The organism is Idiomarina sp. A28L (assembly GCF_000218785.1).
Classification (GTDB): domain Bacteria; phylum Pseudomonadota; class Gammaproteobacteria; order Enterobacterales; family Alteromonadaceae; genus Aliidiomarina.
In genome coordinates, this window is sequence record NZ_AFPO01000013.1 from 1 (window position 1) to 115,343 (window position 115,343).

At 45.2% G+C, this 115,343-nt stretch carries 101 protein-coding genes, 1 tRNA gene and 1 other RNA gene (1 of these 103 running past the window's edge); 40 read left to right on the forward strand and 63 right to left on the reverse strand.

Annotated features, from left to right (window positions below; all coding sequences use genetic code 11):
• Positions 1-240: 240 nt before the first annotated feature.
• The 8 genes from A28LD_RS05930 to gcvT form a co-directional block, all read right to left on the reverse strand.
• A complete protein-coding gene (locus A28LD_RS05930) occupies positions 241-792 on the reverse strand; it encodes a hypothetical protein (protein WP_007420166.1) in 552 nt (183 codons plus the stop codon).
• A gap of 99 nt (positions 793-891) precedes the next feature.
• Entirely contained in the window at positions 892-3,243 is a 2,352-nt protein-coding gene (locus A28LD_RS05935; protein ID WP_007420167.1) for an AAA family ATPase, read from the reverse strand.
• A 171-nt stretch (positions 3,244-3,414) separates the two neighbouring features.
• Positions 3,415-4,122, reverse strand: a complete 708-nt coding sequence (locus A28LD_RS05940) for a DUF4145 domain-containing protein (protein WP_007420168.1) — start codon at positions 4,120-4,122, stop codon at positions 3,415-3,417.
• Positions 4,123-4,224: 102 nt separating this feature from the next.
• Positions 4,225-4,656 (reverse strand): hypothetical protein, encoded by a 432-nt coding sequence (locus tag A28LD_RS05945; protein WP_007420169.1) that lies wholly within the window; start codon positions 4,654-4,656, stop codon positions 4,225-4,227.
• Positions 4,657-4,741: 85 nt separating this feature from the next.
• Positions 4,742-6,511, reverse strand: coding sequence for an ATP-dependent nuclease (locus A28LD_RS05950; protein ID WP_007420170.1), 1,770 nt, complete (start codon positions 6,509-6,511; stop codon positions 4,742-4,744).
• Positions 6,512-7,058: 547 nt separating this feature from the next.
• Positions 7,059-9,944, reverse strand: coding sequence for an aminomethyl-transferring glycine dehydrogenase (gene gcvP, locus A28LD_RS05955; protein ID WP_007420171.1), 2,886 nt, complete (start codon positions 9,942-9,944; stop codon positions 7,059-7,061).
• Between the two features lie 178 nt (positions 9,945-10,122).
• Positions 10,123-10,512, reverse strand: a complete 390-nt coding sequence (gene gcvH / locus A28LD_RS05960) for a glycine cleavage system protein GcvH (protein WP_007420172.1) — start codon at positions 10,510-10,512, stop codon at positions 10,123-10,125.
• Positions 10,513-10,593: 81 nt separating this feature from the next.
• Positions 10,594-11,685: a glycine cleavage system aminomethyltransferase GcvT gene (gene gcvT / locus A28LD_RS05965; protein ID WP_007420173.1), complete on the reverse strand. Its 1,092-nt coding sequence runs from the start codon at positions 11,683-11,685 to the stop codon at positions 10,594-10,596.
• Between the two features lie 197 nt (positions 11,686-11,882).
• On the opposite strand from gcvT, the gene A28LD_RS05970 reads away from it, so the two are divergent.
• Positions 11,883-12,770 (forward strand): LysR family transcriptional regulator, encoded by an 888-nt coding sequence (locus A28LD_RS05970; protein ID WP_007420174.1) that lies wholly within the window; start codon positions 11,883-11,885, stop codon positions 12,768-12,770.
• On the opposite strand, the gene A28LD_RS05975 is transcribed toward A28LD_RS05970, so the two are convergent.
• Genes A28LD_RS05975 through A28LD_RS05990 form a run of 4 tightly spaced genes read right to left on the reverse strand, consistent with a single transcriptional unit; the run spans position 12,767 to position 17,068 of the window.
• Positions 12,767-13,957: an FAD-dependent oxidoreductase gene (locus tag A28LD_RS05975; protein ID WP_007420175.1), complete on the reverse strand. Its 1,191-nt coding sequence runs from the start codon at positions 13,955-13,957 to the stop codon at positions 12,767-12,769. The two genes, A28LD_RS05970 and A28LD_RS05975, sit on opposite strands and share 4 nt — an antisense overlap.
• 40 nt (positions 13,958-13,997) lie before the next feature.
• Entirely contained in the window at positions 13,998-15,158 is a 1,161-nt protein-coding gene (locus tag A28LD_RS05980; protein WP_007420176.1) for an FAD-dependent monooxygenase, read from the reverse strand.
• Positions 15,142-16,488 (reverse strand): Xaa-Pro aminopeptidase, encoded by a 1,347-nt coding sequence (pepP, locus tag A28LD_RS05985; protein ID WP_007420177.1) that lies wholly within the window; start codon positions 16,486-16,488, stop codon positions 15,142-15,144. The genes A28LD_RS05980 and pepP overlap by 17 nt, the downstream gene beginning before the upstream one ends.
• A 7-nt stretch (positions 16,489-16,495) precedes the next feature.
• Complete coding sequence (locus A28LD_RS05990; RefSeq protein WP_007420178.1) at positions 16,496-17,068, reverse strand: UPF0149 family protein; 573 nt, start codon at positions 17,066-17,068, stop codon at positions 16,496-16,498.
• Positions 17,069-17,235: 167 nt separating this feature from the next.
• On the opposite strand from A28LD_RS05990, the gene A28LD_RS05995 reads away from it, so the two are divergent.
• Both A28LD_RS05995 and ssrS read left to right on the forward strand, forming a co-directional pair.
• Complete coding sequence (locus tag A28LD_RS05995; protein ID WP_007420179.1) at positions 17,236-17,586, forward strand: cell division protein ZapA; 351 nt, start codon at positions 17,236-17,238, stop codon at positions 17,584-17,586.
• A gap of 43 nt (positions 17,587-17,629) precedes the next feature.
• Positions 17,630-17,813: non-coding RNA, 6S RNA (gene ssrS, locus A28LD_RS12145), on the forward strand.
• A gap of 1 nt (position 17,814) precedes the next feature.
• Here the strand turns inward: ssrS and A28LD_RS06000 are convergent.
• Complete coding sequence (locus tag A28LD_RS06000; protein WP_007420180.1) at positions 17,815-19,386, reverse strand: amidohydrolase family protein; 1,572 nt, start codon at positions 19,384-19,386, stop codon at positions 17,815-17,817.
• A gap of 205 nt (positions 19,387-19,591) precedes the next feature.
• On the opposite strand from A28LD_RS06000, the gene A28LD_RS06005 reads away from it, so the two are divergent.
• The 3 genes from A28LD_RS06005 to serA all read left to right on the forward strand — a co-directional run bounded on the left by A28LD_RS06005 (position 19,592) and on the right by serA (position 22,263).
• A complete protein-coding gene (locus tag A28LD_RS06005; protein WP_007420181.1) occupies positions 19,592-20,248 on the forward strand; it encodes a 5-formyltetrahydrofolate cyclo-ligase in 657 nt (218 codons plus the stop codon).
• A gap of 65 nt (positions 20,249-20,313) precedes the next feature.
• Complete coding sequence (gene rpiA, locus A28LD_RS06010) at positions 20,314-20,997, forward strand: ribose-5-phosphate isomerase RpiA (protein ID WP_007420182.1); 684 nt, start codon at positions 20,314-20,316, stop codon at positions 20,995-20,997.
• 33 nt (positions 20,998-21,030) lie between these two features.
• Positions 21,031-22,263: a phosphoglycerate dehydrogenase gene (serA, locus tag A28LD_RS06015; protein WP_007420183.1), complete on the forward strand. Its 1,233-nt coding sequence runs from the start codon at positions 21,031-21,033 to the stop codon at positions 22,261-22,263.
• 92 nt (positions 22,264-22,355) lie between these two features.
• Here the strand turns inward: serA and phoU are convergent, their stop codons facing one another.
• From phoU to A28LD_RS11940, 8 genes are all read right to left on the reverse strand, one after another.
• Positions 22,356-23,069: a phosphate signaling complex protein PhoU gene (gene phoU, locus A28LD_RS06020; protein WP_007420184.1), complete on the reverse strand. Its 714-nt coding sequence runs from the start codon at positions 23,067-23,069 to the stop codon at positions 22,356-22,358.
• A 27-nt stretch (positions 23,070-23,096) separates the two neighbouring features.
• Positions 23,097-23,912: a phosphate ABC transporter ATP-binding protein PstB gene (pstB, locus tag A28LD_RS06025; RefSeq protein WP_007420185.1), complete on the reverse strand. Its 816-nt coding sequence runs from the start codon at positions 23,910-23,912 to the stop codon at positions 23,097-23,099.
• A gap of 37 nt (positions 23,913-23,949) precedes the next feature.
• On the reverse strand, positions 23,950-25,605 hold the full coding sequence (pstA, locus tag A28LD_RS06030) for a phosphate ABC transporter permease PstA (RefSeq protein WP_040487101.1): 1,656 nt from the start codon (positions 25,603-25,605) through the stop codon (positions 23,950-23,952).
• A gap of 8 nt (positions 25,606-25,613) precedes the next feature.
• Positions 25,614-27,908: an ABC transporter permease subunit gene (locus A28LD_RS06035; protein ID WP_007420187.1), complete on the reverse strand. Its 2,295-nt coding sequence runs from the start codon at positions 27,906-27,908 to the stop codon at positions 25,614-25,616.
• 30 nt (positions 27,909-27,938) lie between these two features.
• A complete protein-coding gene (locus tag A28LD_RS06040) occupies positions 27,939-28,913 on the reverse strand; it encodes a PstS family phosphate ABC transporter substrate-binding protein (protein ID WP_007420188.1) in 975 nt (324 codons plus the stop codon).
• A gap of 120 nt (positions 28,914-29,033) precedes the next feature.
• Complete coding sequence (gene phoR, locus A28LD_RS06045; protein ID WP_007420189.1) at positions 29,034-30,341, reverse strand: phosphate regulon sensor histidine kinase PhoR; 1,308 nt, start codon at positions 30,339-30,341, stop codon at positions 29,034-29,036.
• Positions 30,341-31,027: a phosphate regulon transcriptional regulator PhoB gene (phoB, locus tag A28LD_RS06050; RefSeq protein ID WP_007420190.1), complete on the reverse strand. Its 687-nt coding sequence runs from the start codon at positions 31,025-31,027 to the stop codon at positions 30,341-30,343. Before phoB ends, phoR begins: the two co-directional genes overlap by 1 nt.
• Before the next feature lie 127 nt (positions 31,028-31,154).
• Entirely contained in the window at positions 31,155-32,192 is a 1,038-nt protein-coding gene (locus A28LD_RS11940) for a porin (protein WP_007420191.1), read from the reverse strand.
• Positions 32,193-32,457: 265 nt separating this feature from the next.
• Here A28LD_RS11940 and A28LD_RS06060 point away from each other — a divergent pair, with 265 nt between their 5' ends.
• The 3 genes from A28LD_RS06060 to srmB all read left to right on the forward strand — a co-directional run bounded on the left by A28LD_RS06060 (position 32,458) and on the right by srmB (position 36,517).
• On the forward strand, positions 32,458-34,221 hold the full coding sequence (locus A28LD_RS06060) for a sensor histidine kinase (RefSeq protein ID WP_007420192.1): 1,764 nt from the start codon (positions 32,458-32,460) through the stop codon (positions 34,219-34,221).
• A 69-nt stretch (positions 34,222-34,290) separates the two neighbouring features.
• On the forward strand, positions 34,291-35,223 hold the full coding sequence (rdgC, locus tag A28LD_RS06065; protein WP_007420193.1) for a recombination-associated protein RdgC: 933 nt from the start codon (positions 34,291-34,293) through the stop codon (positions 35,221-35,223).
• Positions 35,213-36,517 carry an ATP-dependent RNA helicase SrmB gene (gene srmB / locus A28LD_RS06070; RefSeq protein WP_007420194.1) on the forward strand — a complete coding sequence of 435 codons (1,305 nt, stop codon included), beginning with the start codon at positions 35,213-35,215 and terminating at the stop codon, positions 36,515-36,517. Before rdgC ends, srmB begins: the two co-directional genes overlap by 11 nt.
• On the opposite strand, the gene A28LD_RS06075 is transcribed toward srmB, so the two are convergent.
• On the reverse strand, positions 36,512-36,856 hold the full coding sequence (locus tag A28LD_RS06075) for a VanZ family protein (protein ID WP_007420195.1): 345 nt from the start codon (positions 36,854-36,856) through the stop codon (positions 36,512-36,514). The genes srmB and A28LD_RS06075 overlap by 6 nt on opposite strands.
• A 7-nt stretch (positions 36,857-36,863) precedes the next feature.
• Positions 36,864-38,330 (reverse strand): tRNA uracil 4-sulfurtransferase ThiI, encoded by a 1,467-nt coding sequence (thiI, locus tag A28LD_RS06080; RefSeq protein ID WP_007420196.1) that lies wholly within the window; start codon positions 38,328-38,330, stop codon positions 36,864-36,866.
• Between the two features lie 232 nt (positions 38,331-38,562).
• Between thiI and xseB the strand changes: the two genes are divergently transcribed.
• The 3 genes from xseB to dxs are packed head-to-tail and all read left to right on the forward strand — an operon-like array spanning position 38,563 to position 41,621.
• Entirely contained in the window at positions 38,563-38,820 is a 258-nt protein-coding gene (gene xseB / locus A28LD_RS06085; protein WP_007420197.1) for an exodeoxyribonuclease VII small subunit, read from the forward strand.
• A 39-nt stretch (positions 38,821-38,859) separates the two neighbouring features.
• Positions 38,860-39,756: a (2E,6E)-farnesyl diphosphate synthase gene (gene ispA / locus A28LD_RS06090; protein ID WP_007420198.1), complete on the forward strand. Its 897-nt coding sequence runs from the start codon at positions 38,860-38,862 to the stop codon at positions 39,754-39,756.
• A gap of 5 nt (positions 39,757-39,761) precedes the next feature.
• Positions 39,762-41,621 (forward strand): 1-deoxy-D-xylulose-5-phosphate synthase, encoded by a 1,860-nt coding sequence (dxs, locus tag A28LD_RS06095; RefSeq protein ID WP_007420199.1) that lies wholly within the window; start codon positions 39,762-39,764, stop codon positions 41,619-41,621.
• Positions 41,622-41,676: 55 nt separating this feature from the next.
• Here the strand turns inward: dxs and A28LD_RS06100 are convergent, their stop codons facing one another.
• From A28LD_RS06100 to yajC, 10 genes are all read right to left on the reverse strand, one after another.
• Positions 41,677-42,168, reverse strand: coding sequence for a phosphatidylglycerophosphatase A family protein (locus tag A28LD_RS06100; RefSeq protein WP_007420200.1), 492 nt, complete (start codon positions 42,166-42,168; stop codon positions 41,677-41,679).
• 31 nt (positions 42,169-42,199) lie between these two features.
• Positions 42,200-43,228: a thiamine-phosphate kinase gene (gene thiL / locus A28LD_RS06105; protein WP_007420201.1), complete on the reverse strand. Its 1,029-nt coding sequence runs from the start codon at positions 43,226-43,228 to the stop codon at positions 42,200-42,202.
• Between the two features lie 13 nt (positions 43,229-43,241).
• Positions 43,242-43,661 (reverse strand): transcription antitermination factor NusB, encoded by a 420-nt coding sequence (gene nusB / locus A28LD_RS06110; protein ID WP_007420202.1) that lies wholly within the window; start codon positions 43,659-43,661, stop codon positions 43,242-43,244.
• A gap of 10 nt (positions 43,662-43,671) precedes the next feature.
• Positions 43,672-44,136 carry a 6,7-dimethyl-8-ribityllumazine synthase gene (ribH, locus tag A28LD_RS06115; RefSeq protein WP_007420203.1) on the reverse strand — a complete coding sequence of 155 codons (465 nt, stop codon included), beginning with the start codon at positions 44,134-44,136 and terminating at the stop codon, positions 43,672-43,674.
• 145 nt (positions 44,137-44,281) lie between these two features.
• Positions 44,282-44,872, reverse strand: a complete 591-nt coding sequence (locus tag A28LD_RS06120; RefSeq protein ID WP_007420204.1) for a 1-acyl-sn-glycerol-3-phosphate acyltransferase — start codon at positions 44,870-44,872, stop codon at positions 44,282-44,284.
• Complete coding sequence (locus A28LD_RS06125; protein WP_007420205.1) at positions 44,869-45,726, reverse strand: DUF3014 domain-containing protein; 858 nt, start codon at positions 45,724-45,726, stop codon at positions 44,869-44,871. Before A28LD_RS06125 ends, A28LD_RS06120 begins: the two co-directional genes overlap by 4 nt.
• A 43-nt stretch (positions 45,727-45,769) precedes the next feature.
• Positions 45,770-46,546: a peroxide stress protein YaaA gene (yaaA, locus tag A28LD_RS06130; RefSeq protein WP_007420206.1), complete on the reverse strand. Its 777-nt coding sequence runs from the start codon at positions 46,544-46,546 to the stop codon at positions 45,770-45,772.
• A gap of 107 nt (positions 46,547-46,653) precedes the next feature.
• Positions 46,654-47,607 (reverse strand): protein translocase subunit SecF, encoded by a 954-nt coding sequence (gene secF / locus A28LD_RS06135; RefSeq protein ID WP_007420207.1) that lies wholly within the window; start codon positions 47,605-47,607, stop codon positions 46,654-46,656.
• Positions 47,608-47,619: 12 nt separating this feature from the next.
• Positions 47,620-49,470, reverse strand: coding sequence for a protein translocase subunit SecD (gene secD, locus A28LD_RS06140; protein WP_007420208.1), 1,851 nt, complete (start codon positions 49,468-49,470; stop codon positions 47,620-47,622).
• A gap of 27 nt (positions 49,471-49,497) precedes the next feature.
• Positions 49,498-49,830: a preprotein translocase subunit YajC gene (gene yajC, locus A28LD_RS06145; protein ID WP_007420209.1), complete on the reverse strand. Its 333-nt coding sequence runs from the start codon at positions 49,828-49,830 to the stop codon at positions 49,498-49,500.
• Between the two features lie 324 nt (positions 49,831-50,154).
• Here yajC and A28LD_RS06150 point away from each other — a divergent pair, with 324 nt between their 5' ends.
• Positions 50,155-50,763, forward strand: a complete 609-nt coding sequence (locus A28LD_RS06150; RefSeq protein ID WP_007420210.1) for a trimeric intracellular cation channel family protein — start codon at positions 50,155-50,157, stop codon at positions 50,761-50,763.
• Between the two features lie 42 nt (positions 50,764-50,805).
• On the opposite strand, the gene A28LD_RS06155 is transcribed toward A28LD_RS06150, so the two are convergent.
• From A28LD_RS06155 to hemH, 3 genes are read right to left on the reverse strand one after another with little or no spacing between them, the layout of a single operon-like run.
• A complete protein-coding gene (locus A28LD_RS06155) occupies positions 50,806-52,578 on the reverse strand; it encodes a TIGR03545 family protein (RefSeq protein WP_007420211.1) in 1,773 nt (590 codons plus the stop codon).
• Positions 52,575-53,099, reverse strand: a complete 525-nt coding sequence (locus tag A28LD_RS06160) for a TIGR03546 family protein (protein ID WP_007420212.1) — start codon at positions 53,097-53,099, stop codon at positions 52,575-52,577. Before A28LD_RS06160 ends, A28LD_RS06155 begins: the two co-directional genes overlap by 4 nt.
• Positions 53,100-53,136: 37 nt before the next feature.
• A complete protein-coding gene (gene hemH / locus A28LD_RS06165) occupies positions 53,137-54,222 on the reverse strand; it encodes a ferrochelatase (RefSeq protein ID WP_007420213.1) in 1,086 nt (361 codons plus the stop codon).
• 98 nt (positions 54,223-54,320) lie between these two features.
• Here hemH and A28LD_RS06170 point away from each other — a divergent pair, with 98 nt between their 5' ends.
• From A28LD_RS06170 to A28LD_RS06180, 3 genes are all read left to right on the forward strand, one after another.
• The gene (locus A28LD_RS06170; RefSeq protein ID WP_007420214.1) at positions 54,321-55,784 is read left to right on the forward strand and encodes a RimK family protein; all 1,464 of its coding nucleotides are present in this window, start codon (positions 54,321-54,323) and stop codon (positions 55,782-55,784) included.
• 9 nt (positions 55,785-55,793) lie between these two features.
• Positions 55,794-56,246: a GNAT family N-acetyltransferase gene (locus A28LD_RS06175; RefSeq protein ID WP_007420215.1), complete on the forward strand. Its 453-nt coding sequence runs from the start codon at positions 55,794-55,796 to the stop codon at positions 56,244-56,246.
• 90 nt (positions 56,247-56,336) lie between these two features.
• Positions 56,337-57,497, forward strand: a complete 1,161-nt coding sequence (locus A28LD_RS06180) for an iron-containing alcohol dehydrogenase (RefSeq protein WP_007420216.1) — start codon at positions 56,337-56,339, stop codon at positions 57,495-57,497.
• A gap of 66 nt (positions 57,498-57,563) precedes the next feature.
• Here A28LD_RS06180 and A28LD_RS06185 read toward each other — a convergent pair whose 3' ends face one another.
• Positions 57,564-58,628 carry a cysteine synthase A gene (locus A28LD_RS06185; protein ID WP_007420217.1) on the reverse strand — a complete coding sequence of 355 codons (1,065 nt, stop codon included), beginning with the start codon at positions 58,626-58,628 and terminating at the stop codon, positions 57,564-57,566.
• A gap of 359 nt (positions 58,629-58,987) precedes the next feature.
• Between A28LD_RS06185 and A28LD_RS06190 the strand changes: the two genes are divergently transcribed.
• On the forward strand, positions 58,988-59,197 hold the full coding sequence (locus A28LD_RS06190) for a cold-shock protein (RefSeq protein ID WP_007420218.1): 210 nt from the start codon (positions 58,988-58,990) through the stop codon (positions 59,195-59,197).
• A 93-nt stretch (positions 59,198-59,290) separates the two neighbouring features.
• On the opposite strand, the gene A28LD_RS06195 is transcribed toward A28LD_RS06190, so the two are convergent.
• A complete protein-coding gene (locus tag A28LD_RS06195; RefSeq protein ID WP_007420219.1) occupies positions 59,291-61,207 on the reverse strand; it encodes a hypothetical protein in 1,917 nt (638 codons plus the stop codon).
• 174 nt (positions 61,208-61,381) lie between these two features.
• Here A28LD_RS06195 and A28LD_RS06200 point away from each other — a divergent pair, with 174 nt between their 5' ends.
• Positions 61,382-63,451 (forward strand): BCCT family transporter, encoded by a 2,070-nt coding sequence (locus A28LD_RS06200; protein WP_007420220.1) that lies wholly within the window; start codon positions 61,382-61,384, stop codon positions 63,449-63,451.
• 125 nt (positions 63,452-63,576) lie between these two features.
• Here A28LD_RS06200 and A28LD_RS06205 read toward each other — a convergent pair whose 3' ends face one another.
• Both A28LD_RS06205 and A28LD_RS06210 read right to left on the reverse strand, forming a co-directional pair.
• On the reverse strand, positions 63,577-64,389 hold the full coding sequence (locus tag A28LD_RS06205) for a DUF2884 family protein (RefSeq protein WP_007420221.1): 813 nt from the start codon (positions 64,387-64,389) through the stop codon (positions 63,577-63,579).
• Between the two features lie 228 nt (positions 64,390-64,617).
• Positions 64,618-66,282, reverse strand: a complete 1,665-nt coding sequence (locus A28LD_RS06210; protein ID WP_007420222.1) for a dipeptidyl-peptidase 3 family protein — start codon at positions 66,280-66,282, stop codon at positions 64,618-64,620.
• 90 nt (positions 66,283-66,372) lie between these two features.
• Between A28LD_RS06210 and A28LD_RS06215 the strand changes: the two genes are divergently transcribed.
• From A28LD_RS06215 to A28LD_RS06225, 3 genes are read left to right on the forward strand one after another with little or no spacing between them, the layout of a single operon-like run.
• Complete coding sequence (locus A28LD_RS06215; protein ID WP_007420223.1) at positions 66,373-66,789, forward strand: gamma-glutamylcyclotransferase family protein; 417 nt, start codon at positions 66,373-66,375, stop codon at positions 66,787-66,789.
• 36 nt (positions 66,790-66,825) lie between these two features.
• The gene (locus tag A28LD_RS06220) at positions 66,826-67,848 is read left to right on the forward strand and encodes an amidoligase family protein (RefSeq protein WP_007420224.1); all 1,023 of its coding nucleotides are present in this window, start codon (positions 66,826-66,828) and stop codon (positions 67,846-67,848) included.
• Complete coding sequence (locus A28LD_RS06225; RefSeq protein WP_007420225.1) at positions 67,826-68,728, forward strand: prenyltransferase; 903 nt, start codon at positions 67,826-67,828, stop codon at positions 68,726-68,728. Before A28LD_RS06220 ends, A28LD_RS06225 begins: the two co-directional genes overlap by 23 nt.
• A 7-nt stretch (positions 68,729-68,735) precedes the next feature.
• Here the strand turns inward: A28LD_RS06225 and A28LD_RS06230 are convergent, their stop codons facing one another.
• Positions 68,736-69,998, reverse strand: coding sequence for an Nramp family divalent metal transporter (locus A28LD_RS06230; protein ID WP_007420226.1), 1,263 nt, complete (start codon positions 69,996-69,998; stop codon positions 68,736-68,738).
• A 48-nt stretch (positions 69,999-70,046) separates the two neighbouring features.
• Positions 70,047-71,450 (reverse strand): M28 family metallopeptidase, encoded by a 1,404-nt coding sequence (locus A28LD_RS06235; RefSeq protein WP_007420227.1) that lies wholly within the window; start codon positions 71,448-71,450, stop codon positions 70,047-70,049.
• A 338-nt stretch (positions 71,451-71,788) separates the two neighbouring features.
• Between A28LD_RS06235 and A28LD_RS06240 the strand changes: the two genes are divergently transcribed.
• Together A28LD_RS06240 and A28LD_RS06245 are read left to right on the forward strand one after the other, a co-directional pair.
• A complete protein-coding gene (locus A28LD_RS06240) occupies positions 71,789-73,354 on the forward strand; it encodes an amidase family protein (RefSeq protein ID WP_007420228.1) in 1,566 nt (521 codons plus the stop codon).
• Between the two features lie 216 nt (positions 73,355-73,570).
• Positions 73,571-74,515 carry a tetratricopeptide repeat protein gene (locus A28LD_RS06245; protein WP_007420229.1) on the forward strand — a complete coding sequence of 315 codons (945 nt, stop codon included), beginning with the start codon at positions 73,571-73,573 and terminating at the stop codon, positions 74,513-74,515.
• Between the two features lie 39 nt (positions 74,516-74,554).
• Here A28LD_RS06245 and A28LD_RS06250 read toward each other — a convergent pair whose 3' ends face one another.
• Together A28LD_RS06250 and A28LD_RS06255 are read right to left on the reverse strand one after the other, a co-directional pair.
• Complete coding sequence (locus A28LD_RS06250; RefSeq protein WP_237704250.1) at positions 74,555-75,385, reverse strand: ion transporter; 831 nt, start codon at positions 75,383-75,385, stop codon at positions 74,555-74,557.
• A complete protein-coding gene (locus tag A28LD_RS06255; protein WP_007420231.1) occupies positions 75,369-77,243 on the reverse strand; it encodes a hypothetical protein in 1,875 nt (624 codons plus the stop codon). The genes A28LD_RS06250 and A28LD_RS06255 overlap by 17 nt, the downstream gene beginning before the upstream one ends.
• Before the next feature lie 315 nt (positions 77,244-77,558).
• Between A28LD_RS06255 and A28LD_RS06260 the strand changes: the two genes are divergently transcribed.
• Positions 77,559-78,539 (forward strand): Abi family protein, encoded by a 981-nt coding sequence (locus A28LD_RS06260; protein ID WP_007420232.1) that lies wholly within the window; start codon positions 77,559-77,561, stop codon positions 78,537-78,539.
• Positions 78,540-78,672: 133 nt separating this feature from the next.
• On the opposite strand, the gene A28LD_RS06265 is transcribed toward A28LD_RS06260, so the two are convergent.
• The 11 genes from A28LD_RS06265 to tkt all read right to left on the reverse strand — a co-directional run bounded on the left by A28LD_RS06265 (position 78,673) and on the right by tkt (position 91,834).
• A tRNA-Ile gene (locus A28LD_RS06265) sits at positions 78,673-78,748 on the reverse strand.
• Between the two features lie 179 nt (positions 78,749-78,927).
• Positions 78,928-80,760: an RNA polymerase sigma factor RpoD gene (gene rpoD, locus A28LD_RS06270; protein ID WP_007420233.1), complete on the reverse strand. Its 1,833-nt coding sequence runs from the start codon at positions 80,758-80,760 to the stop codon at positions 78,928-78,930.
• 90 nt (positions 80,761-80,850) lie between these two features.
• Complete coding sequence (gene dnaG, locus A28LD_RS06275; RefSeq protein ID WP_007420234.1) at positions 80,851-82,599, reverse strand: DNA primase; 1,749 nt, start codon at positions 82,597-82,599, stop codon at positions 80,851-80,853.
• A 191-nt stretch (positions 82,600-82,790) separates the two neighbouring features.
• Positions 82,791-83,006 (reverse strand): 30S ribosomal protein S21, encoded by a 216-nt coding sequence (gene rpsU / locus A28LD_RS06280; RefSeq protein WP_007420235.1) that lies wholly within the window; start codon positions 83,004-83,006, stop codon positions 82,791-82,793.
• A 118-nt stretch (positions 83,007-83,124) separates the two neighbouring features.
• Positions 83,125-84,240 carry a tRNA guanosine(34) transglycosylase Tgt gene (tgt, locus tag A28LD_RS06285; RefSeq protein WP_007420236.1) on the reverse strand — a complete coding sequence of 372 codons (1,116 nt, stop codon included), beginning with the start codon at positions 84,238-84,240 and terminating at the stop codon, positions 83,125-83,127.
• A 10-nt stretch (positions 84,241-84,250) separates the two neighbouring features.
• Positions 84,251-85,288 (reverse strand): tRNA preQ1(34) S-adenosylmethionine ribosyltransferase-isomerase QueA, encoded by a 1,038-nt coding sequence (gene queA / locus A28LD_RS06290; protein WP_007420237.1) that lies wholly within the window; start codon positions 85,286-85,288, stop codon positions 84,251-84,253.
• A gap of 174 nt (positions 85,289-85,462) precedes the next feature.
• Positions 85,463-86,248: a DUF481 domain-containing protein gene (locus A28LD_RS06295; protein ID WP_007420238.1), complete on the reverse strand. Its 786-nt coding sequence runs from the start codon at positions 86,246-86,248 to the stop codon at positions 85,463-85,465.
• Positions 86,249-86,422: 174 nt separating this feature from the next.
• Positions 86,423-87,487 carry a class II fructose-bisphosphate aldolase gene (fba, locus tag A28LD_RS06300; protein WP_007420239.1) on the reverse strand — a complete coding sequence of 355 codons (1,065 nt, stop codon included), beginning with the start codon at positions 87,485-87,487 and terminating at the stop codon, positions 86,423-86,425.
• A 36-nt stretch (positions 87,488-87,523) separates the two neighbouring features.
• Positions 87,524-88,702, reverse strand: coding sequence for a phosphoglycerate kinase (locus A28LD_RS06305; RefSeq protein ID WP_007420240.1), 1,179 nt, complete (start codon positions 88,700-88,702; stop codon positions 87,524-87,526).
• A 28-nt stretch (positions 88,703-88,730) separates the two neighbouring features.
• Entirely contained in the window at positions 88,731-89,795 is a 1,065-nt protein-coding gene (epd, locus tag A28LD_RS06310; RefSeq protein WP_007420241.1) for an erythrose-4-phosphate dehydrogenase, read from the reverse strand.
• Positions 89,796-89,842: 47 nt separating this feature from the next.
• Positions 89,843-91,834, reverse strand: coding sequence for a transketolase (tkt, locus tag A28LD_RS06315; RefSeq protein ID WP_007420242.1), 1,992 nt, complete (start codon positions 91,832-91,834; stop codon positions 89,843-89,845).
• 254 nt (positions 91,835-92,088) lie between these two features.
• Here tkt and metK point away from each other — a divergent pair, with 254 nt between their 5' ends.
• A complete protein-coding gene (gene metK, locus A28LD_RS06320) occupies positions 92,089-93,231 on the forward strand; it encodes a methionine adenosyltransferase (protein WP_007420243.1) in 1,143 nt (380 codons plus the stop codon).
• 12 nt (positions 93,232-93,243) lie between these two features.
• Here metK and A28LD_RS12235 read toward each other — a convergent pair whose 3' ends face one another.
• Both A28LD_RS12235 and A28LD_RS06325 read right to left on the reverse strand, forming a co-directional pair.
• Positions 93,244-93,396 carry a lmo0937 family membrane protein gene (locus A28LD_RS12235; RefSeq protein WP_007420244.1) on the reverse strand — a complete coding sequence of 51 codons (153 nt, stop codon included), beginning with the start codon at positions 93,394-93,396 and terminating at the stop codon, positions 93,244-93,246.
• A gap of 145 nt (positions 93,397-93,541) precedes the next feature.
• Complete coding sequence (locus tag A28LD_RS06325) at positions 93,542-93,955, reverse strand: PRC-barrel domain-containing protein (protein WP_007420245.1); 414 nt, start codon at positions 93,953-93,955, stop codon at positions 93,542-93,544.
• Between the two features lie 326 nt (positions 93,956-94,281).
• Between A28LD_RS06325 and A28LD_RS06330 the strand changes: the two genes are divergently transcribed.
• From A28LD_RS06330 to A28LD_RS12275, 3 genes are all read left to right on the forward strand, one after another.
• Positions 94,282-95,034 carry a Crp/Fnr family transcriptional regulator gene (locus tag A28LD_RS06330; RefSeq protein WP_007420246.1) on the forward strand — a complete coding sequence of 251 codons (753 nt, stop codon included), beginning with the start codon at positions 94,282-94,284 and terminating at the stop codon, positions 95,032-95,034.
• A 154-nt stretch (positions 95,035-95,188) separates the two neighbouring features.
• On the forward strand, positions 95,189-95,947 hold the full coding sequence (locus A28LD_RS06335; protein WP_007420247.1) for a Crp/Fnr family transcriptional regulator: 759 nt from the start codon (positions 95,189-95,191) through the stop codon (positions 95,945-95,947).
• Positions 95,948-96,239: 292 nt separating this feature from the next.
• Positions 96,240-97,133 (forward strand): PRC-barrel domain-containing protein, encoded by an 894-nt coding sequence (locus A28LD_RS12275; RefSeq protein ID WP_007420248.1) that lies wholly within the window; start codon positions 96,240-96,242, stop codon positions 97,131-97,133.
• A gap of 140 nt (positions 97,134-97,273) precedes the next feature.
• On the opposite strand, the gene A28LD_RS06350 is transcribed toward A28LD_RS12275, so the two are convergent.
• On the reverse strand, positions 97,274-98,311 hold the full coding sequence (locus A28LD_RS06350) for an ABC transporter permease (protein WP_007420249.1): 1,038 nt from the start codon (positions 98,309-98,311) through the stop codon (positions 97,274-97,276).
• Positions 98,311-99,216, reverse strand: a complete 906-nt coding sequence (locus A28LD_RS06355) for an ABC transporter ATP-binding protein (protein WP_007420250.1) — start codon at positions 99,214-99,216, stop codon at positions 98,311-98,313. The genes A28LD_RS06350 and A28LD_RS06355 overlap by 1 nt, the downstream gene beginning before the upstream one ends.
• A 102-nt stretch (positions 99,217-99,318) precedes the next feature.
• Between A28LD_RS06355 and A28LD_RS06360 the strand changes: the two genes are divergently transcribed.
• Genes A28LD_RS06360 through ruvX form a run of 4 tightly spaced genes read left to right on the forward strand, consistent with a single transcriptional unit; the run spans position 99,319 to position 102,098 of the window.
• On the forward strand, positions 99,319-100,047 hold the full coding sequence (locus A28LD_RS06360; protein ID WP_007420251.1) for a 16S rRNA (uracil(1498)-N(3))-methyltransferase: 729 nt from the start codon (positions 99,319-99,321) through the stop codon (positions 100,045-100,047).
• A 37-nt stretch (positions 100,048-100,084) separates the two neighbouring features.
• A complete protein-coding gene (gene gshB / locus A28LD_RS06365) occupies positions 100,085-101,029 on the forward strand; it encodes a glutathione synthase (protein WP_007420252.1) in 945 nt (314 codons plus the stop codon).
• A 9-nt stretch (positions 101,030-101,038) separates the two neighbouring features.
• Positions 101,039-101,632 carry a YqgE/AlgH family protein gene (locus A28LD_RS06370; protein ID WP_007420253.1) on the forward strand — a complete coding sequence of 198 codons (594 nt, stop codon included), beginning with the start codon at positions 101,039-101,041 and terminating at the stop codon, positions 101,630-101,632.
• Between the two features lie 55 nt (positions 101,633-101,687).
• The gene (gene ruvX, locus A28LD_RS06375) at positions 101,688-102,098 is read left to right on the forward strand and encodes a Holliday junction resolvase RuvX (protein ID WP_007420254.1); all 411 of its coding nucleotides are present in this window, start codon (positions 101,688-101,690) and stop codon (positions 102,096-102,098) included.
• 97 nt (positions 102,099-102,195) lie between these two features.
• Here the strand turns inward: ruvX and A28LD_RS06380 are convergent, their stop codons facing one another.
• Positions 102,196-103,581 (reverse strand): PhoH family protein, encoded by a 1,386-nt coding sequence (locus tag A28LD_RS06380; RefSeq protein ID WP_007420255.1) that lies wholly within the window; start codon positions 103,579-103,581, stop codon positions 102,196-102,198.
• Positions 103,582-103,723: 142 nt separating this feature from the next.
• On the opposite strand from A28LD_RS06380, the gene A28LD_RS06385 reads away from it, so the two are divergent.
• On the forward strand, positions 103,724-104,398 hold the full coding sequence (locus A28LD_RS06385; RefSeq protein WP_040487103.1) for an RluA family pseudouridine synthase: 675 nt from the start codon (positions 103,724-103,726) through the stop codon (positions 104,396-104,398).
• Here the strand turns inward: A28LD_RS06385 and murU are convergent.
• Together murU and A28LD_RS06395 are read right to left on the reverse strand one after the other, a co-directional pair.
• Positions 104,390-105,058 carry an N-acetylmuramate alpha-1-phosphate uridylyltransferase MurU gene (gene murU / locus A28LD_RS06390; RefSeq protein WP_007420257.1) on the reverse strand — a complete coding sequence of 223 codons (669 nt, stop codon included), beginning with the start codon at positions 105,056-105,058 and terminating at the stop codon, positions 104,390-104,392. The genes A28LD_RS06385 and murU overlap by 9 nt on opposite strands.
• On the reverse strand, positions 105,055-106,221 hold the full coding sequence (locus A28LD_RS06395; protein WP_007420258.1) for an aminoglycoside phosphotransferase family protein: 1,167 nt from the start codon (positions 106,219-106,221) through the stop codon (positions 105,055-105,057). Before A28LD_RS06395 ends, murU begins: the two co-directional genes overlap by 4 nt.
• A 280-nt stretch (positions 106,222-106,501) precedes the next feature.
• Here A28LD_RS06395 and A28LD_RS06400 point away from each other — a divergent pair, with 280 nt between their 5' ends.
• From A28LD_RS06400 to A28LD_RS06425, 6 genes are all read left to right on the forward strand, one after another.
• Positions 106,502-108,709 (forward strand): LPS-assembly protein LptD, encoded by a 2,208-nt coding sequence (locus A28LD_RS06400; RefSeq protein WP_158091784.1) that lies wholly within the window; start codon positions 106,502-106,504, stop codon positions 108,707-108,709.
• An 11-nt stretch (positions 108,710-108,720) separates the two neighbouring features.
• Positions 108,721-110,004: a peptidylprolyl isomerase SurA gene (surA, locus tag A28LD_RS06405; protein WP_007420260.1), complete on the forward strand. Its 1,284-nt coding sequence runs from the start codon at positions 108,721-108,723 to the stop codon at positions 110,002-110,004.
• Positions 110,005-111,003, forward strand: coding sequence for a 4-hydroxythreonine-4-phosphate dehydrogenase PdxA (gene pdxA / locus A28LD_RS06410; RefSeq protein ID WP_007420261.1), 999 nt, complete (start codon positions 110,005-110,007; stop codon positions 111,001-111,003).
• 109 nt (positions 111,004-111,112) lie between these two features.
• Complete coding sequence (rsmA, locus tag A28LD_RS06415; RefSeq protein WP_007420262.1) at positions 111,113-111,925, forward strand: 16S rRNA (adenine(1518)-N(6)/adenine(1519)-N(6))-dimethyltransferase RsmA; 813 nt, start codon at positions 111,113-111,115, stop codon at positions 111,923-111,925.
• Positions 111,922-112,296: a Co2+/Mg2+ efflux protein ApaG gene (gene apaG, locus A28LD_RS06420; protein ID WP_007420263.1), complete on the forward strand. Its 375-nt coding sequence runs from the start codon at positions 111,922-111,924 to the stop codon at positions 112,294-112,296. The genes rsmA and apaG overlap by 4 nt, the downstream gene beginning before the upstream one ends.
• A gap of 9 nt (positions 112,297-112,305) precedes the next feature.
• Complete coding sequence (locus tag A28LD_RS06425) at positions 112,306-113,121, forward strand: symmetrical bis(5'-nucleosyl)-tetraphosphatase (RefSeq protein ID WP_007420264.1); 816 nt, start codon at positions 112,306-112,308, stop codon at positions 113,119-113,121.
• A gap of 29 nt (positions 113,122-113,150) precedes the next feature.
• Here the strand turns inward: A28LD_RS06425 and tyrS are convergent, their stop codons facing one another.
• Positions 113,151-114,350 carry a tyrosine--tRNA ligase gene (gene tyrS / locus A28LD_RS06430; protein ID WP_007420265.1) on the reverse strand — a complete coding sequence of 400 codons (1,200 nt, stop codon included), beginning with the start codon at positions 114,348-114,350 and terminating at the stop codon, positions 113,151-113,153.
• 204 nt (positions 114,351-114,554) lie between these two features.
• On the opposite strand from tyrS, the gene A28LD_RS06435 reads away from it, so the two are divergent.
• A protein-coding gene (locus A28LD_RS06435; protein WP_007420266.1) for a peptidoglycan DD-metalloendopeptidase family protein crosses the window boundary here: on the forward strand, positions 114,555-115,343 show its 5' portion. It continues 516 nt past the right edge of the window; the window shows 789 of its 1,305 coding nt (coding positions 1-789); the start codon lies at positions 114,555-114,557; its stop codon lies off the right edge, out of view.

Sequence of the window (115,343 nt, forward strand, 5' to 3'; positions counted from 1 at the left end):
CCCCAGCTTGCGGTGGTTTAGTGCTGCACATTGTTAGGCTTGGATATGTGCATATAAAGCTCAAGTAATGATTTAAGTTTTAATCATTGCCTGTAAACATCTACCGTGTTGATCTTCCATGATTCCCCCTTGAGGAATCCAGCCTCGCTTTATGAGATCGTTAACCTCTTTGATTAATCCTGCATATGTAACTGTTTTCACGAGTGTATATTCCATTAATTATCTCCTTCGAGGTTGTTATTAGACAAGAAGCCTAACGCCGTGCTCAACGGCAGTTTGCGATACAAAATACAACGAGATAAATTTGGAAGCCACAAGCAACGCAAAACCCAAAAATAGAGAAACATTTCTCACTAAAAAATAGAATTGATAGCGACCACCTAATTTGCCTAACCCTTGCGTAGATTTGGTTACAAACTCTTTCAAAATTTCTTGATGCTCTTTGGTTTCAGCCTGGATAATTTCGCTGCCCGAATTTAGATCAATATTTCTATAAGGCATATTAATGATCTTATTTACGACATCAAGACGTTCTTGGGCTTGAGTTTTCCGATAGTCTGTTGATTGAATTGTAATTTCACTTTCCAGCCGAAGAATGCCAAAAAAAATAGACACCAAGAGACAGGTCAAAGCCGCAAGCTCAAATGAATTTTGTGATAATGACAACGCTCCCGGCGTAAAATTTGAGCCGAGATATGCAAATAATGCACTGCTTAAGCCTACGATAAAATAATCATATTTCTGCTGTGTTTGCTTAACACTTTTCCATGCCTCCAAGCTTAAATTTGACATGTTGCTCCTCTCGCATAACGCCCGGCTCTGCGGCTTGTGAAAGTAGAGGCGAAGCCAGAGCCTTTACAAGTCCGACAGCAGTCGCTTATTACGTGTTTTTTATAGGTCGTTATATACAACATTTAATATCTGCTCCGCTAATGACCTAGTATTTTCAAGTGGATCACCACCAATTTCATGCATTGGAGTATTGAGGGAATTTATGATTGAAGTAACCCGCGCCTCAACATCTGGTGAAATATTACCGTTATTCTTCAAGGCTTCGATGCATGGGGATAGGTCACTTAACGTAGACTTTCCAAGCTCGACTAACGCCTTCTTAAATCGAAACCGAATCTCACTTTCTAAAAACGGCCGTAAACTTGTTCTAATATTGATATGCGTCTCGCGATCTACAAATGCTTTAATCGTATCAAATGCAATATCATGATCTGAAGCAATCATGTCCGCGATACCTACTTCGTTTATCGAGCATGTTTGCTCGCCATGTACTAAGTTAATTGCTTTAGCACAGTGCCTAAATTTTTTTGCTGTTTTAGTAGCCATCCCTTTATAGTGAGTTGTGACGATGAGCTGCTTAACGGTCCTATGCAGTTCATCAAGCTTTATTAGAATAAGCTCGATACGCTCGTTATCAAAACTTGTTACTGGATCATCCAGCACTAATATAGCTTTAGCCCGTTCTTCGGCCGAAAGAGACATTACCTTAGCTAAAAATATACAAAGTGCTAGTGCCCTGCGATCTGACTCACTAAAAACGGTATTAATTTTATCAGCAGGGATATCCTCACCTTTAAACTTAACCCTAAGGTCATAGATAACTTGTCTGCCACGATTGTTAGGCACTTTAAGAATCTCAAAGTTACTTGAACCAAGCTGACGGAACAGATCATTTATCAAATTAAAGTATGTATCTAGATACGTTGTTTGTGATTGTTCTAGGCTCTGCTTTTGTGCTCTGTAATTAGCATCTAAGTCATTAATCTTTACTAGTTTCTGCCTATATTGAACACAAAGTGGTTCTAATGCGATCCTCTGTAGAGCCAGGTCAGCTTGGTTTTTCTGATGTGTAATTGCTGTCAATTGACTATTCAGCTGTGCTTCGTTAAGCGAGCTTTTATACGCATTGAAGATTGCATTGATTTGTTCTGCAACTACCCAATAATCATAAACAGCTTGGTTGTATGCTCCTGCGGCGAAAGTCAGCGCATCAAAGCCGACGAGTTCAGCTGGCTCATATGGTGTAGCAAACTTTTGCTCAAGTCTCGGAGTCCAGAATTCCGTAGCTCGCTGGCTATTTACAATTACGGCATCAAAAGAAGAGATAATGGCCTCATGCTTTTGTTCTAAAGAGGCAGCTAAAGGAGCAAGTTCTTGATTAGCCGTGATTTGAGGCTCCACATACAACTGAAACACCTGTTTATTGACTTGATGCTGTTGAAAAAGGCTCTCGCGAGTATCAGGGATACTAAATGGTTGGCGAAGGTTGTTTAAGCTTTGTCTTGTTTGATTGTTAAATCTATCAAATTCAGCATTGAATGCCTGCTGGTATGCAGCAATGAGACCTTGAGCATCAGCATTTAAAGTCTGCCCGCAGAAAGGACAATCATCTTTAATTTGAGCGACGCCCTGACTAGCCCAGCCTTTGAAAGCTGCTGAGTTGTTCACGTGGTTGGTCATATGATTTTGTAATGACATCAAAGAACCTTGGTGAACATTTTGAAGATTAGAAGCTAGTACAGTATTTATCGAATCACATACTTTGGAAAAGTTGACCTGTGTACCTACGGCACTTAAAACATTACGTCGCTTGATTTGGTCGATGTTCTGAATAGTCGTTTTGATTTGCTGGATTGTAGCATCGTGTGCAGCCACGCTTTCTTCCAACTGTTCTTTAGACTCAGTAGGCAACGCGGAATTAACATATATAGAAACATCACCAACTGCGTAAGGATTAAATTGGTCTTCAATACGGGATAGAAGCCTTTTTTCTTCTCTAAGATTGTTATTCATTTCCGCTAAGGCAGCGAACAAAGCTGTGTTACTCTCGCCAAGAATAAAACTCGTCATACTCTCAGAATTTGGTCGCTCTTGCTTCTGACCAGTAATTACATTTCGATGTATAAAGCTATGATCAAAAACATATAACCTTGAGCACTCAGGAGCTTTTACTTGCCATTGGGAGTTTTCAAATTTTGACGTGACATTTCCTGCACCAGTACCAAACATTAATTCAACTTTCTGTGGTTTGTCCGGGTAATTTGGTATGCTTTGGCGATTCAATATGTAAGCAGGACTATCTTCGGCCAATGAGTGTAAGACGTCGCACAAAGTACTTTTACCATACCTATTCTCACCATATATCACAGTCACGTCTGTCAATTCTATACCGCTGGCCCTAGTTTGCGTGAAATTACCTACACCTTGAACAAGCTTAATTCTTTTTAACACCTAAACTTAATCCTTATACTAATTACTGAGACCAGAAATTTGATTTATCTATAAGCGATCAAACAATAATAATCTGACTGATACACAGTGATGACAAGCTCCTGAGACACGTAACGCCGTGCTCTGGGGCAAACCGAAGCGTCGCGAAGGTTTGTCCCTAGCAGCACATTGCTAGGCGCCATCTTTTGACTCTCTTCTAGCTTGTCTTCTTATCTTTGCCATTTCCAGTCGTTGAGGCTCAGTGTAGAGTCTTTCTAGTAGCATGTAAGTGAAATCAAGAATATCGGCTGCATCTTCCTCAGAGAGATTACCCGTATGTGCTCCATCATTTCCGTCTTCTTTTATACACGTAGAAAGGTCTTGTAGGGCTGCCGGTAATATATTCTTCTCAAACAACCATTCAAGCCTCAATCCCAAACTGCGGCGGATACGATTATTCAGCCCATTCTCATTTTCTACTGGCAACATTGAACTTGTTGCTAGATCTATACAAAGTCTGAACATGGTAGCCCCCGCATTGTGACAACCAATTGCCATGCAAGCGGCACCTTCAATAAATATGGAATTAATATTTTCTGGAAGATGCTCAGGTGGTTGCTCCGCGATCTCATCTTTCTGTGAAACATGCCCTTTGACAATTGCAACTTGATTTACAGAAGAATCTAACTCAGGCAATGATTTCTTTCGCAAGTAATCACAGTCGTCATAGCTTTTTTGCTGCAAAACAAAAATGGTAGATCTAAAGCAGTTTCTACAGATACAGAATGCTTCCCAATTCTTTTGCCAGCCATGATGTTCCACCGTCGGTAAAACTTGAACAAGATCAAATGTCATCTGCTGTGATTTGCACCTAGGACAATTTGCAACTAACTCTGACATCTATCAGATCTCCATTTCGCCTAACGCCTTGCTCACCGGAAAATGATGAGCGCCAGCGAGTTATTTTTCCGGGGCAGTAACTTGTTATTGTAGTTGCCCCCGCTAAAGCTTACCCTCAAGTTTCTCCCGCTTCTTCCGCAGTTTTTCTCTTGCCTTACCAAGATCACCCAATTTTACTAGCGAGCGGAAATACGATAAGCATATTGCGGCAGCCGCACCCCACATGGCGACCGAAAAGAACCTTATGTTCTCAGCCAAAATTTGTGGCAAGGGAATTATCGCCACTGCCTGCAACGCAGCTCCTGAGGAAAACACTAAAAATAGAGCGAATGATAAGCTCCGGAATGCAGACCTAAGTAATTCAACATTTCCCCTGCTTATCTTTTCTAAGAACTTTTCCTCATAATCAAGCTCTGCAATTCTTTGACGTATCTTCTTCTCTCTGCCTCGTACGTAGTAGAAAAAAATCAGGCTTCCAAAAAAAGATGTAATTATGGCGATGATGAGTGTAACGATTGAGACCTGAGTATCCATCAACTATATCCTTTCAATCTTCGCAGCCTACTGCATAACGTCGCATTCAGCGGTTTATCCGCTACAATGCTTTGTTAATTTATTATTACTCGGTATCAATCACTATTCTTAATTGTTCGAACACAGTTCTGAAGTTCTCAAACGATTGTGGTGCCTGATTAGTTACCCAGATTGAAAATTGAGTTTTAGTGCTTTTTTTTACTTTTCTAGCAAGATATTCACTTCCCTCTGGTAACTGGTTTGCGTATAGCTCACTCACATTGATAGTGGTAGGAAGCTCAGGGTCATTTGCTTTCGCTATTCGATCTTCAAGCTCAATTACCCTCTCATCTATTGCTTGACTCACAACTTCCGCTGGGAACATAAATTCAATGGGTACAGGTAGATTGATATCATGACCTAGATTATTTTTTATATCCTCCTCAATTATATGCAGTTCCTCAGGTAGCGGTAGCAGGCCAGCATATAACATTCGTTCTGAAGATACTTCAAAAAACTCAGTGCCCTCTAAATGCCTATTGGAGGAGAATTCCTTCATTTGTTTTCTGCCTTCCTGATCCCTATCAAATAATCCAATAACAGCGTGAGAGAACTCTTTTGACAGTACTTTCGCAGACTTAAGATACGGTGGGATATTACTAGCTCCACCGGCATGTAAGAACTCGCAAAAAGGCTCAGCTCCTGGGTAAAGCTTACGGAATGCCTCCTCCATAATTGTTTTATCAGTAACACCTTCAACAATCACATGAGGAATTGCATGTTGTACCAGCTCTGCATCTAGTCTACTTACCGTAGCCTTTAAGGTTCGTACCTGTTCATATGCTTCTCTTGCCCTACCAGCAACCAATGCCGCGACACCGAGCTTACGATCTAATATATCTTCTGAAGATACTTTTTCAGCATGTGTTTCGTTCCCGCTCTGCGTTGGGTTTTGAAATACATACCATTTAGAAATGTGATCTCCAGACAAATCATAAAACGCTGGAGAGTGGGTTGTAAGGAAAATTTGGTTATCTTCACAAAACTCTTCCTTGAACTGTTGCGCAAGCTCAAATGCCGGACCAAGCTCTAAAGATGTTTCTGGCTCTTCATAAGCCCATATATGATGCTTGTTTGTGTGCTTAGCGATGAAGTCAAGAATATAGGGGATATGCCTACTTTGTATGCCGTCCCCTCGCTTTTGAAGAGGGATACTGTGTTCACCATACCCAGTTGAGAAATCCAATGCATTGAATAGTATTCGCAGATTTGTTGGAGGTTGTATGCTACTTTCTATACCTACCCCTTCCTTTATTCTATCGCTCATATCCTGAGTACTATCATTCAAAGTATTCATTAAGTCATCTGTTGAGGTAATCAACCCCGCCTTCTCATCCTCAAGTAAGGCGTCATGGAGCAGAGATAAGTAGTGACTAAATATATCTCGACCACGAACAGCGGGAACATAATGAAAAGATATTTTATTCAAGAACCTAGCAATAGCGGTCGAAGGTAAGCTTTTAGGGTATGTCACCTCTGGTTCAGTGGCATAGCGGTTCCAAACCTTTTTTATGACAAACTCATTTGGAAGCGATTTCCAATTTAAAAAATTATAAAAATGAACCTTGATCCATATGGTTGCTCGCCCCTTTGCATCTCGTGCCTCTTGCTCTCTCTTTCTCGTGAGGTCGTCTGAAAAGTAATAATCCTGGCCTAGCTCCGTCTTGTTGTTAAAGAATAGATTAAGAGACTTTAAGATGTTTGACTTCCCACTGTCATTTCCACCAATCAAAATATTAAGATCATCAATATCTTTTAAGTCTATTGAATACGCGGATCTAAAATATCGGACTTCAACTTTTTTAATTATTTTCATAAATTAACTTTAGATATGAACCTAGAATTTTGAGCATTCACCCAAGTGATTTAACATTTTAATAATAAGAGCGCCGTATATCCCAATCCATCGAGTATTTACAATAATCGACAAACCGTGGGTTCTTATAATCTCAACTAACAATCTCTCTAGCTCTTTATTTCCAAAAAAGCTCCAGAGTTAACGTGCGAAATTTGGCTCGGAGCCAAATTAGAAAACAAGAATGGTTTCAACGAAAACGAATCTGAGGAAGGCTCTTCCCTGAGGAGACAACGTGAGCAGGCTCATGTTCAGTTACTTTTGCAACTGTGTTCGCTTCGCCATAATCCATCGGCGTGCGTTATTTCTTATTTAATTAACTTATACGATTGTAAAGAGCTAAACAAGCAAAAATGGCAATGTCCAGAATGAGGGCATCCGAATCAGGATTGGTCGAAAAACCTAAGGGGAGGATTTCGCAATATAGATTGCTATATGGCGCATAGAAAAAGAGCTCTCTTTTCACAAAGAGAGCTCTTTTTGTTAGCTGTTACACACTTTAAACAGCCTATTCCTGATAAGCCGATAACGGTGGGCAGCTGCAAACTAAGTTGCGATCGCCATATACATCATCAATGCGGTTTACGCTTGGCCAGAATTTGTGATCGCGCAGCCATGTTTTCGGGAAGCATGCTTCTTCGCGAGTGTATGGGTGCTCCCAATCGCCTACTACATCGGCCAAGGTGTGCGGTGCGTTCACTAGCGGGTTGTTATCCGCTGGCCATTCGCCTGCCGCTACTTTCTCAATTTCAGCTTTAATCGCGAGCATGGCATCGCAGAAGCGGTCCATTTCTGCTTTTGATTCTGATTCCGTAGGCTCAATCATTAGCGTTCCGGCTACTGGGAAGCTCATGGTTGGCGAGTGGAACCCGTAATCTTGCAGGCGCTTAGCAATATCAATTTCCGCGATACCGGTTTCTTCTTTCAACGGGCGTAAATCGATAATACATTCGTGCGCTACGCGATCGTTTCGGCCGGTATACAAAATTGGAAAATGTTCACCCAAACGTTTGGCCATGTAGTTAGCGTTCAAAATCGCAACTTCTGTGGCTTCACGCAAGCCGGCGCTGCCCATCATGGCAATGTACATCCATGAGATAGGTAGAATGCTGGCACTTCCGTAAGGTGCGGCAGAAACCGCGCCATTGCCTTTCGCTAAACCGTTGCCATCGCTTAACACGTGGCCCGGTAAAAATGGCGCTAAGTGGCTTTTCACACCGATAGGGCCCATGCCCGGGCCGCCGCCGCCGTGCGGAATACAGAAGGTTTTATGCAAGTTTAGGTGAGAAACATCAGAGCCAATATAGCCTGGCGATGTAACCCCAACTTGCGCGTTCATGTTGGCGCCGTCCATGTAAACTTGACCACCGAATTCATGCACGATATCGCAAATTTCACGAATTTGTTCTTCGTATACGCCGTGAGTAGAAGGGTAAGTAACCATTGCACAGCTTAGGTTATCGGCTACTTCTGCAGCTTTCGCACGCAAATCAGCGATATCTACGTTACCTTTTTTATCACAGGCTACTACCACTACTTTCATGCTCGCCATTTGTGCTGAAGCTGGGTTGGTTCCGTGTGCGGATTCTGGAATCAAGCAAACGTTACGGTGCGCTTCGCCACGGCTTGCGTGGTAACGATGAATAGCTAACAAACCAGCATACTCACCTTGAGCACCCGAGTTTGGTTGCATCGAAAGGTTATCGTAGCCAGTGATATCAATTAACCAATCAGAAAGGGTTTCCAGCATTTCTGCATAGCCCTGCGCCTGATCTAATGGGCAGAACGGGTGCAAACCACCAAACTCTGGCCACGTAACTGGAATCATTTCAGCGGTAGCATTCAACTTCATGGTGCACGAACCCAACGAGATCATGCTGTGGTTCAACGCTAAATCTTTACCTTCAAGCTGGCGAATATAGCGCAGCATTTCAGTTTCTGAATGATATTGGTTAAATACTTCGTGGGTTAGGAACTTACTTTCGCGCTTGAGTTTAGCTGGAATAGAAGCGCCTTTATCGGCACAAGCGGCATCTAAATGATCAACATCTAAACCATGGCCTTCGCCCAAAATTACATTGAACAAGGTATCGATATCAGCACGGTTTTTCGCTTCATCTAAGCTAATACCAAGGAAACCTGGACGATCGGTGCGGAAGTTAACTTCGGCAGCTGTTGCGCGCTCTAAAATAGCGTTGCGCACATCACCGCTAGCCTTAATGGTAATGGTATCGAACCAAGTTGAGTTTACCGGTGTAAACCCTTTTTCGGTTAAGCCTGCGGCCAAGATATCGGTTAAACGGTGAATGCGGCCAGCAATGTTCTTCAAGCCTTCAGGGCCATGATAAACCGCATAGAACGATGCGATATTGGCTAACAGCACCTGTGCGGTACAAATATTCGACGTCGCTTTCTCGCGGCGAATATGTTGTTCACGGGTTTGCATGGCCATGCGCAGAGCCGTTTTACCGCGTGAATCTTTTGATACACCGATAATACGGCCTGGTAACGCACGTTTGAATTTTTCACGGGTTGTAAAGAATGCGGCGTGTGGGCCGCCGTAGCCCATAGGTACACCAAAGCGTTGCGCTGAACCGAACACCATATCAGCGCCCATTTCACCCGGTGATTTACATGCAATTAAGCTCATTAAATCGGTAGCTACTGCCACTAAACCTTTGTTGGCTTGTACCGCGGCAATTACTTCGGTTAAATCTAAAAGCTCACCGTTTTCGGCTGGGCTTTGTAGCAATGCACCAAACACATCGTAGTTCGCCGCTTCGTGCCACGCGCCTTGCACGATTTCAAAGCCGAACATTTCTGCCCGCGCTTTTACTACATCAACGGTTTGTGGAAACACGTTATCGGCAATAAAGAACACGTTAGATTTTGATTTACTAACGCGCTGCGCCATAGCCATAGCTTCTGCAGCTGCGGTGGCTTCATCTAGCAACGAGGCACTGGCCATTTCCATACCAGTTAAATCAATAGTTACCTGCTGGAAGTTCAAAATCGCCTGTAAACGGCCTTGCGCAATTTCTGGTTGATAAGGTGTATAAGCAGTGTACCAACCCGGATTTTCTAAAACATTGCGCAGAATCACATTCGGCAACAAAGTATCGTAGTAGCCCATACCAATGTAGCTAGAAAATACCTTGTTTTTCTTTGCTATTTTGCGCAATCGTGCAAGGGCATCACGCTCTGTCATGGCGCCGCCAACCTGTAAAAATGGTTCGCGCAAAATTGAGCCTGGCACTGTTTGTGAGGTCATTTCTTCAAGGCTTTTGGCCCCTACAAGCGCCAGCATATCTTGCTGTTCTTGGGCATCTGGGCCGATGTGGCGGGAAACAAATTCTTCGTGATTTTCTAGCTGGGTTAGCGTTTTACTGCTCATTTGCCTGATCCTGGTTTACTGTAATTATCGCTACAGTGTTTAAGAAATTACGGGCGTTAATATTTTTCTTCCTATTTCAGGGGCAGTTAGCGATGCATAGCGCTTAACCTGCACATTTAATTTCCTGAAATAATAAGAAAGCCCCAGCAATCTGCTAGGGCTTATCGTGCTTAAAGGCTTATTCTTCTTCGATAGAAGCAGAGTAGCTTTCTGCATCAAGTAAGCTTTCTAACTCACTTTCATCATCAGCTTTAATCTTGAACAACCAGCCATCGCCATACGGGTCGCTGTTTACCAATTCCGGAGAATCTTCCAATTCTTCGTTAACTGATAAAATTTCACCGGCGATAGGGGCATAGATATCAGAAGCGGCTTTTACCGATTCAGCAACGGCTACATCATCGCCGGCTGATACGTTATCACCTACTTCAGGTAGCTCAACAAATACCATATCGCCTAATAGTTCCTGAGCGTGCTCAGTAATACCTACGGTGTACACGCCATCGCCTTCATTGCGAATCCATTCGTGTGAGGATGCATACTTTAATTCGTTTGGTACATTGCTCATGATTTAACCCTTACCTAGGCCTATGCAGGCACTGTGTTGTTATTAATTGAATCAATTTTAGAACGCTTGCCAACCAAATGGTTAGCTAACCGCTTTGCCGTTACGAACGAAAGACGGCTTCACAACCTTTACTGTAACTAGTTTTTTGCGCATTTCCACCTGAGCAGTTTCGCCAACAGGTTGTGGTACTCGCGCCATGGCTACACTGTAACCTAAAGTTGGTGAGAAAGTACCGGAAGTAATCACGCCTTCGCCACCTTCAACTATTACCTTCAAGCCTGCACGCAGCACGCCTTTTTCTTCCATAACCAAACCAACCAGCTTTTCAGTGCCCGCTGCTTTTTGTGCTTCTAACGCGGTACGGCCAACAAAATCACGATCGCTAGGTTCAAACGCTACCGACCAAGCCATATTGGCCGCCAATGGAGATACGGTTTCATCCATATCTTGGCCATATAAATTCATGCCGGCTTCTAAGCGCAAGGTATCGCGCGCACCTAAACCACATGGCTTCACGCCTGCAGCTACTAATTTTTCCCACACAGTGCCCACGATATCATTTGGAATAATAATTTCGTAGCCTGCTTCACCGGTATAGCCGGTAGTGGCTACAAACAAATCATCGAGCTGCAAACCCACAAATGGCTTCAGTTCGCTAACTTGCGCGTGCTGCTCGGCGTTCATTAATACCGCAACTTTCTCTTTCGCTGCTGGCCCTTGCACCGCTATCATCGCAAATTCAGTACGTTCGGTAATGGCTACATCAAACTCGCCGCTTTGCGTTTCAAGCCACGCCATATCTTTATCGCGTGTAGCCGAGTTCACTACTAAGCGATATGAATCTTCGTTAAAGAAATACACAATTAAATCATCAATTACGCCGCCATCGTTATTCAACATAGCGCTGTAAAGCGCTTTGCCTGGCGTTTGTAATTTTGCTACATCGTTCGCTAATAAATGGCGCAAGTATGGCTTCGCATCGCGGCCGGTAACATCCACAATAGTCATGTGCGATACATCGAACATGCCAACATCGCGGCGAACTGCATGGTGCTCTTCAATCTGAGAGCCGTAGTTCAACGGCATATCCCAACCATGAAAATCAACCATTTTTGCGCCAGCGGCCAAATGATTCGGGTAAAGCGGAGTACGTTTTGTCGCAGTTAATGCCATAAGTTGCGCTCACTTCTCTGTAGTTTTTTTGTGCAATCAGAATGGGCATCATTATAGAAGCCAAGTGCCCTAGCAACAAATTAAAAACGACAATAACACTATTTATAAAACTTATACTTTAGCTCGTGAAATTGATATTATTAATACTGTTGGCTGCCAATAGAATGCTTTGAGCCTCTTGGCAGAGTGAATTATTAATGCACAAACAGCTAGAGTATGCCGCAATGAACAGCTTATCGTTAGAAAGCCTACGCTCATTTATCACTGTTACCGATTTGCAAAGCTACACCCAAGCCGGCGAGCGGCTGGGCCGTTCGCAACCCGCAATCAGCTTACAAATAAAACGGCTGGAAGAGCGCATCGATCATGCGGTATTTGAACGCCAAGGCAATAAGCTGAAGCTTACACCGGCAGGGCAAGATCTTTACCAAGGTGCCCGACAGTTACTAGCGATGCACGATCAATTACTAGCGCGTTTTGCCAAGGCACCTATTTCAGGCCAGGTTCGTTTGGGTATTCCAAGTGAGTTTGCTACGGCATTGTTGCCGCGAATTCTTGGCCAATTCGCCAGTAGCTACCCGCAAATCACACTTGAGGTTACTTCTGCGCTAAGCCGAGAGCTGCGCTTAGGCGCCAGCCGTGGCCAATTTGATATTATTCTCACGGTTGCCGAACAAGCCCCGGAAGATTCCGTGAAGGTAAAAGAAGATGAATTGGTTTGGGTTGCTGGCCGCCCTGAATTTCAGTGGCACGGCGCAGTGCCTTTGGTATTGGCCGCCGAGGGCTGTATCTATCGGCGCCGCGCATTACAAACCTTAAAGAGCGCCGGCAGTGCTTGCCGAATTGCCTATACCAATAGTGATTTAACCGGCATTAGCAGCGCACTGAAAAGCGATTTGGGTATCACAGTTCTTGCTCGCAGTTCGCTGCCTAATGATTTAATTGAAATGAAAGGCGCTGAGCTACTACCGCAATTACCACCCCTTGGCACCGTAGGTATTTACCTAGAGCGCCATGGTTCGCGTAAAAACGATGCCGCGGAGCATTTATTGGAATATCTGCACGATTACTTGAACCCAGCTTAAGCTAATTCATTGGCCTGGCGGAGGAAAAAATCTTTCACTGGGTTGCTCTGATTCACCAAACTTAACCCCAACGAACGCCCCATTTTTAAAATTGGGTTGTTGCCGGTAAAGAGCTGATGAAAGCCTTCCATGGTTGCAATATGGCGAACTGCAGCGGCTTTTCTGGCCCGCTCGTAGCCGCGTAATGCGCGCTTTAATTCGGTGTTATCCCATTGGCCATTCAATGTACCCAGAGTGTTTAACTGTTTCGCCAGATAAAAGGCATCGCCAAACCCCAAGTTTGCGCCTTGCCCGGCCAAAGGGTGAATGGTGTGTGCCGCATCGCCTACTAACACTTGCCGGCCATGCACCCATTCTTGGGCGTATTGCATTATTAACGGAAAGCTCGCGCGCTCGCTCACCGGTTTCAGTAACCCAATACAGTTGTTGCTCGCTACAGTGAGTTGCTGGCTGAATTCTTCCTCGGATAACGCGCACATTGCCGCGGCTTCAACGCTGGGCAAGCTCCAAACAATAGAGCTCTGATGAGGGTTCGCCATTGGTAACAAAGCTAATGGGCCTCCGGCGAGAAACACTTGCCGCGCAATGCCTTGGTGCGGTTCACTCGATTCAATCGTAGCTACCAAACCCTGTTGTTCATAATCACGGTGAATAACCGGCGTGCCTACTTCTTCGCGTAATTGTGAACGAGCCCCATCGGCGGCAACCAGAAGCTGCGCCAAAATCACATTGCCGTTATCTAATTCAACGCTAACATCGCTCTCATGGTATTCGGGCTTGCTAATACCAACGCCAGCAAGCAACTCAACACCCACACTTTTCGCCTGTTGCCAAAGCGCCGCCACCAATACTTGGTTTTCTAATATGGTACCAAGCGCCTGCAAATCCGCTTGCGCTGCTGTGAATTCTATTTTTCCGAAGCTATCATGTTCCCAAACCGACATGCCCTGATATGCCGCTATTCGATCGTTCGGTAACCGTTCCCAAGCGCCAAGCTCAGTGAGCCACTTTTGCGCACCGGCGTTAATGGCACTTACCCGCAAACTTGTTTGTTCTGGAATTTTTTCGGGGTGCTCATTGCGTTCCACCACCACAACACTTCGGCCCGCCTTTGCCAAAGCAATAGCAAGCGCGAGGCCAACCATACCGCCACCTACAATTAGAACCTGCGTGCGTTGTAATGCCATTCGAACTCCAAAAAAATAGTGATCACAGGGTAAGTACGCTTTACCACAACGAGCGAAAGCCCATGGCCTTGCGCATTAATGGCTTTTTCAGCCCCGAGCATGCTCTTAGCGCATACAAACCTTTACTACGTAGATTTCGCCAAAGTGGCTCTTGATTAGAAAACACCGCTACCAAGCCATGGGTTAAGCCAACAATTTCTGCGTAATCACGTTCGCGCAATGCTTGATAGCGATTAAGGCCTTCTGCGGCACCAAAATCATTCGCTTTTATATTCGCAGCCAAATCAAGAATATCACGTACGCCTAGGTTGTAGCCTTGGCCTGCCACTGGGTGCAAAGTATGGCAGGCATTACCCAGCACTACCGCCCGATAGCCAATAAACCGCTCTGCCATAGCCAACTGCAATGGGAACGTTGCCTGATAATCTACCTCAGCTATACGCCCAGGCGCCGCACCAAAAATATCCTGTACTGCACGCACTTGCGCTGCGGCATTCGCCGTTTGTAGTTGCTGTGCGTTCTCTGGGTGCATACACCACACTAAGGCGGCTTCTTGGGTACCTTGCGGTAACAATGCTGCTGGGCCTTCAGCGGTAAAGCGCTCATAAGCCCAATTTTGATGTTGCTTGGCAAATCGCACCTTGGCCGCCACGGCAACCTGCGGGTATGTTTGTTGCTGCATCGCAATACCGAGCTTCGCCCGCGTTGCTGAATTTGAGCCCTCAGCCACGATCACCAATTTTGCTGCTATTTGCTGCTCATCGCTCAAACCAAGCACCAATGCCGAGTTTTCAGCGTTAATACTGGCTACCTGCACACCTTGCAAATGTTCGAATGCGGCTTCTGCACAACGGTTTGATAATTCCTGCTGAAGCGCACCCGCCATAGCTACATAACCGAGTGCTGGAAGGCCTTCTTTGCTTGCATGCATGGTTGTGGTGCCAGGGCTGTTGGCATCTGAAACATGAATATGCTGAATGGCTGGGCTCTTTAATAAATCGCCCTGCCATACCCCGTGTTCGGCTAACACTTGTTGGGTTCTTAGCGCCAACGCCAAACCACGCGGATCTTGCTGCGCTAAGCCTTGTTGCTGGTCTAGCAATACAATTTTTGCGCTCGGAAACTTTCGTTGTAACACTAACGCCGTTAAACAACCGGTTAAGCCGCCTCCGGCAATCGCAATATCAACGTTGCGCCGCATGGCTATGCTCCTGCTGCCGGCGCGCTTGCGCCATCAACGCTTCTATTCCTTCAATACTCTTGGGCACGCCTGCGGTAAGGTTTTCGTGGCCTTGTGCGTTTATCAGTAAATCATCTTCAATACGCACACCAATACCGCGGTATTGCTCAGGAACCCGCGTATCATCAGGCGCAAAATATAAGCCCGGCTCAACCGTTAATACCATTCCCGCGGCCAATTTCACTGGTTTATCGCCTTTTTGATAAAGGCCTACATCGTGCACATCAAGGCCTAACCAATGGCTTAAACCATGAATAAAAAACTGCCGACAACTTAATTTATCGATATGTTCGCGCACGGTGCCACTCAATATTCCTAGCTTTACCAAGCCCGCTGTAAGCACTTCAATGCAAGCTTCTTGCGCTTTTACAATCGTAGAGCCCGGCTGTAAATGTTCAAACGCTGCCGCTTGCGAAGCTAACACTAACTCGTAAATTTCTCGCTGAGGTTTTGTGAACTTACCATTCACAGGAAAAGTGCGGGTAATATCGCCAGCGTAACCGGCATATTCAGCACCAGCATCAATTAAAATTAAATCGCCATCGGCTAATACATCAGTGTTTGCGGTGTAATGCAAAATGCAGGCGTTCGCCCCGCCGCCACAAATGCTCTCATAGGCAAAGCCACTAGCGCCACGCATGGTAAATTCATGCTGTAATTCTGCCGCCACTTGATATTCGTAAACACCCGGTTGCACAAAACCCAGCGCGCGGCGGTGCCCAGCTACACTTATTTCTGCTGCATGGCGCATCACTGCTTGTTCTGCTGGTGATTTAATTAATCGCTGCTGATGTAGTTGCGGGCGTGGATCATGCAAGCGATCTGGGGCAATTTTACTGCGCTTGGGTGCATTGCGAAGCTCGCTAAGCATGCTCCGTAAGCTTTGTTCAAATACCGGGAATTGATCAAACGCCACATATAAATCGCTATGGCCATTAATCAAACTTGGCAGCTGAGTAGCCAAAGTGCTGGTATCGTAACAAGCCGAAACACCACTTTGTACCTTTGCCAGTTCTGTGCCTAATCGGCGGCCATGCCACACTTCTTCATGAGCATCTTTTGGCAACACAAACAATATTTCGCTGGTTTCTAAATCTGGCGCTAATACCAGCACCGCATCGGGCTCGGTGATGCCAGTTAGATAAAAGAAATCACTATCTTGGCGAAATGAGAAGTGCGTATCGCGGCTGCGAATCACTTCACTGCTGGCAGGAAATATTGCAATACTTCCTGCTACCATCGATTTCATAAAAGCAGCGCGGCGCGCCTGCAATTCAGATACAGCTATCATAATGCTCTCAATGCAATGTTGAATTACTTGGAACCGCTGGCGCAGGTGTTGAGCCTAGCTCGTTAAAACACATAATGGCCGTAATTCGCACGTATTCGCTTACTTCGTAGTAAGCACGCTCATCTTCTTCATCAGTAGCTACATCGGAAGATAAGCGGGCAATTTCTGCCAAATCTTGTATCGCTTCTTTAAGATCATCGGAAGCTTTGGCTAAGTTTTGCTGATGGATACCAAAACCAACCAAAAAACATTGCGCCCATTCAGTAAGTGCCGTTAAACGTTCAGCAAGTGGCTCATCATCACTGGGTAATATTAGTTGGAAATCTAAATCATGGCTGGCCAAATCACTAGCGGTTTGCTGTTGTAACACTTCCAGGGTGTTAATCATTGCATCACTGAATTTGTGGCCTTCATTAGCAAGATCAGCCATTGCCGCCAACCATTCTCGCTCTTTCGCAGGCGCGCTGCTGGCTATCAACCCCGTAAGCATTCCATGTATTTCGGCCGCACTTAGAATAATATCCTCTTCCTGCAATTGCCGATTTAACTGTTCAAACGTTTGTGCTGAAGTTTCACTCATAAAGAACCCGCATGTTTTGCTAAATATATGCTTATGCTACCACTGCAATAACCTTGCAGCCAGAAAAGCTGTGTTAATCCCGTTGCAAGTTGCGAGCGGGATAGTTATGCTTCGCGCTATAGGAAACAGGTAATCGCTAAACCGCATTGAGCTAGAAGGAAACTCGCATGGGTAGTAATGTTGTGGATATTAAAATCCTCGATCGTAATTATCGAGTGATGTGCCCAGATGGGCAAGAAACAGCTTTGCGCGATGCTGCTCGCCAGCTTGATGAGCGCATGGTAGATACGCGCACCTCAACTAAGCTAACCAACATGGAACAGATTGCCATCATGGCGGCACTGAACTTATGCCATGAATGGATTCAAGAAAAAGCGGTTGAAACGAAAAAGATAGCCGCGCTTGAAGATAAGATTGGCTTGTTGCAAGCCACCATTGAAAAAGCGATTGGTAATCCGAAAGCTGCCGCAGCTGAAATAAAAGCCATTGAAACTGCGGCAAAACCTGATTCAGAATAGTTTATACTTAGTTAGTTAACACAAATATAGAATACAAAATCAATGTTCTCTGGGGTGTTTGCCAGCATGTGCATGTCCCTGAGCCGATACCGTTAGACCAGGGTCCTGTCGAGCTACCAGTGCGCAAGCCCACCATGCAGTGGGAAGCCTGCGGTAGTTTGTTCAGCACCCGCCTTGAACCTTTGGGTTCAAGGGCTACCACGATGCAGCGGCACCTTGGAGAACACCCTATTCTTGCTCTTCGGCCTTAGCTTGCCGAACCATTTCCCGAACATTCGCCAACATTGCTTGCGCATCATAAAGCACGCCATCGCGCATGGTATAAAGCACACCTTGGCTACGAGTTGCTTCATTCTCACTGTTGAGCATGTAGTGCCCCGTTCCATACAACACTTTGAAATTACGCAATGGGTTCTCTTTTACAATCACCAAATCAGCTTTTTTACCCGGAATAACACTACCAATTTCATCTTCCAAGCCTAACGCTTCAGCACCCGAAAGCGTTGCCGCCCGAATTACTTCTAATGGGTTAAAGCCAGCTTCGCGCAATAATTCTAGTTCTTGCACATAGCCAAAACCATAAATCTTGTAGATATAACCCGCATCGGAACCCGTGGTTACCCGGCCACCATGATTTTTAAAATCATTCAAAAAGGCCATCCACAAACGATAATTTTCACGCCACGCAATTTCATCATCGGTTGTCCAATCAAACCAATATGAACCGTGAGCATATCGGCTCGGAGTAAAAAAGCGTTCCAGCGTAGGCAAGGTATAATCCGCGTGCCATTCAGCATTGCGCTGGGCACTGGCATTGCGGCTCGCTTCATAAATAGTAAGGGTTGGATTAATAGTAAAATCCATTTCTATCAACGTATCGCGAACATAGTTCCAGCGTTCACTGCCCGGTTTTGCGGCTTGTGCCCACAAACGCCCTGCTTCACTGAAACGATCTTGCTCATTTTGATAATTGTAATCGGCAGAGTAATCTTGAATCACCCGATCGGTAAACAATGCTTCCGGTAAGCCATACCAATGTTCCATACTAGTTAAGCCCATGGCGGCAGAATCAAGCACATTGGTGCGCACTACATTTAGCTGAGCATGGTGCATCATAGTGCCGAGCCCTAATGAATTCGCTGTTTGAATAGCCGCTGCAATTACCCGTGGTGGTGCGCCAAAAAACTTCACGCCTTGCGCACCTTTCTCGGCCGCTTGCTCAACCCAAGCCGTGGCTTGCTCGGCAGAAATAATCGGCTCACTCGAGCCCATACCAAATCCAGCATAAGGAATAACTCTCGGGGCTACAATTTCATGAGCCGCCGCTTTACGAGCTTCTTCCACTGTCCATTCTAAGCCACGAAAACTTCCCGGCTCACGCACTGTAGTAATGCCATGGGCAAGCCACAGCTGATAAACATACTCAGGGGGAATATTCGGTGCTGAACCGCCGGTATGGCCATGCATATCAACAAAACCGGGCAACACGTAATGGCCACTAATATCTATTTCGCGATCACCGGGCCGCGCTTCTGGGCGGCGGTTTTCCAAAATCGGTACTCCGGGATAACCCACCACATCAACACGAACTATTCTATCGCCTTCGATCACGATATCTACCGGCCCTACCGGTGGTGCGCCTTCACCATTTACTAGCGTGCCACCGCGCAAAATTATGCGCTGGAATGGCCCTTCGCTCACAGATTCCTCTGCGTACACAGGCGTGCTATTAATGCTGAAAGCAACCACAACAAGCGCAAAGCTCATTGCAAAAACCGACATAATCCGTGAAGTACTCATGGGGAAACCTTGTATTTGAATGTTATATTGTGGTTATTATCTGAATTCAAGCGAGCTTAGTTTCGCAAGCTCTGTGATGGCTGTAAAGCAGCAACCGATAACTGTGCGTATAAATCGGTTCTATGGCATCTTCACCTTAATACTAACGCGGCCGCGGCACGGGCTACAGAAACCAAGCTAAATTCAACTAAACATGAGTAGAACTGTGAGTAAGAACTTAATCAGTACACCACCCACAATGAGCCGACAGCAATTACGCCACCATTTTCGCCAATGCCGAAATGAGCTTAGCGCCAGTGATAAACGAACTGCGAACCAAAATATTACACAAAAACTTACTCAGTTCATTAGCAAAAACCCCGGTGTGCAAACGGTGGCTGCTTATCTAAGTAACGATGGCGAGCCTGATCTAAGCGCATTTATCGAGGCCATGTGGGCAGCCAATATCCGTGTGGCCTTACCGGTACTTCACCCGGTAGTAGCCGGGCATTTGTTATTTCTCAACTACACTTCACAATCGAAAATGCATCAGAATCAATTTGCTATTGCTGAGCCGAAACTTGCTTGCCAGCAAATAATTCCAATTGCAAAAATCGATTTGATTTGCATGCCTTTGGTTGCCTTTGATTCTCAAGGCAATAGGTTGGGAATGGGTGGTGGTTTTTATGATAGAACCTTAGCGGGCTGCCACCGAAATGCATATCCAAATTTGCAGCTTATGGGTATCGCTCATGATTGCCAACAAGCTACGCAATTGCCAACAGAAAAATGGGATATTCCGCTAGCTCATGTAATAACGCCCAGCAAACATTGGCAATTTTCAACGCACAGCGCTTTTAGCACTGACAGCTCAGCTGATTAGCCGTATAATATCTATCCATTCTCGCACGCCGTAACTATTTAACTTAACAGCAAGGATTCCGAGCAATGGCAGAGCCTACCAACCCGCAAGATCGCGCAAAAAAACAAGCCGCTGAAGCAGCCATTGAATTCATCCAACCCGGAATGATTGTTGGCGTTGGCACTGGTTCCACGGTGAATTACTTTATTGATGCCCTCGCTAATATTAAGCAGGAAATTGAAGGCGCAGTGAGCAGTTCTGAGGCGTCAACTCAGCGTTTAAAAAGCCATGGCATTCCGGTTTATGATTTAAATGGCGCCGGCGCTATTCAAGTATATGTTGATGGTGCCGATGAAATTACCCCACAACTACATATGATTAAAGGGGGTGGCGGCGCGCTTACTCGTGAAAAAATTGTAGCCGCTGTTGCTGAAACCTTTATCTGCATTACCGACGATTCCAAACAAGTAAAGGTGTTAGGTGATTTTCCCCTGCCCGTTGAAGTGATTCCGATGGCGCGCTCTTACGTTGCCCGCGAAATCGTAAAGCTGGGCGGCGATCCGGTTTATCGAGATGGTGTGGTAACCGATAACGGTAACGTTATTCTCGATGTTTATAATCTGCATATCGATAACCCTATAGAACTTGAAGGCAAACTCAATCAAATTACCGGGGTAGTAACCAACGGGTTGTTCGCAGCCCGCGGCGCCGATATTGCGCTAATAAGTAATGGCGATACGCTAACAACACTGCGCAAAGAGAATGATTAGCGGCGATAACTAATTTCTGGATAAGGATTCAATATGGCACCCGTTTTATCGCTAGCGAAAAAGAAGATAAAAATTCTCTTGCTCGAAGGGGTGCATGAAAGCGCCGTTACCTGTTTTCAGCAGCATGGTTACCATGAAATTGATAGCAAACCCACAGCAATGAATGAGAATGAACTTGCCGATATTATCGGTGAGTATCATTTTGTGGGCATTCGTTCTCGCACCCAGTTAAGCCGAAAAGTTCTCGCCAAAGCGGAAAAACTAAATGCCATTGGCTGCTTTTGCATTGGTACCAATCAAGTTGATACCCAAGCGGCCCGTGAGCTTGGTATTCCAGTATTTAATGCGCCGTTTTCAAACACCCGCAGTGTGGCTGAATTAGTGCTCGCAGAAATGATAATGCTCCTGCGCAAAGTGCCAGAAAAAAGCGCGGCTTGCCATCAAGGTGGCTGGCTAAAATCAGCGGCGGGCTCTCATGAGGCGCGCGGCAAAACGCTGGGCATTATTGGCTATGGCCATATTGGAACACAGCTTGGCATACTTGCCGAACAGCTTGGTATGCGCGTGGTGTTTCATGATATTGAAACTAAATTATCGCTCGGCAATGCTTTGCCTATGCCCTCACTCGCAGCGCTTTTGCAAACCAGTGATGTGGTGAGTTTACATGTACCAGAAACCGAACTTACCCAAAACCTAATCGCCGCCAGTGAACTTGAGCTAATGAAGCCAGGTTCTTCGCTGATTAACGCTTCGCGCGGCCAAGTGGTAGATTTAGAGGCATTAGCGAACTCGCTAAAAAATGGACATCTTGCAGGTGCCGCCATTGATGTATTCCCAGTAGAGCCGAAAGGTAATAACGATACCTTTGTTTCACCGTTACGCGGCTTAACGAATGTAATTCTCACTCCGCATATCGGTGGCTCTACCCAAGAAGCGCAAGAAAACATTGGCACTGAAGTAGCCCATAAGCTCATTAAATATTCAGATAATGGCTCTACGTTATCAGCAGTGAACTTCCCGGAAGTAAGCTTGCCAGTTCATGAGGGCAGCAGCCGCTTATTACACATTCACCGTAATCAACCCGGTGTGCTAACGCGGATCAACCAAATTTTTGCTGAATTAGGTGTGAATATTTCCGGCCAATATTTGCGCACCGATAGTGAACTCGGTTATGTGGTAATGGATGTTGATAGCGAGCAAGCAGATACTGCTTTAGAGCAATTAAAAGAGGTGGCGGGTACTATTCGTTGCCGGGTTTTACACTAAACCTGCGTTTACACTAAGCACGCGTTACAGTTATGCAAATACAAAAGAGCCAGTTCAGTGAACTGGCTCTTCTATTTTCAATCGCATTTAAGTTAGCGGCCGCGAACCGTATTTTCCATCATTTCCGGTGAAATATGGCGAACATCTTTACCGCGCACAAAATAGATAATGTACTCAGAAATGTTTTGGCACCGATCGCCAATACGCTCTAACGAACGAGCCGACCACATTACATCCATAATTTTCGGAATACTGCGTGGATCTTCCATCATGTACGTCATCAGCTGTCGCGTAAGGGCTTCATACTGACGATCCGCATTCGCATCCATTTGGTGAACACTGTAAGCCGCCTCTTCATCCATGCGCGCAAAGGCATCGAGTACATTACGCAGCATTGAAAGCACTTGTTGGCCTAAATTCTCCAGGCTCACCAACAGATCTTCTTGGTTTTTATCAAACGAAGCTTTCGCCACATGTGCTAAGCGTTCAGCTTCATCACCAATGCGCTCTAGATCAGAGATAGTTTTAATTACCGCCAGCACCAAACGTAAATCACTTGCAGTAGGTTGGCGCTTAGCAATAATCTGCCCACAAGCTGCATCGATTTGCATTTCCATGGCATTAATTTTGCCATCATTATCTAAAACGCGATCGGCAAGCTCAGTATCGTTGTTTTGAATGGCCGTAAGCGCATCGCTAAGCTGCTTCTCTACCAAGCCACCCATTGTGAGTACTTGATTACGCACACTGCCAAGCTCTTCATTAAACCTACCGGAAATGTGCTTACCAACGTTAAATTTATCCATTTTCTGCCTCTACTTTAGCTGCACTGTTTAACCGTAACGGCCGGTAATATAATCTTCGGTTTGTTTCATACTTGGCGTAGTAAACAACGAGTTTGTATCAGTGTATTCAATCAACTTACCCATGTATAGAAACGCTGTTTGATCTGATACACGTGCCGCCTGCTGCATGTTGTGCGTTACAATCACTACGGTGAATTGCGATTTCAGTTCTGTTATCAATTCTTCAATTGTTAGTGTTGAAAGTGGGTCGAGTGCTGAAGTTGGCTCATCTAGCAGCAATACTTCAGGCTCAATGGCAATTGCGCGGGCGATTACCAAACGCTGCTGTTGCCCACCCGATAAACTAAACGCGCTTTCTTTCAATCGATCTTTTACTTCGTTCCAAAGCGCTGCGCCTTTGAGCGAGCGTTCCACCACTTCATCAAGGGTGCGGCGATCATTTACGCCCATCAGGCGCAAGCCATATACCACATTCTCGTAAATTGATTTTGGAAACGGGTTCGGCCGCTGGAATACCATACCTACTTTACGGCGCAATGCAGCCACATCAACACTACGATCATAAATATTATCACCGTGCAGTAAAATTTCGCCATCTACTCGGCAGGTTTCTACTAAATCGTTCATTCGGTTGATACAACGCAACAAAGTTGATTTACCGCAACCTGAAGGCCCGATAAACGCGGTTACCCGGCCTTTTGGGATATCCATGGTAATGCCATCAAGCGCTTGCGTTTCACCGTAGTATAAATCTAAATCGCGAATACTTAGCGCTATCTGTTCTTCAGATAACGCATTTACATCAATTTTATCTAACTTATTCTCTGTATTTACAGTGATCATAGTTATTCCTATCGAAATTGAATTCGGCGGCTTGAGCTTAGTGCTCAAGCGCTCTGAATTTTTCACGTAAGCGGTTACGCACGCCGATTGCCGTTAAGTTCAAACCTACTATTACCGTGATAAGTAAGAATGAAGTGGCATAAACGAGTGGCCGTGCTGCTTCAACGTTCGGGCTCTGGAAACCAACATCATAAATGTGGAAACCTAGGTGCATAAATTTGCGATCTAGATGCAAGAACGGGAAGTTACCATCAACTGGCAATGCCGGAGCTGATTTAACTACACCTACAAGCATCAATGGCGCTACTTCACCGGCTGCTCGCGCTACCGCTAAAATTAGGCCTGTCATGATGGCTGGCGATGCCATTGGCAAAATAATGCGCCAAATTGTTTCCGCTTTAGTAGCACCTAGCGCCAATGAGCCTTCACGAACGGCACTCGGAATACGCGATAAGCCTTCCTCGGTAGATACAATAACAACAGGCAAGGTGAGTATCGCCAGCGTTAACGCCGACCACAATACACCCGGTGTTCCAAACGTTGGGTTCGGCAACGATTCTGGGTAGAAGATCTGATCGAGCGTACCACCTACCATGTAAACGAAGAAACCTAAACCAAACACGCCATAAACAATAGAAGGAACACCCGCTAAGTTAATAACCGCAATACGAATCAGTTTAGTAATCGCGTTTTTACCTGCATATTCGTGCAAATAGATAGCAGCAATAACACCAAACGGAGTAACAATCACCGACATTAACAATACCATAAACACGGTACCGAAAATTGCTGGGAATACACCACCTTCGGTGTTTGATTCACGCGGATCTTCAGTAAGGAACTTACCGATCTGTGAAAAGAAGTAGCCCCACTTTTGCAGTAAGTTAATATCATTCGACCAAGTAGCATTAAGCACCATGTTCATGCTCATGCGAACTTGCTCACCGCGCATATCAATCATTACCACGCCATCGCGTTCGCTTTCTGCACGCACGGCGAACAAAGCTTGCTCTACTTCGCGATATTCGTTGCGCAAAGCCTCTTCCTGAGCTTGAATTTCCGCTTCCGCCTCATCGGTGTAACTATTATTTAGCTCTAAACGGCGGCGATCTAAGCGCAGTTGATCGAGTTGATAATTAATCCGTGCGATTGGCCCCTTAGAGATAGCCTCTGCTTCATTGCGAAGTTCTAGGGCACGCTGCATTCGTTTGCGCAGCTCAACCTTAATATCCGCTTGATCAGTTACCACTGATTCGCCGTTTTCCAACACATCATGCAGATAGCCGTAAAAATTACCATTTCGTGCCCGCTCAAGCACCACCAAATCTTTCGGTGTTTCTAAGCGCACAACATCGGGCTCTAAAACCCAAGTAAAATCCAAAGGTACAAATTCACGGTTACCAATTTTAACGAGATAGCGAACTACGAACTCATCATCGATTTCGCTAACATCAACGCCCGCATCTGATAAACGCGTAACTGGAATACGCTCTCGTTCGTAGATTTCGCCAATCAGTGTTTGTCGTTCTGTATCGCTGAAATGGAATTCATAGATATCAGCTGGCCAAAAGAAACTTAAGCCACGCCAAGCGATTAAGGCTACAAGGCCAAGCACCGCTATCAAGGCAACGCTTACGCTGCCCGCTGTCATCCAAATCCAAGGAGAGCCTGATTTAAACCAATTATTCATCATCGCGCCCCTTATAACGAACTGTATTTTTCACGTAAACGCTGGCGCACAAATTCCGCCACCGTATTAAACGCAAAAGTGAATACAAACAACACAAACGCAGCAAGGAATAGAATTCGATAGTGAGTACTTCCCACTTCCGATTCCGGCATTTCCACCGCAATGTTTGCAGATAAGGTGCGCATCCCTTCGAAGATATTCCAATCCATAATAGGCGTGTTACCGGTAGCCATAAGTACGATCATTGTTTCTCCAACCGCGCGGCCTAACCCCATCATTACCGCCGAGAATATTCCGGGGCTTGCTGTGAGTAAGATAACGCGTGTTAGGGTTTGCCATTCAGTAGCACCTAAGGCTAACGAACCGCTAGAAAGATGCTTAGGAACGCTAAATACAGCATCTTCCGCAATAGAGAAGATAGTAGGGATAACGGCAAAGCCCATGGCGATACCTACAATCAAAGCATTTCGTTGATCGAAATTAATACCTAACGTATTGGTTAAATAGCCGCGAGTATCACCTTCAAAAAACCAAAGTTCTAACGTGCCACTCATGGCGAATGAACCCCAACCAATAAACAACACTACCGGAATAAGCAACATTGCTGCACGGCCATCGGTAACTTTGTTGCGTATGTTGGTTGGCAATAAATGCCATAAGAACGCAGCCAAAATAATAGAAATGGGCAACAGCAGCACAAACGCGAGGAACCCTGGTAGCTGGTTCTCAATCAACGGTGCCAACCAAAGGCCCGCTAAGAAACCTAAAATAACCGTTGGCAAGGCTTCCATAATTTCGATGGTTGGCTTTACTACTTTACGTAGCGAGGGTGTCATGAAATACGCTGTGTAAACCGCGGCAGCCAAACCAATCGGCACCGCAATCAACATCGCGTAAAACGCTGCTTTTATGGTGCCGAATGAGATTGGTACCAATGAAAATTTTGGTTCAAAATTATCTGAGCCTGAAGTAGATTGCCAAGTATAACCGGGCTCATCGTAATTTTCGTACCAAACTTGCCCCCAAATACCGCTCCAACTTACTTCTGGATGCTCATTGTGCAGTGTCATTACATTCAGCTCGCCATCACTAATGGCCACTAAATGATTAGCTCGTGGGCCAACCGCTGCTTGCTCTACCGCAACACCTGCAGGGTTGCCTTTAAATAGCTCACGGTTCGATGTGGTATGAAATATACCAATTTCTCCAGTTTCCGCTATCGCATAAAAGCTCCGGCGATATTGTTCTGGAACGATATCTGCAACGGCCGCACCTAAATCGAAACTACGAATCGGCTGAAACTGCCTCTCACCGCCACCACTTACTTCGAACCACTGGCTGATGTAGCCAGAATCATGGCCAATCATTAATGAGCTTTCACCCGCAAGCAAGGCTAACGAGGTAATAGCACCACGGGTGCCATCTGTTGAAATAATTTGGCTTTCGGTAATATTGTTCATATCTTGCAAGTTAAAGATGTGAACCCGTTGATCACCACTGCCATTAACCTGCACCATCAACTGCCGCAAATTCGGAGTAAGTAATAACTCACCTACTTCACCGCGCACTGGAATTTCTGCTCGCTGGCTGCTCCAGGTGAAACGCCGGGTCATCATGTTTTGGCGACCAGTAACACGGCTCACCACCAAGCGTTTATCTTCTGTAACTGCCGCGAACATCATACTTTCGCCATCGCGCTCAAACGCCAACCGCTCAATACTTGCCCCTTCACTATCGACAACCATTGGCTCGCTGCCATACGGCTTGGTTAAAGAAGGTTCGATAGAGCGAATATCATTTGGGTAGGTAATCTGAAACTCGGGCCGAACAACTAGGGCAGAGCCATTTGTATAACCTACTGCATAATCACCAGTAGCTTGGCTAGCCCGTGCTATTGCCGAAAGGCCAACTTCAGGGCTTGTTCCATGAATGACACTTGTATCTAATAAAATTTCGCCAGCATTTCGTTTTACCGCGGAATCAGCATCGCGATCGTTATCAAGAGTGCGTAAATGAAAGAACACAAAGCGGCCATCAGTGGTTACTCGATAACCTACTTCAGCCCGTGCTTCCATTCCCAACATAATGGTTTCTGCACTACCACCGGGAATTGCATAACGTTCACCTTCTTCTATGGATGCTGATTTAAAAATCGGTAGCACCACATAAAGTAGGTAGAAAAAGATGAGTAAGAGCGCAATTAAAACCAAACCGCCGCCAAGGGTTACCCCAAAGCGAGCGGCACGGTCTTTAATTAGGCGCGTCCGACCAGCAGAAAACTGCGAGGAGGTCTTCGACATTGCCATATCTAAATTAACCTTAATTTACGTGTTAACTTATTCTTCCCATAAACCTAGGGCGCGTAAATCTTCTTCAGCAACGGCAGCAGGAAGCGGCACGTAACCATCGTTGTTTACGATTTTCTGGCCTTCATAAGATAGTATTAGCTTAACGAACTCAGCTGTTACTGGATCTAACGGACGATTTGGGTGTTTGTTCACATAAACGTATAAGAATCGAGATAGTGGGTATTCACCGCTACCCGCTGTTTCAGCGTTTACTTCAACATAATCGGTGCTGTTACCCCATGCTAACGGTAGCGCTCGAACACCTGAGGTCAAGTAACCAATACCTGAATAACCGATAGCGTTAGTAGAGGTAGAAATTGATTGCACAACAGATGCAGAACCTGGCTGTTCATTCACACCGTTTTTGAAATCACCACTGCAAAGCGCAGTATCTTTAAAGTAACCATAGGTACCTGATACTGAGTTACGCCCGTATAACTGAATATCACGAGTAACCCAGTTACCAGTTAGGCCCAAATCACCCCAACGAGTAACATCAGCGTTTGCACCACAACGGCGAGTTGATGAAAAAATAGAATCTACTTGTTCAATATTAAGGCCTTCAAGCGGATTATCTTTATGTACAAATACTGCAAGCGCATCAATCGCTACACGAATTTGTGTTGGTGGATAACCATTGCGATTTTCAAAAGCTTCTATTTCGCGAGGGCGCATGGCACGGCTCATTGGCGCCATATTTGAAGTGCCTTCAGCTAATGCTGGAGGAGCTGTTGAAGAACCCGCAGCTTGAACTTGCAAGGTTACATTTGGATAAGAACGTTGAAACTCTTCGGTCCAGTAAGTCATTAAATTAGCAAGAGTATCCGAGCCCACCGAGGAAACAGTGCCGGAAATTCCACTCACACTTTTATAATGTTTTAAGTTTTCATCCACTTCAGCATTTGCTGTTCCTGCAATCAACACCGCTACTGCGGCAACACTAAGCATCGTTTTAATTTTCATGGCCATCTCCGATGGGTTATTGAATTGACGATTATAGTTTATGGCGTAAATGTGACAGCATTGTGACAATTATGACAATTTTAATTCATATCGCTTACGAGCAGGTAAATCTCAATACTATTAAGCTGTTGAAGCGCTAACTAGTTCAGGCGGAATACGGAAATAAAATTTACTGCCAACTCCTAAAGTACTCTCAACCTGCAATTTTGAACGGTGGTGTTCAAGAGCATGTTTTACTATCGATAATCCTAGTCCAGTTCCACCCGATGCGCTATTACGATCTTTTTCTACTCGATAGAACCGTTCAGTTAAGCGCGGAATATGTTCTGCTGGAATACCAGGGCCAGAATCAACAACAGAAAACTCAGCAAACTCCCGAACTAATTGCCAAGTAACTTTAATAGCGCCACCTTCGGGGCTGTACTTAATCGCATTCGTAAGCAGATTCATACCTGCACTACGTAATTTATCTTCATTGCCCCACACAGATAAATCGGGCGCTATCGAAACCTCTAGGTGCAGGCGTTTTTCATGCATTACTGGCGCTAACTCAGAAATAATATCAGTAAGTAAGCGGCTCATGGGAACGCGCTTACTAAAGTTATCCTGCGTTTGTACTTCCATGCGCGAAAGTTCAAGCAACTGATTTACCATTTTTTGCATGCGTTGGGTTTGCCCTTGCATATCTCGAACTGCTTTTTCCATCATTTGCGGTGGCAGGCTTTCGCCATCTTCAAGCATCTCGAGATAGCCATTCATTACCGTTAACGGCGTTTTCAATTCATGAGAAACGTTCGCCACGAAATCTTTACGCATCCGCTCGAGCTTACGAAGCTGAGTTACATCTCGAGCAATAACTAAAAGTTGGGTTCCGGAATAAGGCATGATTCTAAGCTCGAGTTCGCGTTGATCACCTGTAGGGGAAATCAATGTTATCGCTTCGCGAAAATCGCCTTTTTCAAAATATTTGTTGAATCGTGGGTAACGAATAAGATTAGTGATACGAATATTTTTATCGGCAGGCCAGCGAATACCGAAGTATATTTGCGCTAGTTTGTTGGTCCACTCCAAGCTACCTTCAGCACTGAGAACCATACCCGCATCAGGTATCGCTTCGGCTGCTTGTCGAAAGCGTTGTAGTAGCACAGATAACTGCCTGCGCTTAACTTGCGCCCGCCGCAATGTACCGTAAATACCATCGTAGATGTCACTCCAAGCGCCAGGAGCCCGGGGCGGCAGTGTTGTTCGGCTTTGCCATAACCAACGGTTGAGGCGTTGAAAAAAGAAAAAATTCCAAGCAACCGAACAAGCAAGCCCTACGGTAAGCGCCAACCATAAATAATCAAACACCCAGCCTATGATTAAAAAAGGCAGCAGCCACAAAAGCAGCCTCTTAGCTAGGCGATAGAGATTAAAATGACGATCCATTACCGAGTTGAGAACCTGTAGCCAACTCCACGTACGGTTTGTACCAACCGATCATGGCCATGTTCAGAGATAGCTTTGCGCAAACGGCGAATATGTACATCTACCGTGCGATCTTCCACATACACGTTGGTACCCCAAACATGATCAAGCAATTGCTCGCGGCTGTATACGCGTTCTGGGTGGGTCATGAAAAAGTGTAATAAGCGAAATTCTGTAGGGCCCATATCTAATGAATCACCATTAGCAGAGATACGATGCGAAACAGGATCGAGCACTAGGCCTTCAATATCAAGCAGTTCATCTAAACTCGTTGGGTTCACTCGGCGAAAAACGGCACGCATACGCGCGATAAGCTCTTTCGGAGAGAAAGGCTTTGTCATGTAATCATCGGCGCCTACTTCCAAGCCTTTGATTTTATCTTCTTCTTCGCCACGGGCCGTTAGCATAATGATAGGGATATGGCGTAAATGCTCGGTAGTTTTAATTTTGCGCGCAAATTGGATGCCACTTCCGCCGGGTAGCATCCAATCAAGTAGGATCATATCAGGGTATGGCTCAACAATCAGTTCAAGCCCCTGCTGATAATCCGCCGCTTGCACCGGCTGATAGCCGTGCTGTTCAAGAACAAACGCGAGCATCTCGCGAATCGGTGCTTCGTCTTCAATGATCAATACTTTACTCGGCATAAGGTTCCACCTATCCACTTGTCAGTGTTGCCATTATGAGAACCATCCATGACATTTTTATGACGAAATAACGTTTTTCTAACGATATGACACATTTACTTCGCGGAAACTTGTTGGAAGTTCTCTCTTAAAAACTCCAAACAATACCCACTGAAACAGCAAAAGGATCGTTACCCGGTATGATTGTAAGTGTTTTACCATGGCCACCAGCAGAAACATTTGCAACAGACAGTTCCGAATTATCGGTACGCGATACAGTAGCGTAGAGTTTAACCGCCGCATTTACTTGGCGATTCACACCTAAGGTAATCATAGTGGCATCAAGTTCATCAGTTTCTTTTGCAGTGCGGTAAAATATCTGCCCTTTCAAACTATATTCCGCATTCAACGCGTAGGCAGCTACAACCGCAAACGCTTCTTGAGTGCCCGTTTGCATACCACTTGCATGCTGATAAAACAGGGCGTTTGTCCATGCTCCCTGTTCGCGAATTAGCGCCACCCGAGTACCCTCTAAGGTTTCTAATCCTTCGCGGCTTTGCTGCTCAAAACCAATAATAGCTTTCCATTCATTTAAGCTGTAGGCCAAGGATGTACTAAACGCATCATTATCTGTATCAGTATTAGCGCCCGCTTGTTCGCTAGTGCCGTATTGCGCCATCCACGTTAAGTTATATCTCGTTGGTGACGTGTAATGCACACTACTTTTTAAACGGCGATCAAAGTGCATTTCACCACTACGAACAATGTTTCGGCCTTCACCTACTTGCTCACGAAATTGATCCACTGCATTCAATATTCTTTTCACCGGAGAATCATAATAACCCGCTCTAACGGTACCCCAATCACCCTGCAAGCCGATGAAAGTGTTTCGTGCCGATAATGTGCTTCCACCTTCTGATATATCAACGGTGCGTTCTATTTGCCCTAATAGGGCTAAATCGGAATTTAATTGATACTTCAACTTCAAGCCTATTCGGCTACTATTACTTGAAACGTTTAAGCCGCCATCGTCGCCATCGTGCAAGTAATCGCCCGATACATGTAAGCGGCCATAAAAAGACAGATCAGGCTCGCTTTTAGTATTTCCATAAGCTGATAATGGCATAGCGCAAAGCAACACGCATACGCCGGCAGTATTGAGCGCCGTTGATTTTGTAAGCATCATTTCAAATCTCCAGAAGAAGCCAAGCAGTGAGCGAATTTTAAATTGTTTTAGTTTTTATGACATAAGTATAACGTACAGATGAATTTTGTATAACTATATCGTTATGCTTTTAAGTCTATTTTATGCACTAATTATTTCATTTATATTACAGCCTGATAATACTTGCTAACATCACGCTATTGCTTTTCAAAAGATGAACCTGCAATCTATAGCTCTGACGAATTATTCCACTTTTAGATATCCGTACAAAGGCCATTAAATTCACGTGAAACGCTCAAAGAAACAATCTCAACCGTTAGCGACACGAAGCATTTCTCGTACTTTGCTAACCAGCGTTCTCACGGTGTATTTTTTACTTACGCTGGTGATTACCACCGGCCAAATCGCGGCGGAATATCAAAATACTCGAAATAGCCTGTTAAATGATCTGCGCAATCAGCACTACACCTTTGCAGCAAGTATAGCTCGCTCGTTGTGGGAGTTTAATGAATTACAAACAGAAGCTCTCGCAGAGGGCCTTATTAATGTGCCCGCTATTAGTGGTGTATTGGTTCGTGATGATCAACAGCGTATTTTAGTAAGAAAAGGAACCATCAATAGTACATCGGCGTTCGAACGCCTAGAGAAAGCTGGGCCCATTGCCGAAAGCCAAGGTACTTTTGGCTATTACAGCCCACTTACGTTTGAGTTCGGCAGCACTTCAGAAGTGGTTGGCGATGTTATTTTGTTTTCCAGCCGCGATGTTACGATTGAACGCCTGAAGCCAAGCTTAATTTTGCTTATCTTCGCCGCCATCTTCAAAAGTAGCTTGTTAATACTTCTCTTCTCATTAGCATTTCGTTTTTATTTACGTGCTCCTTTGGAAGAGCTGATTCGGCAAATTAGAAACTTCGACCCCGAATCTATTAGCACATCAAGTATTCAGTTGCGGCAATTAGAAACTAACGAATTTAGCTTGCTTGAAGATTCTTACAACGATCTCTTGCAACGCTTACGCGAGCACCAACTCGAACTGGCCAACGCGCAACACGAACTTGCACGAGCAAACCGAAAGCTTGAAGATCAGAACTTGATATTGGCCCAAGAAGTATCAGAGAAAACCATGGGAATTAGTAACCTCATGCTCGATCTTGATCGCCGCCGCCATGATTTAGAAGTTCGTCAGCAATCACTGGAACATGAAATTCACCAACGGCGTATTACTGAATCGAAATTGAAGCAAAGCAATAAGGATTTAGAAGAAAGCGTTGAATTTTTACAGCAAACCAGAGAGCAGCTACTAAATAATGAAAAAATGGCAGCTCTAGGCAATTTGGTTGCCAGCATTACCCACGAAGTAAGCACGCCACTTGGCGTTGGTATTACCGCCTCTTCCTTTTTAAAGGAAGAATTACATAAAATTACTCATCACGTTGCACAAGGCGCTATAGATTCAGAGCAGCTCAAGCGCTATTTAGCCAACACAATAGAATCGGCTGAGCTAATTGAAAACAATTTAGAGCGTGCGAACGAGCTTATGCATGGCTTTAAGCAAGTTGCCGTAGATCAAAGTTCTGAATCGTTACGAAGTGTAGAGGTTGGTGAATACTTGCAACGAATCATTAAAACTTTAAAACCAAAGCTGCAAAAGCACAATGTTAACGTGCTTGTTGATTGCCCTACTATTCACGCTCAGTTTATTACCGGAGCGTTAGCGCAAGTGCTCACCAACATGATTGTAAACAGCCTCAAGCATGGCTTTGCTGAACGGAACCAAGGCGAGATAACGATTTCTGTAACGCTTTCATCGAACCAACTGGAATTCAGTTATTCCGATAATGGCATTGGCATGAGTAGTAATGCCTTGGAACGTATCTTCGAACCCTTCTTCACTACCTGCCGAGATAATGGCGGCAGTGGCTTAGGTACGCATATTATTCATGATCTGATAACCGAAAAGTTGCACGGCACCATCACGGTAAACAGCCAGCCAAATCAAGGATTACATTATCAGTTCGCTTTTCCAGTAACTTTAACCAACGCAAACTGACAGGCTGCAGATACTCAGGTATTATGCGGCATAATTTATTACCCTAGCTTATTTGGAGCACCCGCAATTATGTGGTTTAAAAACTTGCGCGTTTATCAGTTTACGCAACCGTTCACTTGGTCGGAAGAGGCTGAAAAGCAGCTCGAAGAACGGCGTTTTACGCCTTGCTCACGGCAAGAGCCAGCAAGTTTTGGTTGGGTTCCCCCAGTTGGCGAAGATGATGGGCCACTATTACATCGAGTGGGTGATAATCTTCTTTTTTGTGCAAAAAAAGAAGAGAAAGTGATGCCCGCTAGCGCTGTAAATGCTGAGTTGGAAACTATTCGCGAACAATTTCAGCAAGAGAACGCTCGGCCAATGCCGAGAAAAGAGCAACAAGCAATGAAAGAAGAAATCATTCATCGCATGTTGCCACAAGCGCTTAGCCGTTTTGCCGCAACTTGGGCTATGATTGATTTAACCAATCAACGATTAATGGTTGATACTTCAAGTGCAAGCCGCGCTGAAGATTTAACAGCATTGTTGCGCAGTTGTTTGGGCTCATTGCCTATTAAGCCTTGGGGCGCAGAGCAAACTGCTGAAGTGTTTTTTACCGAATGGTTAAAACAGAAATCAGCGCCGGCTCCATTCGAGCTTGGCCTTGAAGCAGAACTTCGAAGCTTTGGCGAAGATGAATCCATTGTGCGGTTCAAACAGCATGATTTAACCACCGATGAAGTAAGCCTGCATTTGCAGCATGGCAAACTAGCAACACAAGTTGCGCTAGAATGGGATGAGCGTTTAAGCTTCTTGCTAACCGACGATTACGCGGTAAAACGAATTCGCTTTAGTGATGTATTAAAAGAACAGCGCGATGACCTAAACCCAGAGAGCCGCGCTGAACAACTTGATGTTGATTTTACCCTGATGAGCGGCGAACTGAACCAATTAATTATAGAATTGAACCGCATTTTTGCGGTTTCCGATAAAGCTAGCACGGAGTTGTCAACGAATGAATCCTGAGTGGGATCAGCTCGAACTTGATTCGGCCTTAGTGAATACCTTATTGGACGCGGGTTTAATGAAACCCACCAAAATCCAACAAGAAGTTATTCCATTAGCGCTTGATGCGCGCGATGTACTTGCTGCATCTCCCACTGGCACCGGTAAAACGCTCGCGTTTTTACTGCCTGCTATTCAACATTTGCTTGATTATCCACGCCGTACACCGGGCTCAGCCCGTGTTTTGGTGTTAGCACCAACACGCGAATTAGCGGAGCAAATCGGCCGCCAATCAGAAATGCTTTGTGCCGCGGTAGGGTTAACTACATTAACAGTTACCGGCGGCGTGAACTTTGGTAGCCACACCGGCGCGTTCAAAGAAAATTTAGATATCATAATCGCCACACCAGGCCGCTTATTAGATTACTTGGGCGATGAAAAATTTAGTGCCGAAGAACTCGAAATATTAGTGCTTGATGAAGCAGATCGCATGCTCGATATGGGGTTCCGCCAGCCAGTGGAACAAATTATCAATGAAGCGGCAAACTTGCGCCAACGCTTGTTGTTTTCTGCTACCGCTGATCACCACACACTTGCCACCTTTAGTAAGCAAGTGTTGGCAAAACCAGAGTTTATCAATGTTGAACCACCACGCCGCGAAAAAGGCAAAATTCATCAGTGGGTTCACATCGCCGATGATGTAGAACACAAACAAGCCCTAATTAAACATTTATTGGGTGAATTCAACGGCCGTGTGTTGGTGTTTGTACGTAAACGCGAACGTGCTCATGAGTTAGCTGAAGTATTACAGCGTATGGGCTATGGTGCCGTAGCTATGGAAGGTGGTTTACCTCAAGATGAACGGCAGAAACGCTTAAAATCATTCTCAGATGTGCGCCAACGTATTCTTGTTGCAACCGATGTAGCCGCTCGTGGTTTAGATATTCCTGATGTGGAATTGGTAGTGAACTTCGATTTACCACGCAAAGGCGATACTTTTTTACACCGCATAGGCCGAACTGGCCGCGCTGGTAAAACCGGTACCGCAATTGCTTTGGTTGAAGCTCACGATGCAGAAAACCTTGGCCGCATTGAGCGCTATTTAAAAGAGAGATTAGAGCGCCGATTTGTACCTGAACTACGGCCGAAATTTAAGTTTCCAGAACCGCACAAGAAATCAAAAGCGAAGAAAAAGAAGAAAGGCGCTAAAACTGATAAAGCGGGTACTAAAAAATCAACCAAGCAAAAAGGTGCTCGGCCAAATTTAAGTACAGTGAAAGGGAAAGTAGAACCAATCAAAAAACGCAGCTCATAGGCTGCGTTTTTTACTTTTCTTGTAAACCGCTCGCGCTAAATAAAAGCCGAGCACACCTACCATATCCGCAATTACATCCCAAATATCAGCACCACGCCCCGGCACATAATGCTGCACGATTTCAATGGTAACCGCGTAGATGAGCAATATAGGCAATGCTAACCATAAGCGCGGCCGAAACGCCAAATGCATGGTAATTGCTAAAACAAAAAATAAGCCAAAATGCACCACTTTATCTGCATGGGCAAAATTTGCTACTGATGGTGAAGGAGGTGTTTGCATTAGAAACAATGCCGAAACGACAACCACAACAATAATAAAAAGAATACGCCAAAACACGCGTTTATTAATCCTTATTCAAATTTGTTTGCTCATAAACACCCGTATGCACAAACCCTTGTTCTTTTAGATAGATTGCTTGCAAACGGCTCATCACCCCCTGCTGGCAATACATTAAGTAAGTAGTGTTCTTATCTAGTGTATCTTGTTTACGGGCAATTCGGAAAAAGGGAATGTGTAACACTTTGTGTTTTGCCAATTTTAAAGGTGCCAACTCTTCTTCGTCATCGGTACGAATATCAATTATAACCGCATTATCTGGAATACTATCTTGATATATCGCTGGCCCGGCAACCGGATTTACTCGAATTTCACGAATATCTACCGCTACGCTATTCGCAACTACCTGATTAATTAAGCTATCTGGCAGAACGCTTTGCTCGGTTGCGAGAATTAATTCTGGATTTACTCTAACCGAAGGTTGCTGAGAAATCACACCGCAACACTCAGGCACCACGGCCGATAAATGCTCTACGCCAATTTTTCTTGCTTGATCAACAATATCTTGTTTATCGCTAACAATAAGCGGCCGCAATATAAGCGCATCGGTTGCGCTATCAATAACCCGCAAATTACTCAGAGTTTGGCTGGCCACCTGCCCAACCGCTTCGCCGGTAACTAAGGCGTGCGCTTTTACTAGTTGGGCAACTTGGCCCGCAGCTCGCATCATCGCTCGTTTTAACATAACGCCCATAGTGCCGGGATCAGCGTGTTCAAGAATGCGTTCTACAACTTCTGAGAAATCTACCGTTACAAACTTCACCGCGTGGGTTCGTGAGTATTTTTCCCAAAGGAAGTAAGCGATTTCTCGCACCGCAGCTTCGTGCGCATCAGCGCCTAAATTAAAAAAGCAAAAATGCGTTCGTGCGCCGCGACGAATCATTTGGTAGCTGGCCACCGCGGAATCGAAGCCACCGGACATCAATGAAAGTACAGTTTCCTGAGTAGGCAAAGGAAACCCACCAAGCCCAGGGAAGCGATGCTCAACCAAGGAAACCACATCATCGATAACATGCAGCACAACTTCTTCTTGCGGGTTCTTCAGAGCTACATCGGTGCCGGGAACCCGCGCTCTAATTCCGCCGCCGATGTAACGCGCTAAATCAATTGAAGAAAACTCATGATTACCTTTGCGTTTTACCCGCACAGCAAAAGTTTTATTCTGCAAACGCTGAGTTTGGCTGGCGAGAATCCATTCGAGCAGAGTTGCAAACTCAGTTAATGGATGCTCGGAAACCTGTTCAAAGTATGCGATACCCGGGGTTTGCTGAAGAAATTGAATTATTTTTGCAGTAACTTCCGCACCTGCTGAATGATAAATATCAATGCGATCCCAGCGGCTATTTACCCGAACCGAACTATCTAACGGTTTCATGAGCGTGCGTAGATTACCGGTTAAAACTTTTAAATGGCGCTGACGCACCGAACGGCTCTTGATCGTAATCTCAGCATGTAAACGTACAATAAACTTCATGAAACCCTCAAACTTATATTCATTACGTGCGCTGTCGCTTTGATAACGCCGTGGCTTTGACTTACAAACGCCGTGGTTTTTACTTGCAGAAAAACAGCTGGCGATTATAGCCGATCTGGCCATTCGCAACCAGAATCATTCAAGATCAGCGATTTCCGCTGCAAAAGCGGTGCCGATTCAATCCTAGCTGTGGTATTTTAACGATATTAAAAGCAACCTCGGAAACGCACCTATGAGTACTAAAGAGAACACCGAAGCATTGGGGTTCGAGCAAGCCATGGAAGAGCTAGAAACAATCGTGAGCGCGCTTGAAGAAGGTGAATTACCCTTAGAAGAATCGCTAAAGCAATTTGAACGTGCTGTATTTTTGTCGCGAGTTAGCCAACAAAAGCTGCAACAAGCCGAACAAAAAGTGCAAATTTTACTTCAGCAAAATGGCACAGAAAGCCTAGAACCGTTCGCTGATTTAAATACACCAACCAGCGAGTAATCGCAGTTTTCTATCGCTTATTGAAAGGCTTAAAAAATAATGTCTGCTGAAGGTCTATTATCTGAGCGTCTCACCTATTATCGCCAACGCCATGTGAGCTACTTGGAGCAAATTATTGCTCAGCAAGCGCCTGCAGAAAATCTTCGAGCAGCCATGGCTTATTCCGTTCTTTTGGGTGGTAAACGAGTGCGGCCATTCTTGGTTTATGCCACCGGCGAAATGCTCGGTGTAAAAGAAACCGTTCTTGATGCGCCAGCAGCAGCCATTGAATGCATACATGCCTATTCACTGGTTCACGATGATTTACCAGCTATGGATAACGATGCCTTACGGCGTGGTAAAAACACCTGCCACATTGAATTTGATGAAGCCACGGCTATTTTGGCAGGTGATGCCCTGCAGAGCTTAGCATTTGAATTATTAGCAAAACCGCAGCAGGCGATATCGGCAAACCAGCAGGTGGCAATGCTAGCAACTTTGGCCAGTGCCGCTGGGTTACAAGGAATGTGTGGCGGCCAGGCTTTAGATATTGCAGCCACAGGTAAACAAGTTAGCCCCACTAACCTTGAGCAGATTCATCAATTGAAAACCGGTGCTTTATTGCGCGCTTCAGTTCGCCTTGGTGCCCTTAGTGCAAACGATATTGATGAGAAAACTCTAGTATTGCTAGATAAGTTTGCTGAAGCAATTGGCCTCGCGTTTCAAGTGAAAGACGATATTCTTGATGTTACTGGCAATACAAAAACCTTAGGAAAAACCCAAGGCGCTGATGCTGCGTTGGAAAAATCAACGTACCCTGCTTTACTGGGCCTTACAGGTTCAAACGAATTACTGCAGAACTTACACGAAAAAGCGCTACACGCGCTTTCGTTGATCCCGTACAATAGTTATATGTTAGAGCAATTCACTGAATATTTGGTAACACGAGACCGGTAGTATATATGACGCAAGCAAAAAACAATCCTTTTCCATTGTTGCACCTAATTGATTCTCCAGCAGATTTGCGCGGATTACCGAAGCAAAAGCTAAATCAGGTGAGCGATGAGTTGCGTCAGTTCTTACTCAGTTCTGTAAGTAAAAGCAGCGGCCATTTAGCCAGCGGGTTGGGCACTGTAGAGCTGACCGTTGCGCTGCATTATGTATTCAAAACACCCTTCGATCATATTGTTTGGGATGTTGGCCACCAAGCCTACCCGCATAAAATACTTACCGGCAGGCGTGACCGGCTGCACACAATTCGCCAAAAAGACGGCTTACACCCATTCCCTTGGCGTGAAGAAAGTGAATATGATGTGCTCTCGGTTGGCCATTCGAGTACTTCAATTAGCGCCGCGTTAGGCCTCGCTATCGCCGCTGAAAGAGAAGGTGAGAATCGCAAAACAGTTGCCATCATCGGCGATGGTGCGCTTACTGCCGGTATGGCTTTTGAAGCTATGAACCATGCAGGTGATGTTGCCCCTGATATGCTGGTGATTCTGAATGATAACGATATGTCGATTTCAGAAAACGTAGGCGCTCTTAACAACCATTTTGCCCGATTACTATCAGGTAAAGTGTATACCTCGTTGCGTGAAGGCAGTAAGCAGCTACTTAGTGCATTACCTAGCATGCGCGAATTAGTAAGTAGAGCCGAAGAGCACGTTAAAGGCATGGTTACCCCAGGCACTATTTTTGAAGAGTTAGGGTTTAACTATATCGGCCCAATCGATGGCCATGATGTTGATGCACTGGTTGATACATTAAGCAACATGCGCACTTTGAAAGGCCCGCAGTTACTGCATGTTGTTACCCGTAAAGGCAAAGGCTATGGGCCTGCTGAAAAAGACCCTATCGGCTATCACGGGGTTCCAAAATTTGATCCAAGCATTGATTCGCTGCCAGCAAAAGCCCCGAGTATTCCTTCCTATTCAGCTGTATTTGGCGAGTGGCTGTGTGAAGTTGCGCAAGGTGATAATAAACTTATGGCAATTACCCCAGCTATGCGAGAAGGCTCTGGTATGGTTGAGTTTGCCCGCCGTTTCCCGAAGCAGTATTTTGATGTAGCCATTGCTGAGCAGCACGCAGTAACCTTTGCCTCGGGTTTGGCAATCGCCGGTATGAAGCCAGTAGTAGCAATCTATTCAACCTTCTTACAGCGGGCATACGATCAACTTATCCACGATGTAGCACTACAGAATCTTGATGTGCTCTTTGCAATCGATCGTGCCGGCATAGTTGGTGCTGATGGCCCAACCCACCAAGGCGCCTTCGATTTAAGCTTTATGCGCTGTATTCCAAACCTAATTATTATGACCCCAAGCGACGAAAATGAATGCCGCCTAATGCTTTCTACAGGCTACTTACACCAGGGTCCTGCCGCGGTTCGATACCCACGAGGAAATGGCACTGGGGTTGATTATAGCCCTCTAGAAGCGCTTACCATTGGCAAGAGCCGCACAGTACGTAGCGGTAAGAAAATTGCTATCCTAAACTTCGGCACTTTGCTTGGCGAAGCGGTTTTAGCCGCTGAAAAGCTAGATGCCACCGTAATTGATATGCGCTTTGTAAAACCGCTCGATATTGAAGCTGTGCTAGCTGCGGCTGAGCAACACGATATTTTAGTAACCTTAGAAGAGAACGCGGTAAGTGGTGGTGCCGGTAGCGCTGTAAGTGAGGCGTTAGCTGCAGCTCGCGTTAATCAAAGCGTTTTACACCTAGGCCTGCCTGATAGCTTTATTAAACATGGCAGCCAAGACGAAATCAGAGCTGAACTTTTGTTAGATGCAGAAGGGATTGAAGCACAAATAAAAGCCCGAATATAATTCGGGCTTTATACTATTTAAACCGTTAACTTTGCCAACCGAAAGTCAATCGCTCTTAGATTGGTAACCACCCGAGCGTTAATGCAATGTGCATTAACACTAGTGTGAAAAATCCTGCTAATACATCATCAATCATGATTCCGAAGCCACCATCAACGTGCTTATCTAACCAACGAATTGGCCACGGCTTTAAAATATCAAAGATACGGAAAAGTACGAACGCCAATAACAACGCTTGCCAACTAACCGGTATAGCAATCATAGCAATCATGTAACCCGCAATCTCATCCCAAACAATGTGTGATGAATCATGCTCACCCATTGCTTTTGCTGTGGCTCCACAAAGATAAATACCAATAATAGTAACAAAAGCTACCACGCCAATGTATGCGGCGGTATCCAACGAAGCAAACAACCACACCAATACAATGGCCGGCAAAGTTCCGAAAGTGCCCGGAGCTTTAGGTACTAACCCTGAACCAAATCCAAACGATAAGAAATGGATAGGCTGCTTAACTAGTTCACGTTTACTTTGTTTTCTTGCCATAGAGCGAGCCCCTTAAATTACTTAACAAACACTATTCATCGTTAGCGAAATGGCTGTAACTGTGTAGATCAATAACACGTTGCTGATTTTTTTCATAGAAGCGCAGTTCACGATGGCCATCGATAATACCAATACAGGTTACTTTTACACCTGCTTGCAAAGCCAAGGTTTCCAAACCACCACAACGGCTTTCCGGAATAGTGAAACACAATTCATAATCATCGCCACCGGCAATTTGATATTTCCAGCCCTCAGGCCCAGCTATACTGCCGGCGAAAGCTTTCGAATGTGGCAATGCATCTAATTGAATACGTGCTCCCACTTTCGATGCCACTAAAATATGCTTTAAATCACCCAATAAACCATCTGATAAATCGATAGCGGCGGTTGCTTGGTTTCTAAGTAATTGGCCTAAGCCAACTCGAGGTGTGGGGTAGAACAAGCGCTTTTCTAGTTCAGCGCGTAGATTATCAGGAATATCTACTCGCCCCTGCTGTGCGGCTAGAGCAAGTGCTGCATCACCAAGAGTGCCGCTGACATAGATACGATCGCCAGGCTGTGCCCCACTTCGCTGTAAATAACGATGCGCCGGCACTATTCCTTGAGCAGTGAGTGTGAGCGTTAATGGCCCTTTGGTTACATCACCACCAATTAATGCGCAGCGGTAGTAATCGGCGGCCGCAAAAAAGCCGCGGCTAAATTCAGCAAGCCAAACTTCATCAATTTCAGGTAGCGAACAGCTCAGCGAGAGCCATGCTGGCTCTGCACCCATTGCCGCTAAATCGCTTAGGTTTACTGCTACTAATTTATGCCCGATAGCTGAGGCAGGTACTTTTTCATCAAAGTGAACGCCCGAAACCATGGTATCGGTGGTTACTGCTATACCACAATCAGCAGGTGGAATAACGATTGCAGCATCATCGCCAATACCCACAGCCACATCACGCCGACTTCGATTTTGCGAAGTAGCAGAAACAGCAGAGCCGGTATCATTACCGGCTCCCGGGGAACGTTGAAAATATTTCGCAATTAACGAAAATTCATCTGGCTGGATATTCATGTGCGTGGCTAAGTTATTGGCGAGTTGCGCGCAAAGTATCAATGGCTTTATCAAGCACACCGTTTACAAAGCGGTGGCTATCATCAGCACCAAAGGCTTTGGCTAACTCAATGGCCTCATTCATCACTACTTTGTAGGGTACATCTAAACGGAATTTCAATTCGTAACCCGCTACTCTGAGCACTGCGCGCTCGATTTGATCGAGGTCTACAAACGGACGATCTGTAAATGGTGCTAGCGCTTGATCTAAGTTTTGATGATTGCCAGCTACACCACGAACTAAATCGAGAAAGTAATCAACATCCACTTTACTCACATCATTCTCTGACAGGAACTCAGCTTCAATATCAGAAATACTATTTTCTGATAGCTGCCAAGAATACACCGCTTGAAGCGCTAAACGGCGTGCTTTACGACGAGCTGCAGGTTTCACTCTATTCTCCTTAAAGCTGTTCTAGTACGTTAATCATTTCTAACGCACTCAACGCCGCTTCCGAGCCTTTATTGCCATGCTTAACACCTGCACGGTCGATAGCTTGTTCGTCGGTATCCGTAGTGATCACACCAAATGCTACTGGAACACCAGTTTCTAGTGCTACTTGCGCTAAACCCGAATTTGCTTGGCCAGCCACTAAATCAAAATGTGGTGTGCCACCGCGGATTACCGCACCAATAGCAATTACGGCTGCGTATTTTCCGCTAGCTGCGGCTTTTTTTGCCGTTACCGGAAGCTCGTATGCACCAGGAACTTTTACAATAGTAATATGTTCAGGCTTAATTTGGCCGATGCGAACTAGGGTATCAACAGCGCCTTCCATCAGCTTTTCAACGATGAAACTATTAAAACGAGATACAACAATAACTACTTTTCTTCCGGGTGCCGCAACACCAGCTTCAATAACGTTCATGATCAATCCTTTCAACTCACCGAAGAGTTTGTTCGCACTATGCTGACCCTATTCAAACGAACAGGTAAAGCGTGTTTTCAATCAGGCGCGAAGAATAGCATATTTTACCGATAATCGGTAAACATACCCGCGCAGAATTAGGCATTTACTGAAGCTCAGGGTTCTTGCCAACGGCTTTATTGGTAAAGTTCTTAATGCGCGTTAACGCCGCTTCTGTATCGTCATCAACGTCCATGGGCGCGCTAATTAAAATTGAGCGCGTAGCAAAACAAAAAGCTACTGGTACCACGGGTACCTTTGCATTACTTGCCATGTGCAAAAAGCCTTTCTTCCATTCTGTTACTTTACTGCGGGTGCCTTCCGGAGCTATAACCACAACAAGCTGCTCACGCTGTTTAAACTGATCAACGATTTGCCCTACTATCCCTTGGGCGCTGCTGCGCTGCACTGGAATTCCACCAAGCCAAGTTAAAACGCCCTTCACGGGAAACACAAATATAGAATGTTTACCTAGAAACGACAAACGCAAACCAAGCGCTAGTTTTACGCAAAGGCCAACGAAGAAATCCCAATTCGAAGTATGCGGTGCTACCGGGATAATAGCCTTGGGAATATCAGGCATTTCGCCAATAATCTTCCAGCCTCCAAACACCTTAAGCCCTATACGGCCAACCCAACGGCTGAATCTGTTGCCGCGGGTGGGAAGTAATTGATAGGTTGATGGTTTGCGTATCACTGCTGCTGAAGCCTCTGCCGAATTTCACGAAGTTTTGATTTTACTAACGCGCGATTATCTGGGCCCATGCGCAGCATTTGCTTCTGCGCGGCCGCTAAGTTTTCTAATGCAGGATCAGCATAGGTGTACATTACTTGTTCATCGCTTAACGCTAAAAGGCCACGAGGTTCTGGCGTATCAAGTAAGATTGCAATGGCATCTAAAATACGGTCGTCGAAGTTTGCGCCCGGTTCTTTAATTTCACCAAAGGCTTCTTCAAACAAAGGTTGAAAGCGTCGATATTGAGAAACTAGAACATCGGCATCCATTTCATAGAACCAACTCACAATATCGTTATAACGTGTGTAACTACGCTCATCTACGTATATCTGGCCATCAATATGTTGGACAATAAAGCGCGATTGCGGGCCGCTAATCACCGCAGCTTCGCGAACAACATCACCGCGCGCAACATTATCTACGAACACCACAAATTTTCTCAGCATATTTTCAGCTTGCACTGGCTGGGTATTAATATCTTGCTCAGAAAGCTCTTGCAAAACCACATCGCTACCTTCATTTAACGAAGGTAGAGGCTCCGGTTCTGGTTCTGGTTCCGGTGCTGGAATAGGCTCAGGCTCAGCTAATGGTTCAGGCTCTGGCTCGGGCTCTGGAGCGGGTTCTGGAGCCGGCTCAGGCTCGGAAACTTGCTCAACAGGTTGCGGCATGGGTTCAGGTTCTGGCTCTCCATCACGAGTTAACCAAAGCGCAATGATAACGATAAGAATTACGGCGATAGCAACACCGATAATGCGCTGCTGTTTGCGTCTACTATCGTTGTGTTGGATATCTTCTTGCTGATCTTGCGTATCCATAACTACTCCTGTTGCAACCTAATCTGAACGAATGCCAATATGCTTAAGATAATTCATCTCTACGGAAAACAAGCTCTTTATCCGAATACATCGCTTCATCAAAGTAATACCCTGCCTCTGAGAATGACCGCAAATCTGCTAAAGAGTTCGGCTTCTTCTCGATAATATAACGAGCCATTAAACCACGAGCTTTCTTAGCATAGAAGCTGATTACCTTTAATTTGCCATTTTTTGTATCTTTAAATACTGGGGTAATCACTTTCGCTTTCAGTTTTTTGCTAACCACACATTTAAAGTATTCATTCGATGCCAAATTAATCAATACATCGGAATCAGTTTGTGCAATAGCCTCATTCAATTTGTCGGTGATACGTTCACCCCAGAAACTGTATAAATCTTTTCCACGTGGGTTATTCAGTTTCGTACCCATTTCCAAGCGGTAAGGCTGCATTAAATCTAGAGGTTTTAACACGCCATAGAGGCCTGAGAGAATTCGCATATGCTGTTGGCCATACTCCCAGTCTTCATTCGATAACGATGCAGCGTCGAGGCCAGTGTATACATCACCATTGAATGCAAATGCCGCTTGCTTTGCGTTATCTTGAGTAAATGGCGTTGCCCATTCAGTGAATCTAGCAGCATTTAAGCCTGCTAGCTTATCGCTGATACTCATCAAAGAACCTAATTCTTGGGGTGATAAGGTTTTGCAAACATCCACCAAAGCTGCTGCATCTTCGAGCATCTCTGGCTGACTAAAGTTATCAATTGGCGCTGGTGTTTCGTAATCTAAATTTTTAGCTGGGGAAACTACAAATAACATAACTCTCATACCTCGTTACATATTATGGCTAAAGGTTACCACAGGAAAAAGCAAAAAACCCCCAACACCTTGGGCATTGAGGGCTTTATCTAGGCTAGGAGCATCAACTATAGATAGTTATCTTGCTCCTCACCTTCTTTCTCAACTTCTGGCGGCATTAAATCGTCGCGTGAAATACCCATAGCTAATACTAACGTACTGCGAGTAAATACGGATGAATAAGTACCTACGATAACACCCATCGATAAAGCCACGGCAAAACCAAATATCATCTGGCCACCGAAGAACATGAGTACTAACAAAACTAAAAGTGTTGTCAGTGATGTTACTAACGTACGGCTCAGAGTTTGGCTTAACGATATATCGATAACTTCTTCCGGAGTATTTTTGCGAAGTTTTCGGAAGTTTTCCCGAATCCTATCGGCAACAACAATACTATCGTTTAGGGAGTAACCTATCACCGCCAGCAATGCAGCCAAGATGGTTAAATCTACCTGCATTTGTAGGAGCGAGAATACACCCAAGATTAAAATAACATCTTGTGCCAAACCGGCTACCGCACTGAGTGCTAAGCGCCACTCAAAGCGGAACGATACGTATACTAAGATACAGATAAGCGCCACGAGCATCGCCAACCCGCCAGCTTCAGCAAGTTCTTCACCTACTTGCGGGCCAACAAATTCAACGCGGCGAACATCAATGCCACCTTCGATGTTGCGTTGCAACACCGTTAGCAATTCGTTACCGATAGTATCCGATGCGGCTTCTTCACGTGGAGGAATACGCACTAATACATCGCGTTGTGTACCGTAGTTTTGCACTACCGCATCACCGAATTCGTTTGCTTCTAGCACAGTTCGCAATTCAGCTAAATCAGCTGGCTGCTCAAACCCTACTTCAACCAACGTACCGCCGGTGAAATCTAGGCCCCAGTTGAGTTTATTAACCGCTAATGAACCCAACGATAATAAAATTAACACCACACTCAGTATCGTTGTCCATTTATTAATGGACATAAATCGTAAGGGGTTATTCTCATCAATTTTCGTAATCTGAAACATGATTCGTTCCCCTTATATCGATAGCTTGGTGAGGCGTTTTTGGCGGCCCCAAACTAAGTTAATAACTGCACGAGTACCTGCGATTGCTGTAAACATCGAAGTAACGATACCGATAGCAAGAGTTACTGCGAAACCTTTGATTGACCCTGTACCAACTGCAAACAGAATTAGCGCGGTAATGAGCGTTGTAATGTTCGCATCGGCGATAGTTGAGAACGCATTCTCGTAACCACGCGCAATGGCTTGCTGCGGGCTTCGGCCTTCGAGCAATTCTTCGCGTATCCTCTCGAAGATAATAACGTTCGCATCAACAGCCATACCAACTGTGAGTACAATACCCGCCATACCTGGCATGGTTAGCGTAGCGCCAGGAACTAGCGACATAATGCCAACGATCATCACCAAGTTGGTTAAGAGTGCTAAATTCGCTACTAAACCGAATTTACGGTAATAAATACCCATAAATAGGAGAACTAGAATAAAGCCAGCAACGATAGCCGTTAAACCCGCTTTCACGTTTTCGGCACCAAGGCTTGGGCCTACTGTTCTCTCTTCAACGATTTGAATAGGCGCGATTAGTGCACCCGCACGAAGCAACAAGGCAAGGTTTTGCGCATCTTGCGCCGAGCCCACACCAGTAATCCGGAAGTTACTACCCAGCACTGCTTGAATCGTAGCTACACTCACTACTTCTTCAACGCGCTCGAACGCAATCCGGCCCTCGTCAGTTGTTTCACCTGTGGCGATAAATTCAATGAATACCGTTGCCATGGGCTCGCCAACATTGCCACGGGTAGCTTGTGTCATTAAACGGCCACCTGCGGAATCGAGCGAGATATTTACTTGCGGACGATTACTTTCATCGTAGCCTACACTTGCATCTACAATATGATCACCGGTAAGAATAATCTGATTTTGTAGCAGAACCTGCCCACCACCACGCATATCATACAAGCGGCTGCCAAACGGAACTCGCCCAGCCATCGCATCTTGCAAATCATTTTGCGTATCTTGGAAACGGAATTCTAGCGTAGCTGTTGCGCCTAAAATTTCTTTGGCTCGAGCCGTATCTTGAATGCCCGGCAATTCAACTACAATACGATCTTGCCCCTGCCGTTGAATTACCGGCTCAGCCACGCCAAGTTCATCTACCCGATTTCGTAAAATGGTTATGTTTTGGTCGATAGCATTGGCACGAGTATCTTGTAAGAACTGGTCGGTCATTTCCAAGGTAATGGTGTTTTGCGAAGCATCAGTTCGCAAATCATAGCCTTGGTATTGATTCCGCAACGAAGTTACTGCACTTTGGTAATCGTCGGCATTACGCAATTCAATAACAACATCATTACCCGATTCTTCAACCCGACGATAACGAACACGCTCATCGCGTAATCGATCCCGCACTGACGTAGCCATTTGATCGCGAATTTTCATTAACGCTTCTTCCATGTCCACTTCCATTAAGAAATGAACACCGCCTCTTAAATCAAGGCCAAGCTTTAATGGTTCACCACCAATAGCCGCTAACCAATCAGGTGTTGCCGGCGCCAAATTTAACGCCACAACATAATTGATGCCAAGTTCTGAAACGAGCATTTCTCGTGCCGCTAGCTGATCATCGTCCGAATCAACGCGTACTAGAATTTGCCCGCCTTCATACTCAACACCAATTGGCTGAATACCGCCGCGCTCAAGGGTACGCTCTACTTGTGAGAGCGTATCGAGGGTTACTTCGCCACTTCGGGTTGCAGAAATCTGTACGGCATAATCTTCACCGTAGATATTTGGTAATGCGTATAGGCCTGCGAATAGCACCACAAACAAAATTACCAGGTTCTTCCACAACGGATATCTGTTTAGCACAAGTCCGTCCTTACAAGATTGAATCGATTAAAGTGTTTTAATAGTGCCTTTTGGCAACACTGCCGCAACCGCACTTTTCTGCACAGTAACTTCAACGCCTTCAGTAAGGGCAATCACCATGAAATCGTTATCTTCAGCTACTTTAACGATTTTCCCGATTAAGCCGCCTTGTAAAAGCACTTCATCAGTTTTCGCTAGCGAAGTAACCAATGATTTATGCTCTTTTACACGTTTAGCTTGTGGGCGATAGATTAAGAAATAAAAGATCAAACCGAACAATAGCAACATGATTACTAATGAGAATGTGCCGCCTTGTTGGCCAGCTTCTTGGGCATAAGCGTTGGCAATTAGAAAATCCATAACTCTTCCTCTTTATATTTAGAATCAATACCTTAACTCGGTATTATTGATTTATAGGGCAAAATTAACGCTGTATTGTAACTGAACAGGCAAAGAAGCGAAACGTTCGCAACTCACAGATATCGTATCAATAGCGCTAGATATCGCATGCAAACGCAGAAAAACCACGATTTACATTAACTATGTTATTCATATGTGGCCGTTTTCGGGTAAAAACAACCTTTTGCCAAACAATTAATTGAATTGTTATACGCTGAACTGAGCTTTTGCTAAACTCTAGCCATTCAATTTCGCCACATTGCCAGCTTTCGGAGCCCGCTCAACATGGAATTATCCTTTTATATTGCAGATTTGATGGGAGTGGCTGTGTTTGCAATTGCGGGCACACTGCTAGCTTTTCGTAAACAGATGGATGGTTTTGGTGTAGTTGTACTTGCATCAGTAACAGCCATTGGTGGCGGTACTACCCGAGATTTAATTCTCGATGTTCCGGTATTCTGGCTGCACGATGCCACCTACTTTATTGTGATTGGCGCCGCAGCACTTGGCACTATTATTTGGCTACGTTTCAAAGCTTATATTCCGCTAAACAGGTTATTAATTGCCGATGCGCTCGGTATCGCGTTCTTCACGGTTTTAGGTACTGAAAAGGCATTGCAAGCCGGCGTTAGCCCAATGGTTGCTATTATTCTTGGTACGATGACAGCAGTGTTTGGCGGGCTGTTACGTGATGTAATGGCGCGCGATATTCCAATGGTGCTGAAAAGTGAACTTTATGCCACTACCTGTATTGCTGGGGCTATCGTGTTTGTGGCGCTTTATGATTTCAATCAAAGTATTGCCATGGTTGCGGCCATGCTTACCACGCTCATTTTGCGGTTCGGCGCTATTCGCTACCATTGGTCGCTTACCGTGTTTAAAGAGCACCGTTAATAAAAGCGGCGCTTGTGCGCCGCTCTTCTCAAACTCTGAAAATTAGTTACCGCCTAGTCTACCTCGAAGCGAATCACGCAAGCGATCTTTCAAGATATCGCCTAATTCTAAATCATCAGGTTCAACAGAGAACAAATCATTTAACGTTGCATTTTGTTCGCGAGCACCGGCTAATGTGCCCAAGAGCTCTTGCAAACGCGGATCCCAAGTGGCAGTAGCTGCGCTCACGCGCGCTTCGAGGTCGCGGCGAAGCTCACCAAGTTTTGCATCGGCTTCCGCTGTTAATGCCGCCGTTAAACCTCGTTGAAGTTGCCGGTCAAGATCAGAGCGAATGCTCAGACCAGGAGCGCGCATATTACCGGAAACACCTACATTTAAATCAAACGCCGTAATGCCTGCAAGCACATCACCTAAGATTTCAGCCCAACGCGCATCACCCTGCATTTGCAGGGCCACATCTTGCAAGCGAACTAGGCCACTACCACTTATTTGGCCCGCTTCAACCCCAACCTCACCCTGGGAATTCAAAACCGCACTGAGCAAACGAGCAACCACGTCATTTTGGGCAAATAAACGTTGTTCTGTTAAGTTAACACCCTGCACCTGCCAACTTTGACTACCCGCAAAACCAGCTAAATCACTTAGCGTAAAACGCCCATCAAGTGCTAGTGATTGCCAATATTGCGAGGCGGAAGCGGCCAGCGAGTATGTTGAAGGCGTTCCGCCGATACGATCGTGCTGCCAAGTTAAATTTTGCCATTCAACACCAATATGCGTGTTAGCAAACTGAATATCTGTTAGCGCTTGTTCAATTAAAAATACTGGGCGCTGCTGGCGATCGAAATCAATGTAACGGCCTTCCCAACGGCTTGGCTTAGTTTCATCATCTTCAGAACGGGTTAACATTGGCCCGATAAAATCAAATGCCATAAACGCATAATGGCTCCATTGTTCAACAACAGGGCCAAACAAGATTCCACTCACTTCAGTTAAACTATCAGGGTTTAACGTAAGCAAGGAGCGAACGCGGGCAATATCTTGCCCTGGAGCTGCCCGGAGTTCAGTTAAATCGGTACGCATAACGGCAACCGCTTGCTCCGAAACCGATACAAATGCTCGAACCGCATCACGATCGGCTCGCATATCGCTGCGTAATGCTTCTAAATCTCTTCGCAACCGGGCCAACTCTTCAAGCGTACGTGGTCGCGTTTCCGTAATTACTTCCAAGCGCTCTTTATATTCATCAAGCGTATCGCTTTCGGGTAAGTTTTCACGAGCGCTTTCAACTGCTGTACGCTGCTGTTTAAAGTTTTCTTGTACTCTTTCCACCAGCATGGGCGTGCGTATTTCACTGCGTTGTAAAATTTGATCTATCGAAGGAATATCGATGTTTAAATCAGCAAAGGTTTGTCGCCAATCGCGTAGTTCACGCTCAGCGATATAATCAGCGCGCACTTTGCCCGGTTGCTTGCGGGCAACGCCCATAGCAATGCCTGTCATGCGCAAATCAGTGATATGAATTCGGCCAATTACTGCATCCCAAAAATACAATTCAGCAGCTGCAGTATCTGCTTGTAGCCGATTCTGTTTCGGTTGTTCGGGGTCGGTAAATTGAATCTCTTCCATGCTCACAGCAAATGGTTGCCAGTTAATTTGTAGTTGCGCAATATTAACTTCCGCACCGTTTGCTCTGGTTAACCCATACTCCAAGCCTGATTTCACCAATGGGCCAGCGAATGTACGAATAGTTAGTGCTAACAAACCAACCACAACTACAAAGGTAATCAACCCCGGCCAGCGAATAATGTTTTTCATAGTGAGCCTCCTCGTAAACCGCTAATCCGTTGGTACACCACGAAAAACTTTGTGCCCTTTATAACTTGCACAAAGCGCAAACGTTCGAACCAAGCTTTCACGCGACCACGATAAGCTACGATGAGGTAATAACTAATAAATAACCAAGGTATTGCGAACAATAGCGCGAACACCACACTACCCATCGTTATGGTGTGATTGTATTGCAGTAAACGCGCCAGCGGGTTTTCGTATAACCCAATCCAAAAGCCCTGCAAGGCCTCGGCTTGCAAAATACTCTCGCCTAAATAATCAAATAGAGGGTCGATTATATATGCGATACCCGAGAAAATAATAAACGCAACAATAAAGCCAGTAAGGTTAATGCGTAACGAAAGCGCCAAAAAGAGAATCAGTATATTGTGCAAGCTAAATAAAGGCGTGAGCCCGAGAAACATTCCTAGCACAAATGCCCAAGCAAGCGCCCAAGGGCTTGTTTCCGCATTCAATGCCTTCAATAACTTTGCTAATAACGTAATCATTCATGTGCTCCTTTTGATACGCTTTGCGCCACTAACGTTATAGCTTAGCACCCAGTTCCTTGGCTAGCTCAGCTGTTTGCGCACTTTTTGCAGAATTGCCTGCATGCCAGCCGTGTAAGTTCTCTTGTAATAATGAAGTGAGCGCCTGAATATGCTGCTCATCGGCATTTAAACATGGAATATACTCAAATCGTTCACCGCCGCTTTCCATGAAGTATTCACGGTTTTCCTCACCAATTTCTTCAATTGTTTCCAAACAATCGGAAGAGAAACCCGGGCATACCACTTGCAGTGATTTCACTCCTTGTTCAGGCAGTGCTTTCAAGGTCATATCGGTATAGGGCTGCAACCACTCTTCACGGCCAAAACGAGATTGAAAGGTGGTCATGAATTCATTTTTATTCAGCCCTAGGTTCTCTGCCACTAAACGCGTGGTTTTATGGCATTCGCAGTGGTAAGGGTCGCCGCGATCAAGATATTTTTTCGGCACCCCATGATAAGAAAATACCAGCTTATCCGCTCGCCCATTAGTATCCCAGTGCGCACGAATTTTATCGGCCACGGCTTGAATATAAGCCGGATAATCATGGTAATGGCTAATAAAGCGTAGATCAGGGAGCCAACGGCGAATCGTAAAATCGTGGCTGATAGCATCAAATGTAGAGGCACTAGTTGAGGCCGAGTATTGCGGGTATAGCGGCAACACAACTAACTTACGCACCCCTTGTTCTAGCAACTTATCAATGGCGCTATGAATCGAAGGGTTGCCGTAACGCATGCCAAATTCAACAACAACATCGTTACCATAAATTTCTTCTAATTCAGCACGCACGCCATCGGTTTGTGCTTGCGTGTTAAACAACAACGGTGAACCTTCCTCAGTCCAAACCGTGCTGTACGCTTCTGCTGAACGGCGCGGCCGAATGCGTAAAATAACGCCATGTAAAATTACTTTCCAGAGCAAGCGCGGAACCTCTACTACACGCGGATCGGAAAGGAATTCAGCTAAATATTTTCGTAGTGCTTTTGGCGTTGCAGCATCTGGTGTGCCAAGATTAGTAAGTAGCACGCCAATTTTTGGAACCTGACCATGGCTGAAGTTCTTAGAGCCTTGAAATTTCATCTAAAATATTCCTTATAAAGCGCTTGCTAATAACGCAGTTTTCAGCGATAAATCGCCCCGACAAACGCGGCGTTTGTTAACTCAGTACAAGGTACACTATGCACAATGCACCCCTAATTATTATTGATGATATAGCAGATTGGCAGCCCTATCATCCAAGCCAATCTATCATCAGTGCGGCTGATTACATTCAGCAAGCCGGTAAACACCGTGGCCCCATTATCAACCTCTGTGGTGATTTGAGTTATTTATCCACTGGGTATTACGTAAGCCTGCTTGCTGAAGCTCGCAGCCAGCGCGCCTTGCCATCAGTTTCTGCGATTAACGATCTCGCGAATCTATCGCATTATCAACTATTTCGAAGTGATGATACGAAAATATTGAATCGTTTCGTTGCTCAGCATCAACCAGAAAACACAAAGCATGTGCGCTTATTATTATGCTTTGGCCGCACGGCCTATCCAGAGCTTGAAGATCTCGCTCGGCATACTTTCGAGGCTTATCCGTGCCCATTGCTGGAAGTTGAATTTTCTTTCGAAGGCCGTTGGCATCTCAATGCAATACGTAATAGGGCTCTTTCGGATCTGAGTGACGATGAACAAACCTTATTTGGCGAATCGTTAGAATATTTCTCGAAGCGAGTTTGGCGTAAAGCGCGAAGCCGGAAAGAGTATCGTTATGATATGGCGATTCTTCACGACCCGAATGAACGTATTCCCACCAGTGATAAAAAAGCACTGCAGAAATTTATTCGTGCTGCCCGCGAAAATGATATTGATGCGGAGCTTATTACTGCTGCTGATTTTAACCGATTATTAGAATTTGATGCGCTTTTTATTCGTGAAACTACGCGAATAAACCACTATACCTATCATTTTGCCAAAAAGGCGGAAGCAAATGGTTTGGTGGTAATTGATCACCCAGATTCGATTTTGCGGTGTGCTAATAAGGTATTTCTAAATGAAATGCTGGAAAAAAACAAAATACCAAAGCCGCGAACCGAGTTATTGGTAATGGGAAATAACATTGATTATGCAGCTATTGGTGAACGCTTCGGTTACCCGGTAGTTTTGAAAATTCCTGATGGTTCATTTTCAATTGGCGTTGAAAAAGCCCGCGATGATGAAGAGTTTCAGCGAGTAGCGGAAGAGCTCTTCTTAACCTCTACTATTTTGTTAGTGCAAGAGTTTTTGCCTACCGATTTCGATTGGCGAATTGGTGTTATTAACAACCGAGCAATTTACGCCTGCAAATATTTGATGGCGCGCAACCATTGGCAAATTTACAACCACAGCAGCGAAACTTCGCGCGGAAAAAGCGGCGGCTTCGAGTACTTCGGTGTTCACCAAGTACCAAAAGAAGTGGTGAAAATTGCCTTACAAGCTACACGCCTCGTTGGCGATGGCTTGTATGGTGTGGATATTAAAGAAACCACGAATGGCCCGGTTATTATTGAAATCAACGATAACCCTTCTATCGATAGTGGTGTTGAAGATGGGTATTTAGGTGATGAGCTATATCGAATAATTATGGACGATTTCTTACGCCGTATTGAAGATTAAGGCAAAAATATGAGCTTTCGTATTAGGCGCGCTACTTCAAAGGATTTAGATGCATTAGTAGCGTTAGAAAATAGTTCTTTTAGTTACGATCAAATTGGCCGCCGTTCCTTTGCACATCTATTGAAACAGCGTAGTTCGTTGCTTTGGTGTGCCGAATTTGAGAATAGGGTTATCGGCTACGCTATTATTCTAACGCGAAAAAATAGTCAAAAATGGCGTATCTACTCGATTGCAATAGCACCCGAAGCTCGAGGGCAAGGCCTCGGTAGAGCGCTTATGGCCGAAGTATTCAAAAGTGCCGAAGCCGCTTCGGTTGCCGCGTTTTCACTTGAGGTAAAATGTGAGAACAAAGGTGCTATTGAGCTCTACAGGCAGTTAGGCTTCGAGGTAATCGATGTTCTGCTCGGATATTATTCCGATGGCACCGATGGCTATCGAATGCAATTAACCTTATCAGCATAACGGTAGGAACACGCTGGGGTGATCATTTGCGCAAACCCCAGCGTATCCGCTATTCTGTTAATCTAATTCATCTGCAGCAACGGAGTACTGATGAACAACTTCAGTTTTTACAATCCAACCAAAATTCTTTTTGGTGAAGGGCAAATAGCTAATATCGGCAACGAAATTCCGGAAAATGCCCGAGTAATGCTGGCCTATGGTGGCGGCAGTATTAAAAACAATGGTGTGTACCAGCAAATCATTGATGCTATTGGCAACCGAATCGTATGTGAGTTTTCTGGCATTGAAGCAAACCCAGAGTTTGAAACGCTATGCCGCGCAGCCGATGAAGTAAATGCACACAAAGTTGATTTCATTCTGGCCGCTGGTGGTGGTTCTGTAGTTGATGGCGTGAAGTTTATTGCTGCTGCAGCTAATTTTGCTGGTGATCGCTGGGAAATCCTTACCAAAGGTGGCAAAGGTATCGAATCAGCTATCGCCTTCGGTAGTGTTTTAACGCTCCCAGCTACTGGCTCAGAAATGAACAGTGGCTCTGTAGTTACTCGCGCTGAATATAAGGCAAAGCTGCCATTCGGTAGCCCGTTGGTATTCCCACAGTTTTCGGTGCTCGATCCAACCACTACTTATACTTTGCCTATCCGACAGGTGATAAATGGCGTTATCGACCCATTCACTCACGTAATGGAGCAATATCTTACTTACCCAGTAGGTGCACACCTGCAAGATCGCTTAGCAGAAGCTATTTTGCAAACGTTGATTGATATTGGCCCAGAAGCGTTAGCGCAACCGGAAAACTATGAAATTCGTGCCAACATTATGTGGTGCGCCACCATGGCACTGAACGGCTTGATTGGCGTAGGTGTTCCACAAGATTGGTCAACTCACATGATTGGTCATGAGCTCACTGCATTATACGGTTTAGATCATGCGCAAACTTTGGCGGTTGTGTTACCGGCAAACTTGCGTGTGCGCAAAGCAGAGAAGCTAGCAAAATTAAGCCAATATGCAGAGCGTGTTTGGGGCATTACTGAAGGTAGCGATGATGAAAAAGCTGAAGCGGCTATTGCTAAAACGGAAGAGTTTTTCCGCAACTTAGGCGCTGGCACCCGAATTGAAGATTACGATTTGGAACCTACAGTAATTGATACCATCATCAAGCAACTAGAATCGCATGGCATGGTAAAGCTTGGCGAAAACAAAGATGTAACGCCCGAGGTGAGCCGAAAAATCCTAGAGGCTGCGCTTCGTTAAGCTCGCACTTACCCAGTGAAAAAACAAAAACGGGGTGCTCATGCACCCCGTTTTCTTTCCTAAACTTTAATCTAACCAATATTGCCGCTCTACTTTTAAAATACGCTTAGTATCGGTTTTATAGCGTTGCATTAATTTTTCGATAGGCTCGGCTACTTGGCTAATATCTCGGCTTTGTAAATAATCAGGGTTATAAAGCTTCGAAGCACTTCGCTCCCCTAAATCACAGGCAAAAGTAACAATAGTTTTGCCCGGCTCCCGGTGCAATGCCGCAAAGAATGCGGCGGCCACGTTCAATGCTGAGCTACTACCTAGCACAATACCTTCTTGCTCCCGCACAAAGTTCGCGATGCTCACCAAATCTTGATCGGGCAGGTTCACCGCATAATCGATTTTAGCCTGCCGAAAGTTTTCAACCAAACGCATGATGCCGATTCCCTCTGTCATCGAGCTGCCTGCCGATTTATATTCACCGCTACGTAAAAATTCATAACTACCAGAGCCATCTGGGTCGGCCAACCAAACTTCGATGTTTGGGTTTTGCTCTTTTAAATACTGAGAATTACCACCAATAGTGCCGCCAGTGCCAGAAACCGATACTAGAATATCGATTTCACCTTTAGTTTGCTGCCAAATTTCTGGGCCAGTATGCAAATAATGGGCACGCATGTTGCTGGTGTTTTCAAACTGATTCGCCCACCAGAAATTATCATTCTCTTCAGCAATGCGCCGAGCAGTATGATAGAAATGCTCGGGGTTTTTGAAAGGCACTGGTGGCACCGCTTTTAACCGCGCACCATGCAATTCGATCATTTTTGTTTTTTCTGGGGTTTGATCATTGGGCATCACCACCAACAAATCATAACCAAGCGATTTTGCCACCACCGCTAAACCAATTCCGGTATTCCCTGCCGTGCCCTCAACAATGCTCATGCCTGGCTGTAATTCACCGCTATCAATTGCATCTTTCACCAATTGCAGAGCCGCGCGATCTTTAATTGAGCCACCCGGATTCTGATACTCACATTTCACGTAAATATCAGAACCTGTAAGCTTTGATAATGACTGAATTTTTAATAAATCTGTGTAGCCAATCATATCGGTTTGGCGTTCTACTACTCGAGATAGCATTTGGTTTTCCTTTTATCTTAACCCTTAGCCAGAACACTTGCGGCAGGCCCAAGCTAAAGCTTGCATAAGCTGAGCGCTTGCGAAAACATCTCACTGCGCAAAAAGTATGGCGCATTATATCGGTTTTAAATATTCGCTGCTGAGAACCAAATAGAATATAAAATAAGCTAGAAAAAAATTGGAAAGCTTAAAATATCCCATATATACTCAAATAGCTTGATTAACAGCAAGTGTTTGCTCAGTTTGAACGAAACCTCCTCGGAAGCTCTCGTCCCCTGCTCTAATATCTCTGCTGCTTTAAGCACTAGTTCTGCTGGCTTTAGCCAGTCGTTTTAAATATACGCAAGTTAGGAAAGATTATGTCAGATACAGTTACTGGTACCGTTAAATGGTTCAACGAATCTAAAGGTTTTGGTTTTCTTGAGCGCGAAGGCGGTCCTGATGTGTTCGTACACTTCTCTGCAATCACCGGTGATGGTTTCCGTACTTTAACCGAAGGGCAGAAAGTTCAGTTTACTATCACCCAAGGCCAAAAAGGCCCTCAGGCTGAGAACGTTGTTCCTGCGTAATTAGGTTTGTAACAACCTAGCAGTGAAAACACGAATTAGTAAATGGTCGGCTTATGCCGGCCATTTTTTATCCAGGGCTGCATAAAGGCTAGCTCACACCCCTTGTAGTACAATGAGTTGAGTGTTTTCAGTTGCTTTAACCTGAGTATTTGCTGTTGGGTTTAAAACCGTTTTCCCACCAATCTCTTGATAGCCCAATAACACTGCGCGATCTGCTAATGCATACTCCCGCAGCTCCGCAATTGATATTGTTCGCTGTAACTTTGCTGGTAAGAAACGCACTGCCATTCGCGCTCCATCTGCGCTAAGTAGGTGTTCATATACTAACCGCAATTGCGGATATACTGCTACTTGAGCCAACACGTGGCTCACTACTACCGAACTTACTAATACTTCGTTATTACTATGATTTACGTATGCTGCGTTGCTCGGATCATGAAGCTCTACCATGATATGCGGGCGAGTTTCATAGTTACCTTGCGCCAACAAATAATCGAGCAACATAAACGCCACGATACTGCGAGCATCCGCCTCTTCCCCTGATGCAGATCGGTCACTACTGAACATCATTACGGAATCAAAATCTTGCGGTTTCAAAGCCGACATTACCGATTCAGCAGTGTAATCGGCTTGCTGCCAATCTATTTCTAGCTGTTTTGAGCGCGTTGGCCAACGTTCCTGAAAAAGTTGTTGCCGCTCAGCTACCGGAGCGGATGAAACGTTTGTTACGTAATACTTGGTGCGGCTATCTTTCGCCATTTCATCTAGCAATGCGATTACCCGGTTGTTCCAACCCAACATTAAAATCTTTCGCTTAAGCGGGCGGGGAGGCGTTATTAAACGCTCATTTACCTGCATTGGCCGATGATTCGCAGCCCGTTTGTGATTTTTCGCATCTTGGTGACTCGTTGCGAGATAAAGAATTTCATCACCTTGCGCAATAACAAAATTCCCTTGTGGGGCAAGTATGGTTTCCGTACTTCCTGAACGTTTGCTTTTTTCCGGGCGAAGAATGCCGCAAGGCGTAGCTTTTTGCGCGCCAGCAAATACCTGATTCCATTGCTTACCAACAAAAGGCTCCGCTGATTCAGGCATAAACTGTGCTTGTTCCGGATCAATCAACAACGCATTTACAGCTCCCGATAAACCGGGGTATAACGCACTGCGCATCAATATTCTGGCGATAATCAAATCACTCGCAATTATCTGCAGGTTACCTTGATAGGTATGCAATGCAATCGGCACTTTTCGGGCATCTTGCAGCTCAGCTACTACTTGCGGATCTTTGCCTTTTGCATATTCTGTTTGCAACGAAAGCAGCACCTTTATCACATCGGTATCGGCACTCAAGGTTTGCTCAGCGAAATTACTGCGTGAAGGAATAATAACCGTTTTCGCATCGGCAATCGCAACCCGCAATAAATGATCAGGGTTCAAAATCGAACCCGATCTTAAAACAATTCGACGTCGATCTCGGGCACTGAAATCCTCCGCCAACATCTCTTCCGATGGGCCTTCGGTTATATCTTCTGCCAACACCGCTATTTTATTAACATTTTGTATTGGGATAATTGGGTTAGTTAGTTCGTTGATCACCGGCAATGTTCTTGATGTCCACCCCAGCAAAACGGTGTGATTACGAAAACTAACGGGCGTTTGCCCTAATTCAAAATAGCGCATCTGCCGAAACAGCCACTGCGTCATGATAGCAACTAAGGTACCCATGAAAAGCACGTATCCGGCAACTGTAAGCAGTGTGGAAATTACTCGCCGAAGCAAGCCTTCATCATCGCCAAGATAACCCGGATCGGTTAGCCGTAAAAAGCTCCACCAAAACTCTTCACTTAAACCAGCATCACCACGAGTGAGGTAAAATGCTAAAAAGCCGCCCGTAATCGCCACCAATACAACAATGCCCCAAGCTAAAAGTAGCTGTAAAAGAGCACCTCCACCGAGCATGCGTTCAATAGAAAACTTAATTTTTGCAGAAATTCGAGAGGCGATGAACATGGTTGCATCCTATTTAAAAACCATTTTTACTAGTGTACCGCGAAATTAAAAATATTGTATTTTCAATGCTTTTTAGCTTCTGATTAAATTTTAGTCAACTTGTCTTTTTTGTCACGAATGCTAGCCTAAGGGGGCTAAAGGTCCATATTGGGCTTCCTACAAAGGAGTTTGTATATGAGTGCATTGAAAGAATCGCCTTGGCGATCTGCGCTACTTTTGCCGGTTTTTATTCCCGCTGTAGCTGTAATTACTCTCTTAGTGATCGGTACACTAGTTAACCCTGAGCTTGCAGGTGAATTTTTCTCCGCCACGTTGGCCAGAATAACCGAAGATTTTGGTTGGTTCTACATGTTGGCCGTTGCCTTATTTTTGATGTTCATCGTGGTAATAGCGTTATCGAAATGGGGGCGAATAAAATTAGGCCCCGATCATGCAGATCCGGAATATAGCTTTCTTTCTTGGTTTGCCATGCTATTTTCAGCAGGCTACGGTATCGCATTATTATTCTTTGGTGTTTCCGAGCCTGTATTACATTATGCCAGCCCACCACAAGGATCTGCTCTTACCGTTGATGCCGCCAAACAAGCGATGCAAATCTCTTATTTTCATTGGGGCTTCCACATTTGGGCTATCTACGGCCTTGTGGGTTTAGTGCTTGCCTATTTTTCTTTTCGCCATGGTTTACCGCTTTCCATGCGCTCTACATTATACCCATTGATTGGGGAAAAAATTCATGGCCCAGCCGGCCATGCTGTTGATACCTTTGCCATTCTCGGCACCATGTTTGGTATTGCAACTACGCTCGGGCTCTCGGTGATTCAAATTAACACCGGCTTAAATTATTTATGGGAGGACATCCCGGTAAATAATATTGTGCAAATTATCGTTATTTTTGTGATTACACTAATGGCCATAGCCTCGGTGGTAGCAGGGCTCGATAAGGGCATAAAGCGCCTTTCAATTCTGAACATGAGCTTAGTAATGTTCTTGCTACTGTTTGTGTTTTTCGCCGGCCCTACGGTGCATATACTTGAAACGTTCTTGCAAAACACTGGTAGTTACCTGAACTACATTGTTGAGCGAACCTTTAATTTACAAGCCTATAGCCGCAGCGATTGGATAGGCAACTGGACCTTATTTATATTCGGTTGGACTATCGCTTGGGCGCCTTTTGTTGGCTTATTTATTGCAAAAATCAGCCGCGGCAGAACCATTCGCCAGTTTGTGGTGGGGGTAATGCTGGTGCCAACTATCTTTACCTTCTTCTGGTTCTCAGTGTTTGGCGATACGGCACTGCACATGATCATGATGCAAGGCTACGAAAGCTTGATTGGCGAAGTACAGGAAAACCAAGCTATTGCTTTATTTAAGCTATATGAAAACTTACCGCTAACCAGCATTCTTTCCTTTGTAACCGTGATTTTGATCATGACGTTCTTTGTTACGTCTTCAGATTCCGGTTCATTGGTTATCGATTCACTCGCTTCTGGCGGTAATTCAAATACACCAGTTTGGCAACGGATTTTCTGGGCTAGTTCAGAAGGTGTAGTGGCGGCAGTGCTATTGCTCGCCGGTGGCCTTGGTGCGTTACAAACAGCCGCCATTGCCAGTGCGCTTCCGTTTGCCATTATCATGCTGATTGCAGCCGTTGGCTTGTGGCGTGCTTTAGTGATTGAAGGGCACCAATACAGTAGTTTACGCAGCCATACGCAAATGCATCGCCGAGGTGTACATGCAGGCTCAAACTATTGGAAAACGCGCCTAGCTGGGTTGGTTGATTTCCCCGCACGTTCAAAAGTAGAAGCCTTTATTCGTGAAACCGGAAAAGAATGCCTTGATGAAGTATGTTCTGAACTCTCAGGGCAGAAATGGCAAGCTGAAGTTCAGATGGAAGAAGATCCGGTTCGCGTTATCTTGCGCGTAGATAAAGATGAAATCGATTTCACCTATGAAGTTCGCATTCGTGCCTATGCACGGCCTGATTTCGCAGTAGCGAAAAAAGCGAAGAAAGAAACCGATCAATATTATCGCGCTGAAGTGTTCTTGCGCCAAGGTGGCCAATCTTATGATATCTATGGCTTCGAGAAAGCCGATATCATTAATGATGTGCTTAACCAGTTCGAGAACTACTTACACTTTATTCATCATTCGCCGGGCAGTTTGCCTTGGGATTTAGCAAAACACGATGATGATTTAACTGATTATCAAGATAATAACGAAGATGAAGGAACCGCGAAAAGCTAACTAGCTAATTCGTAAATCTAGCAAAAAGCTCACCATCGCTACGGAATTTCCATCAGCTTTGGTGGGCTTTTTTATTATTGGCCACTTGTTACTCTTAGCATTGCTAGCCTCTTATTTTCCGGGAGTTACATTAATATGCGATATTCAGAAAAGCCTGGAATACGCTCCACAATTCGGCCTTCAGTGTCACGTAATTTTTCTAAATCAGCACACATGCTCTCACCGCGTATTTCCATTTCAGCGCCCCAACTCTCCATAGTAATTTCCAGCTGTTCACCCATTTTTTCCATACGCTCACCAAACTGCTCCATGCGTTGTTCGAAACTGCCAGAACCTGTAAACATTGCTTTGGTAACTAACCAAATCATACTACCCATAGAATCTTCTACTATTTCTTGAATTTCAGTATCTAGCGTATCGCCTAAACGATCGCCAAAGGCATCAAGCTGGCTACCCTGCACAACATAAGTGCCACCGGCTTGATAAGCCACCGTTGCAAATTCTTCTGCTAGCTTTTCATTAAGCTTCTCGATGCGGCGAACTATTTTATGCCGCTTGCCAAACATTTCAGTGAAGGTTGCCGTTAATGCATAGGAAGTCATTTCCATAGCTTCCGCCATTACATCAACCATAAATTCAGATTGTGTTGATAATCCATTTTTGTATTGAATCAACATACTGCGTTCTTCGGCATCAACGGCTACCGAATTACCATTTAGATATAAATCGCCATTATGCAGAATACGAAACAGCTCAGTTTCGCCATCGGTTACGGTTAGTGTTTCATAAGATGCATGAATATCCTTATTCAAATTAAACTGGCAGCTTGCGGTATCAGGTGCATTCACAATAGTGAGCTGGCGCGAAGGCACCTTCGTAGGCGATTCATCGTTAATTGGCATAGCTATAGTGGCGGCTAAAAGAAAGCTTGTAATCATTATTTTATTCCTCGTTTTAAGGTTACTTAGAAGAATAAGCAAGCACCATGCCAAGTGTTTTAATACATTGATTTTAATCAACATAATCAAAGTAAACAAAAAGCCCAAGAAACTAGATAGTGATTATCACTACTTATTTCTCGGGCTTTTTAGTTTTCTTCGCCACTATTTGTGTTTTGTATTAAACACGGTGCCATCCAGCAAAGTGGTTAATATTGCTGCCTTAAATTACAAGCCTAATACCGATTTACCTTGCTCAAATACGATATCTACCGGAATGTTAGCGCTATCAATACGATCTAAATCGCCCTGCAAACCCGCATTTACACTGCCCATTTCAGAGAATAATTGCGCTACACCAGCGTAATCGCCATCGCCCTGTAAACGTAAAATCAAATCAGATAGAGAATTCATAGCTGATCGCATGTTCTCCATATCTACCGAATATTCGCCTTGTTCATTGCGCACAAAGGCACCATGTTCCGCAAAGTAATTAAAGCGAATCATATTTGCCTGACCATGAGCACTTGAAGCCCCAAAACGCACTGAGCGGAAGATGCCCGCCAAGAAAGTAACATAGTAATCTTCCAACTGGCCTTCGGTAAGAACACCTTCTTCCAGCAGCTGAGTAACCATGTACAAACCAAGTATATCGGCTTTGCCTTCCTCGATAGGTGATGCATATTCACGCAACGCACCGCGCACTGTGCCTTCTCCGTTCACTAAGTTTTTAATACCCAAGCCATGGGCTACCTCATGAAACATAGTATTTGCGAAAAACGCATCGAACGTAATGTGTTGGCGCTGTTCAGGCACAATTAAAAGATCAGCAATCGGCACTAAAATTTTATCGAATTTAGCCTGCATTGCATTCTTCAGTTGCGAACGCCGGGTGCCTTTTGCTAACTGTACTTCTTCATCGTTTGGCAAATTCACCGCAATGGTTTTACTGCCTGCATTCGAATGGCCCGCATAGTAAACGATATCGTAAGCGTTAAGTTGCGCATCTGTGCCTGGTTCTTCCGCTTTATATTCATCTGCCACTGGCAACCCACGTTGCAAGCTCGGCAAGTGTTGAGCATACACTTCTAAACGCTGGCTCCACTCGGTATCTTTCACCAACACGTATGCTTCAAAGCCTGCTTTATAACCGAACAAACGATCTTCATAAGTTTCGATAGGGCCGATAATCACATCAACATCACTTTCGGTGATATCCATCCATACATAATCAGAGGCTTGGTATTCATTGGAAAGAAACGCATTCGCTCGCATTTCTAAATAACGAGCCATAGTTTCATCGTCTGCTACCGTTGCTGCTGCACGCAGTATTGCCGCGGCTTGGCTCAGTTCTTCACGATACGCTTCTGAATAAGGGATAGTGTAAAGCTCACCAGCCTCATTACGGCGCACAAGCGTGTACAAATCATCTTTGCCGGGTAAATCGGCAGCATCAAATTCTTCTCGCGTCATATCTGCTGGGTAGTAATTAGCACCCAAAGGTTTGGCTTCAATACCCTGTAAAATAGGCTGCATGTTATTGAGCCGATCCCATGGCCCGTAATTCACGTTTACAAATTCACGCACCCGCGGATCGGCAATATTGTTTAACAACATATCTTTATCGCCAGCGTAAGCTTGCTGCCAGAATAAGTTATCCATAATTTCCGCTGCATCGATAAGCAGCGAAATTAATTCTTTCTGATCGTCCGATAAATGCGATAAATCAACATCTAAACGAACCGGAACATATATATCTAAACGCCCCTCAGCACTGGCACTCGCCTGATACTCTGGCATACTGGTGCTATCTGGTGCTGGTGAACACGCACTGAGCAAAAATGCACTGGAAATAGCTGCCGCAGTGAGTTTTAGTTTTGTTTTAAAAGCCATGGCAAAATTCTCTATGTGTTTGTATTCAAGATGCTAGCATGATACACAAAAATATAACCTTTCGCTTGTTACAGGTGCAACGTGCGTTTTATGTATGGAATCATTTTTTTATTAGTTCTGGTTGTCGGATTTTGGTGGATTTGGTTAAACCCTTATAGCTTCACTTTTTCAGAAACCACATTAAATATAGACCAAGAAGCAGAACACCGGGTATTTGCGTTTGGCACCCTAACGAACCCCGTGGTTCGAACCTTGGTTATTTTCGGTTATGTACCAACAGAGCCGGGGTCATTGGAAGATTATCAGCGCCATCGGCTCGATTTATTACCAAAAGAAGGCGCGGTTACCAATGGCCAAGTGTTTTATGTAAATGCACGGCAACTTCGCCGCCTCGATCGCTACGAACGGGTAGGCGTTAAATACGAACGTTATCTGTATACCTTAAGCGATGGGCAGCCTGCTTGGGTTTACCGGCGCATAAGTGAAATTAACCCAGCACATGATTAATTAGCTTCTAATGATTCAAACTGAGGAATAGCCACAATGAATAACGTTAATTCGTTAGTGAAGCCACCAACAATGAAAACTGGCGAAAACGAAGAACGCCGAGTTGGTATTGAAATTGAATTCAGTGGCTTAAAATTACAAGAAGCCACTGATGTGCTCCTTAGTTACTTAGAAAAAAATTGTGATACATGCGAACAAAGCGAAAAAGGCCGCTACGAACACGTTATTAGTGGTGATAGTGCGGGCGATTGGATTATTGAGTTTGATTACGATTACCTCAAAAAAATAGGCCGTGAAGCCGAACATAATGATTGGCGAGATAGTGCCGAAAAAGGCTTGGCCTGGATTGCCGAAAGTGTTGTGCCAATCGAGATTGTCAGCCCTCCATTACCATTAAATCGGTTATCCGAGATAGAAACGTTGATTAACGATTTTCGCAAAGCTGGGGCAAAAGGCTCTTCCGATAGCATCGCTTATGCGTTTGGCATGCAATTAAACCCTGAGTTGCCTAACCTCGAAGCAGATACAATTTCCGCGCATATCAAAAGTTTTCTGTGCCTTTACGATTGGTTATTGATGAAAATTGCCCCCGATATTTCCCGGCGCATAAGTAACTACATCGATCCGTTTCCTAAAGCTTATCTCGAGTTAGTACTAAAAAAAGATTACTGGCCATCACGTGAACAGTTGATGGATGATTATTTACAACACAACCCAACCCGTAATCGCGCACTCGATATGCTTCCGCTCTTTCGCCACATTGATGAAGAACGTGTACTCAATACAGTAAACGATAATTTGATTAAGGCGCGGCCAACATTCCATTATCGCTTGCCCGGATCTGAAATTCATCGCCCGAACTGGGGGCTGTTTAGTGTTTGGAATGATTGGGTTCGCGTTGAACAATTGGCAGATAATCGCGAATTACTGAATAAAGTTTCTGAACAATACCTATCCGAGATCAATAAACTGTTTAGTGGTTTCAATGATGATTGGCAACACTATATTGCCAACAAAATCATTCCGGAGTTAACCCATGGGGATAGCGAAACTCTCTAACTTATTAGCCATTGCTCGGGTTAACTTTTTAACCCTCACTTTGGCTTGTTTAGTGCTTGCCATAACCTACAGCTGGCAAATCGCTGGGGCACCGAGCGGATTTTTATTATTTTGGGTTACACTGGCGGCAATTTCTGCACATATCAGTGTGAATGCCTTTAACGAATACTTTGATTTTCGCTCTGGCCTCGATTTCCTCACACCAAAAACCCCTTTTAGCGGCGGCAGCGGCACTTTAATTAAAGAGCCAAGAGCCGCAAAATTAGCATTCGCGCTTGCTGTTGTTAGCTTGCTACTGGTGGTAGGAATTGGCGCTTGGATTGTTAGCAATAATCGCTCCGAGTTGCTTTGGCTTGGCATTCCAGGGATATTGCTCATTTACACCTACACTCACTACATCAACCGCATCCCTTTTTTGTGTTTAATTGCGCCCGGCGTTGGCTTCGGTTTAATTATGACAATGGGTGCGATTTGGGTATTCACTGGCGTTCTTACTAGCACCAGCGTGTTGATTTCATCAGTTGTGATGTTGCTAGTAAACAACCTTTTGCTGCTCAACCAATTTCCTGATTGTGAAGCCGATGCACAAGTGGGCCGGCGCCATTACCCGATACTAATCGGCCGGAAAAAGAGCACGTGGATATTTGCTAGCCAGTGGATGGGGGCTTACGTATTAGTGATTTTGGGGGTTTACTTCGCTTGGTTGCCGGTGGCTACTTTAATTGTTCTTTTGTTGCTACCACTGCTGGTAAAACTGCTAATTGGTGTTCGAAAACATGCCAATCATATTGAACAGCTAGTGCCGCTATTGGGCCTTAACGTTGCTTTAATTCATGGTTTTTTGCTTTTGCTTGCAGTAGGTGTTGGCTTGGCAATTTAGGGCATTTTTAGGTAATTGCTAACCAAATACTCCGAGCTCCTAACCCGAGCGCGATAACAAACACCAAAGCTGCTACCCCGTTTTGCCGTTTGCTATTAGCAAAAGCACCCATGCGTTTTTGATTCACCACCATGAGCAAAAAGTAGGTAATCAGGGGCAGTAAAATACCGTTTGCCACTTGCGCAAATACAATCAGCGCAAAGGGCTGAATACCCAGCGATGAAACCACCACACCAATCAAAATAATACCCAGCCAAGTTGCGCGAAAGCGCCAGCCGCGCATGTTAGTGCTCCAACCCAACACACCGGTTAGTGCATAAGCAGAGGCTAAAGGCGCAGTAATAGCCGATGAAAGCCCCGCAGCAAGCAAACCAAAGGCGGTGAGATAGGTGGCTGCATTACCAAACACAGGCTGGAGTGATACAGCCAAATCAGCCGCACCGGTAATTTGTTCACTGCTACCAAAATAAGCGGAAGCTGCGGTAGAAATAATCGCAAGCGTAATCAAGCCACCGAGCGGTATAGAAGTGTAAATATCAGCTTTTGCTTCCGATAATGCAGCTCTTATTCGAGCATCGTTTGCTTCATCAGCCAGCTCACTGGCCCTGCCCCAGCGTTCGCGCGCACTAGCGGCGTGCAAAAATAGCGCATAAGGCACAACGGTAGTGCCAACTAAAGCAATAGTGGTAAGCAGCGCTCCGGCCGGAATCGAAGGTATGAAAAGGCCTTTTAGAATAGCCACTATATCGGGTTTACTCAGCGCAAATGTGAATAAGAACGCGATACTCATTAACACCACAAGCACAATCAGTATCTTTTCAATGCGTTTATAGTGGCCTTGCCATAAAATCAGGGTAGCCAGCGAACCGAGTATTACCGCCCACGGATTAATACCAATATCTTCGCGGAAAAACTCCACCCACGTGATATCACCCCATAACGAGCGGGCTCCCAAGCTAGCACCGGTTAAGTTGCCACCTTGATAGGCGCTATTACCAATAACTACCGCAGCCACAACCAACAAAATGAAGAGTTGACGAAGTAACGGCTGCTGCACCGCAACTCGCAAGTTTTCACCTAACCCCTGCTGGGTAACAACGCCAATACGCGCCGCCATTTCTTGCAACACAATAGTAGCAGCGATTGCGAATAGCAGAGCCCAGAGCAGCGCATAACCATAGTTAGCACCGGCTAACGAAGCGGTAACTACGGTTCCTGGACCAATAAAAGCGGCCGCAACTAAGGTAGCTGGGCCGAATTTAAGTTTCATGATAGATATACCAAGAGTACAAATACCAAATTAAGCACTCGCTCGTTATTATTGGCGTAAATCGAAGGTTCCGGCAGCGCCAGGGAATACCACTGGGCTTTCAAAGCCATCTTTGCTTACACTGGAAACACCAAAGAAATAGTTATCAATTACTACATTTTCTAAAGTGAATTCAGTTACATTGCCCACATCGCGGCTAAACTGCCAGTTTGGCGCATCGGTATAACGCCAATAAATACGGTAGCCTGCAATGATATCTTTTTCTTGCTCACTCGCCTCAGCCCAACGTAATGTGGTGTGTGGTTGAACCGCACCGCGTATTTCTACTTCACTAGGTGGTGCTGGTGCCCACGCCATACTGGCCAAGGTTACCGCGTTTAATGCCGTGAGTTTCGCCGCATAATCGAAATCCATAAATTCAATGGTGTCACCAAAGTGGCGGCCATCTTCATTGCGTAAATCTTGATGCTGGCGATCGTAATGTTCGTTGGTTTCCATAATTCGCACACCTGGGTAACCTACATCATTGAACGGCCGGTGATGGCCCCCACGGCCAAAGCGATCGAGCCGATAAACCAGCATTACATCAAGATTTTGAATATAGCGATCGGCCATCCAAGAAATATAGCGGCCTAAATTGCGGCTTGGGGAATCAACCTCTCCGCCAGTAAAACGGCGTGCGCGTGCATCGGCGGCCGTTTCATTTTGCCGCGTGCCTTCAGCAAACACCCGCGCAGTAGTGTTATCGATCACGCCATTAATGCCGGCAATGTTGGCAATCATATCGTTGTTTAACACCGCATGTAGCCGCCAGTTTTCTTCTAGTGCTTGTTTGGCTAAAATTTGGCCACCAAATAACCCTTGCTCTTCACCTGCTAGCGCAGCGTAAACAATAGAGCCGTTAAATTCATATTGGCTCAGCACCCGAGCCGCTTCTATCGTTCCGGCTAAACCCGAAGCATTATCGTTTGCTCCTGGCGAAATCGAAGTAGAATCCATTACATCGGTTACCCGCGAATCAATATCACCCGCCATAAGTACATAGCGTTCAGGATCAGTTTTACCACGCTGAATCGCTACCACGCTTACAACTTCTGTGGCTTCTGGAATACGCGCTTCGCCTTCAATTACGCCAGTGCTGTAGTAAACTTCTAAGCAACCGCCGCAAGCAGCAGAAATACGTTCAAATTCTGCAAAAATCCAACGCCGTGCGGCACCAATACCTTGGGTTTCAGATTCTGTTTCTGAAAGTGTATGGCGAGTTCCGAAATCAACTAAGGTTTGCACATCTTTGCGCAAATTCTCAGCACTTGGTGCGGTGGCAATCGCATGTAATTTCGCTTGGTCTTTGTAACTCACCGCTTGCCCTTGGCTAGCTGCTGGCCCGGCAATGCTTGCGGCCACCAGTAATGCTGATGAACTCAGCGCTAACTTCGTAAATAATTTCTTCATGTGGGTTTCCTGTTCGTTGTAAGAGATTTTAATATCGGCGCAAATCTTCATTTCTGATACCAATACATACTCTCTTTTTCTGTTATATTTCCCCTAGCTTACCTGAGGCGAGGCTCAAGGTTAACTAAACATACAAACAAGTTCGTTAAGTTGTATGTTTTACTAGCCAAAAGGCACAGTTCTTGGCATTCTCCTCGAGGTGAAGTTTCCACAAAAACTTTGCCAAAGTGATTATTCACAGCGCCCACTTAGCACACGGAAGGCACAGCGCACGGAAAGAATTTTCCAACACTAATTCTCGAACAATAATTATCGAAAAAAAAGAAGAGGAATAAACCGTGAAATTAGCCATTCAATTTATCGTTGGTGCGAGCATATTATCGCTTGCAGCCCTGCTTAGTGGATGTAGCCAAGAACCAGAAGCGATAGCACCCGCAGATCCTAATTGGACAAATGCTGCCGATGTTCAACAACAATTCGCAGATGGAAGCCTTACTAGCGTTGCGTTAGTACAACATTACCTCGATGAAATTGAACGTAACAATCATCAAGGCCACGATATCCGCGCAATTATTGAAGTAAACCCAGATGCCTTAAGTATTGCCGCGGAACTCGATCGCGAACGCGAACTCGGCGTAATTCGCGGGCCGTTACACGGCATGCCTGTGGTGTTAAAAGCAAACATCGCTACTGCTGATAAAATGGCTACCACTGCTGGAGCCTCGGTGATGGCTGGCTTTATATCGGCGAGCGATGCACTCCACATACAACAACTACGCAACGCCGGTGCCATTATTCTTGGTAAAGCGAATCTATCGGAGTGGGCGAACTTTCGGGGTGCAAATTCAATCAGTGGTTGGTCGGGCATTGGTGGGCAAACGCGTAACCCCCACGTTTTAACCCACAATCCATGTGGCTCAAGTGCTGGCTCTGGTGCGGCCGTAGCTGCTGATTTTAGCTTGCTAGCTATCGGTACCGAAACCGATGGTTCGGTTATGTGCCCTGCCTCAATTAATGGCGTGGTTGGTGTGAAATCAACGCGAAGCTCAGTATCGGGCCACGGCATCATTCCTATTGCTGAAGCTCAAGATATTGCCGGCCCAATGACTCGCTACGTTTACGATGCAGCATTGCTGCTTGATGCTATGGCAACGCCAGAAGCGAAAGAGCGTTTTGGCACTTCTTTAGCCACTGCCGCGCAAAGTGAGTTTCAAGGCGAAACTGTTGTGTTAGTGCGTGCCTACGATGAGAGTTTTACCGGCGTAGAGGAAATGACAAACCGCGTAGCTGAAGCATTGCGTGGGCATGGCATTAACGTTATCGAAGTGATGGAGTGGAACTTACCTCGCCAGCTTTACGCTGATGAAATAGAAGTACTGGTTTATGAATTCAAACGCGATCTAAATAATTGGTTAGCGGATTTCGGTGCACCAGCTGTAGATATGCAAGCTGTTATTGATTACAACCTTGCCAATAGCGACACCGAACTCGCACTTTTCGGCCAAGAATATTTTGAACAAGCCGTTGCCGTTGATTTAGAGGCCGATAAAGCAAGCTACGAGAACGCGCTTGCAAATGGCCGCCAATTAGCCGAGCAACACTTGAATCGCTACTTAGTTGATTTGGGCGCCTCGGCAATTGTTATGCCTTCTTATGGCCCCGCGTGGCCAACCCCGCCGCTTGAAGGCCCAGGCTATAGCTTCGGTACTTCAACTGCCGCGGCTGTTTCTGGCTACCCTTCAATTACCTTACCCGCAGGTAAGCAAGGCCCACTTCCTCTTGGTTTGAGTGTTGTAGGTATGCCTTGGAGTGAAGCACAGCTATTTAGCTTAGCAGGCTTCTTAGAAACAGAAGTGGGTGGCTTTAAGCAACCTGAGTTTCTCCCTAGTTTGGAAGCAAACTAACTTAGAAACTAAATTCGAAAATAAGCAAGGAACCTAGTTTGAACGAGCCCATGGCGGGCTAGCCTCGCGAGAATGCGCATGGGAACGCACGCCAAAAAGACGTGAAGATATGTGTGGGTTAGAAACATTTCGTTGCAATTTTGCAGCTCGAATTGAATTGACTCTAACCCACACAGCATTCACATTAGGCCTGTTTTCAAACACCCAGAGGTTCACATGAAGCTACCCGTATTTAAAAGTGCCATTCTTGCCACCAGCATCACGCTGGCATTGGTAGGTTTTTCTGCAGTCAGCCACGCCCAGCCAAACATGGCTGCAAACGCATTTTTAACAGCAGCTAGCCAAGCTAGTTCACCCGTGTGTGATAGTTCCGAATGTGAAGCCGAAATGCGCCGCTTAATTCGCCTCGCTCGCAATGGCAGTGGCGATGCCGCTGCTTTAGTAGCCATGGCATTTGCCAGTGGTGATGGTTTAGAACAAAGCGATAAAGAAGCAGAACGCTTTATTCGTACAGGCGTTCGTTATCGCAGCGCAATCGCTACCTTTTTGATGTCTGATTGGTATCGCAATGGCTTTATTCTCGAGCAAAATGATGAAGAAGCCGATAAGCTTTTAGAACAAGCCGTTGCCCTGAACCACCCGCCGGCATTGTATCAAAAAGCCACGCAACTATTCGCCTCAGATAACCCCGAAGATTTCGAAGAAGCGCTTACTTTGTTGGAGCAAGCAAGTGATCAAAACTTAGTGAACGCTATGTTTTTGCTTGGCCGCATGCGCCAGATAGGTGCCGGTGTTGAGCAAGATTTAGTAGGTGCTGGTGAACTTTACCGCAAGCTTATTATTGCCGGTGTTGATGATGCTCGCCCATACTTACGCGAAGTAACCAAAGATTTGGAAGCTACCGGTGCAAACGATGAAACGGTTGCCCGCTTTGCTTCTACACAAAATATTGAGCGTATTTCCGTAACTGGTTCAGCGTTTCGGGTGAATACCCAACTAACCGGTATAGTGCGCCGCTTAACCGCATCAGGCCAATACGATAGCCGCTCGATCGGTAGCCGCATTCGTGGTGTTACCTGTGAGGAATCGGGCAGTAACTGTGCTGTTACACGCCCAGGTTCAGAAGCCACATCGATAAGCGATATTGTGAACAGTAATTAATTTTACGCTTTAGTTTACGTTTTATGAGAAAGCCCAACCTTAGTGTTGGGCTTTCTCTTTTTCAGCTTGTTTACGTTTTTGAATCGCCTCGGAAAAGGCCGAAGCAAGAATACCGGCAGGCATCGCCACTAAACCCACGCCAAGCATAGCTGTAATTCCTGCTACTATTTTGCCCAAAGCAGTTACTGGCACTACATCACCATAACCCACAGTAGTAAGCGTAGCCACAGACCACCATAGCGCTCGCGGAATGCTGCCGAATACCTCAGGCTGGTTCTCAGCTTCGAGCGCATACAGCACACTTGCGCCCAACACCATAAGCCCGAGAGCGATACCAAAAGTGAGCGCCATTTCAAATTTCCGCGAAGATACGGCTTCAAGTATCAAATCAATGGCTTTTGAAAAACGGCCAAGCCGAGCAATTCTTACAATGCGCAGCAACCTAAATACGCGCACCAAGAAGAATGTAGCACCGCCCAACATCAGCACGAAAGACACCAACACAAGTAAATCGAGCAGCGCCCAAAACGTAAAAACATAACGAATGCGCCCGCGAACATTGCCCTGTAAATCAGGATAATTTGCGGTATATACTCGACCAATGTACTCGGCAAGGAAGAATAGAAATAGAATTCCTTCAAACACAACAAACAACGAGCCCCAACGCTCACTGATAAGCGGCTCGGTTTCCAGTATCGCCACTAGAGCACCGAATAAAATAAGCACAATCACAATGGAGTTAGTTCGCGAAAGCCCATTCGCCACCCGCAAATCAGGCCGCAATTCCAAAGCTAGGAGTTCTTTTAAACGCACTGATTTTTTCCTATTTTCTGGGGTTGAGGTTTTCTTCTTACTAAAGGCTTTTTGCAATTAACTCCGCTTTTAGTAGGCCCCCCTTACTGAGGAGCTTCGAAGAAAAAATAGCTTTTCGTTTTGCTTTAAATGCGTCATAAATCATCTTCAAACCATCAGCTGTGAGCAGAGATATGTTAATCTCTGGGTCCATCTCCGCTGAACGTACAAAATCATCAGAGAAACTCGGGGCGACAATCAATACTTGAGCCACTCGCTTTCCGAAATTTTCGCATCGATTAGCATAAGCCTTAACTTGCCGAGATGTTGTTGAATATTTTGCAAAATCACCATTTTTACAAGTTTTAGCTTCACCAATAATGATGTCGTCTTCACTAATCGCAAGAATAATATCTACTTTATCTTTGGCTGTGTTAATTTCTTTACGAAGATCTTCATCTACAGCAAGCTCTAAACCTTCGAGCATTGTTTTTGTTGCCTCTTCAAATTTCAAACCAACTTCAGCTTCAGTAATTTCAATTCCATTATCCCGCAGCGATTTCATATCACGACGTGATAACGCTCCATAATGTTCAATTAAACGATCATTCGCGCTCTCAAAGTTTTGAATAATCAGGCTTCGAGGATTTCCTCTTTTCGATAAATTGAGTTTATCCCGTACATCTTTAATTTCATCATTACTCAGTGCATAAAGGACATCAAAAGGAGTTATAGACAATGCCCGCAATCTCTCTGGGTTAATATCCTCAACATCCTCAAGCTCAAACTCTCTTCGTAGTCGAGATTGCAAATTCTCAGCCTTCCCGTTTGCATCTCTCCCACAAAACAAAGTACTTAGCACATCAAACATCTCTTTAAAGCTCGTAGCAGTGAGCATGTTAAACTCACGCTCCGATGCACCACGTAACGATCCCAGAATCACTTCTATTCTTTCGTCTATGGTAGTTCCAACTCTATCTACCTGAATTCCAAGCTCGCTAATTAATTCTTTCAAACGCTCTTTTCTTAAGTTCAAACTATCACTATCCGCGAAGATATCACGCGATAGAATGTTGTTAACGCTGATACCTGAATGCAAACATATTGATATTTTCTCGATGCGACTAACACCTCTTATTCGCTTACCATAAGTTTTCAGGATATTAGATAATTCAGCATCAGAAAGTGATCTTAATATTCTCACTAAATGCTTGTCTGAAAGCGCTTTGCCTTGAATCTGGTTTAAAATCACAACCACTTCATCAACGATAATTACCTCCGAGTTTTTACGATTAATAAAGATAACTCCGATCTCACGTAAACCTTGTAGGCAATTATCAACAGTATCCTTTCCTGCTTTAATTGGATTAGCTAAATGCTCAATTGCAGCAACTTCATCAGTAGATATTTTCAAATGGCTAGCAAGAATATTCAAAATCCCACGCTCATCATCAGAGATCACAGCATCCCGATTTGATCGAGTGTCATTGAGATAGGCTTCATCTAAACAATCTTTAAATATTCGCAAACGATGGGCATGATCAAATTCTTCACTCTGCTCATTATTAATTTGCTGCTGAATATCCTCAGCCAAGTTATTCAGAGTTTCCCACTCCTGCATGTATAACTTCTCTATCCATGACGTTCTTGCAACGCCATTGCCATCGCGAGAAAGAATGTTAACCAACAAAGACATGGAAGCTCCGGCCATAGAAATCTGCTCAGAGATGGTTTTCTGAAAATCATTGTTAACCGCAGTAAATAACTGGGTAATTTCCGTCCCTGTGGCATCTTTTATCTGACGGTTAACTTTATCGAGGGTTTGAGAAACCATTTCATTGCAGCTTTCTGCAGAGCTACATAGTCGATCTAGGCAGTTAATAAACTTAGATTTTTCTATTTGATTTAATGAAGAAAGTGCTTGTTGAAGTTTCATTGGTTCCATCCTATTATTTTTATTTGGCAGCTCTGATTTTGATTGTTTTTTGAGCTGTTTGCAAATAATGGATATATAACAGTTGGTTCCGAAAATTCTAAAGCGAAGTATAAATATCAAGAGTCAAAAAGATACTAACGAAATGGTGGCCACTCCCCGATTTGAACTAGGAACGAACCGATTCTGAGGGTTCGGCCGCAGTTCGACTTCAGGCGCGACGGTTTAGGTGCAAGCATGCAATCAGGAATGACACAAAAGACTGCACCAGCTGGAATTAAGGTTAGATAAAGCTTCGTGCACAAAGGATTAAAATCAATGACGTACAACAGACCATGGAAGTCGTTCCCTGAGCAATTAGAACTTTTAAAATCAAGAGGTATGATAGTCACCGACGAAACTGCTGCACTGGATTACCTTGAGCGTGTCGGATACTATCGATTGAGCGCCTATTGGTATCCGTTTCGAAAGTTTGAAATCACTCAAGGTAATGAAACAGGAAAGCTTTCGACAAAGGCTCTTAATGAATTTCATGCGGACACTCAATTCGTCGACGCTGTTCACCTTTACCTTTTTGACAAGAAACTTCGTTTATATCTCGCTGACGCACTTGAACGAATTGAAGTTTCTTTGCGCGTGGATCTTTCCTATCTACTCGGAAGCCGCGATCCCTTCGCTCACGTCAAGAATATCAAAGAGCATTTCCACCCAACATTTTCTAACCGCCCTTTTTATAAAGGAAGTCAGCAATCCAATTTCGATGCCTGGCTCACAAAGTATCGCGGCTTAGTCTCTCGCTCTAAAGAAGATTTTGTTCGACACTATCACGATCACCACGGGAAAGAGCTACCTGTCTGGGTTGCCGTCGAACTACTCGATTTTGGTGCTATATCTCAGCTATTCAGTATGCTCAATGTAAAAGACCAAAAAACCATTGCACTTCGTTACGGAGTCCCTAATTGGCAAGTGTTCAAGAGTTGGCTCTATAGCCTTAGTTATCTACGAAATTTAGTCGCTCACCATAGTCGTTTATGGAACCGAAACATTACATCGAAGCCAATGCTACCTCAACAGGGAGAAATCTCTTGGTGTGATTATTTTATCGGTACCGCAGATTATAGCTTCAAACCATTTCTGCTACTGTCCATTACACGCATGCTCGTCAAGTCGATTTGCCCCAGAACTCAATGGCACAAACGAGTTTTGGAGCATTTGAAAGAATTCCCTGAGCAACACTCTAATAAAAAGCTGAACTTAAACGGAATGGGGATAACGGAAGAGTGGGAAGAATGGTGGTAGCCGAAAAATAAAAACCCCAGCGTAGGTTGTAAGCAACCAAGAGGCCGAGGTCATGTTGGGATTAAATATAATACGGTTAACAAGGGAAAGCAATAAGCTAGAACGAAAATAACCACATAGGTAATTGAGAAAATGGTGGCCCCTCCCAGATTTGAACTGGGGACCAACCGATTATGAGTCGGGTGCTCTAACCACTGAGCTAAGGGGCCATTTTGGAAGGTTGCTTGGAAAGCGCTGCGAGTATACGGAAGTGGGCGGTTTGTTGCAACTATTTTGCTAGTCTTTTAAAAACAAGATGATAGTAATCAGTGTGTTATGGTGTGAAAAGATACAAAAACGCTCAGCATTTGCTGAGCGTTTTAATTTAACTATTAGCTTAATGTTGCGCTTACTCGTCGAGGAAGCTTTTCAGCTGTTCGCTGCGGCTTGGGTGGCGCAACTTACGTAACGCTTTAGCTTCGATTTGGCGAATCCGCTCACGGGTTACATCAAACTGTTTGCCTACTTCTTCAAGCGTATGATCGGTATTCATATCGATACCGAAACGCATGCGCAATACTTTCGCTTCTCGTGCTGTAAGGCCACCTAGAACGTCGCGTACCGCGTTTTGTAAACTTTCTGATGTGGCAGCATCTACTGGCAAATCAAGCGTGGTATCTTCGATGAAATCGCCTAAGTGCGAATCTTCATCATCACCAATCGGCGTTTCCATAGAAATCGGCTCTTTGGCAATTTTTAATACCTTGCGGATCTTATCTTCAGGCATTGCCATGCGCTCTGCCAATTCTTCTGGCTGCGGTTCACGGCCCATTTCTTGCAGCATCTGCCGCGAGATACGGTTTAGCTTGTTAATGGTTTCAATCATATGCACCGGAATACGAATAGTGCGTGCTTGGTCGGCAATTGAACGGGTAATTGCTTGGCGAATCCACCAGGTTGCATAGGTTGAGAACTTATAACCACGGCGGTATTCGAACTTATCTACCGCTTTCATCAAACCAATATTACCTTCTTGAATCAAATCCAAGAACTGCAAACCACGGTTGGTGTATTTTTTCGCTATTGAAATTACCAAACGTAAGTTTGCTTCAACCATTTCTTTTTTCGCTCGGCGAGCTTTCGCTTCACCAATCGACATCCGGCGGTTGATATCTTTTACTTTCGCAATAGAAAGGCCGGTTTCTTCAGCGATAGCACGCAACTTACCCGAACAGCGCGTAACTTCATCACGGTGCTCTTCAAGTGCTTCAGCATATTTCTTTTCTTTAGCTATAACGGCATCGAACCAGCTCATCGAGGTTTCGTTGCCAGCAAACGCTTGCACAAAGGTACGCTTCGGCAGTTTCGCTTGCTCTAAGCAAAGCTTCATAATCAAACGTTCTTGCACACGAACTCTGTCCATCATCTCGCGCATATCTTTAACAAGGCGATCGAACTGTTTCGGTACTAAACGAAAATGCTTAAATAATTCACTTAACTTTTCAATTTCTGCGGTAGTTTTATCATCACCGCGGCCATAGGTTTTAATGGCATCGCGTGTTGCTTCATACTGCGCGCGCAACTCGGTGAATTTTTCTCGCGCTTCTTCAGGATCAACGCCAGTATCAGTTGATTCTTCTTCGTCTTCATCATCGTCATCGTCGTCGCCATCTTCGAGCTGATCATCGCTCAATTCAGAACCGATGTGGGTAGCACTCACAGGCGCTTCTTCCACTTCGTTCGGATCGATAAAGCCAGAAATGATTTCAGTTAAACGAATTTGCTCTGCTTCATATGCATCCCATTGCTCCAATAAGAAATTGATAGCTTCTGGATATTCAGCAACAGAACATTGAACTTGGTTAATGCCTTCTTCAATACGCTTGGCAATTACAATTTCGCCTTCGCGGGTAAGAAGTTCAACCGTACCCATTTCACGCATGTACATGCGAACCGGATCGGTTGTACGGCCAATTTCACTTTCAACAGTGGCAAGGGCAGCCGCAGCTTCTTCAGCTGCATCTTCATCGGCGGCATCTTCGCTCATCATCAAATCATCGGCATCAGGTGCGGTTTCGAACACCTTAATACCCATATCGTTGATCATTCGAATGATGTCTTCGATCTGATCAGAATCAACGATATCCTGTGGTAAGTGGTCGTTAACTTCAGCGAAGGTTAAGTAACCTTGCTCCTTACCTTTTGCGATAAGCAATTTAAGTAGCGACTGACGAGTCTGCATACGGGCGTTCACCTCAGTAAAAACGATTTTAAATTCGTGCGGAATAGCCGCTCAGTATAACAAAAAGAGCATGATTCAACCAGTTTAGTTTTAACTACGTTTCATCATGCGCACAAGTTCATTCAACTCGTGTAAACGTTCTTTTGTCATCTCGGCTGCGGGTAGTGCTTTTAATTCTTCGTAGCGTTGCTCTAGGTAACGATCGATCAAGAACATATAGGTTTCAGAAAACTCGCGTTCTAAGTTTTCTTCAGTTACCTGATGCTCCCAACGCGCTAACTGCCGCAAGCTTTCTTCAAACCGAGTACCACGCCAAGCTTCTAATACTTGCGCACTAGAAAGCTGCTGTTCACAGGTTTGCCGGTGTAGCCCCATAAATACCTTGATACCTTGCATGTTTAAGCTATCAAGTTCGTTATGCACCGGAATACTCCGGCCTAATTCTGGATGTTGCACAAGCAACCCAATCGCTCGGGTTACTGGTGTTACTTTTGGCCCTTTGGCCGCGCTCTTTCTCTCACTGCCACTGTTATTGGGGCTCGGTACCATTTTTTCAAGCTCTTGCACCGTTCTACTTAAACGCTTGGCTAGCTCTTCCATTAACATGCTGCGATAAAAATCACTGGCTACTCGGCCTATAAGTTCTCGAGCTTGCGCGATTAATTCAGATTTACCAGCATCGGTGCGCAAATCGATACTGCTGGTTAGGTGATCAAAAAAGTAATCGCGGAACGACATCGCGCCTTCAACCCGCTTGTTAAAACCTTCCGAACCTTCAGCACGCACAACCGTATCGGGATCTTCACCATCGGGTAAGAACAAGAAGCGTAAATCGGTGCCATCGCGTAGTAACGATAATGCATTTTCCAGCGCTCGCCACGCGGCATCGCGGCCCGCTCTATCACCATCAAAACAACATACAATTTGCTTCGCTTGGCGGAACAGCAACTGCAAATGATCGGTGGTGGCAGCTGTGCCAAGGGCGGCAACTGCATTGGTTACACCATGCTGCGCTAGAGCCACTACATCCATGTAACCTTCAACAATAATTACCCGTTCGAGATCTTTGTGTTGCCGCCGCATTTCGAAAAAGCCATAGAGCTCTCGGCCTTTATGGAATAAGCGAGTTTCTGGTGAGTTTAAATATTTCGGCTCACTTTTCTCAATCACTCGGCCACCAAAACCAACTACGCGGCCACGGCGATCACGAATCGGGAACATAATTCTATCGCGAAAGAAATCGAAGCGTTTGCCACGATCATTCTCGGTAATCATTTTTAATGCGAGTAATTGATCTTGTTGGTTGCGGTTCTCGCCGAATTTACGTAAAACCGCATCCCATTCTTTCGGTGCATAGCCGATACCAAAATCGCGCACTACTTCACCGCTTAATCCTCGGCCCTTTAAGTATTCAATTACTTTATCTTTATCTGGGTTTTCTTTTAGCTGCCGCGCAAAGAATTTGGCACAAGCTTCCATGAGCGCAAAATCATCTTCAACTTCGGCTTTATCGCGAGCCGGCTTACTGCCGGGCCGTGTTTCCCTTGGCACATCGAGGCCGAGCATGCCTGCAAGCTCTTCAACCGCATCGGGGAATTCTAGGCCATCGTATTCCATGATGAAATCGAGCGCGTTGCCATGCATGCCACAACCAAAGCAATGATAAAACTGCTTATCGGGCGCTACCGAGAAAGAAGGTGTTTTTTCATTGTGGAATGGGCAGCAAGCCTGATAATTACGGCCTGCTTTTTTCAGGCGCACACGGCTTTCAACCACGCTAACGATATCAGCGCGGGCTACTAGATCTTGAATGAAATCTTTTGGAATTAATCCTGCCATGGTTATTAATGTACTCTGCTGCGATGCTTAAGAAAACCCGAAATATAATTTCTGCTTGGAAATTCTTTTAGCCATAAAAAAACCGTGCTGAGCACGGTTTCTTTATATAGATTCTGGCGCTCACTGCTTGAATACTCCAATTACAGAAATATCAGCAAGAGCTGCGCTAAATCTTAATGCTTTATTTATTCTTAATAAAGGCGAGTGCGGCGAGCGTTTTCACGAGACAATTTCTTGGCGTGACGCTTCACAGCAGCTGCTTTCTTGCGCTTACGCTCAGCAGTTGGCTTTTCATAAAATTCGCGGCTACGAACTTCAGATAAAACACCTGCTTTTTCGCAAGAACGCTTGAAACGGCGCAAAGCGACGTCAAATGGCTCGTTTTCTTTTAGTTTAACTATTGGCATTAACCGATCACCTCAAAAAATTCATTAGTACGCAGGCCACTCAATGACCATGCCGGATAAAATTGGTGCTGAATTTTAAACAACCTTGAGCTCCGTGTAAAGCCCAAGATCAATTTAATCACGCAGATTCCGGTACATTCTCGCCACGCTTGGCATAAAAATCGCTAACGAATTGATCAAATTGATCGTTTTCGATCGCATCACGCATGCCCTGCATCAACGCTTGATAGTAGTGCAAGTTGTGAATTGTGTTCAAGCGCGCACCTAAAATCTCATTACAGCGATCGAGGTGATGTAAATATGCCCGTGAGTAATGTTTACAGGTATAACAATCACAGCTGCTATCCAAAGGTGCCGTATCGGTACGATGGCGAGCGTTGCGAATTTTTACAACGCCTTCCGAGGTGAATAAATGACCATTGCGAGCATTTCGAGTTGGCATTACGCAATCGAACATATCGACACCGCGGCGCACCGCTTCTACTAAATCTTCTGGCTTGCCCACACCCATTAAATAGCGTGGCTTATCTTCTGGCATTTTCGGAGCAATATGATCCAAAATGCGCATCATATCTTCTTTCGGTTCACCTACGGATAAGCCACCAATAGCATAACCATCAAAGCCGATATCGGTAAGGCCGGTTAATGATACATCGCGCAAATCTTCGTACATGCCGCCTTGAATGATACCAAACAACGCTGCTTTGCTATCACCATGGGCATCTTTGGAACGCTGGGCCCAGCGTAACGAAAGCTGCATTGAATCTTCTGCTTGCTTCACCGTAGCTGGGTGCGGCGTACATTCATCAAAAATCATCACTACATCGGACCCAAGCTCACGCTGCACTTCCATGGATTTTTCTGGCGTTAATAAAATTTTCTCACCATTAATCGGTGAGCGGAATACCACGCCCTCTTCCGAAATTTTGCGCAAATCGCCCAAACTAAATACTTGAAAGCCACCTGAATCGGTAAGAATTGGTTTATCCCAGTTCATGAAATCATGAAGATCGCCGTGCTGCTGAATAATTTGTGTGCCGGGGCGAAGCATCAAATGGAACGTATTGCCCAAACAGATTTCTGCGCCCGTAGCTTTTAGTTCTTCAGGGCTCATCCCTTTCACCGTGCCAAGTGTTCCCACAGGCATAAATGCCGGCGTTTCCACGGTGCCACGATCAAACGTCATACGCCCACGGCGCACTTTGCCAATGCTTTTAATTAATTCAAACTTCATGTTCTGCCTGTTAATCCTGTTTCGCGGTGATAAACATTGCATCACCGTAACTAAAGAACCGATATTCGTGTTCGATTGCCGCTTGATAAGCCGCCATCACTTCTGCTTGCCCGGCAAATGCTGAAATCAACATTATTAGCGTTGATTCTGGCAAATGAAAGTTAGTAAGCATGGCATCAATTACATTGAACTGATAACCCGGATAAATAAAGATATCGGTTTCTGCAGCAAATTCAGCAAGCTCGCCGCCATTTGCTTTCGCCGCCGATTCGAGGGAACGCACCGAAGTGGTACCTACAGCAATTACCCGGCCGCCGCGTGCACGTGTTGCCGCCACCGCCGCCACCACTGATTCCGGCACTACTGCATATTCGCTGTGCATCTTGTGCTCGCGAATATCATCGGTACGCACGGGTTGAAAGGTTCCAGCTCCCACATGTAAAGTTACATAAGCCGTTTCAATACCCTTTGCGGCTAACGCATCCATTACTGCACTATCAAAGTGCAACCCCGCGGTTGGTGCTGCTACAGCGCCTGGCTTCACACCATAAACCGTTTGATAGCGTTCGCGATCGCTAGCTTCATCGGGGCGGTCAATATAAGGTGGCAATGGCATATGGCCATATTCATCAAGCCATTCTAATACCGTTCGGCTTTTATCGAAGTGAACTTCAAACAAAGCATCATCGCGTTCACCAATTACGCAAGGCACAGCATTTTCTAATAATAGCTCAGTACCAGCTTTTGGTGCGCGGTTCGCTCTTACATGCGCAAGCACGCGATGCTCATCAACAATACGCTCAACTAACACCTCAATTTTACCACCAGAAACTTTATTTCCTAACAAGCGCGCTGGGATAACTCGGGTATCATTGAATACAAGCAAATCACCTGGATTTAATAAATCAGGTAGTTCACGAAATTGGCGATGGCCAACATCACCACTAGGGCCATCTAATGTAAGTAAACGGCTGCTACTGCGATCTGGTTGCGGATAATGAGCAATGAGCGTTTCTGGTAATTCAAAGTAAAAATCTGAGCGTTTCATGAGGAGCAATAGATACCTTAGGATTACAAAAATTTATTTTCAAAAACAAAGCGCTCACAGAAGCTTCGGGTGGGTATCACTTGCATAATCTTCAGTAGAAAAGTATGAAACACCCATATTTCATTGAGCTAGGAATAACAATTAGCGCTCACAAAATAGGGTGTTTCCGCTTTATTAAAAGGTATAAACGAGAGTAACGGCCGTTTCAGTATCGAGCTTCTCTGGAATACGGCCATTTGCTTGTTCATACACTGTAGAGTTATGCGTTAATGTAAGTGTTAACCGTAACGCCAAACGCGAATTCAAGTTTGAAGTAAGCGCACTTACTGCTCGTGAACGCGTATTATCATTACCAACCTCTGTAGAAACTAGCTGTGTAAAGCGCGCTGTTTCACTAATCTGCCAATCATAGTTGGCTGCAGCACGAACAATGAAACTACCATCGGTTTCACCAGTATTGCGGCGTTTATCGTATGCATAACCCGGACCGATTTCAAAATCAGTAAACATACTTTCGTTCAATTCAACGCGCGCACCATAACCAGCCGCAACGGTTGATTGGTATTCAAAACTGTTGAGCGCATCATCTTCATATGAGCCATAAAGAAAAATCGAAGAATGGCTGCCTAAATTAAATTTGCGGTTACCTTGCCCGGAAATAAAAAGCCGATCTGCATCGGTAACCGTTTCACCTTCAAAATTTTTACGTTCTTGCAGGTAATAATCGAATACTGCACGATTCCGCCAGTACTCGGTATCACGTTGGATATCGAGTTTACCTTTCCATGAACGCGAATCGGTGTTTCCTGAGCGCAATAACACACCAAGTTCAGCCGTTGCGCGCCATTTTCCATCTTGTTTGGCCGGATCAACATCTTGAATATCATCAAACATAAATGTTGATGATGATGCCACCCCTGAATATCCCAACAAGGCGAGTCCTATAATCGTTAGGCGCACAAGCCCCCCTTATGTGTTCTCTATTTTATAATTTTTAGTGTTTCCGGTGATTTTGAAACCACTCTACACTTTCGATATTGAGCATTTTAACGGAATAAGCTTAAATTTCGTACCCCAAAAAGAAACAACCATCGGCGTTTTGCAGCCGATGGCCTATTTTTTACGGGAAAACACTTATTTTATCGTTGCCGCTAACTCACCACGCTCGTAACGCATAAACATTTCTTCTAGCGATACTGGCTTAATTTTGCTGGCATTACCTGCGGTACCAAAAGCTTCATAACGCGCTTTACAGATATCGTACATAGCTTTGGTAGATGCTTGTAAATATTTGCGCGGATCAAATTCTGATTTATTTTCAGCTAAAAATTTACGTACCGCACCGGTTGAAGCTAAACGTAAATCCGTATCGATATTTACTTTTCTTACACCGTAACGAATACCTTCTTGAATCTGCTCTACCGGAACACCATAAGTTTCTGGAATTTCCCCACCAAACTCATTAATAACCGCTAACCATTCTTGCGGCACCGAAGAGCTACCGTGCATTACCAAATGCGTATCTGGAATGCGCGCATGAATATCTTTTATACGATCAATAGCTAAGATATCGCCCGTAGGTGGGCGAGTAAACTTATACGCGCCGTGTGAAGTACCACAAGCGATAGCCAATGCATCTACTTGCGTTCTTTTCACAAAATCAGCCGCTTCTTCAGGATCAGTTAGCAGCTGATCATGGCTTAACGTGCCTTCTGCACCTACGCCATCTTCTTCCCCAGCTTGGCCCGTTTCTAACGAACCTAAACATCCTAATTCACCTTCAACTGAAACACCGCAGGCATGTGCCATTTCTACTACTCGGCGAGTTACATCAAGGTTGTAATCGTAATCAGCTGGGGTTTTGCCATCTTCACGCAAAGAACCGTCCATCATTACCGAGCTGAAGCCCAATTGAATTGAACGTTGGCAAATAGCTGGCGATGTACCGTGATCTTGGTGCATAACCACTGGAATATGTGGGAATTCTTCCACTGCTGCTAAAATTAAATGGCGCAAAAACGGTGCACCCGCATATTTGCGAGCACCAGCAGAGGCCTGCACAATTACCGGGCTATCAGTATCATCTGCAGCCATCATAATGGCACGCATTTGTTCCAAGTTATTCACGTTAAACGCCGGTACGCCGTAACCGAACTCTGCTGCATGATCGAGCATTTGCCGCATTGAAATTAAAGCCATTTAATTTACTCCTAACCTTTATCCATTAATTTTGTTTTATTCGCTTCCACGAGCTTCTAAAATAGCAACCGCTGGCAATGTCTTACCTTCTAGGAATTCTAAAAATGCACCGCCACCTGTAGAAATATAGGAGATTTTATCGGCAATGCTATATTTATCAATAGCTGCAAGGGTATCACCACCGCCTGCTATTGAAAACGCTTTGCTGTTTGCGATTGCTTCAGCCAATACTTTTGTGCCTGAACCAAATTGATCAAACTCAAAAACACCTACGGGGCCATTCCATAAAATAGTACCGGCATTCTCAAGCATTCCAGCCAGCTTTTGTGCTGTTTCTGGGCCGATATCAAAAATTTGATCGTCGCCTGATACTGCATCTACCGCCTTAGTAACGGCTTTGGCATCAGCGCTAAAGCGATCACCCACCACAACATCAGTTGGAATTGGTATTTCAGCACCTCGGGTTTTGCCTGATTCAGCCAAACGCGAGGCCTCTTTTAATAGATCTTCTTCATACAATGATTTCGCTACATTATGGCCTGCTGCAGCGATAAAAGTATTCGCAATACCGCCACCAACAATGAGCTGATCAACTTTACGCACTAAAGAATCAAGCACCATTAATTTGGAAGATACTTTCGAGCCGCCCACAATAGCTACTAACGGCCGTTTTGGGTTATGCATGGCTTTGCCGAGGGCATCAAGTTCAGCCGCAAGCAATGGGCCAGCACATGCAATAGGTGCATACTGAGCAACACCGTAAGTTGAAGCCTGGGCGCGGTGAGAAGTTCCGAAGGCATCCATTACAAACACATCACACAAAGCTGCTAATCGTTTAGCTAACCCTGGATCGTTTTTCTTTTCACCCTTGTTGAAACGCACGTTTTCAAACACAACGAGTTCACCGCCGGCTACTTCCACGCCATCCAAATAATTAGTTTCTAAACGCACCGGGAAATTCAATGCTGCCGCAAGGTATTTCACTATCGGCGCCATTGAATATTCTTCGGTAAACTCACCCTCTTCAGGACGCCCCAAATGCGACATTACCATTACTTTCGCTCCCTGCTTTAGGGCGCTTTCTAAAGTTGGCAAAGCTGCCAGCAAACGTGCATCAGAAGATACTTTTCCGCTCTTAATTGGAACATTTAAATCTTCGCGGATAAGCACGCGCTTGCCGCGTAAATCGATATCGTTCATGTATTTTATGGTCATGAAATAATCCTTTTCTGCAATTACTAGATTAATCTAGCAAGGCCAAATCTTTGGCTGATTCTAACATGCGGTTGGCAAAGCCCCACTCGTTATCGCACCAGCTAAGTATCTTTACTAATTGTTTATGGCTTACTCGCGTTTGCGTACCATCAACTATGCTTGATCTTGGATCGTGATTAAAATCTGAGGAAACTAATGGTAGCTCGGTATAGCCGAGAATCCCCGGTAGCAATTTATCGGCGGCTGAATGCAATATTTCGTTTACCATGTTGATATCAACATTACTTTGCAGAGTAACGCTCAAATCCATCGCCGTAACGTTGGTTGTTGGTACGCGCACTGCAATAGCTTCAAACCGGCCAGCAAATTTTGGTAAAATTCTTTCAATACCCCGCGCTAAACGGGTATCAACTGGAATAATCGATTGCGAGCTTGCCCGCGCTAAGCGCAGATTATCGTGATAAGCATCGATTACCTGTTGATCATTCATTGCTGAGTGAATAGTAGTTATAGTGCCACTATCAACGCCAAAAGCATCATCTAGAACTTTAATTACCGGCACAATACAGTTCGTTGTACAAGAACCATTCGATACAATTCGATGCGTTGATGCAAGTTCAGTTTCGTTAATACCCTGAATAATCGTGAAATCAACATCTGGCGATGCTGGATGCGAGAACAACACCCGTTTAGCGCCAGCATTTAAATGCGCCTCGCCATCCTCGCGGCTACCAAACACACCGGTACATTCCAGCACTACATCGATATCTAACTCTTGCCACGGCAACCCTGAAATTTCAGCGCAATGCAGTAATTGAATATTGTGTTCTGCCACTCGCAAAGTATCGCTTTCCACACTAACATTGGCTGCAAACTTTCCGTGGGTAGAATCATACTGGAGCAGGTGCGCCATACCTGAGTTAGCCGCCAATTCATTAATAGCTACTATTTCAATATGCTGATGCCAACCTGATTCAAACCAAGCACGCACCACACTGCGGCCAATACGGCCAAAGCCATTTATAGCCAACCGAATCTTTCGTTCGCGCGCACTAGCTGGATGCTGATGAAACATATTACTACTGGCCGTCATGGTGCCCTCTATGTATAAACAACGCCATTAAACGAGGTTGAAGGGGCTTATAGCCCCTGCGCTACCGCCACCACGTTCTCTACGGTAAAGCCAAAATGCTCAAATAGTTGCTCTGCTGGAGCTGATTCACCAAAGGTGGTCATGCCCACTACTGCGCCATCGAAGCCCGTGTATTTGTGCCAGAAATCAGCGATACCTGCTTCAATAGCCACACGGCGGCGCACATTCGGCGGCAACACGGCTTCACGATAAGCCTTATCTTGCTTATCGAACACACAAGTTGAAGGCATAGAAACTACGCGAACTTTTTCACCTGCGGCAGTGAGCTGCTCAGCAGCTTGCATCGCTAGTTCTACTTCTGAGCCGGTAGCAATAAGAATTAATTCTGGGTTTTTGGCAAAATCTTTCAACACATAGCCGCCCTTGCGAACATCGGCAAGTTGCTGGGTATCACGTGCCATTTGCGCCACACCTTGGCGAGTAAAGATCAAACATGTTGGGCCATCGGTACGTTCAATACCGGCTTTCCATGCAATAGCCGATTCAACCTGATCGCACGGGCGCCAGCTTTCGCAGTTTGGTGTTAAACGTAAGTTGGCTAATTGCTCTACCGGTTGATGGGTTGGGCCATCTTCACCTAAGCCTATGGAATCATGGGTATACACATGAATTACTGGCTGTTTCATAAGCGCTGCCATGCGAATAGCATTACGGGCGTATTCCATAAACATTAAAAAGGTAGCGCCGTAGGGGCGAAAGCCGCCGTGCAACTGGATGCCATTCATAATCGCCGACATGCCGAATTCACGCACCCCGTAATAAATGTAATTACCAGAAAAATCAGATGTAGTTAAAGGTTTAGATTCGTTCCAAATCGTTAGGTTTGAACCGGCTAAATCGGCAGAGCCGCCCAAAAATTCAGGCAAGCTTGGGCCAAACGCATTTAAAGAATTTTGCGAAGCTTTCCGCGTAGCAATTTTTTCAGGGTTAGCTTGCAACTGTTCAATATATGCTTGTGAACTAGATGCCCAATCAGCTGGCAATTCACCGTTCACACGGCGAGTGAATTCGGCTGCCAATTCTGGGTTTGCCTTGCTGTAAGCTGCAAATAGCTCGTTCCAGCTTGCTTCTGCTTTTTTGCCGTTTGCCGCTGCCGACCATGCTGCATAAACATCGTCTGGAATCTCAAATTTACCATGTTCCCAACCCAAAGCTTTGCGGGTTGCGGCAATCTCATCATCACCCAACGGTGCACCGTGGCAACTTTCAGTGCCCTGCTTGTTTGGCGATCCAAAACCAATTACGGTTTTACAGCAAATTAGTGTTGGCTTGTCGCTTTCAGCACGGGCCGCTTCAATCGCTTTGGTTACCGCAGCGCTATCATGGCCATCAACGTCAGCAATTACCTGCCAGCCGTAACTCTGAAAACGTTTCACCGTATCATCGGTAAACCAGCCTGCAACTTCGCCATCAATTGAAATTCCATTATCATCATAAAAGGCAATGAGTTTTCCGAGGCCTAGTGTGCCCGCTAGTGAGCATACCTCGTGAGAAATGCCTTCCATAAGGCAGCCATCACCTAAAAATGTATAAGTGTGGTGATCAACGATTGGGAAGTTTTCTTGGTTGAATTGCGCCGCTAATACTTTTTCCGCAATCGCCATACCAACCGCATTCGCAATGCCTTGGCCAAGTGGCCCGGTAGTGGTTTCTACGCCGGGAGTATAGCCATATTCTGGGTGCCCTGGTGTTTTCGAATGTAATTGCCGAAAGTTTTTCAGATCATCAATGGATAAATCATAGCCGGTTAAATGCAACAATGAGTAAATCAACATTGAGCCGTGACCATTCGAAAGCACGAAGCGATCGCGGTTCGCCCAGTTTGGGTTGCTTGGGTTATGGGATAGATAATCACGCCATAATACTTCAGCAATATCGGCCATGCCCATTGGAGCTCCCGGGTGACCTGATTTAGCTTGTTGAACGGCATCCATACTAAGGGCACGTATAGCATTTGCGAAATAGCGGCGATCTGACATCAGAAACTCCTGGCTTTTTATGATCATTTGAAGGGTTTAGGGCGTAACCTTGTGCGCGGTATTGTCTACCATTCCGGCAGCTCACGCAAATTGAAAGCTCAAATTAAGAGCATTGCCGAGGCTTTTATTGATGTTCAGCTTGGGCTTAGCTTAAATGGTCTATCGAACACATATAGACAGATAGACGTCTAAAGATAGATTTAGCCGGAATTATGCGCTACCATACGCGCAAATTATTGGAGCATTGAGAACTTATGGCACGTCATTTATTTACTTCTGAATCAGTTTCCGAAGGGCATCCTGATAAAATTGCAGATCAAATTTCTGATGCAGTTTTAGATGCCATTTTAACCCAAGATCCAAAAGCCCGCGTGGCCTGCGAAACCTATGTGAAAACAGGTATGGTATTGGTAGGTGGCGAAATTAATACGAATGCTTGGGTAGATATTGAAGAGCTCACCCGCGCTGCTGTTCGCAAAATTGGCTACACTCATTCTGATATGGGCTTCGATGCCGATAGCTGTGCAGTATTGAATGCAATTGGCAAGCAATCGCCTGATATTAACCAAGGTGTTGACCGTGCCCGGCCAGAAGATCAGGGTGCCGGCGACCAAGGTTTGATGTTCGGTTATGCATCCAACGAAACCGCAGAGTTGATGCCAGCACCGATTATGTATGCACACAAACTCGTACACCAGCAAGCCGATATGCGCCGCAGCGATTTACCTTGGTTACGCCCTGATGCGAAAAGCCAACTTACCTTTGTATATGAAGATGGTAAGCCGGTGGGTATTGATGCCATCGTGCTTTCAACTCAGCATGCGCCTGAAATCGATTTAAGCACGCTTCGTGAAGCGGTAATGGAAACCATAATCAAGCCTGTGTTACCTGCTGAATGGTTAAGTAAAAGCACGCAAATTCATATCAACCCAACCGGCCGTTTTGTAATCGGTGGGCCTATGGGTGATTGTGGTTTAACTGGCCGGAAAATTATTGTCGATACATACGGCGGTATGGCTCGGCATGGCGGCGGCGCTTTTTCCGGTAAAGATCCTTCGAAAGTTGATCGCAGTGCTGCGTATGCTGCACGTTATGTTGCTAAAAACTTGGTAGCGGCAGGCCTAGCCGACCGCTTGGAACTGCAAATTTCATACGCTATTGGTGTAGCTGAACCCACATCAATTAGTGTGGAAACATTTGGCACTAGTAAACATGATGAAGATACGTTAATTCGTATTATTCGTGATAATTTCGATTTGCGCCCTTACGGCATTATAAAAATGCTCGATTTAGAACGGCCAATTTATCAAGCCACCGCGGCTTACGGCCATTTTGGCCGTGATGAGTTCCCGTGGGAACGCACAGACAAAGTGGACGCAATACGCGCTTCGCTGTAAGTACCGCTCAGTTTAAACGCCACGGCCACGGCCACGAACTAGGCGTATCACGATAACGACTAAAGCGATAACCAAAAGTATATGGATAAACCCGCCCATGGTGTAAGACGAAACAAGGCCAAGGGCCCACAAAATGATTAGTAGTACAATGATTGTTTCTAACATAATGGTTTGCCTGTTTAGTATAAGATGATGGTAAGCATGCCGCGGTAACTTTTATGTGTATGTGCGCTAGCTAACACAATGGTGTAAAAAAACCCGCTCAAACGAGCGGGTTTTTTATGCCATTAAGTAACAAAAATGGGCATTATTAGCCTGGGGAAACTCTAGAGCTCGACGAAGCGTAGTATGTATCAACGTCTTTACTCCATGCTTTATCAGCCATGTTAGGCCAATGTTTCTTATCGAAGCCAGGTGCATCTTTTAGGCTTTCCTTATCCACATTCAGAACAAATCGCTTGTTCTCGGTGTCTAGCGTTAATGCGCTCCATGGCACCGCGAATAGCTTTTCTCCCATGCCAAGAAATGAGCCAAATGAAAGCACTGCATAGCTGACGTTGCCGTTGGTTACATCCAGCATGATTTCTTTAATGTCACCTAGATTTTCGTCTTTCTGGTTATAAACATCATTACCGATTAGGGTGTCTGCACCCATCAAATGCGGGCCAGGTCCACTTAGATCTTCCTTGTAAATGCCCATTGTGTCGCGTTTTTCATAGTTCATATTAAGCTCCTAGCAAAAATACTTGCTGTCTAAACGAAGATGTTGACGCAAGTTCACTACAGAGCCTAGCCCAGTACTTTAAATAGCTCCGTGCGCTAGCACACCAAGTAAAACCTTCTTACGTAAAGATTCTTTAAAGCTATATTCCGAAATCTATAGGATACGAACCTGAATTTAACGCAAGCTATTAATATATAACAACAAAAACAACTAAAAGTTAACCCGAACAATTTCTTCTCCAGTAGCTATATGTTCGATAGCGTACAGAGCATTTTGCAGTTTCCTTTATCCTAATGGCTTACATATTTTCCTATAAGGATATAGTCATGCCGGACATTCTACGTGCCGAAAGTTCTACTCAGAACTCTCAACACCCAACGCAGAATTATTTTTTTAATGATTTGCCCGAGGGAATCCAAGATCGGCTAATTCCACATATGGAATTGGTACACATGCCTTTAGGTACTGTGCTATACGAAGCGGGTGAAGTGATGCGCTATGTCTACTTCCCCACCGATAGCATTGTTTCCTTGTTATATGTAACGGAAAACGGCTCGCAAGCAGAAATATCTGTTGTTGGTAACGATGCCTTCGTTGGTATGTCGCTGCTGATGGGCGGTGAAAGCACAACCAGCCGAGGCATTGTACAAAACGCAGGTTATGCATATCGATTACTCGGGTTAAGAATGAAAGCTGAGTTTAATCGTCACTGTGAGTTGATGAATTTAGCGTTACGCTATGCTCAGGCACTTCTTACTCAGATGGCACAGACAGCGGTTTGTAATCGGCATCATAGTATCGAGCAACAGCTTTGCCGCTGGTTGCTCCTATCGCTCGATCGCCTTGATGATAACCATCTTGTGATGACCCAAGAACTCATTGCCAATATGCTTGGCGTGCGCCGCGAAGGTGTTACCGAGGCAGCTGGTCGTTTACATGCTAAAGGTGTAATTGATTACAGCCGGGGCCACATTGTGGTAACCGACCGCACGAAACTCGAAGATATATGCTGCGAATGCTACAGCGTGGTTAAAGCTGAAACCGATCGCCTGCTCCCCTATTGTCCTCGCAAAAAATAGTTACTTACCAACAAATTACCTGTGAACGATGTACCGCATTTGTGTGGTATAGCGCACAGAGCTAAAACAACTAATTCAATACACTTCTAGTTCAAGGCAGCATAGCACCTGCCTTGGGCCATGATGGTATATCCTGTGCTTAAAGGTAATTGCTGTGTCTACATCCATAGAATCAATTATTACAAATCACCTAATTGAACTGATCCCAGCGCACGAACGTTTGTTGTTGCTGAATCACTGTGAGGTAGTTGACTTAGAGTTTGGCGTTATGCTTTCTGAGCATAACAAAAAATACAAATATCTGTATTTTCCGATGAGTGGATTTATCTCTCTGGTAACTAAACTATCTGGCCATAAACCCTTGGAAATGAGCGTTATCGGTAATGAAGGGATGTTAGGCGTAACCATGGTTCTTGGTGTATCTGAGGCACCAATGCAAGCCGTTGTGCAAGGAAAAGGAACGGCTTGGCGTTTAAATGTTGCTGAGTTGCAGCAAGTACTGCATCAGTGCCCACAACTGCGTCATGTGCTAAAAAAATACTTATTTGTTTCGCTTGCTCAGCTTTCACAAAGCGCGGCATGCGCACATTTTCATGCATTAGATCAACGGCTAGCTCGTTGGTTATTATTGAGCCAAGACCGCGCCCATAGCAATGAATTCCATCTCACTCATCAATTTTTAGCTGATATGTTGGGGGTTCGCCGAAGTGGCGTTACAGTTGCCGCAGGCAGAATGCAAGAACGCAAACTGATCGAATACAGTAGAGGTAAAATAGCGATTACCAACCGAAGCGCCTTAGAAAAAGCCAGTTGCGAGTGCTATCAGCTTAATATCAATGAATACCAACGCTTGTTAGGTGAACCTGCGCAAGATTCAGCAAAACGGTTACTAACCGAGCAAGGAACACCTTAAACGCTTACTCAGAAATATACCTCTTTTACCACTTGCAGGTTAAAGAAACCGTAAAGGCCTTGCGCTGAAAGCCCTGTTCTATAGGGCTTTAGTGAATATTCATTGCGGCTTAAGTGCGCTATCGAACCGACTACAAAACCCCCTCAGTGTAATTTCGAATCTCATCCTGAATTGCATAACGCATGACAATTCAAATCTTTCTAAGTAGCGATACTGAAAAAGGAAAACAGTGATGAAGTTGTTGTTCGAACATTTTGTTCGCATAACACATCCGATTCAAAGGAGATTTAAAATGAAAAAATTACATACGTTTGCTTTTTATGCGCTGGTTACTCCAACGCTTGCTCTGGGTGCAGGATCTGTTCTGGCTCAGTACACTGGCAACCTCAATAGTGTTGGAGCTGCGATTAGCCAAAGTGCGGCAACTGATGCTAGCAACTACGGCCAAGACAATCAGCGAAATCAGCCTCGTTCGCAAAGCCGTAGCTACCTAGATTCAGTGCCTCGTAATGGTATGCACGCAAGCAACCTAATGGGTGCAACGGTACACACGAGCAATGATGATGACATCGGTTCAGTTGATGATTTGATTCTTGATCAAAGCGGCCAAGTTATCGCTGTTATCGTTGGCGTTGGCGGTTTCTTAGGGATGGGCGAAAAAGATGTAGCCATTGGCTGGGGAAATGTAACCAAAACAGATACTGGCGATGATATGAAGTTACGAGCTGATGTATCGCGTGAGGCTCTACAAGCAGCCCCTGAGTTTTCAGCGCGTGATCACGCCAGCACTGCTCGCGACAACGCGCGCAACCAACGTGATCAAAATACTCAGCCACGCTCGGAAACCAACCAACGTGATAACCGTGCTCAAGCAAATATGCAACATCGCGGTCATATCGCTTCGGTACCAGCGAATGGTTTTCACGCTAGCAACCTAATTGGTATGGATGTTCATACCAATGATAACGAAGACATCGGTTCAGTAGGTGATTTAATTATTGATGAAAACGGTAAGGTTGTAGCTATTGTTGTGAGTGTCGGTGGCTTCCTAGGAATGGGCCAAAAAGATGTAGCCATTAGCTGGGATAATGTAACTCGCTCAGGCGCTGCCGACGACATGGAGCTACGCGTTGCTTTAACGCGTGATGATCTCCGCTCTGCACCAGAGTTTGCCAACCGCAAATAAGCGTAGGCATACACGGATGTAGAATAGATATGGATATATAGGTAAACAACGGCATCGAGCGGTTTATAGAACCTAGCTTGGTAATATAGGTTCACTGGCGAGAAAAATGATGTTCAGTTCCCTCGCCAGTATTTAAAAATTTAGCGGCCATCCCCTACCCATCGGAACAGCCGAGCGCCTACCAGAAGGAATACCAATGTCATGCCAATCAAAATAACAATCTGTGGAAGTATTTCAGTGAAACCAGCGCCATCAAACATTACGGCACGGGCCGCATCGAGCAAATGGGTAAGAGGGAATATTTGCGCGAACTGTTGCACCCACTCTGGGGAACCATCAAGTGAAAACCACACTCCGGAAAGCAACAACATTGGCCAAGCGATAAAATCGAGTAAACCCCGAGAAAGTTCTTCGCTGCGCGTGCGCGCTGCGATCAATAGCCCTAACGCTGCCATGCAAAGCGAACCCATAAACGCGAGAAGGATAAGTAATAAATAGCTACCTTCCATTACAAAACTAAATATCGCGTTGCAGATTAAATACACCACAATCAATGTAGCCAACACCAACCATACTCGCGAAACTACTTGTGCCAATAAGAACTCAAACGCGGAAAGTGGTGTAGCTTGCAAACGCTTTAGCACTGAGTTTTTGCGATAACGCACTATTACGTAACCCACACCATACAAACAACTGAACATCAGATTCATTGCCAAAATACCCGGCAACACCCAATCAACATAACGCAGCGCTTGGCCGGTTAATACTTCTTGAGCATAGGCGTCACTTCGAGCGCTAAGTAATTCCGCCGCTAAAGCACTACCGGGCGAACTTTCATTCAGCCAATAACGCTGTTCTTGCGGGGCAATCACCAGATCGAGCTGATGTTGTTGTAAACGCCGCAATGCTTGTTCTCGGTTTTCGTAAGGCACTTGCTCAACGAAGCCTAAACTAGCCAATTCGGGCACCAATATGGCGCCATTTGTATTTTGATCCTGTGTTTGTGCTTCTTGCACCACACCCACAGTAACAATCGTACGGTCATCGCTATCAAACAGAAATGCGAATGCCGCTACTAAAACCAAGGGGAAAATCAAATTCCAGCTGAGTGATTCTTTATCTCGCCAAAACTCCAGGTTACGGGCAGTAAATACACCTAAAAAACGCTTCCAAAACATTATTCACCCCGCAACTCATGGCCAGTTAACTTCAAAAACAAATCATCGAGCGTTGCCGATTCAACTTGTAACCCATTCAGCGATACGCCACTAGCAATCAGCTTACTCAGAGTGGCATCTACCTGCGTAGCCTGTAGCTGCATAAAATCACCCTGCTGTTCGGCATCTTTAAACTCTGCGGGCATGGCTGCGCCACTAAAGTTAGTAACCGGTAAACGAATCAACGCACCATTAAAGTACTGATTGAGTAACGTTCGAGGCGCGCCTTGGGTTAATACTTTACCTTTATCTAATACCGCAATTTCATCGCACAGCTGTTCGGCTTCATCCATGTAGTGGGTGGTAAGCAATACTGTTTTGCCACGGCTTCGCACTGAACGAACTAATTCCCAAAAATTTCGCCGCGCCTGAGGATCAAGCCCTGTGGTGGGTTCATCGAGGAAAAGTAAATCAGGATCGTTCATTAGCGCCAACGCTAACAACAAACGTTGCTTCTGGCCCCCCGATAATTTGCGGTGATCACGATCAAGAATATCTTCAAGGTTACACCAAGCAATCAGTTCATCGCGATTCATTGGGCTATCGTAAAAACGGCTGAACAAATTCAACACATCATTTACCTTTAGAAAATCAGGTAGTGCGGTGTGTTGAAATTGTATCCCTACATGCTGAAAGAAATGTTTATCTGCCGGCTTACCTCGGTAAAGAATTTCACCCGCATTCGGTGGCAAAATGCCTTCGAGCATTTCAATAGTGGTGGTTTTACCAGCACCATTCGGCCCCAGCAAACCAAAACAAATGCCCTCGCGAATATCAAGATCAAGCTTATCAACTACATTTACGCCATCGTAGGTTTTCGTTAAGCCTCGGGTGCTTAATATGGGTGTTGCTTCGGTTTTCTTCACAATATTATCTCGTTCGCCAAAAGAGCTATAGTTAGTTGCCGCCAAAGGCGCTGGCAGGTAACATGCTTGCTATATTTTATTAGCCACACATACAGGTATTTTATGCGTATTCCCCGCATTTATCACCCCGATTTATTACAAGTAAACGAAACCAGTGTGCTCTCCGATGAGGCGAGCAACCATACGGGGCGGGTATTGCGATTGCAGCCTGGGGCTCTGCTTGAACTATTTAATGGCGATGATCATCGCTATCAAGCGGAAATTACCGAAGTAACCAAAAAGAAGGTTACGGTAAAAGTATTAGAAAAGGTTCTTGCATCAAGTGAATCAGCATTGAATATTCACCTAGCCCAAGGTATTTCTAAGGGTGACCGAATGGATTTTGTGCTACAGAAATCGGTAGAGCTTGGCGTTACTTCAATTACGCCATTGTTTACAGAGCGCTGCAATGTAAAACTGAGCGGTGAACGTTTGGTAAAGAAACAAGAACAGTGGCAGAAAATTGTGATTAGCGCTTGCGAGCAATCTGGCCGCAATACAGTGCCAGAGGTGAAGCCAGCTATTAATCTGCAAACTTGGTTACAGCAAGAATACGAGGGGCTAGCGGTAACGCTCGATCCTTTAGCAGAAGATAGCTTCGGCAAATTACCAAAGCACGCTACATATCACTTGCTTATTGGCCCTGAAGGCGGTTTTTCCGAAAGCGAAATCGCACAAACACAGCATTACAAATGCCACCCAGTGCAGCTTGGCCCACGCATATTGAGAACAGAAACTGCCGCATTAGCTGCAATTACTGCGTTACAATCTCATTTTGGCGATCTTGCGTAAGCCTTATACCAGCTATGAAATTTTTAGGGAGTAGATAATGACCCGCGTTGCGATTGTGATGGACCCAATTGAATCGGTAAAAACATATAAAGATACTAGTTTCCGTTTGGCGCTCGAGGCGCAGGCACGGGGCTATGAAGTATTCTATTTACAGCTGGCTGATATGTTTATTGAGCAAGGCACCGCTATGGCTCGTGTGCAGCCACTACAAGTAACCGATCAAAAGGAAGATTTTTATCAACTCGGTAAAGCTTCTGTTATCCCGATGGGCGAGCTCGATATTATTTTGATGCGTAAAGATCCGCCGTTTGATATTGAATTTGTGTATGCAACCCACATTCTTGAGCTTGCCGCGCGCGATGGTGCATTAGTAGCCAACCGGCCACAAAGCCTGCGCGATTGTGGTGAGAAATTATACACTGCATGGTTCCCAGAGCTTATTCCGGCTACTTTAGTTACCCGCAGTGCGGAGCAGATTCGTGCTTTTCATAAAAAGCACAAAGATATAATTTTAAAGCCGCTTGATGGTATGGGTGGCGCCTCTATTTTCCGCGTTGATGAAAACGGCGGCAATTTAGGCGTGATTATTGAAACTCTTACCAACCATGGTAATTGCTTTGCCATGGCCCAAGAATATTTGCCGGCGATTAAAGATGGCGATAAACGTATTTTGATTATTAACGGCGAGCCTGTTCCTTATTCATTAGCTCGCGTACCTTCGGCAGGTGAAACACGCGGAAATTTAGCGGCTGGCGGTACCGGCCGGCCACAGCCTTTAAGCGAGAGTGATTTCGCCCTCGCAAGAGCGGTAGGGCCAGCCTTGAAAGAGAAAGGTTTATATTTAGTGGGTTTGGATGTAATTGGTGATCGTATTACCGAGATAAACGTGACAAGCCCTACATGTATGCGGGAAATTGAAAACGCTTATGATATTAATATCGCAGGCCAACTTTTCGACGCACTAATCGTTGATTTGCAGTAAGGAGCGAGTATGCCTGATTCTAAACCAGAGCAAGAAAACACCGAATTTAATAGCTTAGCGAATCATTTTTTAATCGCTATGCCTGGGCTCGACGACCCGTTTTTTCACCACACGGTTACTTATGTTTGTGAGCACAACGAGGAAGGCGCGATGGGGCTTATTATTAATCAGCCCATAGGCATGACAGTAGCTAGCTTGCTCGAACAGATTGATGTGGAAATTACCCATGAGCGGAATTTCGATGATTTACAGGTGCTCACGGGCGGCCCTGTGGCAACAGATCGAGGTTTCGTATTGCACCCGCCACAAGATGGCTGGCGTAGTAGCTTGGAACTCAGCAGCGAAATTATGATCACTACCTCGCGTGACATTCTTGAGGCACTTGGTTCTGATCGCGCGCCACAAAAGTTTTTACTTACTCTTGGTTATGCAGGGTGGGAAGCTGGCCAGTTGGAACAAGAAATTGCGGAAAATAGCTGGTTAACGATTCCTGCAGATCCCAATCTAATGTTTGCAACACCAACAGCGGAACGTTGGGGTAAAGCTGCGGAAAGCTTAGGCTTCGAAATCAGCCAACTTTCTAGTGAAGCTGGCCACGCTTAAAGCTCAGCGCGCTTGTTATTACAATGTGAGAATAATCACGTAGGAATCACAAAGAATGAGTATTCTTGCCTTTGATTTTGGCACCAAAAGTATTGGTGTTGCGGTGGGCAGCCGCATTACTAGCACAGCTTCGCCTCTAGCAGCGCTAGCAGCCAAAGAAGGTATTCCGAATTGGCAGCTCTTAGAAAAGCTAATCAAGGAATGGCAACCGGATTTTTGCGTAGTTGGCCTACCCCTCAATATGGATGGCACCGAACAACCGCTTACTGATTTGGCCCGCAAATTTGGTAACCGCTTACATGGCCGCTTTGGCGTGCAAGTAAAATACCAAGATGAGCGTTTAACCACGGCAAGTGTACGGGAAGAACTATTTGCTCGAGGCGGCTTTCGCGAACTAAGCAAAGGCCGAGTTGATAGTGCCGCCGCTTGCACAATATTGGAGGATTTCTTCCAAACCCACGCCTAAAGCTTTATTCCCGCTTAACGCAAAACAGCCGCAATTGGAATTGCGGCTGTTTGTTAGGGGGGCTTTTTATTGCGCGCCCACACAGCAATTTCTAGCGCTATAAATTTTCTTCCGCATACTGCGCCAAGCTTGAACGCACCACACCATTTAAGTTCATGGTTGAGCTACCATAATAGTTTTTGAAACGCTCAACAATATAAGTTAACCCCGAGGTTACAGCGGTTAAATAATAACTATCGATCTGTGCCAAGTTACCCGAGCAAATGATTTTTGTACCTGCTCCACAGCGAGTAATAATCGTTTTTAACTGCCCCGCCGTTAAATTTTGAGCCTCATCTAAAATAACCACAGCGTTTTGAATGCTGCGGCCACGCATAAAGTTCAGTGATTTAAACTGAATATTGGCCTTGTTCATAATGAAGTTAAGGCTCGATTCCATGTTTTCATCATGCTTATGCAGTACCTCAAGCGAATCGGTAATAGCCGCTAACCAAGGCGCCATTTTTTCTTCTTCGGTGCCGGGCAAATAGCCGATAGATTCAGCAATTTCAGGCGTGTTTCGAGTAACAATGATTTTCTCATACATCCCCTTCTCTACCACCTGCTCAAGCGCGGTTGCAAGCGCCAGTAAGGTTTTTCCACAACCCGCTGGGCCAGTTAAAATTACCAAATCTTGCGTAGGATCGAGCAGAGAATGCATGCCCATCGCCTGATAGATATTCTTTGGAGTAATGCCCCAAGCACGCTGGCTCATAAGCCGCTCGCGGCCAAGATCGAGAATTTTTACATGGCTATTGGTAAAGCTATCCACGCGGGCTGCAAAATTATCGGTATCGTCAATTAAATACTCGTTTGGGTATAACGCCGGAAATAAATCACGAGCAATAAAATGATAGATATCGCGGCCATCTTGCTCCGTTTTTACCTCCCCAACGGTATCCCAAAAATTCCCTTCAAATTGGTGAAAGCCCTTTGAAAGTAAGCGAATATCATCAATCAGCTGATCGGTGCGGTAATCTTCAACGAAGTTTACACCAGCGCCTTTGGCTTTTAAGCGCATATTAATATCTTTGGTTACCAGTACCACTTTGTGCGGTGATTTTGTGGCCTGTAACTGCAACGCCGTTTGAATAATGCGATGATCATTTTCATTCAATGATAAGGCTGATTCAGTTTGCCGAAGTTGAAAATCAGGGAAAATGGATAAATGCCCATTCGCTTGATGCTCACCGGCTATTCGAGTGAGTGGCACTCCGGCTGATATTTGTTCCGGAGTAGCATCGTGTAATGCTTCTTCGAGTGAACGTATGGCCACGCGGGCATCACGGCTCACATCTTTTTGCCTATCTTTAATATGATCCAGTTCCTCCAATACAACCATTGGAATCACTACATTGTGTTCTTGAAAATTAAGGAAGGCTAAGGGTTCGTGCAATAGAATATTGGTATCGAGGACGTAATACTTGGGCTCACTTGCTGGCATAGGTAGAACCTCATCTTTGTTGTTATTCTCAATTTAAGCTTAGACCAATCAGATGAACCTGCTATGACAAAACGAAAATAAATTCTGCTACAATGCGCCGCCTTGCAACTTAAGCTAAAAGCTCGCAACTGAAAAGTGATAAATGCCCATGTTTGTTTATAATCCGCCTATCTCTCCTTGGTTGGAAATTCTCTATCGGGATAATGATTTGTTGGTGATAAACAAGCCAGCAGGATTACTTACAGTTCCAGGCAAAGCCCTTGAACACAAAGATAGTTTAGAGCTGAGAGTGCGCCGCGCTCTGCCAGAAGCGCGCATTGTTCATCGCTTAGATATGGCCACCTCGGGAATTATTATCATGGCGTTAAATAAATACACTCAAGGTGAACTCGGCAAGCAATTTGAACACCGAAAAATAGGCAAACGCTATCGAGCTCGCATTCATGGTGCCCTCGAAAACGCTACTGGTTCTGTTGATTTGCCGTTGCGGTGTGATTGGCCAAACAGGCCGAAACAAATGGTTTGCCATGAAGAAGGCCGGGCTTCTCTAACTCACTACGAAACCGTTCGTGGCACTGCAGCATGGACCGACGTTGTATTGCGCCCAATTACGGGCCGTTCCCACCAATTGCGAGTTCATATGAATAGCCTTGGGCACCCTATTTTGGGTGATCGCTTGTATGGTACCGAAGCATCTAGAAAAGGCGCCACACGATTGCTTTTGCATGCGGAATATCTAGCCTTTACTCACCCAAGAACGGGCGAAGCTATGGAATTTGAATTACCTATCGATTTCGCAGCCGATTGTTTACTCTGAATTATCACTCGCTAAAAAACTAGAAAGCTGCGCTAGGCGTTCTGGTGTGCCTACATCGGTCCAGAATCCTTGGTAATGCTCACCCGTTAAACTATGCTTATTAATTGCTTGCTCAAAAAACGGCCGCAACTTTAAAAAGCCTACTTCAGCGCCAGCAAAGAGCTTTGGATGTAAAATACTGATGCCGCTAAATGTGAGGGCTGGCGTACTTTTTATAAAACTATCACGAATTGAAAAATCACCTGATGGATGATGCTCAGGGTTATCTACCATAACTAAGTGGCCGAGCTCAGTAATGCTTTTCGGCAAATTACGAAAATCAAAATCGCACCAAATATCACCATTTACCAAAACGAATGGTTCATCGCCTAAATGCGGTAATGCATTAATAACACCACCGGCTGTTTCTAAACCACCCTCGGGCTCTTTCGAATACGTAATCTGAACCCCATAGTTACTACCATCACCGAGTGCTTGTTCGAACTGTTCTGGCAACCAAGCTGTATTAATAACTACCTGCTCTATACCTGCGCGCTTTAGGTTCTCAAGGTGCCATACAATTAGCGGCTTTCCTGCTACTTTTAATAATGGTTTTGGTGTGTGATCGGTAAGTGGCCGCATTCTCTCGCCGCGGCCTGCGGCTAGAATCATCGCCCTCATTTGCTGTTCTCTGCGCTACTCGCGCTCTGGGCATTTCGTTCGCTCTGGGCTGTTTCCGCGCTCTGGGCAGTTTGCGCGCTCTGGGCAGTTTGCGCGCTCTGGGCAGTTCGTTCGCTGTAAGCATCAATCGCTGGAATAATGCGTTGCTGCAACCAATCGCTGTAATCCGTAAGTTCTGGATATTTGCTTGCCACACGCCTTAAATAATCAACCGTAGCGGGAATATCATTCAGATACCCTGATTTACCATCGCGATGATAAAGCCGAGCAAAAATACCGCTAGCCTTGGTGTGCCGCTGCAAGCCCATCCAATCAAACCAATGTTGCCACTGAGCTTCGCTTACGCTGCTTGGCAAAATACCCGCAGCCTGTAATGCTTTATAGCCGTGCTGGCTCAATTCTTGAACCATTTTATCAGGCCACACTACGTAACAATCACGCAGCAGCGATACCAAATCATAAGTAATAGGCCCACACACTGCATCTTGAAAATCAATTACACCGAGTTGCGTTTCCGGCGCATTAAGAAGCATTAAATTACGCGAATGATAATCTCTATGCACGCCAACCTGCGGCTGCTGCAGCGCGTTTTCTACCAGCCGATCTGAAAATCCTTGCCAAAGTTTTTGCTCAGCTGGTGAAAGCTCTAACTGTAAGTGAGTGCCTACCAACCAATCAGAAAACAAGGCATTCTCGCGGCGTAACAACGCCTCATCATACGCTGGAAGCGTTCCCTGCCGATGCTCTAACACCCGCATAATTGCCGGCAATTCAGCAATAGCCCGCTGGTAATATTGTTCCGGTTTATCAGCTGTGGTGGCGCGTTGGTAAAACAACTCATCGCCGAAATCTTCAAGTAACATAACACCGAGCTTGGCATCGCTTGCCAATACCTTGGGCACGCGCACATTCGCTTCGGCATAAGCTAACGCAATGGATACAAAAGGCTCTAACGATTCAGGTGGTGGCGCATCTACTAATACGAAACTTTGCGGCGGCTGCGCGTTACCGATAGCTAATTCAACCCGAAAGTAACGACGAAAGCTTGCATCACCGGCAAGAATACGGATATCTAGATGTGCCGGCAGTATGTTCTGCTTTAACAGCTCCGAGAGCCTCTTTGCCGCCCATTCGCCCAGCACTAAAATTCTATCCTTCGCCACGAAATTGCTCCCAAGTTTATTCATTTATATAGAATTACCTATTTCCGATGCTTCGCAAATAGCCCGCACGAGAAAATTGCTTTATTATACCTATCTTTGTGAACCGATTCGGATACTTTACTCAGCCTTCATGATGTTATCGCCTTCTGTATACACATGTAAGCCTCTCCGGCTTTCACTCATTACTACTGCACTATTTGCAGCACTCAGCTTGCCCGCAATTGCTCATAATGAGAAGCCAACAGAGGATATAGCAGCCCCAATAGTTAGTGGTGAGCAAATGGCCGATAACGCCTGCCACGTAACACCAAGTTGGCTGATGGATAATAGCTCCCAAGAGCAGCTTCGAGTTATCGATAGCGATAACCTTAACGATATCATTATTCGCGCTGATGATACCCAAGTTGCGGCAAATCGCTTTGCTGAGTTTAACGGGAATGTATTATTTATTCAGGGTGACCAGAGAATAACCACAAGTAGCGCTTCATTTAATCAAGTAACAAACCAATTTCGAGCCGAAGGCAGCCTTACCTACACGGATGGCTATATTGCAGTAAAAGCAGAACAGATTGAAGCTGATGCTAATGGCGAAACGGCCCTAATCCTTGATAGTGAATATTTTCTAATTCCTCGCGCAGCGATAGGCACCGCCGGGCTTATTGAAATTCAAGCCGCTGAGAACAACCGCCTCATTACTCTGCACGATGGTACTTTTACTACGTGCCCAGGTGAGCGCCCAGCATGGCAAATTCGTGCTTCTGAAATAGAAGTGAATGAAAACGAAAGCTGGGGAACCGCTCGCAACGCACAGTTCCGATTATTTGATGTTCCTGTGCTGTATATTCCTCGGTTCACCTTTCCTTTGAACGATGAACGCAAATCTGGCTTTTTGTACCCAACTATTCGTAGCTCTGCACGCAATGGTGTTGAACTTGAAGTGCCCTATTACTTTAACCTTGCAGCTAATTACGATCTTACACTTACGCCACGCTACATGAGTAAACGTGGGTTAATGACAAATACTGAATTTCGCTTTATGAATGAACGGCACGAAAGCGAAATTCAACTCGAGTTTTTGCCGGATGACAACTCGCTAGATAACAATAATAGCCGCTCATTTGTGCGTTTAGAACACAACACCGATTTTGATGATACGTGGAGTGGCTATATTGATTTCACCCAAGTTAGTGATAGCGCCTATATCAATGATTTTGGTAATCCTTATATAAATCGGGCCGACCCACATTTATATCGTCGCGGACAAGTGGATTACCATGGCAATAAAACCCGTGCGCAAATTCAAATAGAAGATTTTCAAATGCTCGGCCCTTATCGCGCACCTTATAGAACACTTCCGAAAATGAGTGTTTGGCATGATGAATCGATGCCAGGCAACTTCAGTATGCAGTTCTTTTCTGAGCTCAGCCATTTTCGTAACCCGAACGATTCAACAGACAAGGCAACTCGCTTTCACCTAGAGCCAACGCTCAGTTACGCCATGGTGAAAACAGCATGGGATTGGCGCGCGGATGTAAGCTATTTATACACCCAATACCAGCAAACTGCTGATGAGCAGCGCGATTCCTCTGTTACCCGTTATTTACCGCAATTTCGTTGGCACGGCCGCGTTCACCTTGAGCGGCCCTTTAAAAACGGCAACGGATTACAAACCCTAACGCCGCAAGTACAATATTTATATGTGCCTCATCAAGATCAAACGCGAATTGGTATCTACGATACTATTTTAATGCAAGATGATTACCATAGCTTGTTTCGCCCACGGCGGTTCACCGGCCTTGATCGTATCGCTGATGCACACCAAATAACCCTTGGCGCAACTACAAGCTTTTTTGATAGCAACGCTGTGGAACTTATGCGCTTGAGCTTAGGTCAGATAATTTATCTTGATGAGAGCCAAACTCAGCTATTTGATGAAACTAGCAGAGTAACCGCGAGTAACTCAGAACTTGCAGCGGAATTGGATTTCCAAATTGGCCGGCGTTGGTATGTGAGTTCTGCGGTACAATACGATACTGATTTAAGCCTAGCCCGAAAGGGAAGAATCGCCGTTGAGTATCGTAAAGACGACGCTAACTTGTTACAGTTGAACTATCGGCGAGTGCAGGGCTTAGTGGGTACTGATGAAGAAGTAGAACAAGTTGGTTTTACTACTTCATGGAAGATAGCTAACGATTGGTCCGTAGCTGGGCATTGGTATAACGATTTACGCACGAATCGAACCATGGACGCATTATTAGGCGTTCAATACGATCGTTGCTGTTGGTCGATTCGTATTAGTGCGTATCGCCGCGTGAATAGAAATTATGATTTAAGCTTTGCGGATGGTCCGCTACCACCTGCAGGGTTCGATAATGGCGTTAGCGTGCAGTTTATTCTCACAGGCCTAAGTAACAGCACAGGCGCAATGATGAATATGCTGCAACAGGGTATCTTTGGATACCGTAGACCGTTTTATTTAAGTAATTAATTGGAAGCTTTATGAGAAAAATTACAGCCTTGGCTTTTGGTGTGGTTGCCATGCTGGCCAGCACAATGGCGTACGCAGAAACACTTATGGACCGCGTTGCAATTGTGGTGAATGAAGAAGTTATTCTAGAGAGCGAGCTTAACGATCTAATCGCCAACGTTCGCTCAGAAATGGGTACGAGCGGTGCTAATGCTCCATCTGAAACAGCTATTCGCACGCAGGCTACTGAGCGTTTAATTACGCAGAAGTTACAAATGCAGATGGCCAACCGTATGGGAATTCAAATTGATGATGCTTTTCTAGAGCAGGCGCTTGCGAGCATTGCTAGCGAAAACAACTTGTCGGTTGAAGGCTTACGTTTAGAAATAACCTCAACTGGTGCCAGCTGGGCAGAGTATCGCGAAGAAATACGCAAACAAATCGTGATGTCAGAAGTTCAGCGCTCAAGCATTCAGCGCCGTATTTATATGAGCCCGCAAGAGATAGATTTGTTGATGAATTTGATTTCAGAGCAAGGGGCTAACAGCACTGAGTATCGCGTTTCACATATTCTTATTGGCCTGCAAAATGAAGAAGGTGAAGTAGATGAAATTGCGGCTCGTTCACGTGCTGAGCAAGTTCTTGAACTTGCTCGCAACGGCGATGATTTTGCACAGTTAGCGATTACCGCATCCAGCGCACAAAATGCACTGGAAGGTGGTGATATGGGCTGGATGTCGATTAACGCGATGCCAACGTTATTTGCTAATGCGCTGCAAAATCAAGAGCAAGGCTATGTTGCTGGGTTACTTCGCAGCGGTTTGGGTTTTCATATTTTAAAAATCCAAGATGTTCGCGGTGCACAACAAGCGGTTAATGAAGAAGTGCGTTCTCGACATATTCTCATACGCCCTTCAGTAATTCTTTCCGATAACCGTGCGCAACAAATGCTGAATGAGTTCCGCGAGCAAATTCAATCGGGTGAAAAAACGTTTGCTGAGCTCGCATCTGCAAACTCAGCTGATACCGCATCTGCAGCTCAAGGTGGTGTATTGGAGTGGGCTCCTGCTGATGTATATGTTCCCGAATTCCGCGACCGTGTGGCAAGAATGGAGCCAAATGTTATTTCCGAACCATTCAAAACTACTCACGGTTGGCATATCGTTGAAGTACTCGAACGCCGCCAGCAAGATGTTACTGAGCAGCGCATGCGAGAACAAGCACAGCAAATTCTATACAGCCGTAAATTCCAAGAGGAAATGGAAGTTTGGTTGCAAGAGTTACGTGATAACGCCTTTGTGGATATTCGCATTTAAATGATTCAACGTATTGCCGTTACTCCCGGAGAGCCGGCGGGTATCGGCCCAGATCTCATTCTTACCTTAGCTCAGCAGGATTGGCCTGCTGAGCTAGTTGTTTGTGCCGATCAAGAAATGCTTGCCGCGCGCGCGCAACAACTTAATTTGCCCATAACCTTTATTGAATATAATGCGCAACTTGAGCCAAAAGCTCAGCGTGCTGGTAGCCTTACAATCTGCCACATACCGGTAAGAGCAGCCGTAGTTCCGGGCACTTTAAACGAAGCCAATGGCCATTATGTAATTGATACCCTATACCGAGCTAGCCAAGGAAATATGAGCGGCGAGTTTGCGGCTATAGTTACCGGGCCTGTTCACAAAGGCATCATTAACCAAGCAGGTATAGCCTTTAGTGGCCACACTGAATACTTTGCTCATCAAGCAAACTGCAAAGATGTAGTAATGTTACTCGCTACTGAAGGTTTACGCGTAGCTCTTGTTACCACTCATATTCCCCTAGCTTATGTAGCTAAAGCGATTACTACTGAACGTTTAACCCAAGTGATTCATATTTTGCATCACGATTTAGTGAAAAAGTTTGGTATCGCTCAGCCTCGAATTTTAGTGTGTGGGTTAAACCCCCATGCTGGTGAAGGCGGCCATTTAGGCCATGAAGAAATTGATATCATTAGCCCTACACTTGAATCGTTGCGGCAAGAATTTGGCTACCAGCTTTCAGAGCCCCTTCCTGCCGATACTATATTCCAACCCAAGTATCTGCAAAACGCCGATGTAGTTTTAGCCATGTATCACGACCAAGGGTTACCCGTGCTAAAATATAAAGGCTTTGGTGCTGCGGTGAATATCACGCTTGGCTTGCCGTTTGTAAGAACATCGGTGGATCACGGCACCGCGCTCGATTTAGCTGGGCTTGGCACCGCCGATACCGGCAGTTTTAAAATAGCCTTAGAGCAAGCGTTAGATATGGCCGCAAAACATACGCAACACGCGCTTTAGAATCACTCTGAAAACATTCATAATAAGTTTGTGATGAACGAACTGAAACTAACCATCATTGGCGATACCGCATTGCTGCTAAAAGAATATCTAGGATACCTAACTAACCATGAGTAAAGCTCTTGATGGCCACCGCGCCCGTAAACGTTTTGGCCAAAACTTCTTACAAGATGAAATGGTGATCGATGCCATTGTAGAAGCCATTGCGCCAAAGCCTGGCGAACCTATTGTTGAAATCGGCCCCGGTTTAGCTGCGCTCACCCGCCCAGTAGCAGAGCGCGCTGGCCATTTGCATGTAGTAGAACTCGATCGTGATCTTGCAAGCCGCCTAGAAACAGCAACCGAATTTTCAGGTAAGCTTACCGTTCACCGTGCCGATGCGCTAAAGTTTGATTTTGGTAACCTTTCGCGTGAGCTAGGTAAAGAGCTTCGAGTGTTTGGCAACTTACCTTACAATATATCCACGCCGCTGATATTTCATTTATTAAGCCAGTTAGATACTATTTCTGATATGCATTTTATGCTGCAAAAGGAAGTGGTTGCGCGAATGGCTGCGGCACCAGGAAGCAAAGCTTTTGGCCGCTTAACGGTAATGATTCAACAAGCTTGTAAGGTGATTCCTGTTATTGAGGTACCACCCGAAGCGTTCGATCCTGCACCGAAAGTAGATTCTGCTGTAGTTCGTTTAGAGCCTTATAGTGAATCACCGTGGCCAGTGCTTGATAGAGCAACGTTGAACCATGTATGCCACATGGCATTTCATCAACGACGAAAAACCATGCGCAACAACATGAAAAAATTGATGTCTGCTGAAGAATTGGAGAGTATCAATATCGATCCTACAGTACGCCCAGAAACGCTAGCAGTTGAAGATTTTGTGCGCATGGCAAATTGGATTACGGAGAACGATCGAACGATATGAGCACTTATGAAGTAAGCATTCAGGTTGAAACTGAGTACCTTGAAGATCAATCAATGCCAGAAAAAGAGCAATTTGTTTTTTCTTACACTATCACTATTACCAACACCGGCGATGGTGCGGTAAAACTGTTAAATCGAAAATGGACAGTTACCGATGCCAATGGCAACACTACAGAAGTAGTTGGGGAAGGCGTAGTTGGCAAAAAGCCCCATATTCAACCTGGAAAATCGTTTACCTACACAAGTGGTACAGTGTTGAAAACACCGTTAGGCCGCATGGAAGGAAGCTATGGGATGGTTGATGATAACGGCCAATTTTGGGATCTTCCAATTCCAGTATTCACTCTCGCCCAACCCAACATTCTTCACTAGGCTATTACCATGGCGCGTTACGTAATCGGTGATATTCATGGTTGTTTAAAGCCATTACAGAACTTGCTCAAGAAGGTTGATTTCAACAGCAAAAGCGATGAACTTTGGGCCGTTGGCGATTTAATTGGGCGCGGCCCAGAAGCCCAAGGAACTCTCGAATTCCTTGCCGAACTAGGGGGTTCGTTCCGGTGTGTTCTGGGCAATCATGATTTACATGCGTTAGCAGTACTTTGCCAACTGCGAAAAGCTAACCCAAAAGACCGTACAGCCGATTTAGCCAAATCTGTAGATCGCGATCTCTGGATAAATTGGCTGCGCAAACAACCCTTGTTGTTAGCCGACGCATCCCAATCATTAGTGATCACCCACGCAGGAATTCACCCGGATTGGAGTGTTGATGAAGCAGCACTATATGCTGATGAGGTAGCCCTCTGTTTGCAAAGCCGCAACTTTGTGCAATTCCTCGATAAAATGTACGGCAACGAACCCGCATTATGGCGCTCAGATTTAAGTGGTCATGAACGCACACGCTTTATTGTTAATGTATTTACCCGAATGCGCTATGTAACCGATACCCATGCACTCGAATTTAACGAAAAGCAGCACCCCGATAATGTAGCGCCGGAACTAAAATTGCAGCCTTGGTTTAACGCACGGAAAGTATCGCCGTGGCGTATAGCATTTGGCCACTGGGCAAGCTTAATGGGCGATACAAAACGTAGCGATATTATTGGCCTTGATACCGGTTGTGTGTGGGGTGAAAACCTTACCGTTTGGGAGCCTGAAAGCAATAAAAAAATCAGCGTTACCGGCTGGCAACGCTGATTCTCAGTGTGAAATCCCAAACCAAAATTTTAAGCTAGGGTTATGCGCGCAAATTTGCGTTTACCTACTTGATATACGGCTGTACCTACAGCACAGGTAAAGCGTGCATCTTCTGCTTTCTCACCATCAATACGCACGGCATTTTGTTTCACCATTCGCATTGCTTCAGAAGTAGAAACCACAAGCCCAGCTTCTTTAAGCACATTCGCTAGCCCCCGCTGCTCTGCCGTTAATTTCAGCTCGATTTCTGGCATATCATCAGGAATCGCATTTTTCTGGAAGCGCTGAATAAAATCCTGCTCGGCAGCTTCTGCATCGGCTTCGCTATGGAAACGAGCAATCAATTCTTTGGCTAATGCCACTTTCGCATCACGCGGGTTACCACCAGCAGCAATACTCTCTTTTAATTCCGTTAAATCGCTATCGCTGCGGAAACTGAGAAGTTCAAAGTATTTCCACATCAGATCATCCGAAACCGACATGATTTTGCCAAACATATCATTCGGAGCATCGGTAATACCCACATAATTACCCAGCGATTTCGACATTTTTTGCACGCCATCAAGGCCTTCAAGCAATGGCACCGTAATTACGGTTTGTGGGCGCTGCCCTTCTTCTTTTTGTAGCTCACGGCCCATCAACAAATTAAAGCGCTGATCTGTACCACCCATCTCAATATCAGCCTTCAGTGCAACCGAATCCCAACCTTGCACTAGTGGGTAAAGAAATTCATGAATAGCAATGGGCTGGCCGCCCTGATAGCGCTTTTTAAAATCATCACGCTCAAGCATTCTTGCTACGGTTTGCCGTGAAGCTAACTTTATAAGCCCTGCTGCACCGAGTTCGTTCATCCATTCACTGTTGAAACGAACCTCAGTTTTCTCTGGGTCTAGTATTTTAAATACTTGTTCTTTATAGGTTTCTGCATTCGCCAACACATCTTCGCGGCTTAACGGTTTACGGGTAACATTCTTTCCCGTAGGGTCGCCAATCATGCCGGTAAAATCGCCAATCAAAAATACTACTTTATGGCCAAGCTCTTGGAAAATTCGTAGTTTATTAATGAGAACGGTGTGCCCAAGATGCAAATCAGGCGCGGTTGGATCAAAACCAGCCTTCACTGTAAGTTGCCGATTTTCTGCCAACTTATCTTTAAGCTCTTGTTCTACCAACACTTCATCAACACCTCGGGTAATCAACGCGAGGGCTTCTGCTACCGATATAGTCATCTTTACTCCAATTCACTACCTGGCTACTGAACTTTTTTCTAATCTGGCATTCTACTTGATTCAGCGCTACCTTTTAAGCACGTTGTTTCTGCTTGTGCAAAGAAAATGATATGATGTCCTGCAGAGTGCGAAAACAAAGTAGAATATGCGCTGTTTTTTTACTCAAAAAAATAAAGTACAAGTGAAGTACAGAGGGCCCAACCTATGGTTAAACCAATCCAAGAATTTCTGCGGCATATGCCAAAACGCCATCAGGTGATTATTGCCAGCGTAAGCATTTTGTTGCTATTACTATTGGTGTGGCCATCAGAAAAAGCTAGTGCCTCACGCGACATGGCCAAATATGAGCAACTCGAGCCAGGAGTGCGTTATGATCTAGCCTTGCAACTAGGCAGTTCTTACGCACCTGTTGCGAGCGATATGGATTACACGTGGGTAGATTATGAAATTCGATCGGGCGATAACATGGCGCGCATCTTCCAGCGTTTGGGTTTCAGCGCCCGCCAATTACATGATCTAACCCAAGCTGAAGATGCCAATATTCTGCGCCGAATTCACCCTGGCGATACGTTACGTTTTGCCAAAGGCGCCAACAACGATCTAATAGCACTACATTACCGCCTCAGTGAAACCGATACCCTTATTATAGAAAAAACAGAATCAGGCAGTTACCAAAGTAACCGAGAAGCAAAGCCTACCGATATTCGCATTGCTTTTGCACATGCCGAAATCACCAGCAACTTTTGGAATGCCGGCGTTCAAGCTGGGCTTTCACAAGGGCAAATTATGAGCCTAGCTGAGCTTTTCGGTTGGGATGTAGATTTTGCTCTCGATATTCGCCGAGGCGACCAGTTCAGTGTGTTATTTGAAGAACGCTACATTGATGGCCAATATGTAGGAACAGGCCAAATAGTTGCCGCCGAGTTTATTAACCAAGGTGAGGTGTTTCGCGCCATATTGCACGAGAATGGCAACTATTACACCGATGCTGGC

Excerpts from the sequence above, each read along its gene's own strand:
- A28LD_RS05930 (WP_007420166.1), bottom strand. The coding sequence starts at position 792 with ATGTCAAATTTAAGCTTGGAGGCATGGAAAAGTGTTAAGCAAACACAG.
- A28LD_RS05940 (WP_007420168.1), bottom strand. The coding sequence starts at position 4,122 with ATGTCAGAGTTAGTTGCAAATTGTCCTAGGTGCAAATCACAGCAGATG.
- A28LD_RS05945 (WP_007420169.1), bottom strand. The coding sequence starts at position 4,656 with ATGGATACTCAGGTCTCAATCGTTACACTCATCATCGCCATAATTACA.
- A28LD_RS05950 (WP_007420170.1), bottom strand. The coding sequence starts at position 6,511 with ATGAAAATAATTAAAAAAGTTGAAGTCCGATATTTTAGATCCGCGTAT.
- gcvP (WP_007420171.1), bottom strand. The coding sequence starts at position 9,944 with ATGAGCAGTAAAACGCTAACCCAGCTAGAAAATCACGAAGAATTTGTT.
- gcvH (WP_007420172.1), bottom strand. The coding sequence starts at position 10,512 with ATGAGCAATGTACCAAACGAATTAAAGTATGCATCCTCACACGAATGG.
- gcvT (WP_007420173.1), bottom strand. The coding sequence starts at position 11,685 with ATGGCATTAACTGCGACAAAACGTACTCCGCTTTACCCGAATCATTTG.
- A28LD_RS05970 (WP_007420174.1), top strand. The coding sequence starts at position 11,883 with ATGCACAAACAGCTAGAGTATGCCGCAATGAACAGCTTATCGTTAGAA.
- A28LD_RS05975 (WP_007420175.1), bottom strand. The coding sequence starts at position 13,957 with ATGGCATTACAACGCACGCAGGTTCTAATTGTAGGTGGCGGTATGGTT.
- A28LD_RS05980 (WP_007420176.1), bottom strand. The coding sequence starts at position 15,158 with ATGCGGCGCAACGTTGATATTGCGATTGCCGGAGGCGGCTTAACCGGT.
- pepP (WP_007420177.1), bottom strand. The coding sequence starts at position 16,488 with ATGATAGCTGTATCTGAATTGCAGGCGCGCCGCGCTGCTTTTATGAAA.
- A28LD_RS05990 (WP_007420178.1), bottom strand. The coding sequence starts at position 17,068 with ATGAGTGAAACTTCAGCACAAACGTTTGAACAGTTAAATCGGCAATTG.
- A28LD_RS05995 (WP_007420179.1), top strand. The coding sequence starts at position 17,236 with ATGGGTAGTAATGTTGTGGATATTAAAATCCTCGATCGTAATTATCGA.
- A28LD_RS06000 (WP_007420180.1), bottom strand. The coding sequence starts at position 19,386 with ATGAGTACTTCACGGATTATGTCGGTTTTTGCAATGAGCTTTGCGCTT.
- rpiA (WP_007420182.1), top strand. The coding sequence starts at position 20,314 with ATGGCAGAGCCTACCAACCCGCAAGATCGCGCAAAAAAACAAGCCGCT.
- serA (WP_007420183.1), top strand. The coding sequence starts at position 21,031 with ATGGCACCCGTTTTATCGCTAGCGAAAAAGAAGATAAAAATTCTCTTG.
- phoU (WP_007420184.1), bottom strand. The coding sequence starts at position 23,069 with ATGGATAAATTTAACGTTGGTAAGCACATTTCCGGTAGGTTTAATGAA.
- pstB (WP_007420185.1), bottom strand. The coding sequence starts at position 23,912 with ATGATCACTGTAAATACAGAGAATAAGTTAGATAAAATTGATGTAAAT.
- pstA (WP_040487101.1), bottom strand. The coding sequence starts at position 25,605 with ATGATGAATAATTGGTTTAAATCAGGCTCTCCTTGGATTTGGATGACA.
- A28LD_RS06035 (WP_007420187.1), bottom strand. The coding sequence starts at position 27,908 with ATGGCAATGTCGAAGACCTCCTCGCAGTTTTCTGCTGGTCGGACGCGC.
- A28LD_RS06040 (WP_007420188.1), bottom strand. The coding sequence starts at position 28,913 with ATGAAAATTAAAACGATGCTTAGTGTTGCCGCAGTAGCGGTGTTGATT.
- phoR (WP_007420189.1), bottom strand. The coding sequence starts at position 30,341 with ATGGATCGTCATTTTAATCTCTATCGCCTAGCTAAGAGGCTGCTTTTG.
- phoB (WP_007420190.1), bottom strand. The coding sequence starts at position 31,027 with ATGCCGAGTAAAGTATTGATCATTGAAGACGAAGCACCGATTCGCGAG.
- A28LD_RS11940 (WP_007420191.1), bottom strand. The coding sequence starts at position 32,192 with ATGATGCTTACAAAATCAACGGCGCTCAATACTGCCGGCGTATGCGTG.
- rdgC (WP_007420193.1), top strand. The coding sequence starts at position 34,291 with ATGTGGTTTAAAAACTTGCGCGTTTATCAGTTTACGCAACCGTTCACT.
- srmB (WP_007420194.1), top strand. The coding sequence starts at position 35,213 with ATGAATCCTGAGTGGGATCAGCTCGAACTTGATTCGGCCTTAGTGAAT.
- thiI (WP_007420196.1), bottom strand. The coding sequence starts at position 38,330 with ATGAAGTTTATTGTACGTTTACATGCTGAGATTACGATCAAGAGCCGT.
- xseB (WP_007420197.1), top strand. The coding sequence starts at position 38,563 with ATGAGTACTAAAGAGAACACCGAAGCATTGGGGTTCGAGCAAGCCATG.
- ispA (WP_007420198.1), top strand. The coding sequence starts at position 38,860 with ATGTCTGCTGAAGGTCTATTATCTGAGCGTCTCACCTATTATCGCCAA.
- dxs (WP_007420199.1), top strand. The coding sequence starts at position 39,762 with ATGACGCAAGCAAAAAACAATCCTTTTCCATTGTTGCACCTAATTGAT.
- A28LD_RS06100 (WP_007420200.1), bottom strand. The coding sequence starts at position 42,168 with ATGGCAAGAAAACAAAGTAAACGTGAACTAGTTAAGCAGCCTATCCAT.
- thiL (WP_007420201.1), bottom strand. The coding sequence starts at position 43,228 with ATGAATATCCAGCCAGATGAATTTTCGTTAATTGCGAAATATTTTCAA.
- ribH (WP_007420203.1), bottom strand. The coding sequence starts at position 44,136 with ATGAACGTTATTGAAGCTGGTGTTGCGGCACCCGGAAGAAAAGTAGTT.
- A28LD_RS06125 (WP_007420205.1), bottom strand. The coding sequence starts at position 45,726 with ATGGATACGCAAGATCAGCAAGAAGATATCCAACACAACGATAGTAGA.
- yaaA (WP_007420206.1), bottom strand. The coding sequence starts at position 46,546 with ATGTTATTTGTAGTTTCCCCAGCTAAAAATTTAGATTACGAAACACCA.
- secF (WP_007420207.1), bottom strand. The coding sequence starts at position 47,607 with ATGTTTCAGATTACGAAAATTGATGAGAATAACCCCTTACGATTTATG.
- yajC (WP_007420209.1), bottom strand. The coding sequence starts at position 49,830 with ATGGATTTTCTAATTGCCAACGCTTATGCCCAAGAAGCTGGCCAACAA.
- A28LD_RS06150 (WP_007420210.1), top strand. The coding sequence starts at position 50,155 with ATGGAATTATCCTTTTATATTGCAGATTTGATGGGAGTGGCTGTGTTT.
- A28LD_RS06155 (WP_007420211.1), bottom strand. The coding sequence starts at position 52,578 with ATGAAAAACATTATTCGCTGGCCGGGGTTGATTACCTTTGTAGTTGTG.
- A28LD_RS06160 (WP_007420212.1), bottom strand. The coding sequence starts at position 53,099 with ATGATTACGTTATTAGCAAAGTTATTGAAGGCATTGAATGCGGAAACA.
- hemH (WP_007420213.1), bottom strand. The coding sequence starts at position 54,222 with ATGAAATTTCAAGGCTCTAAGAACTTCAGCCATGGTCAGGTTCCAAAA.
- A28LD_RS06170 (WP_007420214.1), top strand. The coding sequence starts at position 54,321 with ATGCACAATGCACCCCTAATTATTATTGATGATATAGCAGATTGGCAG.
- A28LD_RS06175 (WP_007420215.1), top strand. The coding sequence starts at position 55,794 with ATGAGCTTTCGTATTAGGCGCGCTACTTCAAAGGATTTAGATGCATTA.
- A28LD_RS06180 (WP_007420216.1), top strand. The coding sequence starts at position 56,337 with ATGAACAACTTCAGTTTTTACAATCCAACCAAAATTCTTTTTGGTGAA.
- A28LD_RS06185 (WP_007420217.1), bottom strand. The coding sequence starts at position 58,628 with ATGCTATCTCGAGTAGTAGAACGCCAAACCGATATGATTGGCTACACA.
- A28LD_RS06190 (WP_007420218.1), top strand. The coding sequence starts at position 58,988 with ATGTCAGATACAGTTACTGGTACCGTTAAATGGTTCAACGAATCTAAA.
- A28LD_RS06195 (WP_007420219.1), bottom strand. The coding sequence starts at position 61,207 with ATGTTCATCGCCTCTCGAATTTCTGCAAAAATTAAGTTTTCTATTGAA.
- A28LD_RS06200 (WP_007420220.1), top strand. The coding sequence starts at position 61,382 with ATGAGTGCATTGAAAGAATCGCCTTGGCGATCTGCGCTACTTTTGCCG.
- A28LD_RS06205 (WP_007420221.1), bottom strand. The coding sequence starts at position 64,389 with ATGATTACAAGCTTTCTTTTAGCCGCCACTATAGCTATGCCAATTAAC.
- A28LD_RS06210 (WP_007420222.1), bottom strand. The coding sequence starts at position 66,282 with ATGGCTTTTAAAACAAAACTAAAACTCACTGCGGCAGCTATTTCCAGT.
- A28LD_RS06215 (WP_007420223.1), top strand. The coding sequence starts at position 66,373 with ATGTATGGAATCATTTTTTTATTAGTTCTGGTTGTCGGATTTTGGTGG.
- A28LD_RS06220 (WP_007420224.1), top strand. The coding sequence starts at position 66,826 with ATGAATAACGTTAATTCGTTAGTGAAGCCACCAACAATGAAAACTGGC.
- A28LD_RS06225 (WP_007420225.1), top strand. The coding sequence starts at position 67,826 with ATGGGGATAGCGAAACTCTCTAACTTATTAGCCATTGCTCGGGTTAAC.
- A28LD_RS06230 (WP_007420226.1), bottom strand. The coding sequence starts at position 69,998 with ATGAAACTTAAATTCGGCCCAGCTACCTTAGTTGCGGCCGCTTTTATT.
- A28LD_RS06235 (WP_007420227.1), bottom strand. The coding sequence starts at position 71,450 with ATGAAGAAATTATTTACGAAGTTAGCGCTGAGTTCATCAGCATTACTG.
- A28LD_RS06245 (WP_007420229.1), top strand. The coding sequence starts at position 73,571 with ATGAAGCTACCCGTATTTAAAAGTGCCATTCTTGCCACCAGCATCACG.
- A28LD_RS06255 (WP_007420231.1), bottom strand. The coding sequence starts at position 77,243 with ATGAAACTTCAACAAGCACTTTCTTCATTAAATCAAATAGAAAAATCT.
- A28LD_RS06260 (WP_007420232.1), top strand. The coding sequence starts at position 77,559 with ATGACGTACAACAGACCATGGAAGTCGTTCCCTGAGCAATTAGAACTT.
- rpoD (WP_007420233.1), bottom strand. The coding sequence starts at position 80,760 with ATGCAGACTCGTCAGTCGCTACTTAAATTGCTTATCGCAAAAGGTAAG.
- dnaG (WP_007420234.1), bottom strand. The coding sequence starts at position 82,599 with ATGGCAGGATTAATTCCAAAAGATTTCATTCAAGATCTAGTAGCCCGC.
- rpsU (WP_007420235.1), bottom strand. The coding sequence starts at position 83,006 with ATGCCAATAGTTAAACTAAAAGAAAACGAGCCATTTGACGTCGCTTTG.
- tgt (WP_007420236.1), bottom strand. The coding sequence starts at position 84,240 with ATGAAGTTTGAATTAATTAAAAGCATTGGCAAAGTGCGCCGTGGGCGT.
- queA (WP_007420237.1), bottom strand. The coding sequence starts at position 85,288 with ATGAAACGCTCAGATTTTTACTTTGAATTACCAGAAACGCTCATTGCT.
- fba (WP_007420239.1), bottom strand. The coding sequence starts at position 87,487 with ATGGCTTTAATTTCAATGCGGCAAATGCTCGATCATGCAGCAGAGTTC.
- A28LD_RS06305 (WP_007420240.1), bottom strand. The coding sequence starts at position 88,702 with ATGACCATAAAATACATGAACGATATCGATTTACGCGGCAAGCGCGTG.
- epd (WP_007420241.1), bottom strand. The coding sequence starts at position 89,795 with ATGACGGCCAGTAGTAATATGTTTCATCAGCATCCAGCTAGTGCGCGC.
- tkt (WP_007420242.1), bottom strand. The coding sequence starts at position 91,834 with ATGTCAGATCGCCGCTATTTCGCAAATGCTATACGTGCCCTTAGTATG.
- metK (WP_007420243.1), top strand. The coding sequence starts at position 92,089 with ATGGCACGTCATTTATTTACTTCTGAATCAGTTTCCGAAGGGCATCCT.
- A28LD_RS12235 (WP_007420244.1), bottom strand. The coding sequence starts at position 93,396 with ATGTTAGAAACAATCATTGTACTACTAATCATTTTGTGGGCCCTTGGC.
- A28LD_RS06325 (WP_007420245.1), bottom strand. The coding sequence starts at position 93,955 with ATGAACTATGAAAAACGCGACACAATGGGCATTTACAAGGAAGATCTA.
- A28LD_RS06330 (WP_007420246.1), top strand. The coding sequence starts at position 94,282 with ATGCCGGACATTCTACGTGCCGAAAGTTCTACTCAGAACTCTCAACAC.
- A28LD_RS12275 (WP_007420248.1), top strand. The coding sequence starts at position 96,240 with ATGAAAAAATTACATACGTTTGCTTTTTATGCGCTGGTTACTCCAACG.
- A28LD_RS06350 (WP_007420249.1), bottom strand. The coding sequence starts at position 98,311 with ATGTTTTGGAAGCGTTTTTTAGGTGTATTTACTGCCCGTAACCTGGAG.
- A28LD_RS06360 (WP_007420251.1), top strand. The coding sequence starts at position 99,319 with ATGCGTATTCCCCGCATTTATCACCCCGATTTATTACAAGTAAACGAA.
- gshB (WP_007420252.1), top strand. The coding sequence starts at position 100,085 with ATGACCCGCGTTGCGATTGTGATGGACCCAATTGAATCGGTAAAAACA.
- A28LD_RS06370 (WP_007420253.1), top strand. The coding sequence starts at position 101,039 with ATGCCTGATTCTAAACCAGAGCAAGAAAACACCGAATTTAATAGCTTA.
- ruvX (WP_007420254.1), top strand. The coding sequence starts at position 101,688 with ATGAGTATTCTTGCCTTTGATTTTGGCACCAAAAGTATTGGTGTTGCG.
- A28LD_RS06380 (WP_007420255.1), bottom strand. The coding sequence starts at position 103,581 with ATGCCAGCAAGTGAGCCCAAGTATTACGTCCTCGATACCAATATTCTA.
- A28LD_RS06385 (WP_040487103.1), top strand. The coding sequence starts at position 103,724 with ATGCCCATGTTTGTTTATAATCCGCCTATCTCTCCTTGGTTGGAAATT.
- murU (WP_007420257.1), bottom strand. The coding sequence starts at position 105,058 with ATGAGGGCGATGATTCTAGCCGCAGGCCGCGGCGAGAGAATGCGGCCA.
- A28LD_RS06400 (WP_158091784.1), top strand. The coding sequence starts at position 106,502 with ATGGCCGATAACGCCTGCCACGTAACACCAAGTTGGCTGATGGATAAT.
- surA (WP_007420260.1), top strand. The coding sequence starts at position 108,721 with ATGAGAAAAATTACAGCCTTGGCTTTTGGTGTGGTTGCCATGCTGGCC.
- pdxA (WP_007420261.1), top strand. The coding sequence starts at position 110,005 with ATGATTCAACGTATTGCCGTTACTCCCGGAGAGCCGGCGGGTATCGGC.
- rsmA (WP_007420262.1), top strand. The coding sequence starts at position 111,113 with ATGAGTAAAGCTCTTGATGGCCACCGCGCCCGTAAACGTTTTGGCCAA.
- apaG (WP_007420263.1), top strand. The coding sequence starts at position 111,922 with ATGAGCACTTATGAAGTAAGCATTCAGGTTGAAACTGAGTACCTTGAA.
- A28LD_RS06425 (WP_007420264.1), top strand. The coding sequence starts at position 112,306 with ATGGCGCGTTACGTAATCGGTGATATTCATGGTTGTTTAAAGCCATTA.
- tyrS (WP_007420265.1), bottom strand. The coding sequence starts at position 114,350 with ATGACTATATCGGTAGCAGAAGCCCTCGCGTTGATTACCCGAGGTGTT.